We start from the raw sequence: 111,809 nt of genomic DNA on the forward strand, positions 1-111,809 counted from the left end.
ACCCTCCAGAACTCCCAAAAATCAATAGCGATTGAATATCTTTTTGGGAGTTCTGGCCATTGGCATTCACCCCGAGATGTCAGTAGCCATGGGGGTTGGCGGGGTTTTGCAGGGCCGACTAAGCACTTGACCGAATCCCTAACTTGCGATCACACGTGCCGGCCAAGACCTACTGCACGGCGCGCGTGATAGGGCACAAATTCATCGGCAGTTTCCTGAGCCCGCGCCACCTGCAGCACAGCGTCCAGATCCGACCTCAGCATATCAACGGGGCTGTGTCCTTCAAGTTGCGCGTTAGCGGCCGCAAACCAAGCCGCCAAGGCCCAGCCTGACCAAACCGTCGGCAGCTCGGCGCGCACGGCTTGTGCAGCCGCATTCAAGGCCAGGTCATTCGCTTCGAACTGGAACATCGGGATCCACAGACTGGCGCGCCATTCAAAACCAAAGACCTGGCCGGTGTAGATCCGTTGGGCCAGGCTGGTGGCCGGGCCAGGCTGATGTTCCTCCAGCAAGCGCGCCACGATCTCAGCCGGCGCCGTGCCGCCGGTTGCGCGGAAAGCCTCGAGCAAGGCGATGAAACCGCGCCCGCTGGGCACTTCGAGTTCGGCGGCCTGCGGGCCTGCGGAGGCCGGCAAGAACGCGCTGACGCTGGCGCGGCTCATCGTGCGCCCTTGTGGTCTTTTTGACCGGTGTTCTTGTGCCGGCCCAAAACCTCGTTCGGTTCGCTCGGTTGGGTCAGGGCAGCTGGCCCGCTCTGCCCTGACTGCGGCTTACTCGAGACCTTTGACTGCAGGAGATTCGCAGGGCGCCCGGGCACTGGTGAGAGCCAGGGGCTTTGGTACTTTTTGTTCATCAAGAACTCCAATCAAAGGTTGAGGCAAACAGCTTTGGAAACTGCAGCGTAATCAGAGCCTGCGCCTTCGACTGTGCGACAGCGCACATGGTGCGAACAAGCCTGCCATGCCCCCCTAACTTCAAATTCGTTCAGCGTGCGCTGTCGCACAGAAAGGCCCTGTTGGCGCGCGCATGCTGAAGCTTCCTTAACGACCTGGATGAAGCAAGATGAAAACTGATTCACAGCTGCAGCAAGACGTGATGGCCGAACTGAAGTGGGAGCCTTCTGTGCATGCAGCGCAGATCGGCGTCGAAGTCAAAGACGGCGTGGTGACGCTGGCCGGTGAGGTCAGCAGCTACACCGAGAAGCTCAATGCCGAACGTGCCGCGCAACGCGTGCAAGGCGTCAAGGCGCTGGCGGTAGACATGACGATCAAACTGTCACAGCTCGGCAAGCGCACCGATGCCGACATCGCCGGCTCGGCCCGCAATATCTTGAGCTGGACGAGTTCGCTGCCGACGGACGCGGTCAAGGTGCTGGTCGAAGGTGGTTGGCTGACCTTGTCGGGCGATGTGGAGTGGCAATTCCAGCGGCAGGACGCTGCCGACAGCGTGCGCTACCTGCTGGGTGTGATTGGGGTCAGCAACCAGATCGCCATCAAGCCCTCGCTATCGGCCACGGTCGTCAAATCGGACATCGAGGCCGCGCTCAAGCGCCGCGCCATGGCGGATGCCAAGACCATTGCCGTCGAGGTCAAAGGCGCCGATGTGACCCTGACCGGCACCGTGCACAGCTGGGCCGAACGCGACCTCGCCACGCGCTCCGCCTGGGGCAGCGCCGGTGTGCGCAATGTCGTTGACAAAATGAACCTCGTCTAAGCGATCAAGACCAGACCAAGTACGAGGCAATGGACATGGACATCACGACACATCGCGCGCGCATCACCGGCCCCGTTTCTTATACGGCCGGCAGAGGTAGAAAGCAGAACATTCCCATCGGCCCCTGCCTGGTGGAAAGCCTGGGCGGGCGCTCCATCGACATCATCTGGGGCACGCGGGGGCAGAGTTCCGTGGCTTTGCCGATCGAAGACATCGAAGCCGCCCAAGATCATGGCCATCTGGTGCTGTTGGACTGAGCCAGCAGCGTTGCGACTTCAGGCCTGCCGCGCGAGCGGCTCGGCGAACGAATTTTCGTGCCAAGGATGGATCTGGTCACCATGGTTCAGACCCTGTGCCACCACATCTCCGCAGGCGTCAAGTAGGCCCTAGAAGCTGCTGAGCACAGGCCGCGTTCGAACGGCCTGTGCTAGCCGCGAGTAGAGGAGATTTCCCTGGTCGCCTGGCTCGGCGCTGCCGGAGCGGAGTGCGGGTATTGAGCGCTCGTCACGCCGCCTCTCCCGGTTTGATCGCCCCCACCGTCTGCGACAGCAGCAACTGCTGATCGGCATGCAAACCCATGGCCTGCGACAAAGCCGTGCGGTCAAACCAGGCGCGTATCACGGTGGCCAAGCCCTCCGAGGCGCAAAACAGATAGACGTTTTGCGCCATCGCACCGGCTGCCGCGAAGGCATAGGCCTCGCGCTGCGCCGCCGGCACCAGCTTCATGCGCGAGTGGTCGGCCACAAAAACCAGATCCAGCGGCGCGCTGTCCACAAAGTCCTGCTGGCCGGTGACCCGGCGCACATCGCTGGCCACGACCAAGCTGAGCTGATGCTCGTGCGGCTCGTAAAGAAACAAGCCTTGCGGCATCGCCACATAGAGCAGCACTTCCTGCGAGTTCATCGCGCTGGGTGTGGTGCGGCCACCGTCAACATGGCGGTTGATGCCGGCCGCCGCCCACAGCAAATCGGACAACTGCTGCTCGGGCAAGGGCTCGGGCGCGAACTCGCGCCGCGATTGCCGGCTCGCGAGCGCCGCAATCAGCGGCATGCCGCCGGTGAGCGAGGGCGGCGGCAAGGCCTGCCGCGCGACTGCATCGCCTATTGGTGGCAAGGGCTTGAGCTTTCCCATCAGGCCCAAGGCGAGTTTGGTAAGGGTGTTCATATCTTGCTGCTCAGCCAAGCCGGTCCATATCGTGAACCTCGCGTTCGTGGGTTGCGGGGCCATCCATCACAATGGTCGCCCGCCCGCCGTCATAGTCTGCCACCACGAACTGACGCTCCGGGACATGACCGTGCAATGAAGGGAACAACGCGAACACACGGTCGCCCGCGCTGAGGGCCTCGACCGCCGCGAGCACAGGTGCCTCAACCTCGGGCGCAGCCCAGACATTCCGCTCGGTATCCACCTGCCCCCAGAGCACGGAGGTGATGCGCCCGCCCGCGTCCAAGCCGACCTTGGACACCGCAAAGGTCTTCATGCCGCCACCGGCGAATAGCCGGCCCGCTTGATCGCGTCGCTTAACTCCCGGGCGCTGGCGCGGCTAGGTTCAATCTCGACCGTGAAGGTGGCCATATCCACCCGCACCAGCGCGCCGTGATCGGTTTCTTTGAGCGCCTTGGTGATGGCACCGGCGCAGCGAGCACAGCTCATATCACTGACTTGAAAGGCGATCATGATGGGCAGATCCTTGCGGTTTGGGAGGGCGTGATGGTCGAACTCATGCACTCATCTTGCGCGTTCGAGCGCGTGCCTTCTGTTCGTTGCCGCACCCAAGACTGGATGTCCCCATGCACTGAGCGCAGCTTAATGAAGCTGGCGAAGACAAAGCCTGCAATTCCGCCACGCTGGCGACTCTGCCGGAACTTCATACGATGCCGGCTGCAAGGCCAAGCAGCGTCCACAACTGGGCCGAATGCGAGCTCGCAAGGAGCTCAGCCTTGGGCACGGCCGGCGTGCGCCACAGCCTCGAAAAGATGAACCTGAACTACTGACCGGTTGGCCGCCTTCGGCAGTCTTGCTGCCCGATGATCTCTTTGAGCCCCCCTGGCTGCGGGACTGACCCAGCAAGCGGCGGACCTTCAGTGAGCATTGCCGGCGTTTGCAGAGGCGGGCCGCAGCAGATCGAAGTGCGCCAGACTCGCCACGTACACCGCCGTCGCCGCCCGGTCAAGCTGCTCAGCGCTCAGCGCCTGAGCAGCCAGATTGGCGCAAAAAGCTTGTCCTAGCGCGCTGCGGCCAATTCCTTCTGCCGCCACATCGCCGCAAGCATCCAGCAGTCGTATGTCGAGTGAGGCCAAAGGCCCGTGGCCGACCGCCATGCCATCGATCAGCGTGATGTCCACGATGCAGATCAGGCCGCGTTGACCGACGAGAGCCAGCAGGGTCGACAGCCCGCGCGGCGTTTGCCGGACGTTCGTATCGATGGCCAAGCCAATCGCTTTGTAGCGGCGGAGCAGCTCCAGCCTCAGGGCATTCAACTGCGGCTGAAGGTCCTGCGCCAGCTTTGTGAATTTGAGGTCCCAGAGCGCATGCTTGGGTGCTTCGGGTGTGTGCTGTGGGGATGCCATCGTGAAAGCAGTTTGGGGCCTGCGGCGCGTCGCCAGACCCCGAGCAGGCAGGGCTTTGCCGGTCTTTCCGAGCGCTCAAAATTCGTCGCGCGCTGCATCGCTGCGGACTGGATCCGTGGCGCCTGTGCGCTGTCGCACAGACCCTCGAAGCTCGGGCATTCAAGCTGCGGCTCTCTCAACCCTCAGGAAACACCGCCATGAAAACCGACAGTCAATTGCAGCAAGACGTGAGCGCAGAGTTGACATGGGAACCCTCGGTGCATGCCGCGCGCATCGGCGTTGAAGTGAAAGACCGTGTCGTCACCCTGGCGGGTCAAGTTGACAGTTATGCGGAGAAATGGAGTGCCGAAAGCGCCGCGCTGCGAGTGGCTGGCGTCAAGGCCATGAGCACCGAGCTGAAGGTACATCTCACCAGTCTGAGCAAACGCACGGATACCGATATTGCGGCGGCCGTCGATAACGTGCTGGAGTGGAGTTCCTTGCTGCCCGCCGGCGGCCTCAAGGTGATGGTCGAAGGCGGCTGGGTCACCCTCTCAGGCGATGTGGACTGGCAATTTCAGAAGCAGGCAGCGGCCGACAGCATACGTTTCCTGATGGGCGTCGTCGGTGTCAGCAACCAGATCAGCATCATGCCGAGCTTGTCAGCAACCTTGGTCAAATCTGACATCGAAGCCGCGCTGAAGCGCGCCGCGCTCGCTGATGCCAAGAAGATCAGTGTTGTGGTTCGCGGCGCCGACGTGACACTGTCGGGCACGGTTCACAGCTGGGCGGAGCGGGAAACAGCAACGAGCTCGGCCTGGGCTACGCCGGGTGTCATCAGTGTTGTTGACAAGATGACGCTGGCGACTTGAACACCCAGACAGCGCTGAAGACTCTTGTTGACGCCGCTCCAGCCCACGCGGTGCGAGAGCACGGGGCAAAGACATCCAACTGAAATCCCGTCGAGTATCCAAAAGCCGACCACCGAGTATTCGAAGGGCAAGAAAAAAGCACTTAGCGTCTCCGCTAAGTGCTTGATTTCATTCTTATTTTTGGTGGGCCCTGAGTGACTCGAACACTCGACCTACGGATTAAGAGTCCGCTGCTCTACCAACTGAGCTAAGAGCCCTACGCTTTGCGCAAACTATCAGTGAATAGTATTAATTCACCTCAGTTCACTCAGCTTCGCAGTATAACCTATTTTTTGTACATATTAACTTTTCAGCCAACATATACTCAATTCACAGGCTTGCTAGATTTGGTGGGTCGTGCGGGACTCGAACCTGCGACCTACGGATTAAAAGTCCGCTGCTCTACCAACTGAGCTAACGACCCATCAAGCGAAGCTCACTATTCTAATCTTAATTCCCGGTGTCACGCAATAGACTTATGCGAATTCTTCAAAAGAATCTTGATCAACTCTGCCGCTGCAGCCATGCCGAAGCTCGCCGTGACGGCGACGCTTGATCCATAACCATGGCAGTTGAGGCTACCGTCGACGGCGCAGGTCTCGTCACCATCACCGACTGTCGGGCGATGCACAGGTTCACGCGAGAACACGCAGGCCAGCCCCATCTTGCCCTTGCGCGGCGCCGCATGATGCTGCCTCAAGCGCTGCCGCAAGCTGGCCAGCAGGGGGTCGTGGCTGGTGTCGGCCAAGTCCTCGATGCTCATCAAATGCGGCTCTCGTTTGCCGCCGGCCGCACCCACCGCGACAAAAGGCAGGCGCTGCTGCAGCGCCCAAGCCGCCAACTGAGCCTTGGCTCGAACTTGGTCACAGGCATCCACCAGACCGTCCAAGGGCGCCTCCGCGCCGTCCAGCAGACCGGGCCAGTTCTGCTCGTCGACAAACTCCTCAATCACTCTGACCCGGCATTCGGGATGAATGTCCTGAATCCGCAAGCGCAGCGCTTCCGCCTTGGCCATGCCTAGAGTTGAGCCCAAAGCCTGCACCTGGCGGTTGACATTCGATTCGGCCACTTGGTCAAAGTCGATCAGGGTCAGACCCGCAACCCCGCTGCGCGCCAAGGCCTCGACCACCCAAGACCCAACGCCGCCCAGTCCCACGACAGCAAAGTGTGCGCCGCGCAGGCGCTGGTAGTCAGCGTCGCCGTAGAGGCGGCGCAGGCCACCGAAGCGCCGCTCGGTATCCGCCTTGATGTGAAAACTGTCTTGCATAGCTGGAATCTGAGCAGGTCGAGTGAGGATGAAGAGCTTGAAGAAAAAAGGCCCCGCAAGCAGGGCCTCGTCAAGCAGGTTTGTTTCGCTTTTTACTTCAAAGCCGCCAGCCGTTCCTTGCCCGCCTGCGCGGCCTCGGTGCCGGGGTAAGCCTTGATCAAGTCTTCCAGACTGCGGCGCGCCGACTTGACGTCCTTCAACTCGATTTGGCTGTTCGCCAGGGCCAACAAAGCCTCAGCGGCACGGGGGTGCTGCGGATTGCCGGAGATGAAAGTCTTGAAGGTCGCTATCGCGTCTTTGTAGTCGCGTTTGCCATACTGGGCATTGCCGAGCCAAAAGCGCACAGAGTCGACGTAACCACTGGCCGGGAAGCGACGTAAAAAGCCCGCCATCGCGGTCGCAGCCTCGGCAAAGTCTCCTCGCCGAATCAGCCCCATCGCGGCCTCATACTGCCGGCGCTCCTCGGGTTCGATCTGAAATTCTTTGCCGTCCAGCTGAACCTTTTGAGGCTCCAACGGCTTCAAGCGCGAATCCAAGGACTGCGCCTGATCATTCAGCTTGCGCTGGGTTTCCGACAGGTCGCGGGCCAGCTGTTCGTTTTGGCCGCGCAACTTGGCTATCTCAAGACGCAAGGTGTCAATCTGCGCATTCAGATCCAGCATGCTGCGTCGCAAAGGGCTGAGCTGCTCCTGCGACTGCGCAGCGAGCTGCTCGACACGCAGGCGCTGAGCATCTTCGCTTTGCTGAACCCGATTGCGCAGTTCCAGAATGGCCTTGCGCGCCTCGTCGTCATCGAACAGGGCTGCCTGCGCCGACAAACTGAACAGCGCACTGGCGGCCAGCGCCGTCAAGCTCCGGCAAAGTTGCTGACGCTGCAGCCTCACTTCACTTGTCCTTCAGCTCAACGCGGCGATTTTTGGCCCAAGCGGCCTCGTCGCTGCCTTGCGCCACAGGCTTTTCTTTGCCGAAACTGACCGGCTCGACCTGCGCCGCGCCCACGCCCAGCAGGCTCAAGGACTTGGCGACGGCCTCGGCACGGCGCTGACCCAAGGCCAGGTTGTACTCGCGTCCACCGCGCTCGTCGGTGTGGCCTTCCAGGCTGAGGGCCAGCTTGCGGTCATTGGCGAGACGCTTGGCATGGGTTTCGACCAAGCCGCGATATTCATCCTTGACCACATAGCTGTCGAAGTCGAACAAGACCACGCGCTGGTTGGCAACGGCAGCGGTCAGCTGAGCGCCCAAATCAACGGTCGCGACCTTGGACTCGGCCATAGGCATGCTGCTGGCACCGCTGGTTGCCGAGCTATTGGGTGCCACGGGGCGTGTTTCCACAGGCGCCGGCTCATCCAGCTTGACAGGCGAACTGCATCCGGCCATCACGGCCAGCACCACCAAGCTCATCGCAAAACGACTCATCTTCATTCGGGTCACTCCTTCAAAAACGATCACAGATCCATACCCATATGGCCCACCGCGCGCCAAGCACTCAGCGGACTACAGTGGCGATTATCCAACAAGTTAGCATCAAGGCTTGACAGCCCGCCCTCAACGGCCAAAGGGGCCCCAAGTAGGCTCGCGCACATCGGCCAAGGTCGAGATCAATTTGGCCTTGATCTTGCCGTCCAAGGTGCTGGTCATCAGCACGTCTTTGCCGCCCGCCCGCGAGGCGTAGACCAGCAAGCGCCCATTCGGCGCAAAGCTTGGGCTTTCGTCATCGTGGCTATCACTGATCTGCTGCACCGCGCCGGAGGCCAAGTCCATCACGCTCAGGCGAAAGCTATTGCCGCCCTGCCGCGTGATAAAGGCCATGGTGCGGCCGTCCGGGCTGATGGCCGGGCTGATGTTGTAAGCGCCGTTAAACGTCACCCGCTCGGCCGTGCCGCTTTGCCCTCCCACCGCCATGCGGTAGATCTGCGGGCCGCCGCCTCGGTCGCTGACGAAATAGATCGAACGCCCATCGGGTGAGAACACCGACTCGGTATCGATCGCCGAGCTCTGCGTCAGCCGCCGCAAGCCGCTGCCATCCCGGTTCATGATGAAGAGCTGCGAGCCGCCTTCGCGCGACAGCGTCAAGGCCACCTGCTGCCCATCGGGCGAAAACGCCGGCGCGCTATTGGTGCCGCGGAAGTCCGCCAACACGCGGCGGCGCCCGGTCTGAACATCCTGAATCCACACCACCGCCTTGCGCGACTCAAACGACACATAGGCCAACTCTTTGCCGCTTGGCGACCAAGCCGGCGAGATGATGGGGTCAGGGCTTGCCAGCGCGACTTGGCCGCCTTCGCCGTCGGCATCGGTGATGCGCAGGCTGTAGCGCCCGCCGGCCTTGGTGACATAGGCCATGCGGGTGGCGAAAATGCCGCGCTCGCCGGTCAGCTTTTGGTAGATGGTGTCGGCGATCCGGTGCGCGCCCAGGCGCACATCCTCGGGCGCCACGGCATGCGCCTCGCCGCCGAGGTCTTGGCCCTTGACCACATCCCAAAGCTTGTAGCGCAAATCAACCCGGCCATCGGCCAAGCGGGCCGCAGAACCGGCCGCCAACGCATCGGCATTGCGCGCCCGCCACTCCGACCAAACCGGCTGACTGCCCTCAAACATGCCGGCAGGCGCGTCAATGATGCGGAACTGCCCGCTGCGCTCCAGATTGGAGCGGATGATGGCCGCCACCGGCTGACCGGCGCGCGCCTCATCACGAAAATCCGGCAAAGCGATTGGCATCTGCGTGCCGCCGACACCGGAAATATCGACCCGGAACTGAGCTTGCGCCGTCAGACTGAAGCTGCTCGCGGCCAAGGCCCCGACAAAAAGGCCACTTGAATGCAGCAAGGCCGTGCGGCGGCTGATGCAGCGCGAAGATCGATTCAGGTTGGGTTGCTCGGGCATGGGGCTCGCAATCAAATGCACCTATCGGTACGGATTCAAACTGCCGTCTATTCTGCCTGAATGGCGTTTTTCGCAGATTCAGCCACCCCTCGCCCGCCAAAGCAAAGAAGCCAAAGCAAGGAAATAGGCAACTACTGAGGGCCACATTTTTTCAGTTCGACACCGTCTTTGACGCAGAATCCACTCAAGCCCTACGTCGCTGACATTCACAACGTACGAATCGAAGCAGAAGCCCTCTAAGCCCAATCAAAAGGCGGTTCTTGATGCCCACTATGACAAACATTTTGGTGGTTGATGACAGCAAGGTTTCGCGCACGGTGGTCGGCGGCCTGATCCGCAACCGCCTGCCGCAAGCTGCGATCTCCGAGGCCGGAGATGGGCGCAGCGCCCTCGCCATGGCCCTGGAGGCGCTGCCCGACCTGGTGGTGCTGGACATCAATATGCCCGATATGAGTGGCATCGAAGTGGCCGAGGTGCTGCGAGCGCAAGCACCCCAGCTTCGCATCGCCTTGCTGACTGCCAATGTGCAGGACGCGATGCGCAACAAGGCCGAGGCGCTTGGTGTGCCCATTTTCAAGAAGCCCGCCAAGGCAGAAGTCATCGATCAGATCCTGGCCTTGCTGGGGCCCGCATGAGAACGCAGCTGGGTGAATTGGAGCGAGACGCGCTGGCCGAGGCCTTCAACCTGGCCTTGGGCGAAGCGGCGTCTTCCTTTGCCGACATCGTCAACGAGGAGGTCCATGTCAGCGTGCCCGAGGTAGAAATCCTCACGCGTCAGCAATTGGTGGAGCGACTGGCCGGTCTGCCCTCGGCCGACAGCAACCCGGCGCTGTGCAGCATCTCGCAGTCGTTTCACAGCGCCGACACCCAACTGGCCACCGAAACCCTGTTGCTCTTCCCTGAGCGCGGCGGCCTCGAGATCGTGCGTCGCATGCTGGGCGACACCGGCACGCCACTTGAGCATGTCAGCGAGTTGGAGCAAGACGCTCTGGGAGAGATCGGCAACATCATCATCAACAGCTGCATGAGCAGTCTGGCCGGCATCTTCAAAACCGAGATGATTGGCACCTTGCCGAGCGTCGAGCGGGTATTGCCGCTGGATTTGTTTGGCCAGCAAAGCCAAGGCGATATCGTGCTGGTGGCGCGCATAGGCATGCGCATGAGCAGCCAAGATGTGACCGGTTTTGTCTTGTTCCTGATGGACTTGCCCTCGCTGGAAACCGTCATCAGCCTGATACAGCGCTTCTTCGGCCTCGCCGACGATGCGGCTGCCCCCAACTGAAGCTGGCACCACCAACCATGCATGACGCCGCCGTCCAAGTGCTTGACCTCGGTGTCGTGCTGCTCAACGCCGAAGGCAAGATCGAGATCGTCAATCGCTGGATCAGCTCGCATGGCCGCTTAAGCCCATCGGTCGTGGGAATGAGCTTGGTCGAGGCATTTGGTGACGCCATTGATCCGCGCTTGTTGCAGGTGGTCGACGATGCCTTGAACCGCGGCCGCTCGAACCGGCTCTCGCATGCCTTTCACCCGATGCCCTTGCCGCTCTACCCCCTGCGCGGTGCGGCCATCGAGCGCATTCATCAGTCGATCGACGTCAGCGCCTTGAGCTCCAGCGCAGGACGGCAATGCCTGCTGCAGATTCGCGACATGAGCGAGACCATCCGGCGCGAAGCCCTGCTGAAGCTGCAAGCCCGCCAATTGGCCGAAGAACTGGCGCGGCTCAAGCAAGCACAAGAGGATTTGGCACGTCACAGCCTGCGCTTTCGCGAGATGGCCCGCTTGGCGCCGGTGGGCTTGTTCGAGACCGATATGCAGGGCCGCTTGACCTATTGCAATGACCGTGGCCAGGAACTGTTGGGCCTGAACTTCCCTGCGGATCTGGGCAGCAATTGGACCAGCGCGTTGGCAGCCGAGGAGGCCGAAGCCTTCCACCGTCGATGGAAAGCGGCCACGGAATCAGCGACACGCTTGACCGAGGAATTCCAAATCAGCAAGGGTCGGGACGAGCGTTGGCTGCGACTGGAGGCGGGGCCAATTCGGGATACAAATCAGGTGCCGGTAGGCTTTATTTGCACCTTGATGGACGTCACCGAATTGCAGCAACGCGCTCAGAGACACGAGCACCGAGCCAATCATGACAACTTGACCGGCCTGCCCAACCGGGGCCGCTTTGAGCAGCGCCTGCGCGCGGCATTGGCCGGCGCGCAAAGCTTGAGCGGCGAGTTGGCCATCGTCTACCTGGATCTGGACGGCTTCAAAGCCATCAATGACGAGCATGGTCACGCAGCGGGTGACCAAGTGCTTCAACAAGTCGGCACGCGCCTGCGCAAGCTGCTGCGGGCAGAGGACTTAGTGGCGCGCCTGGGTGGTGACGAGTTCGCAATACTATTTCCGGAGGCTCCGCCTGAAAAGGACGTTAACCATTTGCTGAGCAAGTTATCGCAGTCAATCAGCCGCCCCATGACTTTGGCCCTCAACGGCACTCACGCCAGCGTTCAAGTGGGTTGCTCCATGGGAGTGGCACGCTTCCCGCGCCAAGGCGAGGGGATTGATGCCTTGCTGGCCCAGGCAGATCGTGCCATGTACGAGCACAAACTGAGCCGCAAACGTACCGACGACGATATCTCCGGTTTTATAGATCAGCTCAATGGCATGAAGGGCCGCCACGCCTGATTTTTAAGCACTCAGAGCAGCACGATATCGTAATGTTCGGTCTGATTGCTGGGTTCCGCGGTCAAAGAAATCGGCTTGCCGATGAAGTCCGACAGCCCCGCCAGATGCTGGCTTTCCTCGTCCAAGAGCATCTCCACCACGTTGGCGGCGGCGACGATGCGGAACTCCTTGGGCGAGAACTGGCGCGCCTCGCGCAAGATCTCGCGCATGATGTCATAACACACCGTTCGAGCGGTCTTGACCTGCGCCCTGCCCTCGCAGGTCGGGCAAGGCTCGCAGAGCATTCTGGACAGTGATTCACGCGTGCGCTTGCGGGTCATTTCCACCAAGCCGAGCTGCGTAAAGCCACCCAGCGTGACCTTGGTGCGATCTTTGCTGAGTTGCTTGCGGAACTCGGTCAGCACCGCTGACTTGTGCTCCTCGCGCGTCATGTCGATGAAGTCGACGATGATGATGCCGCCTAGATTCCGCAAACGCAGCTGCCGCGTGATGGCGCCGGCCGCCTCAAGATTGGTCTTGAAAATCGTATCGTCGAAATTGCGCGCACCGACAAAGCCACCGGTGTTGACGTCGACCGTCGTCATTGCCTCGGTCTGATCGAAAATCAGATAGCCGCCGGATTTCAAGTCGACGCGCCGCGCCAGCGCCCGGCTCAGTTCGGCGTCGATATTGTTCAAATCAAAAATCGGCCGCTCGCCCTTGTAATGCTCCAGCTTGGCGGTCGCCGCCGGCATGAAGAGCTCGCCAAAGCTGTGCAGCACGTCGTACTGCAGCTTGGAGTCGATGCGAATCGAGCCGGTCCGCTCGTTGGCCAAATCGCGCAGCACGCGCTCGACCAAGCTCAGGTCCTGATGCAGCAGGCTGCCGGGTGGGGAGTTGAAGCCCTTCTCGCGGATCGCGGCCCAGGCCTTGCGCAGGTAGGCGATGTCGGACGCCAACTCTTCGTCGCTGGCGTCCTCCGCATTGGTGCGCAAGATAAAGCCTCCGCCGCCGCCATCCTCGGGCTTGCCCACCAAGGTCTGCATGCGCGTGCGCAGCAACTCACGCGCTTCGGGCGAGCCAATTTTTTGCGAGATGCCGATGTGATCGTCCTGCGGCAAGAACACCAACATGCGCCCGGCGATGCTGATCTGCGTCGACAGCCTTGCCCCCTTGCTGCCGATAGGGTCCTTGATGACTTGCACGGTCAAGGTCTGACCCTCGAAGACCAGCCGCTCTATAGGCGTCGCCACGCCGCCCTCGGCATGCTGGCTTCGGATATGGCTGGGCGCACCATTCACATGCAGGTCGGCCACATGCAAGAACGCCGCACGCTCCAAGCCGATGTCGATGAAGGCCGACTGCATGCCCGGCAGCACGCGGGCGACCTTACCCAGGTACACATTGCCGACCAAGCCGCGCTCGAGCGCGCGTTCGACATGCAACTCCTGGACCGAGCCGTTTTCAACCACGGCCACACGCGTTTCCTGGGGAGACCAGTTGATCAGAATATCTTCCATGGCCCTAATCTCGAATGTTGACGCATGCGGGCAAACTCGCCGACATGCGTCAAGACACGATTCAAACGCTAGGCATCAGAAACGTACACCCCACTGCCTCAGCAATTGCGCAGTCTCAAACAAGGGCAAGCCCATGATGCCTGAATAGCTGCCTTCGATGCGAGAAATCCATGCCGCCGCCTGACTTTGAATCGCATAAGCGCCGGCCTTGCCAAAGGGCTCGCCGCTGTCGATGTACTGCTGGATCTGCTCATCGCGGAGCGGCGCAAAGTCAACCAGGGACACATTCACGGCCACGCTGCGCCGCTCACCCAGCCCCAGGGCAACAGCGGTGATCACACGGTGGCTGCGACCCGCCAACAAGCGCAAGGTCCGAAAGGCATCGGCGCTATCCAGCGGTTTACCGAGGATTTGTTGATCGACCGCCACCGTCGTGTCCGAACACAAGACCGGCGCTGCGGGCAGGCCACGCGCTGCCAAGCGAGCCAAGGCGGCATCCAACTTGGCCTCGGTGACTCGCGCCACATAAGTTTCAGGCGACTCCCCGGCGATCTCCGCTTCCAAGCCTTCAGCGTCTTCTTCCGCGCCCGGCAACAGCAGGTCATGGCGCACGCCGAGCTGCTGCAAAAGCTGGCTCCGGCGCGGGCTTTGTGAAGCAAGATAGATGAAGTCGAAAGCTGCGCTCATGGGCTCAAATCACGGACAAATCACGGACAAATCATTCTCGGTGATAGGGGTGCCCCGTCATCACCGTCCAAGCGCGGTACAAGCCCTCGGCCAGCAGCACGCGAGCGAAAGCATGCGGCAAGGTCAGGTCGGACAAACGCAGTGTTTCGTCGGCAGTGGCTTTCAATGACGGCGCCAAACCATCCGGGCCGCCAATGATCAGCGCCACATCGCGGCCGTCCCCCATCCACAGCTTCATCCGCTCGGCCAACTGCATGCTGGTGCGGCGCTCGCCGCGTTCATCCAAGATCAGCCGGCGCACACCGCGTGGCAGGGCGGCCTCGATGCGCAGCGCTTCAGCCGCCATCAATTGCTCGGCCGTCTTGCTGCCGCGTGTTTCGGCCTTGACGGCCTTCAACTCCAAGCGCATTTCCGGCGGAAAGCGCTTGGCGAAGTCTTCATAGGCCGTATCGGCCCAGGCCGGTTGGCGCTGGCCCACGGCCACCAAAAGCAAACGCATGCCGGAACCGAAGCTTAGGCGTCGCTGCTCTTCTTGCTGGCGGCCTTCTTGACCGCAGCCTTGACGGCCGGCTTCGGTGCTGCCCGCTTGACGCCGACGGTCTTGGTCACGGCAGACTTCTTGGCCGCAGCCTTCTTCACCGCAGGCTTGGCCGCGCCGACCTTGAGCGTGCTGGTAGCAGGCGTCTTGTGATCCACCTCACGGCTGCTGGTGGACGAACGGTCCACCGGCTTCTTTGCCGCAGGCTTCTTGACGGCGGGCTTTTCGGCAGCAGCTTTGGCGGCGACCTTCTTGCCCACGCCTGGCTTGCCGGGCAGCGAGGCTGCAACCACCTTTTTAGCGGCGGTCTTCTTGGCTGCCTTCTTAGGTGCGGCCTCTTCCTCGTCGTCTTCTTCCGAGGCCTTGACCAGCTTGGTCTTGCCGTCGCCCAGCGCCATCTTGACCGGCTTGTCGCCCCACAGCTCTTCGAGGTGGTAGTAGTCACGAATGGCCGGCTGCATCACGTGCACAACGGCGGCGCCGCAGTCAACGATGATCCATTCGCCGTTTTCCTCGCCCTCGCAACGCAGCACATCCATGCCGCGCTCCTTGACCGTGACCCGCACGGCCGAAGCCAAAGCCTTGGTCTGCCGGTTGCTGGTGCCGGACGCGATGATCACGCGTTCGAACAGCGGGGTCAGGTGCTCGGTGTTGAAGACCAAAATATTTTGGGCCTTCACATCTTCCAAACCATCGACGATGGCGCGTTGCAGCTTACGAATGTCCATTCAGTACCTACTCACTGTAAAGACGGTGGAGGGCAATATACCCCGCCACCGCGTCGCCCACCAAGGGGCTTAGTTCCTCGTTGCGCGAGGCCAACTCGCGCACTTGGGTGGATGAAACCTGCATCGCCGGCATCGCCAGTTTCAGCATTTTGTTGGGTTCGGCGTGGACGACTTCCATGACTTCGGCCGAACCCTGAACTTCTTGACCCGCACGTGCTGCTACCGCCAGCGTCACCAGACTTAACAAGGCCCGCCAGTCGCGCCAGGTGTGAAAGCGCTCGAACTGATCCTGGCCAATCACCAGGAACAATTGTTCGTCTGGGTGCGCGGCCAAGCGAGCCCGCACGGTGTCGATGGTGTAGCTCGCCCCATCGCGCTCCAGCTCGCCGTCGTCGACCAAAAACCTCGGCTCGCCCGCCACCATCAGCTCGGCCATGGCGCGCCGGTGCAAGGGTGCGGCCAAACCTCGGCCGGATTTTTGCCAAGGCCTGCCGGCCGGCATCCACAGCAATTGATCCAAACCCAGCTGAGTCAAGGCGCAATACGCCAGGCTCAAATGCCCCAGATGAGGAGGATCAAAACTCCCGCCAAACAGGCCGGTACGGCCCGCTCCGCCGAGCTTTACAGCCATAAATGGGTGGCTGACTCATGCGCCCAATCGCGCGGCCGCAAGAAGTCGCTATACAGCTTGGCCTCTTGCGTGCCGTCTTCCGGCGCCCACTGATAACGCCATTTTACGATGGGCGGCATCGACATCAAAATCGCCTCGGTGCGCCCACCCGACTGCAGGCCAAACAAGGTGCCGCGGTCGAAGACCAGATTGAACTCGACGTAACGACCGCGCCGATAGGCTTGGAAGTCGCGCTCGCGCTCGGTGTAGGCCAGGCCATGACGGCGCTCGACGATGGGTAGATAGGCCGGCACAAAAGCGTCACCGACCGAACGCAACATCGCAAACGCCGCGTCGAAGCCACCTTCGGCGTAATCATCAAAGAAGATGCCGCCGATGCCTCGCGGCTCGTCGCGGTGCTTCAGATAGAAATACTCATCACACCAGGGCTTGAAGCGCCCATACAGCTCGTCGCCATGCGGCATCAACGCCGCCTCGCAGGTGCGGTGGAAATGCTGCGCGTCGCGCTCGAAGCCGTAATACGGTGTCAGATCCATGCCGCCGCCGAACCACACGACCGGCTCGGCATCGACGGGGAAGGCCGCGAACATGCGCACATTCATATGCACCGTTGGCACGAAGGGGTTGTGTGGATGAATCACCAGCGACACCCCCATCGCCTCGAACGGCGCGCCAGCCAGCTCGGGGCGATGCTGGGTCGCCGAAGGAGGCAAGACCCGACCCCGAACATGGGAGAAGTTGACGCCGCCGCGCTCGAACACCGCGCCGCCTTCGATCAGACGCGACAGGCCGTCACCCTCTAGCCGGCTGCCCGGCTCGCGGGTCCAGCCGTCACTGATGAATTCGCCGCCATCGGCCGCCTGCAAGGCCGCGACAATGCGCGCCTGCAGGTCAAGCAGATAGTCCCGTACGAGTTGCGTATTCAACGCTTCACCGCCCGGTGGCCGATGTCTTGGCGGTACTGCTTGCCTTCGAACTGGATATTGACCAGGCTCTCATAGGCCAGCGCCTGCGCCTTGCGCACCGACTCGCCCAAAGCCGTCACGCACAGCACGCGCCCGCCCGAGGTCTGCAGCTGCCCGTCTACTTCGGCGGTGCCTGCGTGAAAAACCATATGGTCCTCCGCATCGGCCGGCAAGCCGCTGATCGCGTCGCCTTTGCGGGGGCTGAGTGGGTAGCCGCCGGCGGCCATCACCACGCCGAGTGCCACGCGCCGGTCCCACTGCAGTTCGACCTGATCGAGCGTGCCGTCGGTGGCGTGTAGCAGCACTTCGAGCAGATCGCTCTTGAGCCGCATCATGATGGGCTGCGTTTCGGGGTCACCCATGCGGGTATTGAACTCGACCGTGTGCGGCTGGCCCTGAGCGTCAATCATCAAGCCGGCATAGAGAAAACCGGTGAAGGGGATGCCGTCGCGCGCCATGCCTTGGATGGTCGGCATGATGATTTCATGCATCGCCTTGGCGTGGACATTGGGCGTCACGACCGGGGCGGGCGAATAAGCGCCCATGCCGCCGGTGTTCGGGCCTTCGTCGCCGTCCTTGAGGCGCTTGTGGTCCTGGCTGGTGGCCAGCGAAACGACGTTCTTGCCGTCACACAAGACGATGAAGCTGGCTTCTTCCCCTTGCAGAAACTGCTCGATGACGACCCGCGCCACGCCCTCGTTGTGCACGACACCGAGCTTGTTGTCTTCCAGAATCCAGTCGATCGCCTCATGCGCCTCGGCCAGCGTCATCGCGACGACGACGCCCTTGCCGGCGGCCAAGCCATCGGCCTTGATGACGATGGGCGCGCCCTGGGCATCCACATAGGCATGGGCTGCAGCCACATCGCTGAAGACCTCGTAGGCGGCCGTCGGGATGTTATGGCGCTTCATGAAGTCCTTGGCAAAGGCCTTGGACGACTCCAACTGCGCGGCGGCCTTGGTCGGCCCAAAGATGCGCAGGCCGCGCGAGCGGAACTCGTCGACGACGCCGGCGGCCAGATAAGCCTCCGGGCCGACCACGGTCAGCGAGACCTTTTGCTCGATGGCAAAGTCGGCCAGTGCCTTGACATCGGTGATGGCGATATTCGTCAGGCGCGAATCACGCGCTGTGCCGCCGTTGCCGGGCGCCACATAGACCTGACTGACCCGCTCACCCTGTGCCAGCTTCCAGGCCAGCGCATGTTCGCGACCGCCATTGCCAATTACCAAAACCTTCATGCGCAGACTTCCCTTTTTATTCGTTGATGTTGGCATTGCTGTAGACGGCCTGAGCATCGTCCAGGTCTTCCAGCATATCCAGCAGCTTTTGCATCCGCGCCGCGTCGTCACCGCTCAACTCGACGGTGTTTTCGGCCCGCATCGTCACCTCGGCCACTTCGGCCTTCAGGCCGGCGGCTTCAAGCGCGTTCTTGACGGTCTCGAAATCGGCCGGCGCGGTCAGCACCTCGATCGCGCCGTCATCATCGGTAATGACATCCTCGGCGCCGGCTTCCAGTGCCACTTCCATGATCTTGTCTTCCGAGCTGCCGGGCGCAAACACCAGCTGGCCGCAATGCTTGAACTGGAAGGCCACGGCACCCTCGGTACCCATGTTGCCGCCGCATTTGCTGAAGCAATGCCGCACCTCGGCGACGGTACGCACCTTGTTGTCGGTCATCGTGTCGATGATCACCGCCGCGCCACCGATGCCGTAGCCCTCATAGCGGATTTCGTCGTAATGGATACCGTCGAGATTGCCAGTGGCCTTGTCGACGTTGTACTTGATGCGGTCGGCCGGCATATTGGCGCCCTTGGCCTTTTCCACCGCCAGACGCAGGCGTGGGTTCTCCTTGATATCGCCGCCACCCAAGCGAGCAGCGACGGTGATTTCACGGATGATGCGGGTCCAGATCTTGCCGCGCTTTTCGTCTTGGCGGCCTTTGCGATGCTGAATATTGGCCCATTTGGAATGACCAGCCATGTGGCTTTTGCTCCTGCTGGGTCTGCAAATTTGCGACCCACATTAGTTGGATAGACTGCGATTTTAGTCTTGAGCTCAGGGAACCCTCATGTCCGATCCGATTTTGCTGGCCCAACACGGTCAAATTGAATGTCATCTGCTGCCAGCGTTAGCAAATCGGCACGGTTTGATCACCGGCGCCACCGGCACCGGCAAGACCATCAGCCTGCAAACCCTGGCCGAGAGTTTCAGCCGCATCGGCGTGCCGGTGTTCATGGCCGATGTGAAGGGTGACCTGACCGGCATTTCGCAGGTGGGCGCCCCCAGTCCCAAGCTCTTGGCAACGCTCAAAGAGCGCGGCATCGAGGCCCCTGCCCCGCTGGCCTGCCCGACCACGCTGTGGGATGTATTCGGTGAACAAGGCCACCCGGTGCGCGCCACCATCTCCGATATGGGCCCGCTCTTGCTGGCTCGCATGCTGGCCTTGAATGAAACCCAGCAAGGCGTCTTGCAGATGGTCTTCAAGATCGCCGATGACGCCGGCCTTTTGTTGATCGACATGAAGGATTTGCGCGCGATGCTGCAGCATGTCGGCGACAACGCCGCGCAATTCACCACCCAGTACGGCAATGTATCGGCCGCCAGCATAGGTGCGATCCAGCGCGGCCTGCTGCAGATCGAGGCCCAGGGCGGCGACAAATTTTTCGGCGAGCCTATGCTCAATATCGCCGACTTCATGCAGACCGAAGCGGGCCTGGGCTTCATCAATGTGCTGGCCGCCGACAAGCTGATGAATGCGCCGCGCCTGTACGGCAGTTTCCTGCTGTGGATGTTGTCGGAGTTGTTCGAGACCCTACCCGAGGTCGGTGACCTGGAGAAACCCAAGCTTGTGTTCTTCTTCGACGAGGCGCATCTGCTCTTCAAGGACGCGCCTGAGGCGCTGGTAGAACGTATCGAGCTGGTCGTACGCCTGGTGCGCTCCAAGGGCGTCGGCGTCTATTTTGTGACGCAAAACCCGCTCGACATTCCGGACGCCGTGCTGGGCCAACTCGGCAACCGGGTCCAGCATGCGCTGCGCGCCTTCACGCCGCGTGATCAAAAAGCCGTCAAAGCGGCGGCCGACACCATGCGCGCCAAGCCTGGCTTGGACATCGCCACAGCCATCACCGAACTCGGCGTCGGCGAAGCGCTGGTCAGCCTGCTGGACGAGAAGGGCCGGCCCAGTGTGACCGAGCGCGTGTTCGTGCTGCCGCCGGGAAGCCAGATCGGCCCAATCTCGCCCGAGCAGCGCCAGGTCTTGATCAAGAACTCCTTGGTCGCAGGCGTGTACGAGGCCTTGGTCGACCGCGAGTCGGCGTTTGAAAAACTCAAGGGCGGGCCAGCCAACACGACCGGCACGGCCGCAGCGCCGGGCGGCAGCCAGTCCGCACCAATAAGTGACGACGATGGCGGCATGCTCGGCGGCCTCAAAGACTTGCTATTTGGAACAACCGGCCCGCGCGGCGGCCATCACCCGGGGCTTGCTGAGACGGCCGCCAAGTCAGCGATGCGCACCATGGGCAGCTCGGTCGGCCGCGAAATTGTGCGGGGCGTGCTGGGTAGTTTGTTGGGTGGGAGCAGCAGTCGGCGCCGCTGAGCGGCGTTTCGCACCAGAGGGCAGCGTTTGATCGCAAGCGGCTGCCCTTGCGTTGCCGCGGCCTCAAGAATACGGGCATTGCCAATTCAAACCAACGCCCAGCTCAAGCATGCAAACGCCCGACATCACTGACATCTTCGGCCATATTCCCACCTTTGTCTGGGCCATCTTGGCCTTGATCTTGATGATGGGCTTGCTGCAAAGCCGCGACCAATGGATGGCCAGGCGCCGCTTGATGCTGGTGCCGACGATCTGGCTGGCCTATGGTGTTTGGGGCGTCGTCAGCAGCTTCGGCTATTCGGCCGGGGCGGTCTTGGCCTGGGTGTTTGGGCTGGTCGCCAGCCAGATGCTGGTGCGCCGCAGCGGCTGGCCGGGTGGCTGCCGCTTCGACAGCGCCCGCGGCCAGTTCTTTGTACCCGGCAGCTGGCTGCCCTTGGCGCTGATGCTGGGCATATTCATGGCCAAGTTTGCGGTCGGCATGAGCGCGGCGCTGCAGCCCGAGCTGCTCGACTCCAGCGCCTTCGCCAGCAGCTTCAGCGCTTTGTTTGGCGCGTTCGGCGGCGCCTTCTTGGGTCGTTCGCGCAATATTCTGAACAGCAGCAACTCAATGATTGAAGGCCAACTTGAAGCTTCCTGATCCTAGTCCTGAGCCCCCGTCGGCCAATGGCTCAATCTTCAACTTCCAGAATTACGCCGGCAAACGTTGGCTGTGGTTGCTCAGGCAAGCCTTGCTGGTGCTGGCGATTGCGCTGATTGTCAACCTCATCTTCTTGCTGATCTCTGGCGCGAGTTGGGCTAAATTTAGCGCCACTTTCAAATCCGAGTTCGTCTACACACTGCTGATCAGCGCGGGCTGCTCGAGCATTATTCAGACGCTGACCCACATCGCCTCCATGCTGAGCAACCGTCTGCGTGCGCGCAGCGGCAAGCCCGCCAAGAAATGGATAGGCTGGCCTCTGATGATGTGCATCCTGTTGCTCGGCACGCTGGCCGGCTTCAGCATCGGCATGGAGGCCGGCAACTGGCTGCTGGGCAATAACTACAAAAACCCACTCACCGCCGGGCTGCGTCGCGGGACGGTCATGTTGCTGATCGCCCTGATTCCGGGCATTTTGATCACGATCTACTTCGTCGCTCGCGGCCACTTGGACGAAGCCAATTTGCGCGCACAGACCGCCCAGCGCCTGGCAGCCGAGAACAAGCTGCGCCTGCTGGAGTCGCAGCTCGAGCCACATATGCTGTTCAACACCCTGGCCAATCTGCGCGTGCTGATCGGTCTGGACCCGGTGCGTGCGCAAGCGATGCTGGACCAGCTGATTGGTTTTTTGCGCGCCACCCTGAATGCCTCGCGCAGCAGCAGCCACCCCTTGCGCGACGAGTTCGCTCGCCTGCGCGACTATCTGGCCCTGATGCAAATCCGCATGGGGAGCCGGCTGCGGCCGGTGCTGGATTTGCCGGCCGAACTGGGCGACTTGGCCATCGCGCCGCTGCTCTTGCAGCCGCTGGTTGAAAACGCCATCAAACATGGGCTGGAGCCGGCGGTCGACGGCGGCGAGCTGCGCGTCTCGGCGCGCCGTACGGGCCAGCTATTGCTGTTGGTCGTGCAAGACAGCGGCGTGGGCTTGAGCCAGGCGGCCAGCGCCAGCAGTTCAAACGAAGGCACGCAGTTCGGCTTGCACCAAGTGCGCGAACGCCTCGCGACCCAATATGGCGCCGCAGCCAGTTTGGCGCTTGCCCCAGCCGCCGATGGCGGCACCATCGTCACCATCCAAATCCCCATCCAAGCCGCATGAAACCCACAGCCCTGATTGCCGAAGACGAGTCCCTGTTGGCCGAAAGCCTGCGCCAGGAATTGGCGCGCCTGTGGCCGGAGCTGCATATCGTCGCGATGGCCCCGCATGGCCAGGCGGCATTGGACGCCGCACTGCGACTCTTGCCCGACATCTGCTTCCTCGACATCCGCATGCCCGGCTTGAGCGGCCTGGAAGCGGCGCAAGCGATGGCGGAGGACTGGCCCGAGGGGAAACCCTTTCCCTTGCTGGTTTTCGTCACCGCCTATGACCAATATGCGCTGCAGGCTTTCGAGCGCGCCGCCGTCGACTATGTACTCAAACCGGTGCAGCCCGAGCGCCTGGCGCTGACCTGCCAGCGTCTGCAGGCGGCCCTGGCCCTTCGGCCGGCCCACAACGCGGAGCAGCCGGCACAGCAAGCTGATGACAAAATCAATCAAGCCGTCGAGCAATTGCGCCTGCTGCTCGGCGCCACAGCACCAGCTGCTGCAGCGCGGCAGCCGCCCTTGCGCCTGCTGCAAATAGCGCAGGGCAGCGTCATCAAAATGCTGCCGGTCGAAGAGGTGCTGTACTTCGAAGCGGCGGACAAATATGTGCGCGTCTTGACCGCAGAGAAAGAGCATTTGGTGCGCATATCTCTGCGCGAGCTATTGCCCCAGCTCGACACCACTCGTTTCTGGCAAGTCCACCGTAGCGTGGTCGTTCGCGCCGACGCGATTGACCGGGCCGTGCGCGACGAAGCCGGCAAGCTAAGCCTGCACCTGCATGGCAGCAAAGACCGCTTGAGCGTCAGCCGCATGTACACGCATTTGTTCAAAGGCATGTAGCCCTGGACGGGGCTTGACGCTTAGACCGATAAAATCGGTGCAAACCTGCCACTTTGACGGCGCAGCCCCGCTGCCCTGCCCCTACCCGATGTCTCATCCGTCCGACGACAACAAGCCCGCCCTCAGCAACAACTTCCTGCGCAGCATCATCGAGCGGGATTTGGCACAGACTGGGCAGCCCGAGCGCCACTTCGCCGGCACGCCCGGCGATGCCGCCCACCATGCGGCCGGCCCGCTGGATGCGGCCAAGATCCGCACCCGTTTTCCGCCCGAGCCGAACGGTTATCTGCACATCGGCCACGCCAAGAGCATCTGCCTGAATTTCGGCATGGCCCGGGATTACGGCGGCATCTGCCATCTGCGCTTTGATGACACCAACCCGGAAAAAGAAGAGCAGGAATATGTCGACGCGATCCAGGAGATGGTCTCCTGGCTGGGTTGGGACTGGAACGCGGGCGGCAGCTCGCACCTGTTCTTCGCCAGCAACTATTTCGACTTCATGTACCGCGCCGCCGAGTATCTGGTGTCGGCCGGCCTGGCTTATGTGGATGAGCAAACGCCCGAGGAGATGCGAGCGAATCGCGGCGACTTCGGCCGCCCCGGCGTCAACAGCCCGTTCCGCGACCGCAGCCCGGCCGAAAACCTCGCCCGTTTCCAAGAAATGCGCGGCGGCAAGCATGCGGACGGTGCCATGGTCTTGCGCGCCAAGATCGATATGGCCGCGCCCAATATCAATCTGCGCGACCCGGCGCTCTACCGCATCCGCCGCGCCACCCACCACAACACCGGCGATACCTGGTGCATCTACCCGATGTATACCTTCGCGCATCCAATCGAGGACGCGCTGGAGCGCATCACGCACAGCCTTTGCACGCTCGAGTTCGAAGATCAGCGGCCGTTTTATGACTGGCTGCTCGGCCATTTGGCCGATGGGGGCTTGCTGGCCCATCCGCTGCCGCATCAATATGAATTCGGCCGCCTCAACCTGACCTATGTCGTCACCTCCAAGCGCAAGCTGCGCCAATTGGTGGACGAAGGTCATGTCGACGGTTGGGACGACCCACGCCTGCCGACGCTAGTCGGCATGCGCCGACGCGGCTACACACCCAGCAGCATCAGAGCGATGGTCGAGGCCACCGGCGTGACCAAGAGCAATGCCTGGCTCGATTACTCGGTGCTGGACGGCTGCCTGCGCACCGACCTAGAAGGCAAGGCCGCGCGCGCCTGCGCGGTGCTGGACCCGCTCAAATTGAAGTTGACGAACTGGGCCGAGTTGTTCGGCAGCAGCGCCCATGTGGAGCACAGCAGCGCACCGGCGCATCCGAATGTCCCTGAACTGGGGCAGCGCGAATTCAGCCTCGGGCATGAGGTCTGGATCGAGCGCGATGACTTCATGGAAGTACCGGTCAAGGGTTATCACCGCCTCTACCCCGGCAACAAGACGCGGCTGAAATATGGCTATGTGATTGAGTGCACCGGCTGCGAGAAAGACGCCGAGGGCAAGATCACCGCCGTGCTGGCCACCGTGGTGCCCGACACCAAGAGCGGCACACCGGGCGCAGACGCGGTCAAGGTCAAGAGTGCGATCACCTGGGTCAGCGTGCACGAGGCGGTCGAGGCCGAGGTGCGGCTCTACGACCGTTTGTTCACCGTGGAGCAGCCGGACAGCGGGGACGCCGACTTCCTGACCTTCATCAACCCGCAGAGTCGGCGCGTCGTGTCCGCCTATCTGGAGCCCTCATTGGCGCAGGTTGCCGCCGGTGCTCACTTCCAATTTGAGCGGCATGGCTATTTCGTCGCCGACCGCATTGACCATCAAGCTGCCAAACCGGTCTTCAACAAGATCACCGGGCTGAAGGACGGCTGGTCGAAGTAGAACGGCGTCAGCGGCTTTAGTCCTCGCGAACCTGGATCACCGGGTTCGCGTACTCATGCCCCACCACGGCGCGGGCGAACAAATAGTTCTCCAACGCCCTGGCACTCAACAGGTCCAGCATCACGTCGCCCTGCGAGTCGCAGGGGAAGGCCAAGGCCTTGCCCGAATGGAAGAGCGACTGGAAACGCAGCTCGAATTGATCGTTAGTTTGATCCGCTTGCTCCCCTTGAGGGACTTGGGCAAGCTTGGGTTTAAAACTGGTTTGCATGAATTGGGTGGTGTCCATCTTGAGTACTCCTGAGCTGTCACCATGATCTCGGTCCGCATGTTTGAAGACTAGACCCCATCTGAGGGGGAGGCCATGTGCATACGTCTCGAAATAACGTCGGAAGAACACTCGCGGTGGACTAAGACTTTTGCTGACAAGAAAATGTCACACAAACCGGCTATGGCTTGCGCCCATCAGTCGGGCATCAGTAGGGCATCAGTCGGCCAGATCGGCCAAATCGGCCATGCGCCGCACCTTGGCCTTGCGCCCCTTGATCTTGCCCTCGGACAGCCGCTTGACGGCCTCGCGGGCAATGCTGCGCTCCACCGCCACATAACTGTGAAATTCGGTGATATTGATCTTACCGACCTGCTCGAACTTGAAGCCGGCCTCGCCGGTCAGCGCGCCCAAGAGGTCACCAGGGCGGATCTTCTCTTTGCGACCACCCAGAATCTGCAGCGTGTCCATAGGCGGCTGCATCACATTGCCGGGAGCGGGGATCAGGGTTTCAAGCTTTTGCCAGACAAAGACATAGCCTTGCATCTGCTCGATGCGGCCGATGCGGCCCATCTCGTCCAGACTGGCCAGGCTCAGCGCCAAGCCATCGGCGCCGGCGCGGCCGGTGCGGCCGATGCGGTGGGTGTGCACCTCCATGTCCGGCGTGACCTCGACATTGATCACGCATTCCAGCTGAGCAATGTCCAGGCCGCGTGCGGCCACATCGGTCGCCACCAAGACTGAGCAGCTGCGGTTGGCAAACTGAATCAGCACCTGATCGCGGTCACGCTGCTCCAAGTCGCCGTGCAAGGCCATCGCGACGAAACCCTGGCCCACCAACACATCGACCAGATCCCGGCATTGCGCCTTGGTATTGCAAAACGCGATCGTGCTGGCCGGGCGAAAATGGTTCAGCAGCAGCGACACCGCATGCAGGCGCTCTCCTTCCGTCACTTCGAAGGCGAGCTGACGAATGCTAGTCGGCGCTTGTTGCGCAGCCGCTGAGAGCTTGACCTCTTTGGGGTCCCGCATGAACTGGGCGCTCAGCTTGGCAATACCCTCCGGGTAGGTGGCCGAGAACAGCAGGGTCTGGCGCTTCTTCGGCGCTTGCTTGGCGACGGTGACGATGTCGTCGAAAAACCCCATATCCAGCATGCGGTCGGCTTCATCGAGCACCAGCGTGTTCAGTGCGCTCAAATTGAGGCTGCCGCGCTCCAGATGATCCATCACCCGGCCCGGCGTGCCCACGGCGATATGGCAACCGAAGCCCAAGCTATCCATCTGCGGCTTCATCGGCGAGCCGCCACACAGGGTCAGGATCTTGATATTGTCGGCGGCGCGCGCCAGGCGGCGGATCTCCTGCGTGACCTGGTCGGCCAACTCGCGGGTCGGGCACAGTACCAAGGCTTGCACGTCAAAGCGCGCTGCGTCGAGCTTGTGCAGCAGGGCCAGAGCGAAAGCGGCGGTCTTGCCGCTGCCGGTTTGGGCCTGCGCGATCAGATCCTGCCCCGCCAGCGCCAGCGGCAGGCTGGCAGCCTGGATGGGCGTCATTTCGGTGTAGCCGAGCTGGGCCAGATTGGCCTGCATGGCGGCGCTCAAGGGGAGTTGAGCGAAGGAGAGCTTGTCGTTCAGGGGTGCGTTCATTGCGCGATTATCCCTGCACCGCCCGCTGAGAGCGCTTGCGGGCCGCACCCAGCGCGGCGCGAACAGAACATCAAGCCTTGAATCACCGGCCAGTTCACTGGCCAGGCAATGGGCAAGATGTCTACTATCAAGAGCGCAAACAAGTTGCTGCCCGGCCGATCGCTTGGCCAAATTCAAGCCACAAGTCTTCACAGGGATGTGTCCATGCTCCAACCAGACGCCGAAGCCGCCCCAAAGCCGCCCAGCGACGCCCCAGAAGCGGGCGCCAAACTGCGGCGAACCATCATCGGCGGTTGTATCTTGGCGCTGGTCATGGCCTGGGCCATTGTCATCGCGTTGATTCTGGTGCTGCGCCAGGATGAACTCGACAGCCAGATCAAAGCCAACACCAATCTGGCCCGCGTCTTCGACGCGCAAACCGAGCGGCTGCTGGCCACCATCGACCAGGCCACAATTCGCTGGCGCGATCAGGTCGCAGTGGGCAAGGCATCAAGTGAGGATTTGATCCGCTACGCCAATGAAACCGGGCTGACGCCGAAGATCTTGGTGCAGATGGCCTGGGTCGATGCCGATGGCCTGATGGTCGCCAGCAATCTCGACCCCGACGGCAGCAAGAGCAAGCGCATGGACCTGTCCGAGCGCGAACACATCAAGATCCATCTGCCCCGGCAAAAGCCGCCCGAAGTTGCACGCCTGGCGGAGCCGGATCGGCTCTTTGTCGGCAAACCGGTGCTCGGCAAGGTCTCGCAAGTCTGGACGATTCAACTGTCCCGCCGCATCGTCGCGGCCGATGGCCGTTTTCTGGGCGTGGTGGTCGCCTCGCTGGACCCCGGCTATCTGGAGGAGGTTTACCGCCGGGTCGACCTCGGTCATCAGGGGGCGATGACGCTGGTAGGCAATGATCTAAACATTCGCGCCAGAGTGCTTGACGGCAAAAGTACCAAGCAAGTCCTCACAATACCGGCCGATTCGATCTTCGCCCGCCAGGGCTTGGGCAAACAGGAGGCCAACTTCATTGGTACGGGCTCGGTGGATGGCGTGAGCAGAATCATCATTTCCCGCCAGGTCGACAACTACCCGCTCTACCTCTTGGTCTCAACCGGCTTGGACGAAGCGCTGAACGAATGGCGCCATTTTCGCAATGTTGCCCTCGGCCTGACCCTGCTGCTGTCGGCCGCCATCATAGGCGCCGCCGCCACTCTGTTGACCGGCCTGCGCCGCCAGCACGACAGCATGGCAGCGCTGCGCGCGAGCGAAGCCAAGGCGCATGCCGCCAATCAGACCAAGAGCGAATTTTTGGCCGCGATGTCACATGAGCTGCGAACCCCCTTGACCAGCATTCGCGGTTTTGCCGAGTTGATGGAACAGCGCCTGGAGGACCCCAAATTCCGCAAACAGGCCGGCCTGATCCGCAAAGGCGCCGAGCACCTGAACACCTTGCTGACCGAGATTCTCGATCTCTCCAAGGTCGAGGCCGGAGGCCTGAAACTGGCGCTGGAAGAGCATGAGCTGCGTCCCCTGGTGCAGGGCTGTGCCGACTTCTTCACCCTCAGCGCCAGCAACAAGGGTCTGGAGATGGAGGTACGGGTGGATGAAAACGCGCCAAGCCATTTGCGCTGCGACGGTTTGCGCCTGAAGCAAATCCTCAACAACCTGCTCTCCAACGCGATCAAATTCACTGCTAGCGGCGCCGTCACGCTATCGGTAGAGCGCATCTCGGACGGCTTGCTGGCCTTTCATATCGATGACACCGGGCCCGGCATTCCGCTGGCAGTGCAGGAGCATATCTTCGAGAAATTCCGCCAGGCCAATGCGCAAATCAGCAGCGAGCATGGCGGCACGGGCCTTGGCTTGGCCCTGTCACGCGGCTTGGCCGAGGCGATGCATGGCAGCCTGGTGGTCAAATCCGAACTCGGCCATGGCGCCAGATTCACCTTGACCGTGCCCTTGCTAAGCGCCTGAATTTGGCCGTTTCAATGTGGGAAGTCTCGGTACTGCGAGGCTTGGGGCGCGACGCAGGGCACATCCACAATAAAGCGGCTGCCTTGGCCCAGCTCACTCTCGACCGAGATACGCCCGCCCAAGGACTTGGTGACCAAGCTGAACACCGTGTGCAAGCCCAGGCCATTGCCGCCCGAGCCCAAGCGCGTGGTGAAGAAGGGATCAAAAATGCGCGGCAGGCTTTTGGGGTCAATGCCCCGGCCATCGTCGGCAACGATCAAACGCACACGCTGCCCCTTGTCATGCAAGCTGGCGCTGATTCGAGTGCAGCCCGCCTTCTCACCCTGATGCGCGTGCACCAAGGTATTGCCCACCAGTTGCGTCAACACGCGCTCCAGATCACCGGGCCAGCTGTCCATGTGGATGCCAGCGGGTATGTCGGCAAGCAGCTTGTGGGGTGTGGCAGCAAACTGCGATTGCAGGGCATTGACCATGTCCTCCACCGTCGATCGCAGCTCGAATTGCCTGCGCTGACCGCTTGTTTGGTCCGCCGCCATCTGCTTGAAACGCGACACCAATTCGGCCGCCCTTTGCAGATTGCGCATCAGCAGGGCACTGCTCTCCTTGGCCATGTCGAGATAGCTCGCCATGCTGGAGCGGCGCACCGTACCTGCGGCCACCTCTGCGGCCAGCGTGCCGGCCCCGTCTTGCAGCGTCGAGGCCACCACCAGGCTGTTGCCTATCGGTGTATTGAGCTCATGCGCAACGCCAGCCACCAAGGCACCCAGCGAGCCCAGCCGCTCATTGCGGACCAACTCGTCCTTGGTTTCTTGCAAGGTTTCCAAGGTGTCGGAGAGCTGTTGATTGGCGTCGGACAAGGCGGCAGTGCGCCGCTCCACCCGCAGCTCCAACTCCTGATTGAGAGAGGCCATCGCGCGCTGCGCCTGCACCCGGGTCGAGATATCGATCAAGCTGAACTGCACCAGCGTGGCCGTCTCGGACTCAAAGCGGTCAAGATGCACTTCCGCCTCCCAGGGCGGCTGCCCGGCGCGCAAGAGTTGCATCTCAAAAACACTGAGCTCGCCATGCAAGGCCGCGCGAATATGCGCCACCAACAAGTCGGCAGAAGCCCCGCCATCGGCCTGCAAGGCCGGCGCAACCTCGGCGGGCGACAAACCCAACAACTGTGCAGGCCGCGAGAACCCGAACACGGCCAAAGCGGCCCGGTTGCAATCCACAAAGCGCATCGCCGTCGGATCCAAAATGCCTTGCGGCATACAAGACTCTCGAAACAGCAATTTGTTGTAAGCGTCGCTGGCGCGCAAAGAGCGTTCGGCACGGCGACGGCGACTGTCTCGCTCGACCAAGGCAATCAGGTCGGCCAGCTCGCAAGCCAGGGCGATGTCGTCGCTGCTCCAACTGCGTGTTTCAGGGCCGAACACCTCAAAGCAGACATAGCTCAACTGCCCCGATTGGCTGCTGCCCGCAGCCGCCCACAAAAAGCTTGCCGGCCCGGAGGCGCCCAGCAGCAGCTGCTCATTCGGACCAAGACGCGACTCCGAGGCGCAGTCAGACACGGCCAAATAGCGCTCGCCACTGGCAGCCCAGTGAGCAATCCCGAGGCGCAAAACGCCCTCACCCGCCTTTTGCGCGGCGACGCTGCCTGCTGCTTTGCTGGCCGTCTCGAAGCAGTCAGTGCCATCGGCCTCGCTATGCACGCCTACGCTGACGCGCCCCAGCTGAAAAAAGCCCAGCAAACGCCGACACATCAGACCCGCCAACAAGGCCACATCGGCGCCCGTAGCGGCCGATGATTTGGCCAGTTCGGACAGCACCGCCTGGTCGGCACGCAAACGCTCGAAGCGGCCCAGCGCGGCGATGCGCCCGGATTCAAGCTCCGCGTTTTGCTGCTCGATGGTGGCGATCAATCGATTGAAAGCACTCGCCAGCGCGATCAATTCGACAGGACCCGCCGGGCTTGCCCGCAAGGAATAATCGTGTGTGCTGACGATAGCTCTGGCCACGCCGCTGAGGTCTTGAATCGGGCGAGAAATCAAACGCTGCATGCGCAAGGCCGCCAACAGGGCCAACACCGCAGCCAGCAGCACCACGCCGATCTGCAACTTCAACTGCCTCAGGATGCTCGCGTTGACCGTTTCGAGCGAGGAATCTATGAACAGCTGCGCCAACCTTTGTTGGTCAATGCTCACGGGGAAGCGCACCCGGATAGCCTCGGCTTGAATCTGCAATAAATCTTGCTCCGGCGGCGGTGCTGGCGGGCACATAGAGCGCCTATTCGGCGCCACCGAGGGGTCATCACGTTGGTACTGCGCAAACAACTCGCCCTGATCGCCGTAAAGGCAGGCCAGCACCACATGCCGCACGTCGCGCAAGCTGGCCAGGTTCTCGTTGGCGGTCTTGCGGTCATCAAAGGCGATCGCCGCCGTGCTGCGGTTGCCCAGCAATGTAGCCACCGTGGTGAGCTCAAGCCCCAAGGCCTGCTTTGCGTTGCGCGACTCGTAGGCAATGTGAATGAGGCTGGACAAGAGCAAGGTGCCCACGCATACCGCCATGATCAGCATGACGCTGAGGCTGCGAATCGGCATATTCGCCAGCCGCTTCATGGCCGCCCTTTCGCGCCGCCAACGGTGCGCACCGCAACCTCGACCAGCTTGGCACTGGGCTTCAAATTGGCGCGTTTGAGCACGTCCAGATTGATCTCCAGACGCAGCTTGCCGTCAACCACCACAAACCCAATACCGCCGCCCGCGTCGACAAACTGGGCCGCCCCTCCCACGGTCAGCACGGGCGAGTCGGCCAACAGGGCACTGAGTTCAAGCACGGTCTTCTTGGTCGGGAGATCGGTGTAGACAATCTGGCACAGGCGCGCTTCGGAGGCCGAGCTGGGGTAGAGCAAAGCTATCGGGCGCGCGCCCAAGGAACGGGTGCTGAGCTCGCGCAGACTTTCCCCGAAGGGATTGCTGCCCAGCACGCAGATGGTGAATGCCGCATCCCCAGTGCGCTGCGAGGTCTCGGGCCACTCCACGAACTGCCCGATGCGGTAGAGAAACGCTGCCTTCAGGCGGTATTCGCTGGGCAATTCATCGGGCGCGGCATAGGCAGCCTGACCCTGCAGGGCTGCGCCGATCCAAGCGAACAGCCACAACACACCCAGATGCAAGCGACGTGCATTCGCTTTACATGTTTGCTTGCAACTTGGCTTGGCCCAGCTCAAAACGCCATCCTGAAATCAAGTCGCCACTCCCGACCCGGCATCGGTGCATCCCCCGGTATGGCCTGCGAGTCCAGTGGCTCAGTGGCACGGGCATTCAGCGCATTCTTCAGGCCCATTGAACAAGACCAGGGCTCGCCCGGCGCCTGCCAACGCAGCCCAAGATCGAGCAAGGCATAGGCCGGCAAAGGCGACTTTGTCACGCCCGCGGGTCGCGGCCGGTCCCCCACCCAGCGCGCCTGCCCATTCGCTGTCAAGGAAGGCAGCAAACGCTGATCCAGGCTCAAACTCAGGCTGTGACGCGGCGCAAAAGGCGCGGGGTCGCCATTGCCGTCTTTGGCCCGCTGATAAGCGTAGTTGAATGCCAAGCGCGAACTCTCCGTCGCGCGCCAATCCAGCTCCAACTCGACGCCGGGCGCCGATAACTCGCCCACGTTCTTGTAAGTGCCCTGGACGAGTCGAATCAAGTCCTTCATTTCGTAATAGAACAGGGCCAGGCGCGGATTGAAGGTGGGCCCCGCCGTCCAGTCGATTTGCCACTCCAGGGTGTCGACCTTTTCCGGGCGCAAGGTCTTTGAGCCGATGTTCACCGGGTTGGACGCGACGAACTGCTCCTTCATGGACGGCGCGCGAAAAGCACTGCCATACAGCCATTTGCTGACCAACTCGGGCGCATGTCGCCACACCAGCGAAGCACGCGGGTTGATGGTCGTGCCAAAGTCACTGAAACGGTCGGCGCGCAGGCCCAGCGTCACCTCAGCGGCGTCATTCAGCCGCCACACATCTTGCAGCGACATATAACGCGTGCTGCGCGACAGATCGGGCGCATAAACAGCTGGCGTGCCGGTCACATCCACCAGGATGCCAACAGGCCCGCCATTGCTGAAATTCTTGCTCTCCCAGGCATGGAAATCTTGCCGGTTCACCCCGAAAGCAAGCCTCAGTCGATGGCCATCCCAGCCCAAATACTGCGACTCCCAGTCCAAGCGGTAGCTGTTCTCTTCTGAGCCGGGGTTGCCGATTGCGCCGTCCTTGAAGGTGAACAGGCTTGACTCGCCCGCGCCGAACAGCTCGCCACGCGTATTCACCGGCAACACCGCACCGGCCGGGAAGACGCGGTAGTTTGCGTCGAACCAATGCTGGCCCCAAGACGCCCTCAGCACCGAGCGCAGCGCGTCGCTGCCACCCGGCAACTGCCAGCGCAGCTCGGCCAAGGACTGCCGCGCCTCGGATTGCGAGCTGGGATCCAATGCGCCGGCAATACCCCAGGCGGCGCCCATTTTGTCGGCGCGGTAATGCCAAAGGCGCAGCTGCAGGTCCGCACGGGCCAGCTCGACATGCACATTACTCAAGCGGTACTGGGTATCCAGCGCCCCCGGGGCGAGTGAGGCCTGACTGCCAAAAATACCGTCAAACTCGGTCTGCTGATCGGCCGGGATGCGGCGTGCGCGGTCACCATCACTGCGCTGCACCTCGGCCGAAAGCATCAAGCCCCAGTCGGCGAACTTGCTCGTCTTGCGCGCCCACAGCCCGGCCGAGTTGAAGGCGCCGGCGCTGACACCTGCGGCCGTCTCGGGTTCGCGCATGGGGTCGCGCGTCACGATATTGATGACGCCCGCAAAGGCATCGGCCCCAAAGACGGCGGAACCGGGCCCGCGCACCACTTCGATACGTTCTACACCGGCAAGAGGCAAGCGCACGCCAGCCCCCAAAGCGCCGGTAAACACCTGGTTGATCGGCACATCGTTCAGCGTCACCAAGACCTGCGGGTTGTCAAACGTATACATACCGCGGATGACGAACAGCGGCTGCCGATTCTTTGGCGAGATGTGCAAGCCGGCCACGCCGGTCAGGGCCTCTTCGAGCGTACGCGCGCCCATAGCCTCGATTTGAGAGGCGGTGACGATGGAGACGATCGCCGGCGCTTCGCGTGCGGGCATCTTGAAGCCGGTCGCACTGCGCACGTCCAGCTGCGACAAAGCGTCAATGTCCAGGTCCAACAAAGAGGCCGCACGCCCCTGAAGTGCACCGAGGGCTCCCAAGCTGATCAAGGTGAACGACCGCAGCAATCCTTGGTGCTTCATGATGGACCGACCCCGCGAATGAGCAGGATTCAAGTCTATAGCGCCGACCTGCAAAGGGGTAAAAATACCATTGTCGGGAAGCGGCGATATAGGGGGCGTTTTCCAGCTATTTGCCAGCTATTTGCCGGTGGTGTACCGAGGGTCAGCCGATTCTTTGCCGGCTCAGCCGCCGGCGCGCTTGACCTGCCACTTGGGCTCTTTTTTCTTCAAGAGCTCGACCACTCGCTCGCAGTGGTCGCCCTGCACCTCGATCACGCCGTCCTTGACCGTGCCGCCCGAGCCGCATGCGGTCTTCAGCTCCTTGCCCAGGGCGACCAGCCCTTCGGCATCCAGCGGAACGCCCTTGACCAGGGTGACGCCTTTGCCGGCCCGTCCCTTGGTTTCGCGGGAGACGCGCACAACGCCGTCCCCCTTGGGTAACACCGGGCGGCCGCAGCGGCAGTCGGCCTTGGCTTGGCGGCAATCGGGGCAGGTGCGGCCCGTTTCGGTGGAATAGACCAGACCGCTCAAAGCGCCCAATGCGCCCAGACCGTTCAAGGGTTTGTTGGATTTCATATCGGGGCCTCCGCTGGCATGCCGAACAGTTGCAGGTGCAACTCAAACGGCGAATTGATGGTGCGCACGCGCAAATAGGCTTCCTCGGCCTCGGGGTAGCGGCGACGCAGATAGTGCAGCCATTGCTTGAGCCGCCCGGCCTGGTGTTTGGCCGGCATATGCACCATCACCTGGCCCCAAAACAGACGCATCAAGGGCAAGAGCTCCTGCCAGCTCAAGGCGGCAGCAGCGGGCCTGCAGATGGCCAGCGCCAAACCTGGGTCGGCCACCATGCCGCGCCCCAGCATCAGGGCGCTGCAGCCGGACTGCTGCAAACAAGCGCGTGCATCGGCAGCCGTCCAGACCTCGCCATTGGCGACCACGCTCACCTCCACCTTCGTTCTGACCGCGTCAATGCGCTCCCAGTAGGCGGGCGGTTTGTAGCCGTCAGCCTTGGTGCGAGCATGGATCACCAACTCCTCGGCGCCACCGTCCACCATGGCCTGCGCACATTCGAGCGTGCGTGAGTCGTCCATATAGCCCAGCCGCATCTTGGCCGACAACGGCATGCCAGGCGGCATCGCGCGCTTGACGGCGCTGACGATCTGCAAAATCAGCTCGGGCTCATCCAAAAGCACTGCCCCGCCCCGATGCCGATTGACGTTCTTTGCCGGGCAGCCAAAGTTCAAGTCAATCCCGGCGGGCTTGAGCGCCGCCAATTTGCCTGCGTTCTCCGCCATGCAGACCGGGTCCGAGCCCAGCAGCTGCGCGCGCACCGGCACACCGGCCGGCGTCAAGCCGCCGTTGAGGAGTTCAGGCACGATGCGCGTGAATACACGGTTAGGCATCAAGCGATCGGTGATGCGGATGAACTCGGACACGCAGCGGTCGATGCCGCCGACGCGGGTCAACACATCGCGCAGCATGTGATCGAGCAGCCCTTCCATAGGTGCTAGAAGAATGACCCCTCGCCCACCGCGGACGTCAGGAAGGGCGGGCGGTCCCCCGAGGGGATGGGGGTCGGCTAGGGGCGGCCCGGCGCTCGACCCCATCATGCCTGCTCCTGCGCGGCGGCAATGTCTTGCTGGGTCAGATACAGGCGCAAGTCGAACTCCAGCTGCCCGTAGCTAGGCTCCATATGCTGGCAGAGCTGATAAAAAGCCTTGTTGTGATCCAGCTCCTTCAAATGCGCCAATTCGTGCACGACGATCATCTTCAGGAACTCGGCCGGCGCCTCCTTGAACAGGCCGGCGATACGGATTTCGCGCTTGGCCTTGAGCTTGTTGCCCTGCACGCGAGAGGCCCGCGTGTGCGTGCCCAGCGCATGCTGAATGACCTTGAGCTTGGCATCAAAACAGACCTTGTTCAGCGGCTCGGCATTGCGCAAATAGCGCAGCTTTAAGTCCTGCGTGTAGTCGAACAAGGCTTTGTCGCTGCGGACCTCATGCCCAAGCGGGTAGCGACGCGCCAGCAGCTCACCGAGCCGCCCGGCGTCGATCAGGGCTTGAACTTGCTGCAGAGTTTCGGCCGGATAGCCGGCCAGATACTTCAATGACTTCACTGCGACCTTAGGGTTTTGCGGGGACTTCGTAGTTTTCGCCGATCCAGGACTCAAAACGCTCACACATGGCGGCTTCGCCGGCGCTGCTGTCGGCCAGCAACTGTTCGCCGTGGACGATGCGGATATGCGCATCGAGCGTGGCCGGCACCGCCTCGGAATAGGCGCGCGTTGCCGCTGCAGCCAAGCTGGCCTGCGCCTGAGCCCAGCAAGATTCAACCGACTGGTTGCAAGCCTCGGCCAGATAGCGGGCCGAGAAGCCCTCGCCGGTCAGGCTGCGCAGCGTTGCGTCGTGGTCAATGCTGTTGCCGGGCTGCCAGTAATGCTCGGCCAAGAGCGGGCCAATCGCTCCGTTGTCGGTCAGAAAGCCATGCTCACGCAAAAAGAAGGCTCGGGTTTGATAGACCGCCATATGGGCAAGCAAATAGCCCTGGTAGCTGGCCGCCGACTCTTGATTGAGCAGATGCGGGATCGCCAGCAATGGGCGTGGGCTGACCACACCCAGCACCCGATGCTCGGTCGCGCGGGCCAAGGCCAGCACTGCCTCCGCCGTCAGTTCCTCATCAGCCATGGCATAGAGCGCGGCTTCAAAATAGGGCACAACCGCAATCGAACGTTCATCAAAAGCTCGCATGGGCTGGCTACTGGCGATGCGGTCATGGATCAGCTGATCAGGGATGACCTCACCGGCCGCATTCTTGGCATAACGCTTGAGCCAATCGGCATCACCGAGCAGGCTGTCGCAGAACATCGACTGCGTTTCAGCATAAGCCATCGAGGTCGGAGCGAACTCCTGAGAGAAGCAAGGCGAGTTTTGCGCCACATTGGCGAAATGCGCGGCGTGGCCGCCCTCGTGGAACAAGGTATTGATGGCGCGCAGGCCGCTGCCCATCTGGTCGGGCTTGGCCTCGGCGGTGAAGTTGATATGCCCCGGCACCCACTCGCCCTGCTCATTCACATAGCTGGGCACAGGCCCGTGGCAAAAGCCGTTTTGATACTTGCCCTTGCGCTCCAGCAGATCCAACTGCATGGTCGCCCCTCGGTACTGAATGCCCAGGCGCCGAAACGATTCGACCCAGCGCCGCAAGGCCGGCCCGAAAGGCATGTATTCATCCATGCGGCGCACGACGTCGCCGCTGGAATAAAAACGCAGATTCCAGGGCGCCAACGCGTCCGCGCCGTGGCGGGCCTGCAGATGGCCCAGCGTGCGCGCATGCGCTTCATCGGTGCGGGCGACAAAGTCATCCAGGATGGCACTCAGCTGCGCCGGCGTCATGCGCTCGTTCTTGCGCAGCTTGAGCTCGAAATAGTTGTCGAAGCCCAGCGCACGCGCAAAGCGATTGCGCAGTTTGACCAGCTCTAAAAAGCCATTGGCCAAGACCCAATGCTCGATCTCTTGAAAACCCGCAAACGAGCTGCGCCGGCTGGCCTCAACCGGATTGGTCGCCAAATTGGTGGCCAGCATCGTCAGCGAGGCAACTTCCATCTGCCCTTGCTGGTTCAGGTGCGTGGGCTGCAGATCGCGCTTTTTGGCAAACAGAGCCGCCTCAGCTTGAATGATCTCGCTCATCAGCGTGCGTGCGGCGTCGTTGTCGATGATATTGGCCTCGAACAGCGCCAGCCAGCCCTTCAGCCCGTGCAGCAGTGGCGCGTCTTGCTCCGCCACAGGCAAGGCTTGCAGCGCCGCGATATGGTCCCGCGTACGGCTCAGTTTGGCCGGATCGGAGATGAAATCCTTGTAAGCGCCTTCGGCCACGGCAAAACCGGCCTGGTCGTCGCTGGTGGCCATATAGGTGGCCCAAAACAGGTCTTCCTTGGTCTTGTGGACCGCGTTGTAGTCGCTGTTCAGTTGTTGGAAGAATGCACGGGCTGTTGCTTGGGCGGTCTGCATGAAGGCGATGCTCTTGTGGAGTCTGCGAGGGCCGAGAGCATAGCGCCTGCGGGCCATTTTCCGCATTTTCGGCATTTCTGGGATGATGATGGCAATGGCAAAAGGTTTCAAAATCACGCTGGCGGGCGAATCCTCCGTCTTCTGGGCCGAGCCCGGCCTGACGGTCTTGCGCGCTTCGCTCAGAGGTGGGGGTGGGCTGCTGAGCTCCTGCCGCAACGGCACTTGCCGCGCCTGCCAATGCCGGCTTCTAGAAGGCGAGATCGCTTATGTGATCGACTGGCCGGGGCTGAGCGCCGAAGAAAAGGCCGAGGGCTGGTTTCTGCCCTGCGTCGCGCAGGCGCGCAGCGACCTGGTTTTGCTGCGGCCCACCGAAGCCTGATCCAGCCGCAGGCTCAGGCTCAGGCTCAAGCTCAAGCTCAAGCTCAAGCTCAAGCTCAGGCCATCAGGTTTGAGCTTGCGAAGTCGGTGCGTCTTGCGCGGCGGCAGGTGCTGCCAGGGCAGCAGCCTCCAAGGCGGCGGCTTCTTCCTCGCGCTGTTTGCGGGTTTCCGCCAGGTAATGTTCTTCGATGAAGTTCTTCTCCACCAAATTGCGGCGCAAGGAGTCTTCAAGCTCCTCGACCCGGCCGTTCAATTTCTCGATCTCCTTCTCCAAATGCTTGCGGGCATCGTCGAGATCGCTCGGTTGGTTTTGATCGGGCTCTTCCCCATCGTGTTGCGGTGGGTCGGCCGACAAAACAGCCAGATCGCGCCGCAGTTTTTCGATCGTCTCCCCGGCCTGCGCCAGTTGCTCGCGCTGCGCCTTGGCTTCGCGCTCAAGCTTTTTCAAGGCACCAGGGTCCACCGCTGCTGCTGCCACGCTTGGGCTGGCCGCCGTCGCGTCGGGGTTCAGGGCCAGAGTCTCCAACTCGCGCTGCAAGCGCGCGGCAGTCCGCTCGGCCCGCTCGGCGCGGGTTTCCGCCATGCCGTGCTTCTCTTGCCACTGCTGCATCTGCGCGCGCGCTTGTTCGGCGCGTTGACGGGCCGCGTTGATCTCGGCCTGGTCATTGAGTGTCTGGCTGGTCCGGGAGCGAAAGTTGTTGAGCAGCCGCGAGCTTTCCTCCAGCCGCTCGCGGGCCTGCGCCAACTCCAGCTGCACGCGGCGGCGCTGCGCCACCATACGCTCGACCTCATTGCGGTGGCTGCGCTTGAGCGCCTCCAGACCCTCTTCATTCATATCGCTGGCATGTTCGGGCCAGGGCAGACGGTCCACCCCGTCCTTGTCGGCCCCGGCTGCATCCGTGCTGCCGTCCAAGCCGAAGGTATTGAGCAACTGCCGCATCAGCAAGGGCAACTCGGTCAAGCCACGCATGTCTGCCGGGGAAAAATGATCGCCTCCACCGGCACCCCCTGAGCCCCCGCCCAAACCGCGCTCTGCCACCCGCATCAATTCATTCGAGGCCGACTTCATCGCTCGGCCGGCTTCGCGGGTTTCCCGCAGCGCATTGACGATATGGATGTGATTACTTTCCTCGTAGCGGGTCATGCGCCAATAAGTGCCAATGACCACGATGATCACAATCACATTGGCCAGGAATAGCGACAAGGCCGCGAGGTTTTCAAGCGTGAGCGCCATTTCGCAAGTCTCCGGGATCAGATCAACACAAAAGCGAGCCGGCCTTCGCCGTAACCCGGCACCGAAAGCCGGTAGTCGCTACGCCCATGGCCGCGCGCCATTAAAGCCCCCATCTTCTCGAACGGTTTGCTCATCAAATTGGCCACCTTCAGCGCCACCTCGGGCGAGCCCTTGGACTTGACCAACAGGCCCGCAGCGGAATGCATGAATTGATCGGCGAACTTCATCATCTCGGCCGTGGGCGCGCCCACCTGCATGGACGCCCTCACCGGCGCGGGCTGCATCTGCGCCCCGCCGCCACCCAGGATGCAGCAGCAGTTGACGTCCAGCACGCCCAGCGCATGCGGCGTTTTGTGGCCGGCCGCCACATACATGGCCAAGTTGTGGGGCAGCTTGAGATCGCTCATTTGCTGGCCCGGGGCGGGGATCAGCCGAAACGGAATGTCATGCAAAAAAGACTTGACCAGGCCGCTCAGCGCTTCGGCCGAAGCCAGGGCCGGCGCTGGACCGGGCGGCGCTTGCAACTCGGCCAAGCGCGGCGCCAAGGCGCTCTTCACCTCACGCAGCAAATCTTCGTCCTTGAAGGGCTTGTTGATCACGAACAGCGCGCCGTTGCTGCGTGCCTGATCGAGGTGTCGGGTGGCAGTTTCGGTGGTGACGAAACCGACCTTGATTTCATGCCGGCCAATTTGGCGCAGCGTCTGCAGCAATTCCAGGCCGCCGATCTTGGGCATATGCCAATCGGAGATCACCAGGTCGGGCTCAAATGCACTCACCAGACGCAGCGCTTGTTCCCCGTCCATGGCCAACTCGATCATCAAGGGCCCCAGCCCCCCGGTTTGCAAGACCCGCTGGATGATGGCTTGAATGGCCCGACTGTCATCAACAATCAGGACACGCAGCGGAGCATGTGTGGCTGTTTGCATGGTTTTAGTTCTCGCTAGAAAGGCCGCCCGCTTGACTCGCATCGCTGGCGGATGCGTCGTCCCTTTGGGCATGAATATCGGTCAGCATCACCGCCAGCCTTTGGGCCTGGTCAGCGGAAACAAACAAAGCGCGCGTTTCGCCCGAATGACTGAAGGCCTGCCATTGCGGCTGGCTGAGCATTTCGGGCAGACCCAAACTGGTCAGACTGTTGTCCTCCAGGCATTGCAGCAAACAGGCGCTGAGAATATTGCACAGCTCCATCCCGGCATCTTGCACATCGGCGGGCTGCAGCTGCTCGCTGGGCAAGCCGAACATGGCCGCTGCAAGTGCTTGCGCATCGGCCGCGCCCAGCATCAGCAAAACCAAGGCATGCGGGTGGCTGGAAAAACCGGTGATGCAATCGGCAATGGGCAGTGAAAAACAGGCGTCGTCGGCGCGCAAACTCGGCAAGCATGCGGCCGCGACAAAAGGGCAGGTCTTGCCGCTCAAGCCCGCCCATACATCGGTTAATTTTGTTGCGACGACCGCTGCTTGCACGCGAACACTCCGTGGCGAATGCGCAGTGTGCACCGATTCCGGCGCGCCGCAAACGCCGAGGAGTTACGGGCTAGGCAGGCTGTTTGGGCTTTCACTGCGCCCTTGCTCACCAATACTCGCTATCCAGGGATATGAATCGAGCGCCCGAAAACTGCGCAGCGGGTGCGGCGGGCACTGGATAATCCCTGCCTCTTGCGTGGCCGGCGCAATTTGTTGATGGCCCCGTTGATTTGATCGCCAACCGGCTCGCCCCATGCACCGAACCATTTTCACCACGCCTGTCATCAACAGCTTGCTGCGCGGCGCCTCGCTGGCCTTCCTCAAGCTCAAGGGCTGGAAGATCGAAGGCAGCCTGCAGCCTGGCCAAGCCAAATGCGTGTTGATCGCTGCGCCGCACACCAGCAACTGGGATTTGCCCTACACCTTGATGGTGGCCTTCGCGCTGCGGCTAACGCCGTATTGGATGGGCAAGAGCCAGATTTTTCGCTGGCCTTTTGGTGGCTTGATGCGCTGGTTGGGCGGTATTGCGGTGAACCGGGAGCAGTCGACAAATCTAGTCGCAGCCTCCGCCGCCGCCTTGGTGGCCGCAGATGGCCAAGTGCAGCTGATCGTGCCACCCGAAGGCACGCGCAGCAAGACCCGCTACTGGAAGACCGGCTTTTATTGGATCGCCCACACAGCGCAAGTCCCGATCGTGATGGCGTACATGGACTACCCTCGCAAACTCAGCGGCCTCGGGCCCGTGTTCACCCCGACCGGCGACATCGAGGCAGACATGGTCCGCATCAAGGCCTATTACGCGCAATTCAAGGGCAAGAACTGGCAACAGTTCGACCATCAATGAACGAGAACAATCCCATCAAGTCCAAAGACCCGCTGCACGGCCTGACGCTGGAGGCCATCGTGACCGCCTTGGTCGACTATTTCGGCTGGGAAGAGCTGGGGCAGCGCATCGAGATCAGATCGTTTGTGATCGACCCGAGCGTGGCCTCGAGCCTGAAGTTCTTGCGCAAAACACCTTGGGCCCGCACCAAGGTGGAGAGCTTGTACTTGTTCATGCTGCGCGAGCAAGCTCGCGAGCAACGCAACTAAATTCAACGCCCGTCGGGCAGCTCGATCTTCAGCTCCAGCACATCCAAATCGCCCTGATGCTCAAGGCTCACCTTGATGTCATCCGGGTCGATCTTCATGTATTTGGAGATCACCACCAGCAACTCGTTCTTCAATTGCGGCAGGTAGTCGGGGCTGGCGGTGCGGCCATTGCGCTCATGCGCCAAGATCAGCTGCAAACGCTCTTTCGCGACATTGGCGGTGGTCTTCTTCTCGCCCAGGAAGTAGCTCAGAAATCCCATCTCAAACTCCTCACTTGCCGCCAAACAAGCGCTTGAACAAGCTCGGCTTGATCGCCTCGACAAAGCGCATCGGACGCTCCTCGCCCAGGAAGCGGCGCACCACGTCCTTATAGGCCTCGGACACATCACTGCCCGCCATATGGATGGCTGGTGAGCCCTGGTTGGACGCCTGCAGCACGATCTCGGACTCAGGAATCACGCCGATCAGCGGCGTGCGCAAAATCTCATGAATGTCTTCCAGCGACAGCATATGGCCGCCCTCAACCCGGTTGGGGTTGTAACGCGTGATCAGCAGATGCTCCTTGACGGGCTCCTTGCCTTCGATGGCACGCTTGGTCTTGCTATTGAGCATGCCCAGGATGCGGTCCGAGTCGCGCACCGAGGAGACCTCGGGGTTGGTCACGACGATCGCTTCGTCGGCGAAATGCATGGCCATCAAGGCACCGGTCTCGATGCCGGCCGGTGAGTCGCAGACGATGAACTCGAAGTCCATCGCCTTGAGCTCTTCCAGCACCCGCTCGACGCCTTCGACCGACAGCGCGTCTTTGTCGCGCGTTTGCGAAGCGGCCAGGATAAACAGCTTGTCCAGTTGCTTGTCCTTGATCAGCGCCTGGTTGAGCTTGATCTCGTCATTGATGACGTTGATCAGGTCATAGACCACACGGCGCTCACAGCCCATGATCAGGTCCAGGTTGCGCAGACCGACGTCAAAGTCGATCACGCAGGTCTTGTGGCCGCGCAGGGCCAGGCCAGTTGCGAAGCTGGCACTGGTGGTGGTCTTGCCTACGCCGCCCTTGCCCGAAGTCACTACGACGATTTTTGTCATCGAATCAAATCCTTAAAAATTGATAGTTCCATGCGCCGCCAAAAAGTTCGGCGACCTGCTTGCATTCATTTCAAAGCTTGAGCGGCTCCATCACCAGCTTCTCGCCTTCCAGGCGAATTTGCGCCGGCTTGCCAAACACCGTATCAGGCAAAGGGTTCTCGGTCGTGCGGTAGGTGCCCGCAATCGCGATCAGCTCGGCCTCCATGCTGGTGGCAAAAATGCGCGCATCGGTATTACCTTTGGCGCCGGCGATCGCCTTGCCGCGCAGCGGTGCGTAAACATGGATGCTGCCATCGGCAATGACCTCGGCGCCATGATTGACCAGCGCCAGCACCACCAGATCACCGCCCTTGGCATAGATCTGCTGGCCCGAGCGCAAGGGCTTGTCGATGATCATGGTCTTGGCCGCCTCAGCCGGCACTGCAACTTCACGGATCACTTCGCGGATCACCTCGACCCGAACCTCCCGCACTTCCCTCACCTGCTCACCCGCCTCAGTCGGCTCAAGCTCAGCCATTGACAGCGCAGCGTTGCCTTGAACGAAATCGGCTTCCGGCGAATCCGCCAGGCCCAGCGCCAGCGCCTGCGCCAGTTCTGCCGCATTGGCGCCGAGCACCGCCACCGGCTGCATCTTGTAGCCACGCAGCAAGTCCTGCAAAGCGGCAAGGTCGAGCGCGCCGCCTTGCGGCGCGTCGTCAAGATTCATTTGCGTCGGCGTCGCAGCATCGCCCGCCACCGCAGCGTCTGCCCGCACGAGGTGGGTCAGATCGATCAGCAAAGGTTCGTGGTTGAACATATCCGGCGTGTCGCCCAAGCGCGCATGCAGGGCAGCTGCCAGCACGCTCAAATCGGCCGACTTCAGAACCAAGGAGAGCAGGCTCAAAGAAGCGCTCTTCAACTCGAATACATCGGCTATTTTTGACGCCGTCCGACCTTGCTGTGTACCTTGCTGTGCCTGAGACATCGAGTGCTGCTGTTGTGCAAAGGGCGCGATTTTAGCCGCGCCGCGCGCCAGCATCCCTAGGCGTTGCCCCCAAGCCGCGTCATACATTTGCGACAAAATCAGGCAAGGCAACAAACTTCCAACGCTATCAAGCACTTAGCGCGCCTTTGCGGAAGCAACCCACATAAATATCCACAGGCAATGTGGAAAAAACAGTCGCCTTTGCACACCATGTGTCACCGTTTTTCGTGACATTTGCCACTGCAGCCTTGACTTATCCCCATTTCACGCCAAGGTCAAGCACCGGGGAGGGATTTTTGTAACAGCCCGAAGCGGAGCGAGGCGAGCACGCTAAGTACTTGATTTATATAAGACTGGGGACAGTGCTTCGAAATGAGGCAGGCTAAGCCCAAGCGCGTCATTTCAAGGGCTTGACGCCGGCAGACAAGGCTTGTCCACAAAGTTATCCACAGCAAAGGTGGATAGCCTTTGAAGCCCTTAAAAATCATAGACTTAAGCCGCGTGTCTCAACTCAAATGGAGCATTCGACGCTAAGTCAACAAGGCCAAAAGGAGGCGCTGCGCAAACATCGACAGCGGGAATAAGCGCTCGCAGCGGTTACAGTGAAGGCAAATCCGCGCCTCGCGGACTCTTGCAGGAGCACAGCATTGGCAACACCCAACTACTCATACGAAAAACGCCAGCGCGAATTGGCCAAGAAGCGCAAGGTTGAAGAAAAGCGCCAGCGCAAAATCGGCGGCAAGGTTGACGGCGATGGCCAGCCTGCCGAAGGCGGTGAGACCGCTGAAGGCGACTCTGCAGGCGAGGCCACTGCGAACCCGGACACCCCTCCCGCTGCCACCTAAGCATCAATCCTGGGCGAGACTTGACCGGGTCTTGATCACCCGGTCGCAAAGCTTGGCCCGGTGTTTTAACGCGGTGAAGCCAAGACCTGGCTCGCGCAGGCCCTAAAATGCCGGCCTGCCCGGCACTGCTGTCGGGACCGCAAAGACACCATGACCCGTAAGCTCTTCGTCACGACCGCCCTGCCCTACGCCAACGGCAACTGCCATATTGGCCACATCATGGAATGGACCCAGGCCGATATCTGGGTTCGCTTCCAGCGCATGCGCGGCCAGCAAGTGAATTTTGTTTGCGCCGACGACGCGCATGGCGCACCCATCATGATCGCGGCCGAAAAAGCCGGCATCACGCCACAAGCCTTCGTCGCCAATATCGCCGCCGGCCGCAAGACCTATATCGACGGCTTTCACATCAGCTTCGACAACTGGCACTCGACCGACGGGCCCGAGAACCACGAGCTGAGCCGCGATGTTTACCGCGCACTGCGTCGCAATGAGTTGATCGACGTGAAGACCATCGATCAGTTCTTCGACCCCGAGAAGCAGATGTTTCTGCCCGACCGCTTCATCAAGGGCGAATGCCCGAAATGCGGCGCCAAGGATCAGTACGGCGACTCCTGTGAGGTCTGCGGCGCGGTCTACACGCCGACCGAGGTGAAGAACCCGTTCTCGGTGCTGTCCGGTGCGACGCCGGTGATGAAGAGCTCCGAGCATTACTTCTTCAAGCTCAGCGACCCACGCTGCGTCGCCTTCCTGGAAGAATGGACGCAAACACCGGGGCGCCTGCAGCCAGAGGTCTTCAACAAGATCAAGGAATGGTTTGCCAAAGATGACGAGGGCAAAGGCGGCTTGGGCGACTGGGACATTAGCCGTGATGCCCCCTACTTCGGCATCGAGATTCCGGACGCTCCGGGCAAGTATTTCTACGTCTGGCTGGACGCGCCGATCGGCTATCTGGCCTCGCTGAAAAACTATTTCGCCAAGACCGGCGGCGACTTTGACGCCTATATGGCCGACGAGACGGTGGAGCAAATCCACTTCATCGGTAAAGACATCACCTATTTCCACACGCTGTTCTGGCCCGCGATGCTGCATTTCAGCGGCCGCAAAACGCCCAACCATGTCTATGTCCATGGCTTCATGACCGTCAACAACGGCGAGAAGATGAGCAAGAGTCGCGGCACCGGCCTCGACCCGCTGAAATATCTGGGCCTGGGCCTGAACGCCGAATGGCTGCGCTACTACATCGCGGCCAAGCTGAACGCCAAGGTCGAGGACATCGACTTCAACCCGGAAGACTTCTGCGCCCGCATCAACAGCGATCTGGTCGGCAAGTACATCAATATCGCCTCGCGCGCAGCCGGTTTCCTGGCCAAGCGTTTTGACGGGCATCTGTCGGGCGACCTCGGCGTCGAGGGCCGCACGCTGCTGGACGGCTTGCGCGCGCATGCCGATCAAATTGCCGAGCTGTACGAGGAACGCGAGTTCGGCAAGGCACTGCGCGAGATCATGCTGCTGGCCGACCGGGTCAACGAATATGTGGACCAGAACAAGCCCTGGGACCTGGCCAAGAAGGAAGGCATGGACGCCGTGCTGCACGATGTTTGCAGCGTCTGCATCGAGGCCTTCCGCCTGCTGACGATTTATCTGAAGCCGGTCTTGCCGGAACTGGCCGCCAAGGTTGAGGCCTTTTTGCGCATCGAGCCCTTGCAATTCGCCGACGCGGCGCGTGCGATGGGCCCGCACCAGATCGGCAGTTACCAGCATCTGATGCAACGCGTCGATGCCAAGTTGCTGGACGCCTTGTTTGAGGCGCCCGAAGCGCCCAAGGTCGTGCCAGGTGGCGAGGAACTCGCACCCGAGATCAAGATCGATGATTTCTCCAAGGTCGATCTGCGAATTGCCAAAATCGTCAAGGCCGAGCATGTGGAGGGTTCGGATAAGTTGCTGCGCCTGACGCTGGACGCCGGCGAAGGCCGCATGAGAAATGTCTTCAGCGGCATCAAGAGCGCCTACAAGCCCGAGCAGCTGGAAGGCAAGCTGACCGTGCTGGTGGCCAATCTGGCGCCGCGCAAGATGAAGTTCGGCATCAGCGAAGGCATGGTGCTGGCCGCATCGCATGCCGACGAGAAGGTCAACCCCGGCATCTTTGTGCTGGAGCCCTTCCCAGGCGCGCAACCCGGTATGCGTGTGCGCTAAGGCGCCCGGCTGGCCAAGCCTTCGCAAGGCTAAACTCCCAACAACCACTAACGCTTTTGAGCCACCGCCATGCCATTGTTCTGGAAACCCTACAAGTCCGAAGTCAGCAGCTTCATCGATGAATTGAAGGCCAAGAAGCCAACGCTGGAGCAAGAACAGCGCGCCGGTCGTGCGCTGCTGTGGGAAAAGCAGGTGGACCGCGCCGAGCAAGCGGACTTCCGCGCCGCGCGGGTCGCACAACAGGCCTACGTCTACCAGACCAGCGCCAAGTAAGTGTTGTCCGGCGAATGAGCGCCGCCCCCGACAGCACGGCAGCCCATGCAGCCCTGCTGAGCTTGCCCGAGCTCGACCCCTTGGCGCCCGCCTTGGCCGGCTTGCCCGAGACGGTGGACAGCGTGGCCGTCGCGCGACTGTACGGCGAGCCCCTGTTCCAGATGCCGCTGGATCTGTACATCCCGCCGGACGCGCTGGAGGTGTTTCTAGAAGCGTTCCAGGGCCCGCTGGATCTGCTGATCTACCTGATTCGGCGCCAGAATTTCAATATTCTGGACATCCCTATGGCCGATGTGACGCGGCAATATCTGAGCTATGTCGACCAGTTGCGCAAGCACAATCTGGAGTTGGCGAGCGAGTATTTGCTGATGGCGGCGATGCTGATCGAGATCAAGTCTCGCATGTTGCTGCCGCCCAAAAAGACCGACGACGGCTCAGAGCCGGAAGACCCCCGGGCCGAGTTGGTGCGACGCTTGCTGGAGTATGAGCAGATCAAGCTGGCTGCTGCCCGCTTGGGCGCATTGCCGGTGGCCGGGCGCGATTTTCAGCTCGCGCAAGTGCATATTGAACAGTCGCTGCAGCCGCGCTTCCCGGACGTCAACGCCAATGATTTGCGCGATGCCTGGGCCGATATCTTGCGCCGTGCCAAGCTCAACCAACATCACAAAATTACCCGCGAGCAGCTGTCTGTTCGCGAGCATATGAGCATCGTGCTGCGCCGCCTGCAGGGTCAGAAGTTTCTGGAATTCGAACACCTGTTCGACGTCAGCCGCGGCCAGGCGGTGCTGGTGGTGACCTTCATTGCAATGCTGGAATTGGCACGTGAGCGCCTGCTGGAAATTACCCAGGCCGAGGCCTTTGCGCCCATCTATGTGCGGCTGGCCTACAGCCCTAGCTGAAAGCCCGCCCCCTCAAGACGCGGCGCCACCACGCCAGGTGGAGAACATGGTTTCGGGTTGGTGCTGAACCATTTGACCTACCGCCAGCACTGCCTGGGTACGCGAACCCACACCAAGGGCTTTCAACACGGCCGCGACATGATCTTTGACCGTTTCAACGGTAATGCCCAATTCGCGCGCAATGATTTTATTGGGCTTGCCCTGTAACAGCAGCGCCAACACATCGGTCTGGCGAGGCGTCAGGGCCAAGCTTTCAAGCCCGGTTGACGCCTGGTAATTCGAGGCCATCGCCTGCTGCTGAATTTGCGCCAGCTTGGCTTGCGTGCTGCCCGCTTTGCCGCTAGTCGCAACACTGGGCTCGGCTCCTAAATTCATCGGTGGCACATAAATACCGCCGGCCATCACCAGTTTCAGCGCCTGGGAAAGCAGCTCGGTGCCGGCGCGTTTGGGCACAAAACCCATGGCGCCTTGGTCGATGGCGCGAATCACATCGCTGGCACGGTCCGAGGCTGAAATAACCACCACGGGCAGGGCCGGATATGCGGCCCGGAATTCATCCAGCACGTCAAAGCCACTGGCGTCCCCCAACTGCAAATCCAGCAACACCAAATCAAAATCAGCGTGCTTGCCGAGCTCCAGCCTTGCGGCGGCGGCGCTGTCCGCGCCTATCACCTCGACGCTTTCGTCCAGTCCCTCAATGACGGTCTTCAACGCCGACAAGATCAAGGGGTGATCATCAATGAGCAAGACCTTCATGCGCTCACCTTTTGCTGGCTTTGTGTCTGTGTATTCATATGGGTGCAAATGATAGGTCAGGCAGCTCACTTTGGGCCTCGCCCTCTTGTGTGATTTGAGCTGATCTTGAGTGAGATGGGGCGCTCGTCAACTCAGGCAGAACCGCCCTCCAGCCAAGCAGTCAAAGCCTGCCATTGCTGCAGGTCACGCTCGACGCGGCTGGGTGCCACGTCCCAGATCGTCAGCCCACGCGCCGCCAACTGCACATAGTTTTGTGTGTCACGCAGCAGGCCCAGCACCGGCACCGCCAGCTCGGGCAAAAAATCTTGCAACTGTTGTACCGACAGAGTGCCTTCCTTGGCACGCATGCCGACGATGGCGAGTTGCGGATGTCGGTCCGCCCCAGCGCTTTCGGCACGCAGTTCCTGCAGCCTGTTCACAAAATCGTAGGTAGCCTGGATATCAAACAAGCTCGGCTGCAAGGGGATCAAAATCTTGTCCGCCAGCTTATAGAGCGCGCGCAGCTTCTTGCCGCTTAGGCCCGCGGGGCTGTCCATCACCACATGGCTGACGCCCTTGGGGGGTTTGACGGTTTGCTCGCCGTCGAAGTCCCAGCCCTGGATAGTGGGCAAGTCGGCCGAGCGAAGCGCCAGCCAGCGGCGCGCCGACTGCTGCTTATCCACATCACCCAACATCACCGCATGACCGCGCCGCGCCAAATACCCGGCCGTGTTGGTGGCGACCGTGCTTTTACCCACACCGCCCTTGGGATTGGCGATCAAGATCACAGGCATGACAAGTACTCCTAGCTTCCGATTCAGGCCGGCAATGTTAGCCGCCCGCTTGCTACACGCAGTTGATTCACGCAGCATGACGAGCTGGACCGGGCACGGACGCACAGCGCATGCTGCGACAATAGTCCCATGTTTGCCCCCTCCCAACTCGACGTTCGACGTTTTTTTTGCGCTACTTATCGCAAGCTGCGCGAGCAGTTACCCCTGATTCCGATGGAGGCGATCGCGGCCGAATGGATAGAGCAGCATCCCGAATACCATGCCGAGCTGGCCGATGAGGAAGCCGCCTTGGCGGCTGTCTACAGCGTCGAGGACGGCCGCACCAACCCCTTTTTGCACCTATCGATGCACCTGACCATCAGTGAGCAGCAGTCGATCGATCAGCCCCACGGCATCGCGCAGGCAATCCAATTACTGGCCGCCAGACGCAACTCTTTGCATGAAGCGCATCATGCGGCGATGGAATGCTTGGGGGAAATGATTTGGGCCTCGCAGCGCAGTGGCCTACCCCCAGATGGTCATCAATATCTGGACTGCGTCAGCAAAAAAGCCACGCGTCGCTAGCGTGGCTTTTTGAATCGGGAGCGTGTTCCCGCGCTCTTATTTGGCGCCCATTCAAGTCTCATCAGACCTGAATGGAACCTCCCAAGGCTTTGCGCTCGTTTTTGCCCGAGGCCGAATACAGGCCGGTGCTTTCACCCGGCATCAACACATCAATGGCTCGGTCCAACGCTGCCGTGGCGCGAGCCAGTGACTCGCGCTGAGCCGCCACACGGCCACCTGCCAGCGCCAAACGATGGCGCAAATTAGGCGGCACCGAGCCACTGCGGGCCGCGTCACTGAAGCACGAAATTGCTTGTGCCAGGGCTTGGTGCAGCTTGGCTGCATATTGCTCGATCGCGCCGGTGTCGCGGCGCAGCAAGGCGTCGCCCAGCAAATTCAAGCAGCTCTCCACCTCCAACAAGGGCTGTTCAAGCTGCTGGCTGACCGCCGCGGCGTTTGAGTCTGAGGTGGGCAAAGCTTGCATGACAGTCCCCGCCATAAGGCGTTGAGAACGCGCTGATCCAGCGTTCAGGTCAAAGAGAAATTCGAGTCAACCATGTGCCGCGGCTTGCGCCACGGCTACGCTTCAATGCGGCGTCATTCGCCCAAGCATTTCTTGCGCATTGGCGATCAGTTTTTCCGCAATCACATTGGCATTCACGGTGAACTTTCCTTCCGTGATCGCCTGAGAAATGCGTCCGACCTTGGCCGCGTCAAAGCTGCCGTCATCGGGCACACCTTGCAAAAGCTGTGTCGCGTTGGTGGACAACTCCAGCTTGGCACTCGCCTCGGGCGTTTTTTTGCCTCCGACCGGAGCGCCGCCGCCATTGGCCGCTGTCCGCCCCGTTTGGGCCGCAGCGGGTTTGTCTACCCCCACCGGGGTTGACGAGAGTTCAGGACTGTTACCGATCTTCATGGTGCTCTCCACAGACTTGGCAAACGCCCAAGCCTTTCCAGGTTTTGATCAAGCAAGCGCAGATTCTCTCGAAACTGAGCGGCTTTTTCGGTATATCGACGCGGGCAAAGAATACTTTAGAACATTCGACAAAATAACACCCCTGCGTCATGGCGCCCAAGCCATGGCGACGAGACTGCCAAGCTGCCGGCCAACGCAGCGGAAGTGCGGCGCTCATAGCAGCATCTCCACATGACGTTCACCAACCACCCGGCCGGAAATGATCCGGCCATTTTCAAAACGAACCTTGACGCTCTGTCCTTCCAGTCCCGCCGTCATGGCTTGCCCTTCTCTAGCCACCGCAAAGCCCGAGCCCACGGCCCGCACCATCACGGTGTCCCCAGCGGCAAACCACTGACGCACCTTCAAACTGTTGCTGCGTACGGCTTCCCCGGCCGCCAAAGGGCGGATGAGCGTACGTCCGACCAGGCTGGTGGCATCCGAAAATACCGCCCCAGCCTCGGCCGCTATATCTATTTCGGCTGAACCAAGCAGAGCTTGAGTCAGCACAGCCCCGGCCGGCAAGGCGTCGGCCGCGACCAAGGCGCGCGCATAGACCTTGACCGTCACCGGCAGACTGACATTCCAGCGCACCGTCCCGTCTAGGCAGCGGATGCCAATACGCGTGCGACCCCACATGGGCAGGCCGGGTGGCAAATAGGCTTGCACCTGCTGGCAGGGTGCAAGTTTCAAACGCGGATCCAACCGGCCGACTTGTACATCGACTCGAGCCTGCGCCGGCATGCCTGCCCGCGCGCCCGCTTGAGCGATTTGTTGCACTTGCGCGCTCAATTCGGTGCTCAGCTCAGTATTCAGGCCACGCATGTCCTGGGCCATGCCAGTTGAGGAGCAGACAGCCAAGCCCAACAAAAAGCGCTTGCACCGACCCAGCATGCGGGCCGCGCGGTGGGCTCGCAGTTGGAGGGGGGTTGGGCGAAGCTTGAACATGTCTGGACTTTAGACCTCACCCTGCCCTGGCCTTGCTGCGATATGCACAGCAAAGCGCCTGCTTATTTCGCTAATGTTTTCAAAGGGCCACCAACACAATCCGTTCACATCGCCTATTCCCCCTTTTCGGCCCGCGGCCAAATCGAGGAATGCAGGGCACAAGCCTCTACTTGTGCCGGCCGCGACCCCTAGGAGCCGATCATGCTGAACCGAATTACCGATGCCCTGAACTTCCAGACCCAGGCCCTGACCCTGCGGTCGGAGCGGCAGCGTCTGCTGGCCAGCAATATCGCCAACGCCGATACGCCGGGCTTCCAGGCCAAAGACATGGATTTCGCCCGAGCTCTGCGCGAGGCAAGCTCCGAGAATGCCCAACCGGGCGCGCTGCGGACGACGCAAAGCGGCCATATGGCGCCGCCGGCCGGTGCGCGCAGCGAGTCGCAAAAGCTGTACTCCACGGCGGCACAAACCAATTTGGACAGCAACACCGTCGACATGGACCGCGAACGCGCCAACTTCGCCGACAACTCCGTGAAGTACGAAGCGACGCTGCGCTTCATCAGTGGCTCGGTGCGCACCGCGCTGGATGCGATGAAGTCGCATAACTCGGCATAACGCCGCCTGGTCTGCTTACTTGAGAACAGGAGTCCTCGATGTCAATGTTCCAAATCTTCAATGTCGCCGGCAGCGCGGTCAGCGCCCAAAGCCAGCGCCTCAATGTGGTGGCCAGCAACCTGGCCAATGCCGAAACCGTGGCGGGCCCTGACGGCCAGGCCTACAAAGCACGCCAGGTGGTGTTTCAGACCGCTTTGATGGGCGCGGGCAATGACCCGGCCAGCGCCGGCGTGCGCGTCAGCACCATCAGCGAAGACCAAACACCGGGTCGGCGCGTGCATGACCCCAAACACCCGAAGGCCGATGCCGAAGGCTATGTGACCTATAGCAATGTCAACACGGTCGAAGAGATGGTCAACATGATTTCGGCCTCGCGCTCTTATCAAAACAATATCGAAGTGATGAGCACGGCAAAAAGCCTCTTGCTCAAAACCCTGCAACTCGGTCAGTCCTGAGGACTGAATCAGAAAGCTCATCATGGCTGCAAGCGCTGTCTCCAACACCACGACGACCACCAAGGCTTCCACGGACTCGCTGATACCGCAAGGCAGCAAGAATGCGGCCGAAACGCAGGACCGTTTCATGAAGCTGCTGATCGCTCAGATGAAGAACCAGGACCCGATGAACCCTATGGACAACGCGCAGGTCACCAGTCAGATGGCGCAGATCGAGACGGTCACCGGCGTCAGCAATCTGGACACCAGCATCAAATCGCTGTCAGCGCAGTTCGTGCAGATGCAGGCGCTACAAAGCGTTTCGCTGGTCGGCCGCGACGTCAGCGTCGAAGGCAATCGTCTGCAGATGGATCAAGGCGTCGGCACCGGCGTGTTCGAAATCGGCGCGCCCGCAGACGCCGTCAAGCTGGAAGTACTCAGCCCCGGCGGCAATGTGATCGACACGGTGCAACTCGGTGCCCAAGGGGCCGGACGGCATAGCTTCGACTGGCAGCCGAGCGAAAACGACCCGAGCGCCAAGTACAACTTCCGCATCACCGCCACCAAGGGAACAGCCCCCGTGTCCAACACCACTTACAGCCTAGACAAGGTCCTTGCCGTGAATACCGGCGGCGCCAAGCTGCAGTTGCAGCTCCAAAACGCTGGCCTGGTTGACTACAGCAGCGTCAAGACTTTCGACTGATTTAACTCCCAACGCAGCACAGAACAAGGAACCATCATGAGTTTCCAACAAGGTCTATCCGGTCTCAACTCCGCCGCCAAGAACCTCGATGTCATTGGCAACAATATCGCCAATGCCGGCACTTACGGCGCCAAGTCTTCGCGGGCCGAATTCAAGGAGGTCTATGCCGGTGCGCTCAGCGGCGCCGGGGGCAGCCCTATCGGCATCGGCGTGACACTGGGCTCGGTCTCCCAGCAGTTCACGCAGGGCAATATCACGTCCACCGACAACCCCATGGATCTGGCCATCAATGGCGGTGGTTTTTTCCAAGTCGGCGACGGCAAGAGCCCGGTGTCTTACTCGCGCAATGGGCAATTCAAGGTCAGCCAAGAAGGCTTTATCGTCAACGGCGAAGGCTTCAAATTGCTGGGCTATCCGGCCGATGCCACCGGCGTCATTCAACCGGGCTTGGCACAAACCTTGCGCTTGCCGACCGCCGGCATCGCGCCCAAGCCCACCACCGAAGTCAAGATGGAGTTCAATCTTGACTCCAGGGCTTCCTATACAGGCAAGACAACAGACCCAGGCATCAACCTGAAAGACGCCAAGACCTATAACAACGCCACGTCGATGACCGCCTTTGATGCCAAGGGACAAAACGTTGCGGTGACCTTTTACTTCCAGAAAGTTCAGCCGGTCACAGGCCCCTTGGCTGACCCGCCGACCGACCCGGTTGACCCCTTGGAAACCACCAAATGGAATGTGTTTGCGACCGCCAATGGTGAGTTCTTCACCAAAGACTCGGCCGGTAATCCCATCCTCACAACGCCGGCCGATCCGGCCGCCATCCCGCCGACCGTGGCGCGGATGATTTCACCCTACACCACGCTCGAATTCGACCCCAAAGGGGGCAAGCCGATTTCACCCTTGACCGAATTGGCGATGCAAATACCCGCCACTTCCACAGTGACAGGGTCGAGCTTGGAGATCCTCGGTATCTCGCTGAACGTGCTGGGTGCCAGCGAAAACGGCTCCAGCTTTGGCGTGACGAATCTGACCCAAAACGGCTATGCCCCGGCCCAGTTGGCCGGCATCGTGGTCGAGGGAACGGGGGTCGTGACGGCGCGTTACTCGAACGGTCAATCCAAGCCTGCGGGTCAAGTCGAACTGGCCAATTTCATCAACCCGCAGGGCTTGCAACCGCTGGGCGGCAATCGCTGGGCGCGCACCTTGACCTCGGGTGAAGCGGTCGTGGGTGTGGCCGGTGACGGCAATCTGGGGCGCATTCAATCCGGCGCGCTGGAAGAATCCAACATCGACCTCACCGCCGAACTCGTCAATATGGTGACGGCGCAGCGCGCCTACCAAGCCAGCGCACAGACCATCAAAACGCAGGACCAGGTTCTCCAAACCATCGTCAACCTGCGTTGATGAATTTGTACGACCAATGCCGGACTGAAGGAGGCCCACCATGGACCGCATGATTTACCTCTCGATGGCCGGCGCCAAGGCCTCGATGCAGCGCCAAGACGTGCTCGCCAACAATCTGGCCAATGTCTCGACCAATGGCTTTCGCGCCGAGCTGCAGGCGTTCCGGGCGGTGCCGGTCAATGGTGACGGCGCCAGCACACGCGCCTATGCACTCGAAACCACCGTCGGCTACAACCCCAACGGCGGGCCGGTGCAAGCGACCGGGCGCAATCTGGACGTGGCCATGAAGGACAACGCCTGGTTGGCCGTGCAAGGCCTGGACGGCACCGAGGCCTATACCCGGGCCGGCTCGCTCGATGTCAATGCCGAAGGCCTGCTGGTGATGCGCAATGGCCTGCAGGTGATCGGCGACGGCGGGCCCATCACCGTGCCGCAGAACACCGAACTCGCCATCGGCACCGACGGCACCATCAGCGCCAAAGACAGCAAGGGCAAGACCAGCACCGTCGCCAAGCTCAAGCTCGTGACACCGGAGGCGCCTCTAACGCGTGGACCGGATGGTCTGTTCAGAGCCGCAGAAGGCGACTTGACCGCCAATGCTGACGCACGCCTGCAAGACGGCGCGCTTGAAGGCTCCAACGTCAGCCCGGTCGAGACCATGGTCGGCATGATTGCCGCCGCCCGTCAGTTTGAGCAGCAGATGAAGTTGCTGCAGATTGCCCAGACACAGGGCCAGCAGTCGGCCAAATTGCTCGGCTCCACCTAACGTCGATATTCAAGGACAATCATCATGATTCGCTCCCTCTACATCTCCAAGACCGGCATGGAAGCCCAGCAGACGCAGCTGGACACCATCTCGCAGAATCTGGCCAACGTCGCGACCAATGGCTACAAGCGTTCGCACGCCATTTTCGAGGACCTGATGTACCAGAACTTGCGCCAAAGCGGGGCCAACACGACCGAACAAACGCAGCTGCCCACGGGCTTGCAGGTTGGCCTGGGCGTGCGTCCCGTGGCGACTGCGCGCATCTACAGCCAAGGCAATTTGCAGCAAACCACCAATAATCTGGACATTGCCATCAAGGGCAGCGGCTTCTTCCAGATCCAGCAGCCGGACGGCACCACCGCCTACACCCGCGACGGCTCCTTTCAGCTCAGCTCGGCCGGCCAGATCGTCAACAACAACGGCTACACGCTGCTGCCGGGCATCACCATTCCCAATAATGCGCAGAGCGTGACCGTAGGCACCGATGGCACGGTCAGCATCACCGTGCCCGGCAATCCGACACCGCAAACCGTCGGGCAGATTCAGCTGGCCAATTTCATCAATCCGGCCGGCCTGGACCCAAAGGGCCAAAACCTGTTCACCGAAACAGCCGCTTCCGGCACGCCGACCAACGGCGCGCCAAGCTCGGACGGCTTAGGCGTGCTACAGCAAGGCTATGTGGAAACATCCAACGTCAATGTGGTGGAAGAGTTGGTGGCGATGATTCAAACCCAGCGCGCCTATGAAATGAATTCCAAGGCCATACAGACCTCGGACCAGATGCTGCAAAAGCTCGCACAAATTTGAGGCGCATCATGACTAACACTCGATTCTTTCGGCGCTCGGCCAAGATCAGCCTGGCACTCGGGCTCAGCGCCGCTCTGAGCGCTTGCGGCACGCTCTACCCCGTGCCCCAAGTCGACCTACAGCCCGGTCCGGTGGTGACACTGCCTTCACTGCCGCAAAACAGCCCCAGCAACGGTTCGATTTATCAGGCAGCCAGCTACCGCCCGCTGTTTGAGGACCACCGCGCACGCATCGCCGGCGACACCTTGATCGTGCAGATCGTCGAGAAAATCAGCGCCAGCCAAAGCTCGACCAGTGCCTTGAACAAGAGTGGCACGGTCAGCGGCGAGGTCACCGCCATCCCCTTCGTCAGCCCCAAGGCCTTCGCGCGCGCTTCGACCGCTGGCACTTCGGCCACTGTCGCGGCCGGCAAAGGCAGCAACGAGAACTCCAACAATTTCTCCGGCAGCATCACCGCGGTGGTGACGGCCGTGCTGCCCAACGGCCACTTGTTGATCAGCGGAGAGAAACAAATTGGCGTCAACCATAACGTCGATGTTCTACGTTTCTCAGGCCAGGTTGACCCGCACATGATCACGCAGGGCAACATCATTGCGTCGGCCTCGGTCGCCAATGTTCGGATCGAACAAAAGGGCCGCGGAGCCACCGCCGACATACATGGAATAGGCTGGTTCTCACGCTTCTTTTTGAACCTTTCTCCGATTTAAGTTTGCGCAGAATCGGTCGTAGAAGTCCCCCTTCACGACCATCATGCAAACCTCCTCAAAAACCCCCTCTTTCAGCGCCTTTGGCCCGATCATCACGGCCCTGCTGCTGCTCAGCAGCCTGCTTGGGTGGTCACAGCCGGCCCAAGCGGCCCGCATCAAAGAGGTCGCCTCCGTCCAGGGCGTTCGCAACAATGCCTTGACCGGCTACGGTTTGGTGGTGGGCCTGGACGGCACCGGCGACCAGACCACCCAGTCCCCATACACCGGCCAAAGCCTGTCTGCCATGCTGCAGCAGTTTGGTGTGACCCTGCCGCCTGGCGTGACGATTCAGCCCAAGAATGTGGCCGCCGTGATGGTGACCGCGCAACTGCCAGCCTTTGCACAACCGGGCCAGCAGATCGACATCACCGTGGCTTCGATCGGCAACTCCAAGAGCCTACGCGGCGGTACCTTGATTTCGACGCCTCTGCGCGGTGCCGATGGTCAGGTCTATGCAATGGCCCAGGGCAATCTGATCATCGCCGGCGCCGGCGCCGCAGCCGGCGGCTCCAAGGTCCAGGTCAATCACCTCAGCGCCGGCCGCATTCCCTCAGGCGCCCTGGTCGAGCGCAGCGTGGCCACCCCGCTGCAAAACAGCGACTTCATCCAACTCGACCTGAACTCCATCGACTTCACGACCGCCCGCGCCGTGGCACGCGCCATCAACAAGGCCAAAGGCGCCGGTGTGGCACAAGCCCTGGACGGCCGCGTGGTGCGCGTGCGCGCCCCGATGGACGCCGATGAGCGCGTCAACTTCATGGCCGATATGGAGAATCTCAGCTTCGAGCTGTCCGAGCCCGCCGCCCGCATCATCATCAACGCGCGCACCGGCTCGGTGGTCATCAACCAAGCCGTTACTTTGGCGGCCTGCGCGGTGGCGCATGGCAGCTTGTCGGTGACGATCAGCTCAACGCCGGTGATCAGCCAGCCCAACGCTTTGTCGGGCGGGCAGACCGTGGTCAGCGAAAAGACCGACATCGCCATCAAACAAGAACCCGGCAACTTGATCCAACTGCCGGCCGGTGCCAAATTGGCCGATGTGGTGAAAGCACTCAACTCCCTGGGTGCCACGCCGCAAGACCTCTTGGCCATTTTGCAAGCGATGAAGAGCTCGGGCGCCTTGAACGCCGAGTTGGAGGTAATTTGAAATGGCACTGTCCCCCAACTCCCTGTCAACCACGTCCCTCCCCTCGGGCGGTAATGATTTCCGCTCGCTCGACGCCTTGCGCGGGTCGGCTGTACGCGACCCCAAGTCAAGCATCCGCGAAACCGCCAAGCAATTTGAGTCACTCTTCATGCAAGAAGTGATGAAGAGCATGCGCGCCGCCACCATGTCCACCGAAATGATGGATAACTCGGCCACCAAGCTGGGCACCGAGATGCTGGACACCCAGTTCGCCGGCAAGATGACCGGCTTGCCCGGCGGCTTGTCGGGCGCGATCGAGCGCCACCTGCAACGCCAATTGGGCATCAGTGGCAAAGACGGTGACAAAACTGCCGAAAAGTCCGCTGTGCAAGCCTTGCCTGCACTGGCCCAAAAAGGCATCGCGCCGCATGTGCAGAGTTTTATTCAAAAGCATGACAGCGCCGCCAAGGCCGCCGAGGCGCAGACCGGCATTCCGGCCAGCTTTATGTTGGCGCAAGCGGCCCACGAATCGGGCTGGGGCAAGCGTGAGATCACCGGTGCCGGCGGCACGCCCTCCTTCAATGTCTTCGGCATCAAGGCGACTTCCAGTTGGACCGGCCGTGTGGCTGAAGTGCAAACTACCGAATTCATCGATGGCAAGCCTCAGAAAGTCATGGCCAAGTTCCGCGCCTACGCCAGCTATGAAGAGAGCTTCAAGGACTACGCCAAGATGATTGGCACCAACGAACGCTATAGCAAGGTCGTGGCGCAGGCGCAGAGCGGCGGCGCCGAAGGCTTCGCGCGCGGCCTGCAAAAAGCCGGCTACGCGACCGACCCCGAGTACGCGCAAAAGCTGGCCCGCGTCATCAACACCACGGTGCGTGTGCAACGCGCCTTGGCTTGAGCCCGCGCGCTGAGGAGCACTGAGCATGGGTTCCCTGCTTTCGATCGGTATTCGCGCGATGATGGCCAATCAGGCCGCCATCCAGTCGGTCGGTCAGAACATCGCCAATGCCAATACACCGGGCTACTCGCGCCAGTCGGTGATCCTGACAACCCCTAACGGCCAATTCACCGGGGGCGGCTTTTTTGGTCGAGGCGTCAATGTGCAGACGGTTGAACGGGCGCACAACGAGTTCCTGACCACGCGGGCCATCAGTTCCAAAGCATTGGCCCATATGGATTCGACCAGCATGGACAAGCTGTCCCAGCTGGAAAAAGTCTTCCCACCCGGCGAAACCGGCCTGGGTGCGGCCGCCGGGCAGTTTTTAAGTGCCATGGTCGATGTGACCAGCCGTCCGTCTGACCCTTCGGCACGGCAAGTCGTGATGGGCCGCGCCACCGAGCTGGCCTCGCGCTTTTCCAGTGCGGGCCAACAACTGGGGGAACTGCAAGCCGGCGTCATCAGCGATATGCGCACCAATGTCGATGTGGCTAACCAATTGGCCGAGCAGATCGCATTTGCGAACCGCGAGATCTCCGGCGCCATTGGCACCGGCCACACGCCCAATGACTTGCTCGACAAACGTGACCGCCTGATCTCGAACTTGAGCGAGTACATCCAGGTCTCTACCCTGGCGGCCAGCGACGGCTCGGTCGGCGTCTTCATCGGCGGCGGGCAAAGTTTGGTGCTCGGTGCACAAGCGCAGCGCCTGTCCGTCAGCGTCGACCCTTACGACGTCAAGCGAGGCACCCTGAGCATTGGCGATGCCACCGGCAGCCGTGAACTTGACGAATCGGTGCTGACCGGCGGCTCATTGACTGCCCTGCTCAAGTTTCAGAACAAAGACCTGCAAGACGCCCGCAATCTGCTGGGACAGATGGCTGCGGCCATGTCAAGTCGGGTCAATGGTCAACAGGCGCTGGGCATGGACTTGTCGGTCCCCCCTGGCAAAGGTGTGCCGCTGTTCGCCGTCGGCGCGCCGCGCAGCCTGCCCTCGGCCACCAACGGCCGCGACGGCACGGGCCGCTTTCTCACCGATGTGAAGCTCACCATCACCAATTCCAGCCAATTGCAGGCCAGCGCCTACAAGCTGCAGGCCAATTCCAGCGGCGCACCCGGCACCTATTTGCTCACGCGCTTGAGCGACGGTGTCCAGACCAATATCGTTGACGGCGACACGGTGGACGGCTTCAAGATGGACTTCACCTCCGGCGCGCCCGGCAATGGCGACACCTACATTCTTGAACCGGTAGGCCAAGCCGCGCTCGAAATGCGCCGGGTCTTGGATCAAACCTCGGGCATCGCCGCCGCCTCCCCGCTGAGCGCTGCGACCAATATCGACAACAAGGGTTCGACCACGGTCAATTCGATGTACGCCGTCAACGACAAACTGGACAAAACCCAGGCGCCGATGACCTTGACCTTTGGCGACCCTGACCCGCTAGACCAGGCCAAACTCCAGTACACCTTGACGCTGGCCGATGGGTCGGTGCTGAACGGTACTTGGGCGGCCGGTCAACGGATCGGCAATGAGCCCAATGCCGTGCCGCCGATTGATCTCGGCTTTGAGCTGAGCCTGAACGGGGTGCCGCGCAAGGATGACACCATTTCCATCGAGGTCACCAAATATCCGGCGACCAATAACGGCAACGCCAAGGCCTTCCTGAACATCCAGACCGAGAAGTTCATTGGTCAGCGCCTGCAGCCCGACGGCAGTCTGGCCGTCGGCTCCACCATCAATGAGGCCTATGCGTCCTCGATGAGCGAGATCGGCTCACGCGTGCAGGGAGCGACCTATTTGTCCGGCGTGTCGGTCAGCGTCGCGGCCGAGGCCGAGGCCAGCCGCGCCGGCCAGGCCGGCGTCAATATCGACGAAGAAGCCTCTCGCCTGATGCAGTATCAGCAAGGCTATCAAGCGGCCGCCAAGGTGCTGCAAGCGGCCCAATCCATTTTTGACGAGCTGCTGAGAATTGCAGCCCGCTAAATCAGATCAGTCAAGGAGTTAGCCATCATGCGCTTGTCCACCGCCAATATGTTCGACACCAGCATCGCCACGCTGCAGCGCCGTCAGCAGCAGATGCAGAATTCGCAGACTCAGCTGACTTCGGGCAAGAAGATCGCCAACGCCAGCGACGACCCCACCGGTGCAGCGCGGGCCGAACGGGCCATGGCGACCATCAGCCGGGTGGATGCCAATCAGCGCGCACTGGAAGCCAGCCGCAACGGCACCACCTTGAGCGAAGCCGCTTTGGGCGATGCCAATGAGTTGCTGCAACAAATGCGGGAAACCATGGTGTCCGCCGGCAACGCCAGCTACAGCGACTCCGAGCGCATCGGCCTGGCCAACAAGATTGCCGGTCTGCGCGACCAGTTGCTGGCCATCGCCAACCGCGGCGACGGCGCCGGCGGCTTTCTCTTCTCGGGCCAAGGCTCCAGCGACCCGCCGTTTCTTGACCAGGCCGGGGGCGTGCGCTTCAACGGCATGTCCGGCAGCATTCAAACCGGCAATATCGACAATTTCCCCTTGACCGTGGACGGGCGCATGGCTTTCGAGCAGGCGCGCAGCGGCAATGGCAATTTTGAGACTATCCCCAAGCCCAACACGATCACGGGCGCACAGCCCAAAGGCTGGATAGACGCCGGCCGGGTGTCAGATCCGGCCGCACTGACCGGCCACAGCTATCAAATCAATATCAGCGGCACGGCCCCCGCCACCACCTATGACGTGCTGGACGTCGACACTGGCGCTTCGGTTCTGTCCGGCGCCTATCAGACTGGCAAGGCGATCACCTTCGACGGCATGTCGGTGACGATCTCGGGCAACTTGGCCGACGGGGATCAGTTTGACCTCGCCCAATCCACCAACTCCCTCAAACTCTTCGACGTGCTGGACCGAACCGTGGCCGAGCTGCGCATGCCCTTGCGTGCCGGCGCCGAGATCACGCAGTCCAATTCCGGTCGCGTGCGCGATATTGATGCGGTAATGGTTAACCTGCAAAATGTGCGCAGCCAGCTGGGTGAGCGGCTGAACAATCTGGACGGCACCGAAAGCCGGATGGCCGCCCTGAAGCAATACAACCAGGCCGAACGCTCGGCCGCCGAGGATCTCGATATGGTGCAAGGCATTTCCGACTTCCAGAATCAGCAAAACGGCTACGACACCGCCTTGAAGACCTATGCAATGGTGCAAAAAATGTCCTTGTTCCAATACATCAGCTAAACCTTGCGCGCATCACCTCCACCGATCCGACCGACCCGCCATATTCAATGAACCATCAGATTCTGGGCGCAGTTGCGCTGGGCTATACCCCTTTGATCGACCGCCAACGCATGGTCACGGCCACCCGCCTGACCGTGATTCCCTTGCGACCCGACGCTAAACTGGAGGCCAGCGACTTGCTCGCGGCCGTGGCCGAGGTCTGGCCCGCCGGGGGCACTCAGGTGATCCTCAATGTTTTGAGCGAAGACCTGCTCGAGAGCCTGCTGCGCACCGCACCTTCGGCCAATGTGATGATAGAAGTGCCGGCCTTTATGGCCAGCGACGCCGCCCACGGTGAGCTTTTTCTGGCCCTGAAAAAACACGCCACCCCGCTGCTGCTGAAAGGCTTGCCGAGCACGGCCTTGGCGGCCGAAGTCAAACCTTGCTTCACCCATGTGGTGCTGGATCTGGACGATGAGAGTCGCGGCGCGACCGACAGCACCGGCCTGCCCAAGCTGCAGTCGGGCCTGCGCAGCGCGGCCGACATTGACGCGAGCTTTGCCCGTGGCGTGCACGGGGTCATCGGTTGGCCTATGCAGGGTGCTTACGAGGCCCCGGCCGTGCCCGGCAAGTCCGAAGTCCAGGCCGACTTGCAGGTCATTGTCGAATTGATGTCACGCATCGACCAGGGCGAGGACGTCGAGCGGCTGGAACAAACCCTCAAGCGCGACCCGAGTCTGGCCTTCAAGCTGCTGCGCTATCTGAATTCGGCCGCTTTCGGCTTGCCGGTGGAAGTGGCCTCCTTCCGCCATGCCATCATGCTGCTCGGTTATGCGCGCATGAAGCGTTGGTTGGCCTTGTTGCTGACAACGGCCAGCAAAGACCATGCGATGCGCCCCATCATGTTCGCGGCCTTGCGGCGCGGTCTATTGATGGAGGAACTGGCCAAAGGCATGAGCGACTCCGAACTGCGCGATGAAATGTTCATCTGCGGCCTGTTCTCCTTGCTGGACCATATGCTGAAGCAGCCCTTCAGCAAGCTCTTGCAGTCGATCCCTATGCCCGAGCGCGTGCGCCAGGCCCTGGTCGATGAGACCGGCCCCTATCAGCCCTATCTGGAACTGGTTCGCGCCGTCGAGCATGCGTCGGTTTACGACTACCGCAGCGCCGCCGAACAGCTGATGCTGGGCGCCGAGGAAGTCAATATGTGCGTTCTGCGGGCCTTGAGCAAGGCCGCGCAACTGGAGTGAGCAGCCCCAAGCTCGGCTGGCCCGTAAACTCGGGCCCAATGTCAGAACAGCTCTCCCTCTTGCCCCGAGACTTGGCCGCCTTGCGCGGCCTGTTTGGTTTGATCAGCGACCCGCTGATGCTGTTGAGCGAATCGCTGGACCTGTTGGAGGCCAACGCCAGCGCTTTGGCGGTGTTGGAGCAGCCGCCCGGCCAAACTTCGGGCAAGGGTCTGCACGGTCTGCAGACCAGCCACGGCGGGCGCCTGGGCGACTGGTTGCGACTGGCCAGCCGGGCCATCAGCGAGGGCCGCAGAGGCCCGCCCGCTCCCAGCATCAAGCTCCCCAATGGGCAACGCGCACCGCTCAGCTTGGTGGCCCTGCCGCCGCAAGACGAGACCGACCCGGCGCGCTGGCTGCTGCACGCCCGCGTTGAGGACAAGCCGCGCGCCAAGAGCAGCCCTGCCGTCTCGCCGTCCACTCAGGCGCTGCAACAAGCCTGCAGCGATGGAGTAAGCAGCCGAGAACATGCCGAGCTGGCGCAGTGGTTCAAGCTCTGCCCCTTGCCCATGGTGCTGTTCGATGCCCAAGGCCTGCTGCTGAAAAACAATGCGGCTTTTGCGGCCCTGTGCCTGCGCTTGCCGGCCACGCTGCATGAAGCCGACCCGGCCATCCAGCAATTGCTGGCCTGGCAGAGCGGCCGCTTGGCCGATGAACTGCTCGCCTTGCGAGAGCCCGAAGCCACGCTGCACACTCAGGCGAATCTGCACAGCCCCAATGGCCGCACGCATTGGCTGCAGGGCCGCGTGCAAGCCTTCAACGGGGGTCAAGGCGGCTTGCCGCAACGCTATCTGGCTGTGCTGGAAGATCGCTCGGTGGAGCAAGAACGCGACTTGGCTCACCAGCAACTCGATGCCTTGATGGACACCGCAGGCGTCGGCTTGGCCACTTTTGCGCAGGATGCTGGCTGGCTGCGCCCGCGCGCCTCACGCGCCCCTGCGGGAGCCCCGGGCGCCGCCCGCAACCCGATGGCGAGCTTGCAAGGCATCAGTCGCGACATTGTGGAGACGGCGTCCCTGCCCGAATTTGAGCGCCTGCAAAAATCGCTCAAAAAAGGCGACCGGATCGAAGTCAGATACGCGGTGCGGCACCCGGAACTGGGGCGGCGCTGGCTGCTCACAAGGGTTGAGCCGGGTCAGCTCAAATCGGGCCAGCGCACCACTTCGGTGGTCACGCTGGACGTGACGGCGCAGGCGCAGGCCGAAGACCGCAGCGAGCAACTGCTGCACGAGTTGACCACCATCATGGACAGCGCCAGCCTGGGTCTGGCCTATTTGCGCGGCGATCAACTGCTGCGCTGCAACCGCGGCTTCGAGCAAATGCTGGGCCTGAGCGACCCGCAAATCGTGGGCACGGCCGTCAGCCAACTGTTTGCGGCCCTGCCCGAATTGGCCACTCAGGTGCAGGCGGCCTTGCCCAATCTGCTTGAACAGCAGACCTTCGAGGCGGAGTTCTTGCAAGTCGGCAGCGAGGAGAAGCAGCCGCGCTGGTTGTCTTTGAGCTTGCGCCGCGTCACGCGCCCCGGCGAGGCCCCTGAGTTGGATGAGGTCAAGGAAAGCATTGCAGTCATCAGCGACATCAGCCGCCTGAAGGCGCAGCAGGCCGAACTGGAGGCCTTGGTGCAAGACCGCGAAATGATGTTCAGCCTCTCAGACGTGGGCATTGCCATTTTGCGCAATGGCCGGGTCACGCGCGCCAACGATGCGCTGGCGCAGCTGACCGGCTACCGCATCCATGAGTTGAGCGGTCTGGATCACCAGGAGCTGTTTGACAGCACCTTGGATTTCGACAACCAGAACGACGCCGTTGAAAGCGCGCTCAACACCTATGGCTTGTGGCGCGGCGAGCGACGCGTGCGCCGTCAAGACGGCACCGGGCTGTGGATGCAGGTCAGCAAACGGGTGATGCGCCCGGGCGCGCCGGACGAGGGTTTGATCGCCACCTATGTCAATGTCGATGACCGTTGGCGTGCCCAGCAATCGCTGATGTTGCAGACCGAGCGTGAACGCGCGGTGCTGGACTCGGTGCTGGTCGGCATCGTCACGGTGGGGCGCGGCGGCATCGAATGGATGAACCGCTCGGCGCGACGCATGTTCGGCGGCGACCTGAGCGAATTCGCCGGCCAGCCCATGAGCATCGTCGCTACGCCCGCGTCCGACCACCCCTTCAGGCAAAGCCATTACCTGGACGAGTTGACCGAAGGCCAGACCGAAGCGTTTGAGTGCCGCCTGAAGGCCTGCGACGGGCGCGAGTTCTGGGTTGTCGGCAATGCCGTCGTGACCGGCGCGCGCGCCACCGGCCGGCAGCTGACCTATGCCTTGCTCGACATCGACCGGCGCCGCCAGGCCGAGGCGCAGACCCAGCAGGCCCAGGCCAGCTTGAGCCGCATCATCGAGGCCGCGCCGCTGGCCATCAGCTTGCATGACGCCAAGACGCTGCGGGTCGAGCAGATCAACCAGGCGGCCGCCGCACTGGCCGGGCGTAGCGAGGCCGAGTTGATGGGTGCCAGCCCCGAGGATTTATTCGGCCGCGAGCAGGGCGAGCTGATTCGCCGCGATATGTTGGCAGCCTTGCAGGCCAGTGCCGTGACGCAGCACGAATACCGGCTGGGCAGTGGCGAGCAAATGCGCGTCTGGGATGCGCGCTTCTTGCATCTGGCCGGCACCAGCGAGGGCTCCGAATCGGCTGAAATCGGCGCGCCCGAGCAACTCTTGCTGGTGGCCAGCGATGTGACCGAGCACCGGGCCGCTGAAGAAGCGCGCTTGCAGGCCGCCATCTCGCAGCGCGAGCTGCTGGTGCGCGAAGTACATCACCGCATCAAGAACAATCTGCAAGGTGTGGCCGGCCTGCTGCAGCAAATTGCTGCGCGCCGCCCCGAGGTGGCCAGCGTCATCAACGAAGCGGTCGGGCAGGTGCATGCCATCGCGCAGGTCTATGGCCTGCAAGTGGGCGGCTCCGGGCCGCTGAGGATTCGCCGCGTGATGGACGCCATCATCGGCTCGGTGCAGCGCATGTCCGGGCGCAGCATTGCCACGCATATCGAAGGCGTGAGCGCAGCCCAAGCCAATCAATGGGCGCTGCCCGAGGCCGAATCGATTCCGGTCGCGCTGACGCTCAACGAGTTGCTGACCAATGCAATCAAGCATAGCCAAGACAGCGTGGTGTCCTGCACCTTGATTTGCGGCGTCAACAGCGTGGCGGTCGAAATCATCAATACAGGCCGGCTGCCCACCGACTTCAGTCTGGCGCAAGTACCCGGCGGGGTCTCGGGTCTGGGCTTGGTGCGCGCGCTCTTGCCGCGGCGCAGCGCCCTGCTGACCTTGGATCAGCGCGAGGAATTTGTCGTCTGCCGGATGGAGTTGCTGGCGCCCAGCGTCAGCCTTTTGAGCGAGCCCTGAACACCTCAAGAACTCGCCAACTGGGCTCGCCGACCACCGAAGCGCAGTTTGGGCGACAATGCGGCAAACAAGGTGGGCCAGCAGCCCACCAAGACACAGAAGACGCAGCACAGCGGGGGACCTCCAACGGTGAGCAACAAGGGCAAGATTCTTGTCGTAGACGACGACCGCCTGGTACTGGCGACGCTGACCTATGGTCTGGCGCAAGCCGGCTTCGAGGTCATTGATGCCGACAATGGCGACGACGCCATTTTGCTGGCGCGTGAGCACCGACCCGAACTCGCCTTGCTGGACATTCGCATGGAAGGTCTGAGCGGCTTCGATGTCGCCGCATACCTGCGCGAATACCTGCACATTCCCTTTATGTTCCTGTCCGCTTTTGCTGACGAAGAAACCGTCGCCAAGGTCAAGGAATTGGGTGCGGTGGCCTATCTGGTCAAACCGCTGGACATTCATCAGATCGTGCCGGCCGTCGAAGCCGCCTTTGCCAACCGCAAGCAGGCGGCAACGGCAAGCCCGCCCGCTTGCGCGCCGGTGACGCCGGTGGCACAGGTGACTCAAGCGACACTGCATGAGCTGCTGCCGGTCGCCGTCGGCGTGTTGATGCACCGCTATTCTTTGTCGCGCCAGGACGCGCTTGAGCGGCTGCAAAAGCTGGCTGCCGCCGAGGGTCGTGATACCGAGTTGCAGGCCCGGCTGCTGGTCGAGGCAGTCGAGATGCTGGCTCAGCCCGCCAGCGTGAAGTAGAACTGCGCGCCTTCGCCGACGACGGCCTCAGCCCAGATCTCGCCGCCATGGCGGCGCACGATGCGCCGCACCGAAGCCAGTCCCACGCCGGTGCCTTGGAATTCACTGGCACTGTGTAGTCGCTGAAAGACGCCGAACAAGCGGTCGGCAAATCGCATATCAAAACCCGCGCCGTTGTCGCTGACACGGTAGATCCACTTACCGTCCTCTTGCTGGGCCTCGAAACGGATGATGGGCTGCATGCATTTGCCGCTGTACTTCCAGGCATTGCCCAGCAAGTTCTCCAGCACCATGCGCAACAGGGTGGGGTCGCCCTGCACCAGCATATGCGGCTGGATATGGACATGGACCTTGCGCTCGGGACTGCTGCGGGCCAGCTCTTCGACCACAAAGCCGGCCAGCTGTGACAAATTGACCGGTTGGCGCGCCAAGGGCTGGGCCGACAGCTGCGCCAGCGAGAGCAGCGAATCGATCATGCTGTTCATACGCGCCGCCGCCCCCATCACCCGGTCCAGATGGTCGTTGCCGATGCGGTCCAGCAGACGGCCGTAGTCCTCCTTCAAGATGCGGGTGAAACCCTCCACCACACGCAGCGGTGCGCGCAAATCATGCGACACGGTAAAGCTGAAAGACTCGTGCTCATGCGCCATTTGCTGCGCCTGGGGTGACATGCCCGACTCGGGCCGCGCCAAGGGGCCGGCTTGCGCCGACTGCGGCCACAGGGCCAGCAGTTTGTAGCTGCCACCCTCGTCCGCAAAGCTGTTTGGCGGGCCTGGGTTTTGTGCAGCTTGCACGGCCATGGCAGCCGCCACTGGCTCGGGCAAACGGCTCAAACAGTCGGCCCAGCTGGCGCCCACCGCGCCTGCCCCAGCGCTCAAAGCCGCCGCCTGGCTGTTCTGAGCCAGCACCTTGCCATCACCCTTAGCGGACGCATCATCATCCAAGATCCAGGCCGGCCCGGGCAAGGCCTCCATCCAGCGCCTATCGCTGTCGGCGTGCGAAGCCTGCGGCAGCGCCTCGGCCGTCCCGCAATAGCCGCTGAAGCGGCCTTGCTCGTCCGAACAGGCGATGGCGCGTAAGCGCCAGCGCGCCCCGCTACCGTCGCCACACACAATCTGCAGGTCCAAATGCGCTGCCTGCGTTTCAAGCAGTTCACGCAAGGGTTGGGCACCCCCGTCAAGCAGACCGAAGCGCTCCCACACCGCTTGCGGTGCGGCAGCACCCGCCCAACGCGAACTCAGCACTGCTTGCGGCGCCTGCCAGCGCACCAGACGGTGCTGGGCATCGCTCGCCCACTGACAATGAGGTTGAAGCTGCGCCAACATCTGGGCCTGCATGCGCGCCTCGCGCAGCGCTTCAGAAAGCTGCTGGCGCGTCAAACGCACGCCGATATGCCAAGCCAAGGCCGCGACGACCAACAAGACCAAGGCTGTGCACAGCCCCGTCAACAACAGTACCAGCAGCCCCAGACCCTCACCTTGGCGCAATGCCAATACCAAAGCCAATAGGCAAAGCACCCCGGCCGCCAAGCTCAGCCCCAGCAAAAGCGCGACACCCCGGCCGGGCAAGCGGCGGCTACTGATGCGGGCATCGCTGAGACTGTTCATAAGGAACATTGTAGGGATGCAAATTGCCTTTTTTGCGCACGCGGGCCTTGCCAACAACGATCAAGCAAGGACCGAGCCCTCAAGTTAAACGCGGCCGCGCCGATACCGGATTCAGGCCGCAGTTACCAAGCTTGCGGCGAGCCCAGCCACGCGACTTGCATTGCTGGCCCTGGATTGGTGCGATGAGCGCCCTAACTTATCAGATACAGGCCTTCAGATTCAAGCACAGCGCTTATGCTGGACAGCAATTCATAGTCAAGGCCAAACGAGGACAATGCCGTAGAGATAAACAGTTTTGACGCCAGCACCCGCCCGCCAAAAATGGAAGCCCCATGCCGTCCACACCGAACCCCGATCAACAGGCCGCCTCTGCGGCCAATTTTTGCCTCGACGCGCAAGCCTTGGCGCGCCTGCAAGAACTCGACCCCAATGGCGCCAACAAGCTGATGGAACGCGTGATTACGGCCTATGTGAAGTCACTTGAGCGCCTGCTGCCCGAGCTTGAGAGCGCGCGCGGCGACAACTTGGACCCGAACGTGGTGCGCCATGTTTGCCATACCTTGAAGTCGTCCTCAGCCAGCTTGGGCGCCCTCGATTTGGCCGAGCGCTGCGCCGAGATCGAAACATTGGCGCGGATTGGCCAAACAGATGGATTGGAGCCCTTGCTAGACGGTATGCTCGCGCAAGTGATCCAAGTCAGGCAGGCTCTGCTGAGCCTGCTGCCCAATATTCCATGAACGCCGCCCCGCCCCATCTAGAAGACGAATTACTGGAGCAGCCCAAAGTGCTGCTCGTCGATGACGACGAGGTCAATTTGCTGCTGACCGCCGTCGCCCTGCGCGGACGCGGTTTTGAAATCACCGAAGCACGCAGTGGACGCGAGGCGCTGGCCCTGATGGCCGCCATGTCGCCGGACATGATCGTGCTGGACGCGATGATGCCCGAGCTCGACGGCTTCGAGACCTGCAAGCTGCTGCGCGAAAAACCCGGCCTGGAGTCAACGCCGGTGCTGATGTTGACCGGTCTCGATGATGATGCGTCGATCAGCCTGGCCTACCAGGTTGGTGCGACCGATTTTTTTGTCAAGTCGACCCAATGGAGCTTGCTGGCCGGACGACTGCGCTATTTGCTGCGCTCATCGCGTACCCGCATTGAGCTGGAGCGCAGCAAGGCGAGGCTGGCGCGCGCTCAAGACCTGGCCCGCATGGGCAGCTTCGAGTGGCACGCCGGCGGCGGCTTCCACCTCGCTGCCGAGGCCTTGCGCGTCTTCAGCAGGGGGCCGCATGAAGGCCTGGATTTCATCGGCGTGATGCGCATGGTGCCGCATGAAGAGCGCGCCCTGTTCTTGCGCCTGCTGCGCGATGTGATGGCACACAACTCGGTGCTGGTGACGGACCTTACCGTCACGCTGCTGGACGGGCGCCAACGGGTGGTCCACATCGAAGCCGAGCCCGAGTTCAACGAGCTCGGCAATGCCAACGGCTACACCGGCGTGATGCAAGACGTCACCGACCGCCGCCATGCCGAAGACCGCATTCGTCAGCTCGCCCATTTCGATGCGCTGACAGGTCTGCCCAATCGGCGCCAGCTGATCTGGCGGGTGGAGCGAGCGATCGAGCAAGCCCGCAAGGGTGGCCATGAGGTCGGCCTGCTGCTGATCGACCTGGACCGCTTCAAGATCATCAACGACACCTTGGGCCACGCGGCTGGCGACGAGCTGCTGGTCGAAGTGGGCCGGCGTTTGCGCGGCTGCGTCAGGCATTCCGACCAGGTCATGGAGGGCATGCTGGAGACCATTGGCGGGCGCTCCCACCGCACACTGGAAGCGGTGGGCAGACTGGGCGGCGATGAGTTCGTGGCCCTGTTGCCCGAGGTGGCCGGTGAGAGCGACGCCGAGCGAGTCGCCGACCGGGTGCTGGAAGCCTTGCGGGAGCCGATCTTTTTGTCGGGCCAGGAATGCTTTGTGACCGCCAGCATAGGCATCGCGCTATTCCCCAGAGATGGCCAGACCATGGCCGAGTTGCTGCGCAACTCCGACGTTGCCATGTATGCGGTGAAGGCGCAGGGCCGCAATGCCTCGGCCATCTACACGCCGCAACTGGACGGCAGCGGGCGCAAAAAGCTGGAGCTGGAGAGCGCGCTGCACAAGGCCTTGGAGCGCGGTGAAATCGTGCTGCATTACCAGCCCAAGGTCGATGTGCGCGGTGCGCGCATGGTCGGCGCCGAGGCGCTGATGCGCTGGAAGCGCGATGGCAAGCTGATTCCTCCGGGCGATTTCATTCCGATGGCCGAAGAAACCGGCTTGATCGTGCCGCTGTCCGAATGGGCGCTGAAAGAAGCCGCCCGGCAGGCGAAGGTTTGGCAGCTGAACTTCGGCTTTGCCGACTCGATCGCCGTCAACTTGCCCAGCCGCATGTTCGAGCGCTCCGACCTGGTGGAACATATTCATCAATGCGTCAGCGCTTACGGCGTGCCGCACCGGGCGATCCAGCTGGAGATCACCGAGAACAATTTGATGAAGGACTTGCAGAACGTCATCCCGTCGCTGCACCGGCTGAACGAGGTCGGGGTGGAGATCTCCATTGACGACTTCGGCACCGGCTACTCCTCGCTGGCCTACCTGACCACACTGCCAATTTCCGAGGTCAAGATCGACCGCACCTTTGTGCGCGATCTGGGCATCACGCCGCAAAGCTCGGCCGTCGTCACCGCCATCATTGCGCTGGCCCGCGCCATGGGGCTGCGTGTGATTGCCGAAGGTGTTGAGACCATGCGGCAAATGGATGTCTTGCACCGCCTAGGTTGCAGCCTGATGCAGGGCTTTTTATTCAGCAAACCGCTGCCGCCCGAGGAGGTTGAGCTTTGGCTGGCGCAAACGGTGCTGCCGCGCAAAGCACCCTGGATTGCCCGGGCCAGTGCCGACCCGATTGCAGGCCTGGAGTTCAACCCGTCAGACGCCCAACGCCCCACCGGCGGCATTCGATAGGAGTAACCGATGGATGAGCGTCGCCCCCCTGCGGCACGGGTGCCAACCGGCGCGCCGGCTGCGCAAATTGCCAAGGCTGCCTTGGTTCGACTTGCCCAAGCGCAGTTGGAGCCCACGCCCGAGAATTACGCCCGCGCCTATGCGGTCGAGTCCGGGACCGAAGCGGCCCCTGCCGCCCTGCCCGAGCCCGTCCTGACCTTGGTCGCCAAGCTGCTGGCCTTGGGCGTGAGCAGCAGCCAGACCCGCCTGGATTTGCAGGTATGCATGCGCGAGCTGCGTTGGGCCGATGCGATCCGCCAGGTCGAAAGCCTGCAGCAAAGCGAAGGCCCGGCAGCCCAGGCCGAGGCCTGGGCGCAAGTGATAGAGCGCTTGGTCCGGGGCCTCGAGCGCGGCGGGCGCCAATGGACGATGGCGAAGAAAAAGGACGGCGTGCAGCGGGTGCTCGAAGGTAATCGCAGCGATACCCAGCGCCTGCTCAAGCGCATGCGGGCCTTGGTCAATAGCTGGGATTCGGACACCGCCGACGCCAGTGTGGACACCAACGGCGAAGACAGCGGAGGCACGCCCAGCCAGTTCTTCACCGGCGACGACTTTGGGCTCGGCGAACTGGACGCAAGCGATGGACAGGGACTTGAGCAGGAGCTGACTTCAACGCACGCCGCTGGCCCCGCCGCTGCGGGCAGTATGACCGAGCAATGGCCTGCGGTCGAAACTTCGCTGCACGGCACCGTGCAACATGCACTGAAGAGCCCCGAGGGTTATGCAGACGCCTTGATGGCCGAATTGGATTTGGCGCATCGCGCACTGTTGAGCGATGGCGCCACGCCACAAGCCGCCGCGCATATTGATGCGCTGTGCCTGCGCGCCCGCCACATGCTTGATCACCGCCAACATATGTTTGGCGAGTTGGGCCAACTGTGCCGCGAACTCAGTGCCAGCCTGGTGGACCTCGCCGAGGACGACTCCTGGGCGCGCGGCCAATGCGAGGCCATGAACGACACACTGGAGCAGGGCTTGAGCGGCCGGGGTGTGCGCTCCGTGACCGAAATGCTGGGCGGCACGCGCGAGCGCCAGCGCCAGCTGCGCGATGAACGCAGCCGGGCCCGCGATTCACTGAAGTCTCTGATCCACCAAATGCTCGCCGAATTGGGCGAATTGGGGCAACACACCGACCGCTTCCAGAACAGCATCGGCCGCTACGCCGAAGTGATTGAAAAAGCCGACTCGCTGGAAAGCCTGGCCGGCGTGGTGCGCGAGATGGTGGAAGAAAGCCGCAGCGTGCAGTCGCTGGTGCGCCAGACGCAAGACCGCTTGAGCCTGGAACATGAGCGAGCCAGTAACTTGAGCCAGAAGGTGGTCGAGCTGGAGGGCGAGTTGCGCCGCATGTCGAGCGAGGTGCAGACCGATCAGCTGACGCAAATAGCCAACCGCCGCGGTCTGCTGGCGGCCTTTGCGACCGAGCAGGCCAAGCTGGAGCGCGGCAGCGGCGAAGACAATCCCGAGGCTGCCGAGAGCGCAAAAATCGCGCTCGCCCTGCTGGACATTGACAACTTCAAACGCCTGAATGACACGCTGGGCCACGGCGCCGGTGACATCGCCCTGAAGTCATTGGCCGAACGCGTCTCCAACGAGTTGCGGCCCGGCGACTTGGTTGCCCGCTACGGCGGCGAGGAGTTTGTCTTGATGCTGCCCAACACGCCGCTGGACGAAGCACAGGCGGTATTGCAGCGCCTGCAGCGCGCCTTGTCAGCCAGCTTGTTCATGCATGAGGGCAAGGACGTGTTTGTCACCTTCTCCGCCGGGGTCACCCATTACCGTCTGGGTGAAACATTAGAGGCCGCCCTCGACCGGGCCGATCTGGCCTTGTACGAGGCCAAGCACACGGGCAAGAACCGGGCTTGCGTAGCGCCTTGACTGCCGGACCAGTCTTGCCTTGCCTTGGCTAGCGCTAGAAGTTAAACGCCAGCCGCAGCCCGCCCCAGTGTTTGCCATTGACCACGATAGGCGCGGAGACCTCTTTGAGCAGCACGAAGCGGCCACCGCCCATATCGCGGCGATAGGTTTGCAGCAGAAATGGCCGCTGATTGCGCGCTGAAGCGAGGCCGGTGCGGTCATTAAAAATTCGCCGGTATCGGCTGTTGGCGGTGTTCCAAACCACATCGCCGGCGCGTTGCGGCTGGCAGTATTTTTTGTTGTGCGTCGCCACATAACCATTGCGGTCCACGGCAATGCAATAGACCACCTTGTCGCTGAGGCTGAGCAGCTTTTCCTGCACCGCCGGAAACTGCCGATCGGCCAAATCAACAAAGCCGGTCACATGCTGGGCAGGATTGGAGCCTGCAAGCGGCCGGTAGTTGTCATCGAACAATTGCGCAGGCTTGATGGCGCCCGTCTTCAAGGCTTGTTCTAACAGCGTCGAGATCTCCAAGGCGGCGCCCTGCGCGGCACGAATATAGGGCGCGTCATCGACCTCGACACCAGAGCCGGCAATCTGCTCGATCAACTGCTCGGACATTTTCAGGAATCGGTCGCTGCACGCAAAAGCCGTATCCAGGCTGATCATCGCCTGCTGAACCTCCTGCTCCAGCTCGGCCGCACGGCCGGACAAGGAATCGATCGTCAGTGCACTTTGGCTGGCCGAATCGGCAATCCGACCCACGTCGGCCTGCACATCCGCGAAGGCTTGATGGATCAGACTCTTTTGGGTTTGATTGGGATCGTTACGCAACTCGCGGCTGAAGAGCTCGATGCGGGCATCCAGATTTGCGACCGTGCCCATGATGGACTTGGATGAGTTCTCGACCTGCCCGGCCAAGGCCTTGACCGCATCGGCCACGACGCCAAAACCTTTGCCCGCCTCACCGGCGCGGCCCGCCTCGACAGAGGCATTGAAAGCCACCAAACGGGTTTGCAGCGCGATTTTGGTGATCTCGGACGCGGCGTCCGACACTTGCCGCAGCGTCTGCACAATGCCGCCGACCTCGTTACCCACCCCTTCCAAGGCGTGGGCCGCTCGGCTGACCGCGCTGCGTGACTGTTCGGTCGAATGACTGATGGCCTGCTGAGCACCGCGCACCAGGGCCAAATCGCTGGACAAGGCGCCCATCGCCTCGCATTGAGCGACGACCACTTTTTGGGTATCTTCCAAAACACCGCGCACTTCGGCGGCATCTTTGCCAACACTTGACACCGAACGGGCCACCTTGCGGATCAGGGCCATCAAAGGCTCAGCCTCCAGCTTGGCCGAGGCATCCAACGCGCCTGATGCTGCATGCACAGCGGGCTGGGCAGTTTCAGATCGGCGCTTCCACCACATCAATGACATTGATTCTCCCGCTCCAGGCCTTCATCGGCCGCTGAAAATACCTTTACCAGTCCCGCAGCTTAACGCGCAAACGAGCGATCGCCTGGCTGTGCAACTGACAAACCCGCGACTCGGTGACCTTCAGCACGACCGCGATTTCTTTCAAGTTCATATCGTGCTCGTAATACATGCTCATCATGTATTGCTCGCGCTCGGGCAGGTTCTTGATCGCCGCCACCAGCGCTTCGCGCATGCGGTGGTCTTGCAGCTTGAGTAAGGGGTTATTGGCATGGTCGGCCACATGACGGTCGAGGAAGTCCTCATCGCCCTCGTCGCCAGACATGTCTTCCAAATAGACCAGCTGGGTGCCGCGCACCTTGCCCAATAGGTCTTGGTACTCTTCCAGCGGCACACCCATCTCGATGGCGATTTCGCTCTCCAGCGGCGCGCGGCCGAGCTTTTGCTCCAGCTTGCGCACAGCGCTTTCAATTTCACGCTGTTGGCGCCGCGAGCCGCGGCTCATCCAGTCGCCGCCGCGCAACTCGTCCAGCATGGCGCCACGAATGCGCTGCGTCGCGAAGGTCTCGAACTGCACGCCTTGACCGATGTCGAAGCGGCTCAGCGCATCCGTCAAACCGATCAGGCCGACCTGGATCAGGTCGTCAATTTCGATATTGGCGGGCAGCTTGGCAATCATTTGATGCGCCAAGCGGCGCACCAAAGGGCTGTATTGCCGAATCAGGGAGGAATTATCGAGGCGGCCTTTGGCGGTATACATCATCAGCTCCAGCGGCAATCAAACAGTGGCAACAGCGGCACGGTGCATCTGGGCTCGCACGGGCGGGCGCAGAGGACTGGCATTGACCGAGGCTTCCAAGGCGGCGCCGGGGGGAGCGGCCATCAAAAGCTCACGCGCCAAATGGCGGATCTCGGCGGAAATCGGGGCACTCGACGGGCTCTTCGGATCCATACAGGCCCAGTCGCGCAACACGGCGCCGAGGAAACCATCGGCGCAGCTGCTGATCTGCTGGGCAATGCGATCGGACAAACGCAGTTGCGGCGAGCAAGCGAGTAACAAGCTGTAGACCATCAGGCCGGCGCGGCTGGCCAACCATTTCATGCCAGCGTAGGCATGCGTCACGCTCATGCTGTCTGTATCGGCCAACAAGACCGGCCGCACTTCGCGCAGCGCCACCACGCGCGCCAATTCGGCGGCGCTGGCGTGCAGCAGCACGACATCGGCAAACGGTGCCGCATCACTGACCACTTCCAGAAACTGGGCGGCCGAGCCATTGGCATTGATATAGCGCATCGGCAGGCCGCGAGCCGCCAAGTAAGACACGTCCTTGGACAGACGCTCAACACAGGCGCTCAGATCGACCGAGGCCAGCTCCGACGGGACAGGCGCGCTCTCGCCAGCGTCAACCACCAAGGTATGCAGGCCGAGCTCGGCAAAGGCCGCGCACAGGCCTTCGAGCAGCACGCCACCACCGACCACATGGGGGTTGCTGACGACGGGGATGAAGCGCACCCTTGAACTGGCGAAAAGCCGGCGCAGGCCGTCGGCCTGGTCCTGCGGGGAATGTGTACGGTGAGCGTCGCGCATGATGTTGTCCTGTATCTCTTGTGAAGTGGGGACTAGAAAGCACCCATGGCAGCGGGATGCTTGAGGCCAAGCGCGGGCCCCCCGGCAAAGATCAAATTCACATCGGCGCTGTCCATGCGCCAAGCACCGGCTGCGGCCGCACGCAAGGCGCGTTGCACCAAGGCCTGGCTTGTCAGACGATGCCAGTCTTCCGGCACGCGCTGGCCGTTGGTGACGCCCAGCACCTTGAGCTTGTGGCGGATCAAGGTATCCAGCGCCGGGGCCAGCTTGACGGCCTCGTCGATCTTGGACAGCACAACGCCGTGGCAATCACTGGCGCGCCAGGCGCTGACCACATCCTCGATCGTTTCGCCTTGCTGAGCGGCATTGATGACCAGGATCTTGCGCACGCTGCGGTGTGCCAGCATGTCCAGTAACTCATTAGTTCGGCTGTCGCGCTGAGCCATGCCTGCTGTGTCGATCAGCACCATCTTCTTGCTCGAAAGCAGCTCCAGCAGATCTTCCAGCGAGGCCTTGTCATGAGCGGTATGCACCGGCACGCCGAGGATGCGGCCATAGGCGCGCAGCTGCTCATGGGCACCGACCCGATAGGCGTCCAGCGTGATCAGACCCAGGTGCGCTGCGCCATGACGGGTAGCGAATGCAGCGGCCAATTTGGCGGTTGTTGTGGTCTTGCCCACACCGGTGGAGCCGATCAGCGCGAACACGCCGCCCTGCTCTTCCAGCGCCGGGCTGTGCTCGTCGGTCTGCAGATTGCGCGACAGCACGTTGGCGGCCCAGCTCGTTTCATCGGCGGCCTCGCCGGGGCCGCCCTTGAACTCGGCCGGGCAGCCCTCGACCAGCTTGCGCACCAAGGCGGGCGAAAAGCCAATTTCCAACAGCTTCTGCGTCAAGCGGGCCTGGATGGGCTGACGCTGCAATTTTTCCATAAAGGCCAGAGCGCCGAAACGCTCTTCGATCATGCCCTTCATCGAACGCAGCTCGTTCATCATGTCTTGTTGATCGCGACGGCCACGGCCGGGCAAGTCGTTCAGCTCGCCTGCATTGCCCAAACCAGACAGATCGGCAAACTCACGTTGCTGCGCCGGCACACGGATTTCGTCGCGCAACACCGGCGGCGCACGGCGCTGGGCCGGGGCTGGCGGCGGTGCTACCGGCTCGGCACGGCGGGGTTGCATCGCTTGCAAGGCGTTCTGGGCGCGCTGTTGGCGTGCCGCATTCAAGGAGCTGACGCCGGGCGCGTCTTGCGGGCGGTCCATCATCATGGGCGGAGCAAGTGGATCGGGCACGCCGTCCAACTCGGCCTGGCGACGCTTGAGCACCCGCTCGCGCACATAGTCCTGAAAAGACAAGGTGCTCATCGCCAAAGTTTGGACGTCATCGCCGACCGCAGAAGCCGGGTCGGTGTAGCCAAAGCTAGGCTCGCTGCGCTGGCCGGTGCGGGCCGCAAAGCTGCGCGAGGCAGGTGCCTCGCTGGTGGCTGCGGGGCGGGCTTGCAGGCGGCTGGGTGCAGCCACACGCGGGGCGGTGGCCGCCACGCGTTCGATCTGCGACATGCCTTCCGGTGCCATCGCCAACACTTCTACGCCGCCGGCGCAAGGCTTGTTGGACAAGACCACGGCATCATTGCCGAAGGCCTGGCGCACCAGGGCCATGGCCTCACGGGAGGTTTTAGCGGTAAAGCTTTTGACGTTCATGCCGTGCCTCCAATGATGGAACCAATACGGATGGAATGAGTTTCAGGAATTTCGCTATGACCCAGCACTTTCAGGCGCGGCGCGGCGCGTTTGAGCAACCTGGCCATCGGCGCGCGGATCAGGTCGGGCACCAGCAAGCAAGCGGGCACACCGCGGTCTTCTTGCGCCTGAGCGGTCTCGGCGGCGCTGCGGGCCAGCGTATCTGCAACACCCGGATCCAGCGCGGCGCCATGCGGCGAATTCAGGGCCTGCGTGACCAAGCGCTCCAGTTCGGGCTCCAGCGCGATCACGTCCAGCTCTTTCACCGGACCGTAGATCTGCTGCACGATGGCAGGTGAAATGTGGGTGCGGATGCGGCGGGCCAGTTCCGCTGGGTCGGTCACAGTGGAATTTTCGGCCAGGCTCTCAACGATGGAACGCATGTCACGGATGTGCACGCCCTCTTCCAGCAGCAGCTGGAGAATTCTTTGCAAAGTGGCGATGCCGATCATTTTGGGTATCACGTCTTCAATCAGTTGAGGTGCTTGTTTGGTCAAGTGTTCGACCAGCGCCTGGGTCTCTACACGGCCCAGCAACTTGGCTGCGTGGACCTGCATCAAGTGTGAAAGATGTGTGGCCACCACGGTCGAGCAATCAACCACGGTAAATCCGGCCATTTGCGCCATTTCCTTTTGCTTGTCATCGATCCACACCGCCGGCAGGCCAAAGGCCGGGTCCGTGGTCTGCGTGCCTATCAGTTTTTGCGTCGCCTGGCCCGGGTTGATGGCCAACCACATGCCGGGGAAAGCCTCGGCCTCGCCCACCACGGCGCCGCGCAGCGAGAGCCGGTACTGACTGGGCCGCAGTTCCAGGTTGTCTCGGATATGCACGGACGGCGGCAGGAAGCCGACCTCCTGCGCGAACTTGCGCCGCACGCCCTTGATGCGGCTGAGCAGGTCGCCCTCGCGGGTCTTGTCGACCAGGCTGATCAGCCGGTAGCCAACCTCCAGGCCCAGGGTGTCAACCGGGATCAGATCGTCCCAGGTCGCCTCTGTATTGGGCTCGGCCGGCGCCAGGGCCGTGATGGCTTGATTGGTCTTGGCCTCACGCTCCTGCTGCTGATCCTTGACGCGCAGCCACCAAGCCAGATAGCCCAAGGCACCGGCGATGAACAAGAACACCAGGTGCGGCATGCCCGGGATCAGACCCAAGAGGCCGATCACACCGGAAGTCACCGCCAGGGACTTGGCCGAACCAAAGACCTGGCGGCCGATCTGGCTGCCGATGTCTTTGTCGGTGCCAACGCGGGACACCACCATGGCCGCAGCGACCGAGATCAGCAGCGCGGGCACTTGGGCGACCAGGGCATCACCGACCGCCAGCAAGATGTAGGAATCGGCCGCTTGGCTGGCACTCAGGCCATGCTGTGCCATGCCGATGATGAAGCCGCCGATGATGTTGATGAACAGGATCAACATGCCTGCCACCGCGTCTCCGCGCACGAACTTGCTGGCACCGTCCATGGAGCCGAAGAAATCGGCCTCGTCGCCCAACTCGGCGCGGCGGCGCTTGGCTTCTTTCTCGTCGATCAGGCCCGCGTTCAGGTCGGCATCGACCGCCATCTGCTTGCCAGGCATCGCATCCAAGGAGAAACGAGCGCCGACCTCGGCGATACGCTCCGCGCCCTTGGTCACCACGATGAAGTTGATCACCACCAGGATCGCAAACACGATCAAGCCGACGGCGAAATTGCCGCCGATCAAGAAATGCCCGAAAGCCTCGATCACCTTGCCTGCGGCACCGGTGCCGGTATGTCCCTCCAGCAGCACCACGCGGGTGGAGGCGACGTTGAGCGACAGGCGCAGCAAGGTGGTCAAGAGCAAGACGGTCGGGAAGGCCGCAAAGTCCAGCGGCCTGATCATGTGCGCGGCCACCATCATCACCATCACCGCCATCGCGATATTGAAGGTGAACATCAGGTCGAGCATGAAGGGCGGCAATGGCAGCACCATCATGGACAAAACCATGATGACCGCCATCGGCGCCCCCAAGGCGCCCAGTACGCCGGCGCGCGGCCCCAGCAAGGCTTGCAGTTGTGCGATCAAGGCATTCATACGGGCTCATCCTCCAGATCGCTGTCCGTCGGGACCGGTTTGTTGTGCGGATCCAGTTCCGGCGGCACCGGCGGATTGGGCATGGCAGGTTTGGCGCTGCGATTCTTGATGGCGGCCTTCAACTGATACACATAGGCCAGCACCTGCGCCACGGCCGAAAACAATTCGACCGGGATTTCACGGTCGATCTGGGCATGGGCATAGAGAGCCCGCGCCAAGACCGGCGACTGCAAAACAGGCACCTTGCATTCGGTCGCCAGATCACGAATCTTCATCGCCAACAGATCCGCCCCCTTGGCCACAACGCGCGGCGCGGCCATGCTGGCATCGTCATACTTCAGGGCCACCGCATAGTGGGTTGGATTCATCACGATCAGGTCGGCCGTCGGCACGGCGGCGAGCATGCGCCGGCGGCCAATCTCGCGCATCTTGGCGCGGATCTTGGCCTTGATCTCCTGGTTACCCTCGGCCTCTTTCATTTCCTGCTTGGCTTCTTCACGCGTCATGCGCATGCGGCGGTTGTAGAGCTGCTGCTGCAAGGGCACATCGATGGCGGCGAACAAGGCCAGCGCCACCCCGAGCAGCGTCATGCCCCCCATCAACTGCTGTCCGGCATAGACCAAGGCGGCGGGCAGCGGCACGGACATGATGCCGACGAAGGTGGTCATTCGGTCCTTCAAAACCATTGCCCCGATTACGCCCAGAATCAAGGCCAAAGCAACCGCTTTCAGCGCTTGACCGACGCCTTGGCCGGACACCAGCCGGCCCAGGCCGGTGATGGGATTGAGGTTGGAGAACTTGGGCGCCAGCGGTTTCATGGTCCAGTTCCAACCGCCTGAGGCAATATTGCTGGCGATGGCAACCAGCATCAAAAAGCCGCTGATGGGCAGCATCACCATCAGAAAACGCAGGGACAAGTCCCACAAGCGCTCGGCCATGAAGTTGGGCTGAGCCAACATACGCGCGTCAAAACGAAGTGCAAAGCCGAGCATGTTTTGCAAGGCTTCACTGATCGCCGGCCCACCCACCATCAGCACAGCGGCAGCTGCCACCATCATCGCGAAATGAGGCAAATCCTTCGAACGCGGCAGCTGGCCCTCGGCCCGAGATTTTTCAATCTTCTTGGCTGAGGCCGGTAAATTTCTGTCTTGTGCGTCTTGGTCGGCCATGATGGATCAGGTTGAACGAGCAGGTGCAATCTCGTGCAGCCATTGTTGGCGGGCCGGCCAAAAACTTAAGGCGAATAAGCTCGGTAAAAACAGACGTCATCCGGTCTAAGAAATAGCCGGACGTAAAAAAACCCGCCTGTAGCGGGTTCTTTGCTTGCTGCTCGGGAATGGGCTAAAAACCCAGACTCGCCAGCAAATCATCAACTTCGCCCTGATCGGCCACGATATCGGTGCGGCCTTCGGGGTTGACGACGGGGCCTTGCAAGATGTTCGGATCGACCTTTTCGCGCTGCTCGGGCGGCACGATGGAGACCAGCAGCTTGACCAGGCTATCTTCCAGATCGTTGGCCAGCGTCACCACCTTGGCCACCACCTGCCCGGTCAGATCGTGGAAGTCCTGCGCCATCATGATGTCGGTCAAATGCCCATCGATGCGCGCCGTGCGAGCCTCGACTTCCTTGACAAAGTTGAGCACCGCGCCACTGGCCACTGCCTTGACTGGGTCGGCCACCAAAGCCGCCGCAATCTCGTTGGTGGCATTGGTGATGTAGGCATGATCGACCTTGGCCTCATCGACCGAGTTCAGCACCTTGTTCGCGGCCGCGGCCGTCTTGGTGGCGATATAGCTCAGGCGGCTGCGCGCATCGGGCAGACCGTCGGTCGCCACCTGCAACTTGGGCATCACACCGAGTTGCTGCATGGTGTCATGCAAAACGCGTGTGATGGTGCCGATTTGCTGGAACACTTCGGGCGAGACCGTCAGCGGATCGGTGCCCGCGTCCAATTTACTCAGTGCTTCGATTGACATATTGTGTCTCCCTGAGAATCAGGCCGCAGCGGCCAGTTTTTGCATGATTTTCTGCACTTTTTCTTCCAGGGTCGCCTTGGTGAAAGGCTTGACGATATAGCCTGCAGCACCCGACTGGGCGGCCAACACAATGTCTTCCTTGCGCGCTTCGGCCGTCACCATCAGCACCGGCAAATGCTTCAAGTTAGGGTCTTCCTTGATCGCCTTGAGCAATTCAAAACCGGTCATATTCGGCATATTGATGTCGCTGACGACAAAGTCGTACTTGGCCAGCTTGAGCATGCTGAGGGCCTCAACACCATCCTCCGCTTCGTCGCAATTGTTGTAGCCGATCTCCTTCAACAAGCCGCGCACAATGCGCCGCATGGTTGAGAAATCGTCAACAACCAAAAATTTCATGTCTGTGCTCATGGCTTTCCTCGCAGGGCTAGAGAGATTTATCGGGGCTTGGTGGCGGAACTTGAGGGACTTATTTCAGGGCTGGCGTCAGCGGGCGCTGGCGCTGGGTCTTCTGGTGGCAAATTCTTTAAAACCGCGTCTTCAGCATCGCGGTTCATCACGATGATACTGATACGCCGATTGATTGGACTCTCGGGCTGTTTAGGGTCCAGCAACTTGCTCGCTGCCAAACCCTGCACCCGCAGCGTACGCGCTTCCGGCAGTCCGCCAAGACTTAATTCACGCCGTGAAGCGTTGGCCCGGTCGGCCGACAGCTCCCAGTTGGAGTAACCCCGATCACCTGCGGAGAAAGGCTGCGCATCGGTGTGCCCCTCCAATGTCAAGCGATTGGGGACTTCGGACAAAACGCTGCCCAACTCGCGCAGCAACTGCTTCATATAAGGTTTGACGACGGCGCTGCCGCTGTCAAACATCGGCCGCCCTTCTTCGTCGGCGATCTGGATCCGCAGACCTTCCAGCGTCATATCGAGCTTGATTTGGCCGCCCAGCGAACTCAGCTGAGGATTGTTGGCCAGCACTTTTTCAACCTTGTCCTTCAATTCTTCAAGCCGAGCGCGTTCGGCCTTGCGCTGCTCTTCTTTCAGCGCGCGCAGATTGAATGTGCGTTTTTGCGCCTCGACGTCTCCGGATTTGACCTGGCCGGTTTCGCGTGTCAAGTCTTTGCCGCCGCCCTTGACCACCGACGAGGAGTCACCCGAGCCCGAGCCGCCTTGCATCGCCACCTTAAGAGGCGAGCCGAAGAAATCTGCAATACCCTTTTTGTCTCCCTCGGTGGTGGAACCGAGCAACCACATCAACAAGAAGAAGGCCATCATCGCCGTCACGAAGTCGGCATAAGCGATCTTCCAAGCGCCGCCATGGCTGGCGTGGCCACCCTTCTTGACCCGCTTGATGATGATGGGCTGAAGTTTTTTTGCGTCACCGGCCATCTGGAGCCCCCAGGGACTGCGTTTCAAGCAAGAGCAAAGGCATCACTTCTTGCCCTTCACATGAGCCTCAAGCTCGCCGAATGTGGGGCGATCGCCAGAGAAAAGCACCTTGCGGCCGAACTCGATGGCGACTTGTGGGGCGTAGCCCTGCATGCTGGCCAAGAGCGTGGTTTTGATGCATTGCAGCTCTTTGCCAGCGTCTTCAACTTTTTGTTCCAGCAAACCCGCCAAAGGTTCTGCAAAGGCATAGGCCAACAAAATGCCGAGGAAGGTACCGACCAGCGCCGAGCCGATCATGCCTCCCAGCACTGCGGGCGGCTGGCCCACCGAGCCCATGGTGTTGACCACACCCAGCACCGCCGCCACGATACCGAAAGCCGGCAGACCACCGGCGATACGCTGAATCGCCGCGACGGCGGCATGCTCTTCAGCATGATGGGTATCAATCTCGTTGTCCATCAGAGATTCAATCTCATGCGCATTGAGGTTGCCCGACACCATCATGCGCAGGTAGTCGGTGATGAATTCGGTGACATGGTGGTCATTGCCCACGGTCGGATACTTTTGAAACAGCGCCGAGCTGTGCGGATCTTCGACGTCTTTTTCGATCGACATCAGACCTTCTTTGCGCGCTTTTTGCAAGATGTCGTACATCAGCGCCAGCAATTCCAGATAGCGGGCCTTGCTGAACTTGCTGCCCTTGAAGCAACGCCCCAAGCCGGCCATCGTTGCCTTCACCACCTTCATCTGATTGTTGGCCAGAAAGGCGCCGATGGCGGCACCAAAAATAGTGATCATCTCGAACGGCAAAGCGTGCAAGATCACCATGATATTGCCGCCGTGGAATATGTAGACGCCGAAGATGCAAACCATCGCGACGGCCCAACCGATGAAGACAAACATAATGCTTTCTTTTGAGGGTTTCCTGCCCTTATCGGCGGGATCTTTGAGGCCTTGAGTGTGGCAATAGTTTTTGCGGTCGGTCCGCGCATCAAAGCGGTTTTGACGGTGCAATCGAGCCTATTGCCATGGGCAAAGCAGGCTCAAGGACTTTCGGAAGTTGGCGACCCGGGCCGATACACCCACAAGCTGTGTCCGCGACCCAAAGCCAGTGTCGCCAATGGAGCTTGACCGGAGATTTCAAAGTCGAGGCTGACCAAATAGGCCGTGGGCGGCAGCTCACGGCAGGCCTTGCTCCAAACCCGGCCCATGGTCTCAGGGCGCTGGAACACATAGACCAGCGCAAACGGCGACCAGTCCTGCGCCCACATATCGCCCCGGTGAATCTTGGCCCAGCGGCAGCGCATCGCCGCCAAGCTCGCCAGCAAGCCACTCCATTCGATGCCCTCGATGCGGGCATCTGGGTAGGCTCGGTGTAGCTCCCGCAAACCATGGCCCAAGCCACAACCGGCGTCGAGGATGGCTGCATTTGCAGGCAGCGGTGCCAGTTTGCGCAGCGCCGTCAAAGCGCCTTGCGGTGTAGGGAACCAGGGCGCATCGCTCCAGGTACGGCGCGGATAAGCCAGCGCCAGCAAAGCCAGCGGCAAGAGCCAGGTCCACGCAGGCAGGGCCGCAGAACGCAGCACCACCAACATCGAGAGCGGGAAGCCCAGTGCCACGATCAGGCGGCGCCATCTCGCTTGGTGCAGCAGCGCCAGGCCAGCACCTAGGAGCGCGCTGGCGGACATGGCCGGGCCAATCGTCAAGCCGGCCGCCATCAGGCCCGTGAAGCTGGCCCAAGCTGCAGCCCAGCTCAGCAGAGCAGGCAGCGGCCAACGCAACAGGTGCATAGAACTCAGCACAGCACGCGGTCGATTCGCAAGCCGGGCAAGCTCAATGCATCTGGATGGAGCCCTGCGCCCTGCCCTTGCCGGCGCGGGCCGGCGGGTTGCACATGCCGCAGACATAGTGGCGGGCGATTTCATGCGGATGGGTGACGAAGTGGCCGCCGCAGTCCGAGCATTTGGTCATCGTCAACATGCCGTTGTCGATGAACTTGACCAAACGCCATGCGCGGGTGATGGACAGCATCGCTTCCAGCCCCTGCGCCTGTGTCTGCTCTTGGTAGAGCTGATAAGCCTTGATGACGGCGTCAATTTCGTCCAGCTCCGAGACCTTGTTCAGGTACTCGTGCACGTTCAAGAACAAGGACGCATGAATATTAGGCTGCCAAGTCATGAACCAGTCGGTCGAGAACGGGAGTTGACCCTTGGACGGGCTCTTGCCCGAAACTTCCTTGTACAGGCGCAGCAGGCGCTCGTAAGACAGATCGGTCTCCGACTCCAACACTTGCAAACGCGCACCCAGATTGATCAAGGTCACGGCACGGCTGATCTGCAGGGCTTCGGTGAGGATGCTTTTGTTGCGCATGATGGAGTCTCGGTTCTTGGATCTGTTAAGTCTTTGCGGGGCCAGCGCCGGGCCGCTCCCAAGCGGCACCGCCGTCCGGAACGGGCAACGGGTTCAGCCCGTTGTTTGTTCCGACCCCTAGGGGGTGCTTGCGCGTATCAGCGCAAGCGGGGCCAACAATTTAGGCGGCTTCTTGATGGCGGCCGGCCATCAGGATGCTGGCGTGAAGGCGGGAGACGCCGTCGTTGGCGGCCGTCTTGCCGTGGCTGGTCAGCAGACCCCAGACCAAATCGTCATCCATACGGAAGCGGCACAGCAAGGTGTTGCCGGAAGCGATCTTCATCAGCTGGGCGGGGCTCAAGGTGGCGATCAAGGTCGCCGTGTCTTCGGAGACACCCAAGCGGTACAGCGCTTGCTCCCGGTCGGCGCGAATCAGGTTCTGCGCCAACATCAGGTAGGACAGATTGGCTTCACGAATTTCGGCGAGGATTTGGTCTGCGTTCATGTTGAGCTCCGGGGTTTTGACTTCGTGATTCGTAACAACTTGATACGGATTGTGAAGACATGAACTGGGCGGCAACATCAGGCTATCTCCAGCGCTTGAGTCCCTTTTCTTCCCTCACCTCTGTAAGGCAACTTCTTACACGGGACAGCATGTTTTGCCGGTCGCCCCATGAAGATCTTGTCGGTGTAGGACAAAAACTGTCAGCCAACCAGGGTGGCCAGCACTTCCATGCGCAAGGCGTCGTTATCCCGCAATGACTGCAAAACCATGGGCATAAAGCGACGGTTGTGTTCGATATTGCGGACCACAACATAGGTCACGCGCACGCACTCATCGATGCCAAAGGGCTGATCGGCGCGTGCCGCGAGGGCCTGCAAATAGAACTTGATCAGGGCGAAACGCACCGCCAGGGCCATGAAGTCAGCTTCCAGCTCAGCGCTGCCGTTGCGCGGGAACAAGGAGACCACCATGCTGTTGACAAGATAGTTCTTCAGCACATGCGGATGCGCTGCACCAAACTCTTTGAGCCTTTCAGCACCTTGCGAGCTCTGGGCTTGCAGGCCGGCCTGGACCTCCGCGATCAAGGCGCGAAACGAAGGGCGCCCGCCGTTGTCAGCCAAGAACTTCTGCGTTGCCCCCATCAGTAACGATGCCTGTAACTCTTTCGGAATGTTCAGGCTCTCCACATGGGCGGCCGCATGCTCTAAAAAGTTCGGGTTCAGGTACTGCTCGAAAGCGTCTGACATACCCTGATCAGCGGCCAGCGCATCCCCACCCTGCGCTTGCACATCGGCGGCCACCTTGGCAACTTGGCGCAGCAAAAGACCGCACACCACCAAGGCTTGAGCCGCAGTCAGGTCGGGATGCTTGATGACCATGATCAAGGCCTCACGCAGCAGTCGGGCGTGCCGGCGCACGAGATCGGGCTCGGCCTCCGCAACCGGGCCAACGCGGCGGTTGAATGGCACCAAACTGAGGTTGGCAAAAGGCAGGGTGAAGCTGTCCAACTCGACCGCATCGGCCGAGGCCAAAGCCAAGCGCGCCGCCTCTGGGCAACTCAAACTGGCCGCCACCCCCGCCTGCACACCCTCCAAGGTGTAGATGCGAGGATATTCGCTACAGGTATTGGACAAGGCCTGCGCGCCCAAGCCTGCATGGATTTGGCAAAGCCTGGCCTCATCCAAGAACGGACAAGCCTCCTCGGTCTTCAGGGCAATCGAGGCATAGCTGCCGCTCACCGACACCGGACCGGAATTCTTTTGCACATGCTGGCGCAGCAAACTCGCCAAAGGCTCGATCTTGATCGCCTGGTACTTTTGATAGGTCGGCTTGTCGATGCTGACCTGCCAGCCCGTGCAGCAGTTCTCCACACAGGCCGAACCCACGCATTGAAACTGTTGTAAATAGCGTGGCGCTTGTGCGACCGGACTGAATTTACCCATCTTCATCAACCCCAAGTCCAAAAATTGCCTGCGAGCGTAACGCCTTAACGCGGCGGCGCGCGAACTCAGCCGGCAAATGCACGCCGCAAATCTGCGGCTTCCTGAGCACGCCCGGTGCCATCCAGCACCAAGGCCAGGTTGTGGGCCGCCAAATAACTGCCCCTTCCCGCCACCGCACCGCTCAGATCGGGCCGCTCGCCCAACTCCAAACAGCGCCGCCAGGCATCTTCAATCATGGGCAGCAAATGCGGCGCTTGATCAGGCGCATCGGCGGCAAAGTCCAGCAGCAAATCACCCAGCGCAAAGAAGAAGTCCGGCGACGCGGCACAAACCCCTAACTGCGTCTGCGCGAACTGGACGGCCTGCTCATGCCGCTTGAGCTGTTTAAGCGCGAAGAGCCTGCGCGTCACCAAGTCAAACCACCAGCCCTGTTCCGGGTGCGGCAGAGCCGCCGCTTTCTCGAAACACTGCTCGGCGCGCTCATGCTCGTCATAAACCGCGCAGTCCTTGCCGAGCTGATACCAAAGATAGGCTTGTTCGGGATGAGCTTGCAATTCTTGCTGCAAAAGCCCTTGGTTGCGGCCGCGTTTGGCCTGCAGGCGCTCGGGCAAATAGCCGTCATGCCCCACGACAATGCTCAAAGGCTTGACCGGCAGCGCATGTTGCGGCTGCTCATGGATGCGGCCGGTGTAACGCACCGCACCCGGCAAGACCCGTGAGAGCCTGGAATGCGCATGGCGCAACTCGCCATCGAAAAAATGATCCTGCAAAGCGATCGTGCCGACAAAGTCGGGCCGCGTTTGACGCAGGGCGAGCAGAGCCTCGCCGCCACTGATCAGCCATTCGTCGGCATCGAGCAGCAGATGCCAATCGGCCGCGGCCGCGTCCAGCGCCGCATTGCGGGCTGCCGCAAAGTCATCGCACCAGGAAAAACCTTCAACGCGTGCACCACAGGCCGCAGCCAAGCTCGGCGTCGCATCGACCGAGCCGGTATCTAGCACTAGCATCTCGTCGACCCAAGGCCGCAGCGAGTTCAACAGCCGCTCGATGCGTGCGGCCTCGTCGCGCGCAATCACCACCAAGCAAGTTCGCATCGCCACCGCTGCACCGGCCATCTCAGACTCGCTTAATCAGTGCATCTGGATCGAGCCTTGCGAGCGGCCCTTGCCGGCACGGGCCGGTGGCTTGCACATGCCGCAGACATAGTGACGGGCGATCTCATGGGGATGGGTGACGAAATGGCCACCGCATTCCGAGCATTTGGTCATCGTCAACATGCCGTTATCGATGAACTTCACCAAGCGCCAAGCACGCGTCACGGACAGCATCGCTTCCAGGCCCTGCGCCTGCGTTTGTTCCTGATAGAGCTGATAGGCCTTGATGACCGCATCAATCTCATCCAGCTCCGACACCTTATTCAGATACTCATGCACGTTGAGGAACAAGGAGGCATGGATATTGGGCTGCCAGGTCATGAACCAATCGGTAGAAAAGGGCAGTTGGCCTTTGGATGGGCTCTTACCTGAGACTTCCTTGTACAAGCGCAGCAAGCGCTCGTAGGACATATCGGTTTCGGACTCCAACACCTGCAGGCGTGCGCCCAGATTGATCAAAGTAACGGCACGGTTGATCTGGATTGCTTCGGTAACGATGCTTTTGGCGCGCATGGTGGAGTCTCGGTTTTCTTGTGAACTGGGGCTAAAGGAATCAGGCGGCTTCTTGATGGCGGCCGGCCATCAGGATGCTGGCGTGAAGGCGCGAAACACCGTCGTTGGTGGTGGTCTTGCTATGGCTGGTCAACAAACCCCAGACCAGATCGTCGTCCATGCGGAAGCGGCACAGCAAGGTGTTGCCGGAGGCGATCTTCATCAGCTGAGCGGGGCTCAGCGTAGCGATCAGCGTCGCCGTGTCGTCGGACACGCCCAAGCGGTAGAGCGCCTGCTCGCGGTCGGCGCGAATCAGGTTCTGCGCCAACATCAGGTAGGACAGATTGGCTTCACGAATTTCGGCGAGGATTTGGTCTGCGTTCATGCTGGGGCTCCGGTTTGTTTGGCTACACGATTCGTAACAACTTGAAACGGATTGTGAAGACACAAACAGGGTCGCAACATCAGCCTAAATCCAGCCCTTGAGTCTGGCTTCTTCCCAGAGCCTTGTCAGGCAAACTCCTACAGGCTTGCCTGCCAACATTCAAGCTGCCCCAGCGCCATGAGTGTCAGCGCTGGGAGCCTAAGTGGCATCAGCCCAAGAGCTTATCGAGCCGCGCCAATTCGGTCTGCGCCACCGGATACAGATCGGGAGCCTCACTCATCAAGCTCAGCAAGGCCTCACCCTGCAGCAGCTGTCGCAGCGTTTGCCTGGCCTGCAGCGCGTTGCCCTGACCGCTCTGAGCAAAAGCCAAGGAATAAAGACTCGCCCCATGGTTGGCCGATATGGCCAAGGCCTGTTTGGCATAGGACTCGGCATGTTTCAACTCGCCCGCGCTCAGCAGCAAAGCGGCCATATCGCTGAGCAAGTCATGCGCCATCGGCTCTTGCTCCAGCGCATCCATCAGCACCATCAAGCCTTGCCCGACTCGCCCATGGGCAGCCTCGGCATAAGCCGCATTGCGGGCTTGCGCCAAGAGCCAAGCCGCTTCTTCACTGATTTCCCGAGCTTCCGGCTTGAGCGCCATGGCCTGCTGGGGGGCTTTCGTCATCGCTTGCGTGATTGCATGCATGTGATTCTCCGAGAGGTTAAGTCCAGTCATCGCCTGCGCCGCTCGCCTATTCAAGCAACAAACTCAACGGTTTGCCAAATTGAAAGGGCAGAGCCCGGCGTTCCATTCACGATCCGATCAGTTCACCCCGGTCCATGCAGTAGCACGTTAGGGTCAAACAGCTTGCTGATAGAAATGCGCGCCTGCGCACGCGTCTCGACGGCAATGGAGCGAACTTTAGGGCCGCTCGGCAAGGCTATTCGGCAGAAAAGCGCCGGCTAGAGCGCGCTTATCAAAACCTCGGTGCAACTGCCCCGGCCGAAAACAAGTCAGGGCAGATAAGACAGGACGCTCCTCCGGTCAGGCCCCTTTTTCAGCTACATCTCACACAAGATTCCAAGGACCCCGCAAGAACCGAAAAGCCCTTCCAGCCATCGCCGACCTGCTCCTCTTGCAGCTTCACGCCCCGCACCTCACAGGTAAAGCGGCAGCAAATTCAAGAACAGCAGCACAAACCCGGCGCTTATCTACAGATCAAGCTTCTTGAGAATAGTGCTCAAGTTCGCCTGTCTCTGGCCGATAGGAATACACCGGTTGTAAAACTGATGCGTGGTCCGGTTGGTCTGCTGCGAAGTCGTGCTCTTCTTTTGCTTGAGCACAACGCTTCAATGCGTTCACAGCGCCGGACGAGTCGGGTCAAGGTCACAAGACCAAAGACCCGACTCTCGAAAGTTCTTTGGAGCTTATCGAATCATGTCGGCGGCTTGGCCGGGAATCTTCGTAGCTGAACCAGGAGCACAACAATGCCCGCAATCATCAACTCAAACGTCCCCTCGCTGAATGCGCAACGCAATGTTGCAACTTCGCAGAACTCGCTGGCCATATCCATGCAGCGGCTCTCGTCGGGTTTACGTGTCAACTCTGCCAAAGACGATGCCGCCGGCTTGTCGATCGCCGAACGCATGACCGCTCAAGTGCGCGGCATGAATGTGGCGGTTCGAAATGCCAACGACGGCATCTCGCTGGCGCAAACGGCGGAGGGCGCACTCGGCAAGATCGGTGACTCGCTGCAGCGAATGCGTGAGCTAGGTGTGCAGGCGCGTAACGCGACCAACACCACCACCGACTTGGACTCGATCGGCAAGGAATTCGCGGAACTAGGCGCCGAGATTCAGCGGGTCGCCTCAGGCACCACCTTCAACGGCAAAGCTGTTTTGGGCGGCGGCGCAGGCGCTCAACTGTTCCAAATTGGCGCCAACACTTCGGCCAATGATGCGGTCACGGTGACGACCAAAAACATGGCCACCGACACCGATATCAAGGCCGTGACCGATGACAAGATCGACAATGCTTCTACAGCAGCGACATTGAAGACCACCATCGATCAGATCGACACAGCCATCAGTACGGTCAGCTCCGAACGCGCGTCACTCGGTGCTTCACAAAACCGCTTTGATGCGGTGATTTCCAACTTGATGGTGTCGGTGGAAAACCAAACCGCATCGCGCAGCCGGATTCTGGATACCGACTATGCGACGGAGACGGCCAATCTGAGCCGAGCGCAGATCCTGCAACAAGCAGGCACGGCGATGATTGCGCAGGCCAATCAAGCGCCGCAGCAAGTACTTTCTTTGCTTCGATGACCCCGGGCCAGCCTCGCTGGCCCTGAGTACACCCGTCGGACCAGGAACGGATAGCCTCACCCCTCCAGCACAAGCCCCTTGACGCCGCCCCTCATGCTGCCCTTGAGCAGCAGCCCGCAGATGGGCGGCGTCTTTTTGACTGAATGCACTTCAGCTCAACCCAAGGCGCAGCCCCCCCCCTCCCCCTTCTCTCCGGCTCTTCTCGCTTCTTCACCCATTGAATGGCAAGAAGATAACGGCGTTTTCAGGCGGCTACTACAGACCGCTACTGTGCCCTCGGCACATGCGCCCGCCTGCACGCTTGGCTCGTACACACCCATCTGGGAGCTCGCTTCCCCAGCGAGCAATGCTTGATCACCACGGATCAAGCCAGCCAGAGCGACAAGCATCGCTCCCGCTTTGCCCAAGCCCTCGCTCCAGGACTTCATACCCCGCTTGCTGCGCGCGTCGATCGACGGCCCGGGATGGAAATGCCCCGCCCCTTTAGCTTCAATTCATTGAATAGGCAGGGCCAGGTGGCGCTTATCAAACCCTCCCCACTCCCGCTACGGCCGAAAACAAATCAGGGCTCGCAATACTGGACGCTCCTCCAGCACTGCCCCTGTTTCAGCTACTCCCTAACGCAAGATTCCAAGGAACCCGAAGAACCGCAAAGCCCAATGCTCCAGCGCCGACCTGCCACTTCAGCAGCTTTGCGCCCCATCCAAACCAGGACGGCGGCCGCAAATCCAAGAACAGAGCAAGAACCCCGGCGCTTATCAACAGATCAAGCCTCTTGACAAAAGCGCTTAAGTTCGTCTTTGCGCTGGCCGATACCAATTCAACGGGTCTGGAAACAGATGCGTGGTCCGGTAGGAAAGCCGCCAAGTTGAGTACTTCATTTGATGGGGCACAAAGCAGCAACGGTTACCTAGCGCCGGGCGAGGCGGGTCAAGGTCGCAAGGCCGATGGCCCGAATCTCGGAGTTTCGTTTGATTCTCCGAATCACGTCGGCGCTTAGCCGGGAATCTTCGTAGCTGAAACAGGAGCACATCATGCCCGCAATCATCAATTCAAATGTCCCTTCTCTGAATGCGCAACGCAATGTTGCGACTTCACAAAACTCGCTGGCTGTATCCATGCAGCGCTTGTCCTCTGGACTGCGAGTCAACTCCGCAAAAGACGATGCCGCCGGCTTGTCGATCGCAGAACGCATGACCGCACAAGTGCGCGGCATGAATGTGGCGGTTCGGAATGCCAACGACGGCATCTCTTTGGCGCAAACCGCGGAAGGCGCTTTGGGCAAAATCGGCGACTCGCTGCAGCGCATGCGTGAGTTGGGTGTGCAGGCCCGTAACGCCACCAACACCACCACCGATTTGGACTCGATCGGCAAGGAATTCGCCGAGCTCGGCGCGGAAATCCAACGCGTTGCCTCGGGTACTACCTTCAACGGTAAAGCCATTCTGGGCGGCGGATCCGGCGCTCAATTGTTTCAAATTGGCGCGAACACCACGGCCAACGACTCGGTCACCGTCACCACCAAGAATATGGCCACTGACGCCGACATCAAAGCGGTCACGGATGACAAGATCGACAACGCATCGGACGCAACAACCCTGAAGACGACGATCGATCAGATCGACACCGCCATCAGCACGGTCAGCTCCGAACGCGCCGCCTTGGGTGCTTCACAGAATCGCTTTGATGCGGTGATCTCCAACCTGATGGTGTCGGTGGAGAACCAGACTGCATCACGAAGCCGGATTCTGGACACCGACTACGCGACGGAAACGGCAAACTTGAGCCGCTCGCAGATCCTGCAGCAGGCCGGTACGGCGATGATTGCTCAAGCCAATCAGATGCCGCAACAAGTCCTGTCATTGCTTCGATGACCCCGGGCCAGCCCAGCTGGCCCTGAGTACACCCGTCGGCGCAGGAACGGATAGCCTCACCCCTCCAGCACAAGCCCCTTAATGTCACCCATTCGGCCGCTCATAATTTCTAATTTGAGCAGCACCCCTGCAATGGGTGGCGTTTTTTTGAAAGAAACTGTTTAAGTCAATCCAAGGTGTCACCGATAACAAATCAACGGGTCCGAGGAAGTGAATGGACTACGTGGTCCGGTCAACCGGCCCTGTGAAGCGCCAAGCAATTGGGGCCCACAGGACAGGAGCGGACGGTGCAAAGCGGCAGATTTTTCTGCGTGTTTTGCTGGCAAAGCTGCCTCCTCATGCAGCCTAGTTATCGAACCGTGAGCCCGGTTTTCCGGCAAGTCATAGACACCGAAAGGATTGAAAATGCCCTCCATCATCAATACCAATATTGCTTCGCTGAACGCACAACGTAACGCGTCAAGCACACAGCTTTCTCTGGCCACGTCGATGCAGCGTCTGTCGTCCGGCATGCGCGTCAACTCGGCCAAGGACGACGCCGCAGGACTCGCCATTGCGGAACGCATGAGCTCCCAAGTTCGCGGCATGAATGTGGCCGTTCGCAACGCCAATGACGGCATCTCTTTGGCGCAAACGGCTGAAGGTGCTTTGTCTAAAGTGGGCGACTCGCTACAGCGCATGCGTGAACTGGGCGTTCAAGCCCGGAACGCGACAAACACGACCACCGACCTTGCCTCCATCGGCAAGGAGTTCACCGAGTTGGGCAGTGAGATTCAACGCGTTCTGGCAGGCACCACATTCAACGGCAAGGCTATTCTGGGTGGTGATTTTGGCGCCCAGATCTTCCAGATTGGAGCCAACACAACCGCCAACGATATTGTCACGGTGACGACCGAGAACATGACGGCCAATGCCGAGATCAAGGCCGTGACCGACGACAAGATTGACGACACCTCCGACGCGACCACACTGAAGGCCACGATCGAACAAATTGATGCGGCCATCAACACCGTCAGTTCCAGCCGGGCCACTTTAGGCGCCGCGCAAAATCGCTTCGAAGCCGTGATCTCCAACTTGATGGTGTCGGTGGAGAACCAGAGTGCGGCACGCAGCCGCATCATGGATGCCGACTACGCTTCTGAGACCGCCAACTTGAGTCGCTCACAGATCCTGCAGCAAGCTGGTTCGGCAATGATCTCCCAGGCCAACCAGATGCCGCAGCAAGTCTTGTCTCTGCTGCGCGGCGGCTAAGCAGTTACTGACACCGCAATCATCAAGTAGCCCAACTCAAGCGCTCCCCTCCCCGACCCAGCGTCGGGCGGGGAGCTTTTTTATGGGCGATGTTTCACCCCTTTTTCGGAGCTTTGAAACAGCCGAGCACTTAGAAAATTCGCTCATCGGGTTTGGAATTTTTGCAGACCCGGCGTTCGGAACAAGCGGCGACCTTGCGAAGGCAATGCTTGAAATGGCCGGGCGGAGATGGCGACGGAGGAACCTTGGGTTTGCCGCCACCACAAGACGCCGGCTTGACCGGAAGTTAGCGAATTTTGCAGGAGTGCTCAAATGCCCCAGACCATTAACACCAATATTGCCTCGCTCAACGCGCAGCGCAATCTCAATATGTCGCAGGGATCGCTGGCGGTGTCCATGCAGCGTCTGTCCTCGGGTATGCGTGTCAACTCCGCCAAGGACGACGCAGCCGGCCTGGCGATTGCCGAACGAATGAACGCCCAGGTGCGCGGCATGAATGTGGCGATTCGAAACGCCAACGACGGTATTTCGCTGGCGCAAACGGCTGAAGGCGCGTTGTCCAAGGTCGGCGACACGCTGCAACGGATGCGAGAGCTCTCGGTGCAGTCGCGCAATGCGACCAACACCACCACCGACTTGGACTCCATCGGCGCGGAATTCGGCGAGTTGGCCCAAGAAATCAGCCGAGTGTTGGCCGGTACGACCTTCAACGGCAAAAAGATCCTCGGCGTAGACGCAACGCTGCCGCAAGAGTTCCAGGTCGGCCCGAACACCGGCGCAGAAGACACCATCACGGTTGCGACCTCGGATCTCACGGCCGACGCCACCATCCTCGCGGTGACGACCTCCGTTATCGGCAATGCCTCGACGACGGCCGACCTGAAGGTCGTCATCGACAACCTGGATATCGCCCTCAACACAGTCAGTAGCCAACGCGCCACCTTGGGTGCGTCGCAGAACCGTTTTGAGGCGGTGATTTCCAATTTGCAGGTCTCGGTGGAGAACCAGAGCGCGGCGCGCAGCCGCATCATGGATGCCGACTATGCATCGGAAACCTCGAATTTGAGTCGTACGCAGATTCTTCAACAGGCCGGCAATGCGATGGTGGCACAGGCGAATCAACTGCCACAGCAAGTCTTGAGCCTGCTGCGCGGCGGTTGACGCTTGAACTAAGGCCTCAATCAGGGTCTCATTGACCCTCAAGAAAAACCCGAAATGGTCGATAGTGCACTTGCCTATCGACCATTCGTCATTTTTTAAGCGTCCACCATGTGGCGCTTAGTGGAGCATCATCATGCCCAGCATCACCTCAGCCGGCATCGGCAGCGGGCTCGACATCGAGTCCCTGATCGGCAAGCTGGTCGCCGTTGAACGAACCCCGATCAACCAGCTGAAGACCCATACCGATGGTCTGAAGACGCAGTTGTCGGCCTACGGCAAGATCCAAAGCGCGCTCGCCGCAATGCGGGATGCAGCGGGAAAGTTGACCAAACCCGACACCTGGGCGGCCAGCATGGGCAATTCCAGCGATGCGACAGCAGTCTCGGTCAGTCCGAGTGCGTCTGCACCCACTGGCAATGTCGCTGTGATGGTCAATCGGCTGGCATCGGCGCAATCGGTGTCCAGCAAGGTGATCCCCGTCGGCCAAGCGGTAGGACAAGGCACGATGACAATCGAACTGGGCAAATGGACCGAAGCGCCGCCCCCTGCCGACCCCAACGATCCCGTGCCGCCACCGACCTTCGACCCCAAAGCAGGTGGTAGCCCCATCAACATCAACTTGCCAGCCGGACCTTACCAACTGGCCCAAGTCCGCGACGAGATCAACAAGAGTAACGCCGGCGTGGTGGCCTCGATCGTGACCGACAGCAGCGGCCCACGCTTGGTCATTCGCTCCAGTGAAACCGGCGCCACCAATGGCTTTCGTATCAAGGTCGCGAATTCAGATGGGCAGCCGGACGGCGAAGGCTTGTCGGCTCTATCCTATGACCCCGGCACATCGCTTACCCCCATGACGCGCAACCAAGCGGCAGGCAACGCCAGTGTCTTGCTCAATGGCCTTTCGGTCGATTCGGAATCGAACACCCTGAAGGATTCCATCGAAGGCATGACGATCAATTTGCTCAAAGCGAGCACTGCCGAGGTCAATCTGACGATAGGGCCGGACAAGGATTCCATCAAGAAAGCCATCAACGACTTCGCCACCGCCTACAACGCTGTTGCAACCTTGATGGGCGACCAGACCAAGTATGACGCTGCGACAAAAAAGGGCGCCGCCTTGCAGGGTGACTCTTCGGTCGTCGGGCTTCAGTTCGAGATGCGCGGACTGGTCGGCGGCACCAGCTCGGTCGGCGGCAAATACTCGCGGTTCGCCGAAATTGGCCTGAACCCCAGTACCGGCGGTGTGTTCAAGACCGATACCGGCAAGCTGGACGCGGCATTGGGAGATTTGGCCAGCTTGAAAACGCTGTTCATGGGGACGGACAGCAACAATCCGAGCAATGTCGGTTTGGCCAAACAATTGCAGAGTTTTGCCGACAAGGCCCTGGGCTTCGACGGCCGAGTGACCAACCGGCAAAGCGGCCTGCAAAAAGCCATTGACAACGACGCGAAGAGCACCGAGCGACTAGAGACCAAGGTCAGTCTGACCGAGAAGCGCCTGCGCGCACGCTACACCGCGCTCGACACCCAGATGAGCCAGCTCACCGGACTGTCAAACTATGTGACCCAGCAACTCAAAGCGATGGGCAATTAGTCTTGCCCTCGGGGCCGCGCGCCTTTGTGGCCGCAAAGCATGGCGAACTCGCTCGAGTTCGCCATTTTTCATGGTGCCTGCAGGCACTATTTCACGCCAAGGCTTGCGACTTGCACATCGATGCGTTTGCAGGGTTTTCGGCAAGCTCGGATCACTTAAGTTCAGCCTCCGAAGGTCGAAAACAATTCAACACGGCACATTCGGAAAGAATCATATGTACGGCAACGCCTCATCACCTTTTGCCACGCGAACCCAGCGCGCCTCCATGTACCGCAAGGTTGGCTTGGAGACCGATGTGCAAGGCGCCTCCCCTCACCGACTGGTCACGATGTTGTTTGATGGCGTTTTCGATGCCATGAGCCAAGCTCGTGCCGGGATTGAAAACGGCAATACCGAGTTGAAGAATCGCTCCTTGAGCCGCGCCGTGCGGATCTTGGACGAAGGCCTGAAGGCCAGCTTGAATCTGCAAGCCGGCCCACTTGCCAACGACTTGAACGACCTCTATGCCTATTTGTGCATGCGCCTGACCAAGGCCAATCTGCACGGCGACATCGCTGCCATCGAGGAATGTCAGCGCATCCTGACGCCCGTGCGGGAAGCCTGGACGGCCATCGCGCAAGCACCCGAAGTTTTGCGCGCGGCATGAAACCACGCAGCAGCCCCAAGTCAACTAAAAGCCCATCCACCCATCAGTCTCCGGCGGAACTCGCTATGAACACCCATCTCCTGAGCTATTACGAAGCCATTGAACAAGCCAGCGCCGACATGTTGTGCGCCGCCCGAACGGGCAACTGGGACGAAGTCGTCAAGCTTGAGGGCGCTTGTGTGCTGCTGATCTCGCAACTCAAGCATGCCGCGTCCAACGAGCAACTGGCGCCGGATGAGAACAAGCTGAAGACCCGCATCATGCAACGCATCTTGGTCAACGATGCCGAGATCCGCCACTTGGCCGAGCCTTGGCTGGATGACCTGGATCAGGTGCTGACCGGCAAGAGCAAGACTCTGCATTGAAACCAACCGGCCGGCCGCTGCACGCAGCGGCCGGCCGGTGTCACGTTAAGCCTCATCGCCATCACCCTGCCCCAGCGTCTTGCCCCCATGCCCAGCAACGCACAAGCAAACTCCGAGCCTCAAGCAAGCTCCATGGAGCAAAGAGATTCCATTGAGCCCGGCAACTTTCGCGTGCAGGCCAGCAGCGAGATTTTGAGTTTGCTGCGCACGCTGCAGCAGCAAAACACCCGCATTAGCCTGAGTGCGCCCAATGGCGCCAGCTTGAGTGGCAGCATCAATATGGTTGACCCGGAGCGCGGAGCGCTGAGTTTCGACCTGGCCAGCGCCCAAGAGCAGCTACAAGCCTTGATGAGTGCGGATGAAGTCAGCGCCGTGGCCTACTTGGATCAGATCCGTCTGCAGTTCGAGCTGATCGACCCGGTCTTGATCAACGCCAGCCTGCGCTGCCAGATCCCGAGCCTCATGTATCGGTTTCAGCGCCGCCAGACCTTTCGAGTTCAGTCCAATCTGAGTACACCGCAGGTTCGCATGAACCACCCCTTGCGGCCGGATCTGGCCCTGAGCTTGCGTATCCTGGATTTGAGCCTCGGCGGCGTGGCCCTACTCCTGCCGGCCGAGGTCGAACCCTTTCCGCTGGGCTGCGAGTTGGCATCGGTGCAGGTGATTCTGGCAAGAGACGTGCGGTTCAAGACCAGTTTGCGGCTGCAAAACGCGCGGCCCATCGATGACAAAGGCAATATTCAACTGGGTTGGACTTTCACCCAGCTTGATGCTGAAGCGACGCTGTTCTTGCAGCGCTATATTGATCAAACCCAGATCCTGAGCCGCAGCCTGCGCAAACGGCCGACTGTCTGAGGTGCGCCGAGCCGAACGAGGCATCAAGCCCCGGCTCAGACCTGCATATTCATGATTTCTGAATAGGCGGAAACCAGGCGGTTGCGCACCTGCAAGGTGGCCTGAAAGCCGATCTGCGCTTTTTGCATCGCCACCATGGTCTCTTCGAGGCTGACGTTGGGGTTGTCAAGCTGCACCTCGCGCTGCAGGCGACTCGCCTCCATTTGAGAAGCGCTGACACCCTTCATCGCCTGCGCCATCGCGTCGCCAAAGCTGGCGCCTTCCACTGCGCGGGTCTTGCCCAGCGGCTGACCATTGACACCCAAACCGGCACGCGCCGCAGCCTGGGCGAAATCAAACGGTTTAAGTCTCAGGTCCATCACAACTCCATCACCGCAGCATGGGGCTGCGACGGGATGAATCCTACGGCGGCGGCCCGCCAAGTGAAGGCAGGAACTGCGGCCCCTTACTCGGCCTGTTCACCGCTTTCTTGAGGGCTCAAAACAGAATAATTCAATGCATCGGAAGACCTGTGGTGCCTCCATTGCTGCTTCCGTGATTTAGCTCACAGCCTACTGGCCTTCTCTCCCATGGATAACGCAATCAGCCCCGCCATCACCACCCTGCCGGTCGCAGTCAATAGCGCCAACGCAGGTTTTGGCAGCCGTCTGGCCGCCATGCCCGTGCGAAACAAGTTCATGCTGGGCGGTGGACTGGCCATCTTGGCCGGCACCGTGTTGGCGATCACCTTATGGAGCAACCAGGGTGATTTCCGCCCTGTATTCACCGGGCTGTCCGACAAAGACGGCGGCGCCGTCATCAGTCAATTGACCACCTTGAACGTGCCCTACCGCCATGAAGCCGGCGGCACCATCTTGGTCCCGGCAGCCCAGGTCTACGATGTGCGTATGAAGCTGGCCTCGGCCGGCCTGCCCAAGGGCAGCACGGTCGGCTATGAGCTGATGGACAAAAGCTCCATCGGCCAGACCCAGTTCAATGAGCGCCTGAGCTTTCAGCGCGGCCTGGAAGGCGAGCTGACCCGCACCATCACCGCGCTGGCCGATGTGGCCGATGCGCGCATTCACCTCGCCATTCCGCAGCAAAACGGTTTTTTCCGTGAACAGCAAAAGCCCAGCGCCTCCGTGATGCTGACGCTGCGCGGCGGCCGCTCACTGGACCGTGCGCAGATCGCCGGCATCGTGCACCTGGTCTCCGCCAGCGTGCCGGAGTTGTCACCGAAAGCGGTCAGCGTCTTGGATCAAACCGGCGCCCTGTTGTCCAACTCGTCCAACGACGGCCTCGGCGGCAGCGGACTGGACAGCCAGCAACTGCAATACAAGCAGCAGATCGAAGCCAACTTCAATAAACGCATTTACGAATTGCTGGAGCCGGTGGTTGGCCGTGAGAACCTTCGCGCCACGGTGACAGCAGACGTCGACTTCTCGCAAGTAGAAAGCACCGCCGAAGAATTCAAGCCCAACCAAGGCCAGAACGCCAACGCCTCGGTGCGCAGCTCGCAGACCAACGAATCGATCAACAGCACGCCGGCCCCGGCCACCGGCGTCCCCGGTGCCGCAACCAACCAGCCGCCTGTCCCCGCGACAGCGCCCATCAACGGCCAAGCCGCACCATTGCAGGCCGGAGGTGGCACACCCAATAGCAGCAGCCGTCGCGAGGCCGTCACCAATTTCGAGCTGGACAAAACCGTGCGCGTCACCCGCAACGCCACCGGTGCCGTCCGTCGCTTGAACGCAGCAGTCGTGATCAATCACCGCAGCAGCACCGACGCCAAGGGCAAGACATCGTCGCTGCCGGTCTCACAAGAAGAATTGGACAAATTGACAGGTCTGGTCAAAGAGACCATGGGCTTCAACCAAGAGCGCGGCGACTCGCTGAAAATCATCAGCGCACCCTTTATGGTCGACAAGCAAAGCACGGTCGATCTGCCACTGTGGCAGCAGCCTTGGGTGATTGACATGGTGCGCGCCGCCGCCCTGCCTTTGGCCTTGGTCGCCATTGCCTTGATTGCCGTGTTTGGCATGGTGCGCCCGGCCATCTTGGCCGCCCGTCCCCTGCCACCGGCTGAGCCCGAGCCAGCATCACAGCTGAACGCCGTCGTCGATGAAGAGAACGACTTGCCCTTGGTGCTTGGCCCCGGCGGACTGCCCGCCCTCGCCGGTCCGCTGGTGAACGAGAAGCTGGAACGTGCGCGGCTCTTGGCTCGCGAAAACCCAATCGCGGTTGCCAACATCATGCGTGGCTGGATCGCCGGCGAAGTCGCCTGAGCCCCGAGTCCAAGCAGCTCAACAAGAGACACAAAAATCATGGACGACAAAGGTGTTGAAGACGCTGCCATCTTGCTGATGTCCCTGGGCGAAGAAGAGGCGTCCGAGGTCTTCAAGCATCTGGCACCCAAGGAAGTACAAAAACTCGGCGAAACGATCGCCAAGCTGAAGGTGGTCGGGCGCGACAAGGTCGAGCAGGTATTGACCCGCTTTGATGCCGTCGCCGAAACGCAAAGCACCTTGGTGTCGGACACCGACGAGTATGTGCGCCAGGTGCTGCGCAAGGCGCTCGGTGAAGATAAGGCTAACCTCTTGCTTGACCGGATCTTGCAAGGCAGCGATGTCTCCAGCATCGAAAGCCTGAAATGGATGGACGCGGCCTCGGTGGCCGAGTTGCTGCGCAACGAACACCCGCAAATCATCGCCGCCATCTTGGCTCATCTGGACTTTGACCAGACCAGCTCGGTGCTGCGCGTCTTCACCGAGCGTCAGCGCAACGAAGTACTGGTGCGTATTGCCACGCTGGACGGCATTCAGCCTATGGCCTTGAAGGATCTCAACGAAGTGATGAGTCAGGTCTTGGCCGGCGGCGAACGCATGCGCAAGAGCAGCCTCGGCGGCGTCAAGACGGCGGCCGAAATCATCAATATGCTGGGCTCAAGCGTCGAGGCTTCGGTCTTGGACTACATCCGCGAAGCCGACGCCGATCTGGCCCAGAAGATCATGGACAACATGTTCACCTTCGACGATCTGGACAAGATCGACGACAAGGGCATCCAGGCCGTGCTGAAGGAAGTTCAGTCCGAGTCTTTGGTGGTGGCCTTGAAGGGAGCCAGCGCCGAACTGCGCGAAAAGATCCTGCGCAATATGTCCACCCGCGCTGCCGAAACGCTGCGCGAAGACCTGGAATCCCGCGGCCCGGTGCGGCTTTCCGAGGTCGAGGGCGAGCAAAAGGAAATGCTCAAGATCGTGCGTCGTCTGGTCGACGAAGGCACCATCGTGATGGCCGGCGGCGGCGACGACCAGTTCGTCTGAGGCTGAATGAACATGGTTCAAAAACCACCCCGTCAAGTGCCCGCGCCGGAACGCCGCGAAGGCGACGAGCGCCGCGGCAGCTATGCACGATTCATCCCGCGCGAGGAATTGCAGGGCTTTGCGGCGTGGAACCCCGACTCACTGCAAGGCGCCATGAATGCGCGGCAACCGCCGATCAGCGCTCCGTCACCCGCCACTGCGGCCACCGCCGCTGCGCAAGCCAAGCAAAACGCGCCGGCGCCCGCGCCCGAACCCGAACCAAGCTTGCAAGAGCAACTTCACGCGGCTCGCCAAGCCGGTTACCAAGACGGCTACCGCGACGGCCTGTCTGCCTTGGATGCCTTCAAGCACAGCTTTGCACAACAAATGACGGCACAAATCGGCACCCTGGTGCGCAGTTTTGACGCCGATTTCCGTGCATTGGAAGACGAAATGGCGCAAGCGCTGGCACGCAGCGCGGTGGAGTTGGCACGCCAAGTGGTGCGCAGCGAAATCCGGCAGCGGCCCGAACATATTGCCAAGGTCGCGCATGACGCCGTCGAGGCCTTGCAGCTATCGGCCCGCCATGTGCGCGTGCGCGTCAACCCCAGTGACTATCCCCTGGTGATCGAAGGCGCTGGCGAGGAAATGCGCGCACGTGAAGCGCAAGTCTTGCCCGACCCTGAAGTGCCACGCGGTGGCTGCAAGGTCGACTCCGACATCAGCAGTGTCGACGCCAGCCTGGCCACTCGTTGGCAGCAAGCGGTTGCCTCAATGGGCCAAGCCTCCTTGTGGGAAGACCGTCGCAGCAATGCGGCCGAAGCCAACGCCGCTGCAAGCGCATCGGCCCCGGTCCAAGGTGAGCAATCATGATGGACATTGGCGCCTCCGCCATGGAGCAAGAGGCTCGCGCCGACACGCGGCAAGGCCGTTGGCAGCAATACCTGGAAGACTTGCAAGCTTTTGCCAGTGCGGCCGTGCCGCTGGAATCGCAAGGCAAGCTGGTGCGGGTGGCCGGCCTGGTGCTTGAAGCCACCGGCGTCAAGGTACCGGTCGGTTCGGTCTGTGAGATTCACATGCCCAGCTCTAACTCCAATCCTCAGCGTGGCGTGCGGCCCGTCAACGCCGAAGTGGTGGGTTTCTCGGGCGACCGCGCCTACCTGATGCCGACCGATGAGATTCAAGGCCTGTCAAGTGGCGCGATGGTGATCCCACGTGCCCTGCCCTTGATGGCGCCGGTCTTGGGCAAGGCGATGCAGCGCTGGCGCCGCGACGAAGACCGCGGTCTGCACTTGCCCATGGGCGACGGCCTGCTGGGCCGAGTGGTTGACTCGCATGGCAACCCGCTCGATCGCCGTGGCCCGCTGCAAATGACGCATGCGGAGCCGATGGTGCGCCGCCCTATCAACGCGATGGACCGTGACCCGGTTCGCACGCCGCTGGACACCGGCGTGCGGGCCATCAACGCCATGCTGACGGTAGGACGCGGCCAACGCCTGGGCCTGTTTGCCGGCACCGGCGTCGGCAAATCGGTGCTGCTGGGCATGATGGCGCGCTACACCCAAGCCGATGTGATCGTAGTCGGCTTGATTGGTGAGCGCGGCCGCGAAGTCAAGGAATTCATCGAAGACATCCTCGGTGAGGATGGCCTGCAGCGCTCTGTCGTCGTAGCGGCCCCGGCCGATGCACCACCACTGGTGCGCATGCAAGGCGCGCATTACGCGACCGCGATTGCCGAGAATTTCCGCGACCGCGGCCAGCATGTCTTGCTGCTGATGGACTCGCTGACTCGCTATGCGATGGCGCAGCGCGAGATCGCATTGGCGATCGGCGAACCCCCGGCCACCAAGGGCTATCCACCAAGCTGCTTTGCCAAACTGCCGCAATTGGTAGAGCGCAGCGGCAACGGGTTGCCAGGCGAAGGCTCCATCACAGCTTTTTATACCGTGCTGAGCGAAGGCGATGACCAGCAAGACCCGATCGCCGATGCGGCGCGCGGCATCTTGGACGGTCACATCGTCCTCAGCCGCGAACTGGCCGAGGCCGGCCATTACCCAGCGATTGATATAGAGCGTTCGATCAGCCGCGTGATGACCAATGTCGCCAAGCAGCCGCATATCGATGCCGCTCGGCGCTGCCGCCAACTGCTCGCTAAATACAACAAAGCACGCGATTTGATCCAGCTTGGCGCCTATGCACCGGGCCATGACGCCGAACTGGACTTGGCCGTGCGCTTGCATCCGGACATCAACCGCTTGCTGCAACAAGACATGCACAGCCCGGCTGTGCTGGAAGAAAGCCTCAAACAACTCTCAAGCGTCATCAAGGACGCCTGAAAGCTGCCGATACACCCAAGGTCAGCGCTCCGAATTTGCGCTGACCCTTCAGATTCTGAGACGGAGTGCGCTGTATGAACGCTAACAATTTACAGGTTCTGAGCATCCTGCTGGAGCGCGCCGAGAGCGAGCGCGATGAAGGCCGCAAGCAGATGCAAGAGGCCCAAGCGCGCGCCGCTCAAGCCCGCGCTCAATATGGTGACTTGGCGCAATACCGCAATGATTACCAGCAGCGCTGGGGCCAGCAGTTTGCCGAGCGCGGCACGATGGACATCGTGGTTTGCTACCAGACCTTCGGTGGGCGGCTTGATCAGGCCATCACCAGCCAAACCCAAGTGGCCGACTATGCGGAGCAAAGGCTGGAGCAAGCGCGGGCCCGTCTGCAAGAGTTGGAGATGCGCGTGGCCTCGATTGCCAAGCTGATGGAGCGCCGCCGCTTGGAGATCAACCGCGCCGGCCAGCGCCAAGAACAAAAGGCCACCGATGAGCAGGCCGCTCGCGCCTCGCTGAGCGCGTTCAACCCCTTGATGCGCTTGTCGGCCTGAAGCGCTGCGTCAGCCCGTCCAGCCCAGAATCATCATGAGTACGCCCTCCTCCAATTCACTCCTTAGCAGCAGCTTTGCGCAGACAACTCGCGTTGAAGGCGCCCTACCGGGCCTCGCGCGTGCCAACAAGCCTGGCCCACCAGCCAATGAGCAATTTGCTCAACTGATGAAGAGCTATGGCGGGGCTCAAGCCACGCCGCCCAAGCCGCAGACCAGCATGCCGGCCACGCAAGCGGACGCAGTTGCAAAGCCGTCGGCCCCAAGCCCGGTGCGTCAAGCCCCGGAAGGTAAAACAGAGCTGCAGCGCCAAGAGGAAAAACTCGCCCAGAAGAAGATCACGCAGAGCAACGACAGCAGGCCGCGACAGCCATCGTCAGGTCAAGCCCAAAAGGGTGTGGCCCACAAGGCACCCCAGGATGAGACCGAAAAGCGTCAAGCGCCAAATGCTGGTTCTGGTTCGGCTACGGCGTATTCAGAGAGCGCCGAACAGGCCGCCAACGCCAAGACCAAGAACCGCGATTCGAATGACCAGTCTGTCGCAGCGGAAACCACTGCCGCTGCAGCCGCGGCCCAGCAAGCTTTGTCGGGCGCGGCACTCGTCGCTGCCGACAGTTCAACCATTCCGGATGCTGCCGCAGGTCGTATTGAAAATGCTCAAGGCTCAGCCAAGAATGGCATGCAAAGCATCGCACTGCAGGCTTCATCCGAGGGCGAAGCCGACATAGATCGAACCGGCGCTCAGGCAGGAGCCACGGCAACGCCCGCTGGCCCATCAAGGGCAGCGCTTCATGCGCAACAAAGTGCAGCGACGGCGACCCTGCAAGTCAAACAAGCTGCCGGCGGCCCGGCGGCCGAGTTGGATCAAGGTGTCGCCAGCAATTTCAGCCGGGAACTGCAGAGCGCGCAGGGCAACTTGTCAGCCCGCACGAGCACCTCCAAGTCCGAAGGCTTTGCGCTCGAGGGAATGATGAGCGCCGCCGGCATCGCGGCGCCCGCCTCCTTTGAAGCGCGCCGCGAAGACGCGGCGGCAACTCAACTCACCATCAGCCAGCCCTTGACGGAACCGAGTTTTGCGCCAGAGATGGCGGCTCGACTCAGCGTGCTGGCTGCGGACGGCGTGCAAGAGGCCAGGCTGCACCTCAACCCGGCCGAAATGGGACCGGTCTCGGTGCAGATCATTGTCGAGGGCCAACAGGCACAAGTTTCCTTTCACGCCGAGCATGAACAAACTCGCGCCGTGTTGGAGCAAAGCCTCCCGGACTTGGCCGCAGCCTTACGGGACTCCGGTCTAACTTTGAGTGGCGGCGGAGTGTTTCAGCAGCCCGGAGAGCAAAGTCGCCAGGCGCAACAAGGCCCCGAGGCCGAAGCCCAGCGAAGCTCGGGTCTGGGGAAAAACCTTAGCCTGAGCGCCAGCAGCCAAGCCGCGCCGGTACAGATCAGGCATGCCCGCGGCGTGGTGGATTTATACGCCTGACTTCAGTTTCGAATAGCCAAGCCCGTGCCCTGCTTTTCATGGCTTGAGCGGCGAGTGCCGAGTCAATAATCGAACCCAGGTTGGCTCTTCAGGGTTGACGGCTGTGGCGCTCTGGCGCAGCGTCGACGCGAGCCGAGTAATACAGGAGTTCAAATGTCTGCACCAGCACCCGCTGCCGCGGCCGAAGCCCCAAAAGGCGGCGGCAAAAAGAAACTCATCATCATCATTGCAGCCGTCCTGGTTTTGGTCCTGGGCGGCGGTGGTGCGGCCCTCATGCTGATGAAGAAGAAAGCTCCGGTCGACGGCGAGGAAGACGGGGCAGAGGCTACACATGAGCCAGCACCTGCGCACAAACCTCCCAAACCAGGCACCCCCCCGGTATTCGTGCCTCTGGATCCATTCACCGTCAATCTGTCCGACAAGGACGTCGATCGTTTTGCTCAAATCGGCATCACCCTGGAGGTGATGGATACGCACACCGCCGACCAGATCAAGGCTTATTTGCCGGCCATTCGCAGCAATGTGCTGATGGTGTTGTCGCACAAAACCTCGGGCGAGTTGCTGACACGGGAGGGCAAAGAAAAACTCGCACGGGAAGTGCAGCGCGAGTCAGTCCGTCCCATGGGTATCGAGCTAGATGACGAGGACGAAGAAGAGCCGCCCGCTGACACGCCGAAGAAGAAGAAAAAGAAAAAGAAGGTGCATGTGGAGAGCCCTGTCACCAAAGTCTTGTTTTCGACCTTTATCGTCCAGTGAGCCCGCAGCCTCGGCCGGTTAAGTCAGCATGAATCAGCAAATCCTTTCGCAAGACGAAGTCGACGCCCTTCTGCAAGGCATCACCGGCGAAAGCCAGAAGCTCGATGCCGAAGAGGAACAGGTTGGCGGCATACGCGACTACAACCTGGCCAGCCAGGAACGGATTGTTCGTGGGCGCATGCCCACGATGGAAATCATCAACGAACGTTTTGCCCGCAACATTCGTGTTGGCCTCTTCAACTTCATTCGCAAGAGCCCGGAAGTCGCCATCGGCGGCATCAAGGTGCAGAAGTACAGCGCTTTCTTGCGTGAAATCGTCGTTCCTACCAACTTCAACATCGTTTCAGTCAAACCGCTGCGCGGGTCGGGGCTGATCGTCTGTGACCCGACACTGGTTTTCGCGGTGATTGATTCCTTGTTCGGCGGCATCGGCAAGTTCCACGCCCGCATCGAAGGACGAGATTTCTCCGCCACCGAACAGCGCGTGATTCTGCGGCTGGTCGAGGTGATCACGGCCGAGTACCACAAGGCCTGGAAAGGCATCTACCCGCTGGAGTTGGAGTTCCAGCGCTCGGAGATGCAGCCGCAGTTCGCCAATATCGCTACGCCCAGCGAGATCGTCGTTTCCACCTCATTCACACTGGAAATCGGCGAGACCAGCGGCACGGTCTACTTTTGCATCCCCTATGCCACTTTAGAGCCGATTCGTGACGTGCTCTATTCGACCACCGTCGGCGATTCAACCGAACCGGACAGGCGTTGGGTGAATTTGCTGAAACACCAGATCCAGGACGCCAAGGTCGAACTGGTGGCCGAATTGGGCACCGCACCGGCCACAGTCGAACAACTGCTGGCCTTCAAGCCGGGGGACTTCATTGAACTGGACCTGGAAGCCATGATCAAGGCCAAGATCGACGGCGTGCCCGTGTACGACTGCCACTACGGCACCTCCAATGGCAAATACGCCATCAAAGTTGAACAAATGCTGACCAGCCCCGACCAGGGTTGGCTGGGAGCCCGCAATGTCACCTGATACCCCCTCCTCCGACGAACAAGACGCAATGGCGGCCGAATGGGCCGCCGCCTTGGCCGAAAGTCAACCCAGCTCGGTTGCCGAAGAAGTACAAACAGTCTCCGAGCAGGTGGCGCCCGCCAGCTTCGCCAATTTCTCGCCCACACCCAACAATATGCCGGGCGGCGACATCAATATGATTCTGGACATTCCCGTCCAGTTGACTGTTGAGTTAGGTCGCACCCGCATCCCGATCAAGAACATCTTGCAGTTGGCTCAGGGCTCGGTGGTGGAGTTGGATGCTTTGGCAGGTGAACCGATGGACGTGCTGGTCAACGGCTACCTGATCGCACAGGGCGAAGTGGTCGTGGTGAATGACAAGTTCGGTATTCGACTCACCGACATCGTCACGCCGTCGGAGCGCATGCGCCGCCTCTCTAAAGGCTGACACCAAAACTCAGCGCAGCAAGACCTGACACCGGCTTCGGCTCGGGCGA

General features: G+C 61.2%; 111 protein-coding genes and 2 tRNA genes. 54 read left to right on the forward strand and 59 right to left on the reverse strand.

Features of this window, described 5'->3' with window-relative positions:
• Window positions 1-149: 149 nt before the first annotated feature.
• Window positions 150-662 (reverse strand): hypothetical protein, encoded by a 513-nt coding sequence (locus PRZ03_RS19185; protein ID WP_273601860.1) that lies wholly within the window; start codon window positions 660-662, stop codon window positions 150-152.
• 400 nt (window positions 663-1,062) lie between these two features.
• Between PRZ03_RS19185 and PRZ03_RS19190 the strand changes: the two genes are divergently transcribed.
• Window positions 1,063-1,713 carry a BON domain-containing protein gene (locus tag PRZ03_RS19190; protein WP_273601861.1) on the forward strand — a complete coding sequence of 217 codons (651 nt, stop codon included), beginning with the start codon at window positions 1,063-1,065 and terminating at the stop codon, window positions 1,711-1,713.
• Window positions 1,714-1,748: 35 nt separating this feature from the next.
• The gene (locus PRZ03_RS19195; RefSeq protein ID WP_263558929.1) at window positions 1,749-1,970 is read left to right on the forward strand and encodes a hypothetical protein; all 222 of its coding nucleotides are present in this window, start codon (window positions 1,749-1,751) and stop codon (window positions 1,968-1,970) included.
• 247 nt (window positions 1,971-2,217) lie between these two features.
• On the opposite strand, the gene PRZ03_RS19200 is transcribed toward PRZ03_RS19195, so the two are convergent.
• The 4 genes from PRZ03_RS19200 to PRZ03_RS19215 all read right to left on the reverse strand — a co-directional run bounded on the left by PRZ03_RS19200 (window position 2,218) and on the right by PRZ03_RS19215 (window position 4,283).
• Window positions 2,218-2,877: a SagB/ThcOx family dehydrogenase gene (locus PRZ03_RS19200; RefSeq protein WP_263533360.1), complete on the reverse strand. Its 660-nt coding sequence runs from the start codon at window positions 2,875-2,877 to the stop codon at window positions 2,218-2,220.
• Between the two features lie 10 nt (window positions 2,878-2,887).
• Window positions 2,888-3,193: a hypothetical protein gene (locus PRZ03_RS19205; RefSeq protein WP_263533361.1), complete on the reverse strand. Its 306-nt coding sequence runs from the start codon at window positions 3,191-3,193 to the stop codon at window positions 2,888-2,890.
• Window positions 3,190-3,390 (reverse strand): heavy-metal-associated domain-containing protein, encoded by a 201-nt coding sequence (locus PRZ03_RS19210; protein ID WP_263533362.1) that lies wholly within the window; start codon window positions 3,388-3,390, stop codon window positions 3,190-3,192. The genes PRZ03_RS19205 and PRZ03_RS19210 overlap by 4 nt, the downstream gene beginning before the upstream one ends.
• A 404-nt stretch (window positions 3,391-3,794) precedes the next feature.
• Window positions 3,795-4,283, reverse strand: a complete 489-nt coding sequence (locus PRZ03_RS19215) for a hypothetical protein (RefSeq protein ID WP_273601862.1) — start codon at window positions 4,281-4,283, stop codon at window positions 3,795-3,797.
• Window positions 4,284-4,480: 197 nt separating this feature from the next.
• On the opposite strand from PRZ03_RS19215, the gene PRZ03_RS19220 reads away from it, so the two are divergent.
• The gene (locus tag PRZ03_RS19220; RefSeq protein ID WP_273601863.1) at window positions 4,481-5,134 is read left to right on the forward strand and encodes a BON domain-containing protein; all 654 of its coding nucleotides are present in this window, start codon (window positions 4,481-4,483) and stop codon (window positions 5,132-5,134) included.
• Between the two features lie 181 nt (window positions 5,135-5,315).
• Here the strand turns inward: PRZ03_RS19220 and PRZ03_RS19225 are convergent.
• The 6 genes from PRZ03_RS19225 to tolB all read right to left on the reverse strand — a co-directional run bounded on the left by PRZ03_RS19225 (window position 5,316) and on the right by tolB (window position 9,323).
• Window positions 5,316-5,391, reverse strand: a tRNA-Lys gene (locus tag PRZ03_RS19225).
• Between the two features lie 130 nt (window positions 5,392-5,521).
• Window positions 5,522-5,597, reverse strand: a tRNA-Lys gene (locus tag PRZ03_RS19230).
• Window positions 5,598-5,636: 39 nt separating this feature from the next.
• The gene (locus tag PRZ03_RS19235) at window positions 5,637-6,440 is read right to left on the reverse strand and encodes a tRNA threonylcarbamoyladenosine dehydratase (protein WP_273601864.1); all 804 of its coding nucleotides are present in this window, start codon (window positions 6,438-6,440) and stop codon (window positions 5,637-5,639) included.
• A gap of 92 nt (window positions 6,441-6,532) precedes the next feature.
• A complete protein-coding gene (ybgF, locus tag PRZ03_RS19240) occupies window positions 6,533-7,318 on the reverse strand; it encodes a tol-pal system protein YbgF (RefSeq protein ID WP_276595319.1) in 786 nt (261 codons plus the stop codon).
• Window positions 7,319-7,325: 7 nt separating this feature from the next.
• On the reverse strand, window positions 7,326-7,862 hold the full coding sequence (gene pal, locus PRZ03_RS19245) for a peptidoglycan-associated lipoprotein Pal (RefSeq protein ID WP_273601865.1): 537 nt from the start codon (window positions 7,860-7,862) through the stop codon (window positions 7,326-7,328).
• A 123-nt stretch (window positions 7,863-7,985) separates the two neighbouring features.
• Window positions 7,986-9,323, reverse strand: coding sequence for a Tol-Pal system beta propeller repeat protein TolB (gene tolB / locus PRZ03_RS19250; protein WP_273601866.1), 1,338 nt, complete (start codon window positions 9,321-9,323; stop codon window positions 7,986-7,988).
• 272 nt (window positions 9,324-9,595) lie between these two features.
• Between tolB and PRZ03_RS19255 the strand changes: the two genes are divergently transcribed.
• Genes PRZ03_RS19255 through PRZ03_RS19265 form a run of 3 tightly spaced genes read left to right on the forward strand, consistent with a single transcriptional unit; the run spans window position 9,596 to window position 11,999 of the window.
• A complete protein-coding gene (locus tag PRZ03_RS19255; RefSeq protein ID WP_263533405.1) occupies window positions 9,596-9,958 on the forward strand; it encodes a response regulator transcription factor in 363 nt (120 codons plus the stop codon).
• Window positions 9,955-10,605: a chemotaxis protein CheC gene (locus PRZ03_RS19260; RefSeq protein WP_273601867.1), complete on the forward strand. Its 651-nt coding sequence runs from the start codon at window positions 9,955-9,957 to the stop codon at window positions 10,603-10,605. The genes PRZ03_RS19255 and PRZ03_RS19260 overlap by 4 nt, the downstream gene beginning before the upstream one ends.
• Window positions 10,606-10,622: 17 nt before the next feature.
• Window positions 10,623-11,999 (forward strand): GGDEF domain-containing protein, encoded by a 1,377-nt coding sequence (locus PRZ03_RS19265; RefSeq protein ID WP_273601868.1) that lies wholly within the window; start codon window positions 10,623-10,625, stop codon window positions 11,997-11,999.
• 11 nt (window positions 12,000-12,010) lie between these two features.
• Here the strand turns inward: PRZ03_RS19265 and rng are convergent, their stop codons facing one another.
• The 8 genes from rng to PRZ03_RS19305 all read right to left on the reverse strand — a co-directional run bounded on the left by rng (window position 12,011) and on the right by PRZ03_RS19305 (window position 19,027).
• Complete coding sequence (gene rng / locus PRZ03_RS19270; RefSeq protein ID WP_263533408.1) at window positions 12,011-13,498, reverse strand: ribonuclease G; 1,488 nt, start codon at window positions 13,496-13,498, stop codon at window positions 12,011-12,013.
• Between the two features lie 75 nt (window positions 13,499-13,573).
• Window positions 13,574-14,185 (reverse strand): Maf family protein, encoded by a 612-nt coding sequence (locus PRZ03_RS19275; protein ID WP_273601869.1) that lies wholly within the window; start codon window positions 14,183-14,185, stop codon window positions 13,574-13,576.
• 31 nt (window positions 14,186-14,216) lie between these two features.
• On the reverse strand, window positions 14,217-14,684 hold the full coding sequence (gene rlmH / locus PRZ03_RS19280; RefSeq protein ID WP_263533410.1) for a 23S rRNA (pseudouridine(1915)-N(3))-methyltransferase RlmH: 468 nt from the start codon (window positions 14,682-14,684) through the stop codon (window positions 14,217-14,219).
• A gap of 14 nt (window positions 14,685-14,698) precedes the next feature.
• Window positions 14,699-15,451, reverse strand: coding sequence for a ribosome silencing factor (gene rsfS / locus PRZ03_RS19285; RefSeq protein ID WP_273601870.1), 753 nt, complete (start codon window positions 15,449-15,451; stop codon window positions 14,699-14,701).
• Window positions 15,452-15,458: 7 nt separating this feature from the next.
• Window positions 15,459-16,082: a nicotinate-nucleotide adenylyltransferase gene (nadD, locus tag PRZ03_RS19290; RefSeq protein WP_273601871.1), complete on the reverse strand. Its 624-nt coding sequence runs from the start codon at window positions 16,080-16,082 to the stop codon at window positions 15,459-15,461.
• Window positions 16,073-17,008, reverse strand: coding sequence for an oxygen-dependent coproporphyrinogen oxidase (hemF, locus tag PRZ03_RS19295; RefSeq protein ID WP_273601872.1), 936 nt, complete (start codon window positions 17,006-17,008; stop codon window positions 16,073-16,075). Before hemF ends, nadD begins: the two co-directional genes overlap by 10 nt.
• Complete coding sequence (purD, locus tag PRZ03_RS19300) at window positions 17,005-18,285, reverse strand: phosphoribosylamine--glycine ligase (protein ID WP_273601873.1); 1,281 nt, start codon at window positions 18,283-18,285, stop codon at window positions 17,005-17,007. The genes hemF and purD overlap by 4 nt, the downstream gene beginning before the upstream one ends.
• 16 nt (window positions 18,286-18,301) lie before the next feature.
• Complete coding sequence (locus PRZ03_RS19305) at window positions 18,302-19,027, reverse strand: YebC/PmpR family DNA-binding transcriptional regulator (protein WP_263569965.1); 726 nt, start codon at window positions 19,025-19,027, stop codon at window positions 18,302-18,304.
• 88 nt (window positions 19,028-19,115) lie between these two features.
• Here PRZ03_RS19305 and PRZ03_RS19310 point away from each other — a divergent pair, with 88 nt between their 5' ends.
• The 5 genes from PRZ03_RS19310 (at window position 19,116) to PRZ03_RS19330 (ending at window position 25,135) form a co-directional block, all read left to right on the forward strand.
• Window positions 19,116-20,642, forward strand: coding sequence for a helicase HerA-like domain-containing protein (locus tag PRZ03_RS19310; protein WP_273601874.1), 1,527 nt, complete (start codon window positions 19,116-19,118; stop codon window positions 20,640-20,642).
• A 109-nt stretch (window positions 20,643-20,751) separates the two neighbouring features.
• Complete coding sequence (locus tag PRZ03_RS19315) at window positions 20,752-21,279, forward strand: DUF6622 family protein (protein ID WP_273601875.1); 528 nt, start codon at window positions 20,752-20,754, stop codon at window positions 21,277-21,279.
• A complete protein-coding gene (locus tag PRZ03_RS19320) occupies window positions 21,266-22,435 on the forward strand; it encodes a sensor histidine kinase (RefSeq protein WP_273601876.1) in 1,170 nt (389 codons plus the stop codon). The genes PRZ03_RS19315 and PRZ03_RS19320 overlap by 14 nt, the downstream gene beginning before the upstream one ends.
• Window positions 22,432-23,259, forward strand: a complete 828-nt coding sequence (locus tag PRZ03_RS19325) for a LytR/AlgR family response regulator transcription factor (RefSeq protein ID WP_273601877.1) — start codon at window positions 22,432-22,434, stop codon at window positions 23,257-23,259. The genes PRZ03_RS19320 and PRZ03_RS19325 overlap by 4 nt, the downstream gene beginning before the upstream one ends.
• Before the next feature lie 88 nt (window positions 23,260-23,347).
• Complete coding sequence (locus tag PRZ03_RS19330; RefSeq protein ID WP_273601878.1) at window positions 23,348-25,135, forward strand: glutamine--tRNA ligase/YqeY domain fusion protein; 1,788 nt, start codon at window positions 23,348-23,350, stop codon at window positions 25,133-25,135.
• Window positions 25,136-25,151: 16 nt separating this feature from the next.
• On the opposite strand, the gene PRZ03_RS19335 is transcribed toward PRZ03_RS19330, so the two are convergent.
• Window positions 25,152-25,421 (reverse strand): hypothetical protein, encoded by a 270-nt coding sequence (locus tag PRZ03_RS19335; protein WP_273601879.1) that lies wholly within the window; start codon window positions 25,419-25,421, stop codon window positions 25,152-25,154.
• A 198-nt stretch (window positions 25,422-25,619) separates the two neighbouring features.
• On the reverse strand, window positions 25,620-27,044 hold the full coding sequence (gene dbpA / locus PRZ03_RS19340) for an ATP-dependent RNA helicase DbpA (RefSeq protein WP_273601880.1): 1,425 nt from the start codon (window positions 27,042-27,044) through the stop codon (window positions 25,620-25,622).
• 204 nt (window positions 27,045-27,248) lie between these two features.
• Here dbpA and PRZ03_RS19345 point away from each other — a divergent pair, with 204 nt between their 5' ends.
• Complete coding sequence (locus tag PRZ03_RS19345; protein WP_273601881.1) at window positions 27,249-29,006, forward strand: sensor histidine kinase; 1,758 nt, start codon at window positions 27,249-27,251, stop codon at window positions 29,004-29,006.
• Between the two features lie 11 nt (window positions 29,007-29,017).
• Here the strand turns inward: PRZ03_RS19345 and PRZ03_RS19350 are convergent, their stop codons facing one another.
• The 7 genes from PRZ03_RS19350 to PRZ03_RS19380 all read right to left on the reverse strand — a co-directional run bounded on the left by PRZ03_RS19350 (window position 29,018) and on the right by PRZ03_RS19380 (window position 38,284).
• A complete protein-coding gene (locus tag PRZ03_RS19350) occupies window positions 29,018-31,609 on the reverse strand; it encodes an ATP-binding protein (protein ID WP_273601882.1) in 2,592 nt (863 codons plus the stop codon).
• Window positions 31,606-32,220, reverse strand: coding sequence for a YfiR family protein (locus PRZ03_RS19355; RefSeq protein WP_273601883.1), 615 nt, complete (start codon window positions 32,218-32,220; stop codon window positions 31,606-31,608). Before PRZ03_RS19355 ends, PRZ03_RS19350 begins: the two co-directional genes overlap by 4 nt.
• A complete protein-coding gene (locus PRZ03_RS19360) occupies window positions 32,217-34,301 on the reverse strand; it encodes a TonB-dependent receptor plug domain-containing protein (protein WP_273601884.1) in 2,085 nt (694 codons plus the stop codon). Before PRZ03_RS19360 ends, PRZ03_RS19355 begins: the two co-directional genes overlap by 4 nt.
• A 162-nt stretch (window positions 34,302-34,463) precedes the next feature.
• Entirely contained in the window at window positions 34,464-34,856 is a 393-nt protein-coding gene (locus PRZ03_RS19365) for a translation initiation factor Sui1 (protein WP_263533427.1), read from the reverse strand.
• On the reverse strand, window positions 34,853-35,782 hold the full coding sequence (locus PRZ03_RS19370) for a tRNA dihydrouridine synthase (protein WP_273601885.1): 930 nt from the start codon (window positions 35,780-35,782) through the stop codon (window positions 34,853-34,855). The genes PRZ03_RS19365 and PRZ03_RS19370 overlap by 4 nt, the downstream gene beginning before the upstream one ends.
• Window positions 35,783-35,886: 104 nt before the next feature.
• Complete coding sequence (locus PRZ03_RS19375; protein ID WP_273601886.1) at window positions 35,887-36,396, reverse strand: M48 metallopeptidase family protein; 510 nt, start codon at window positions 36,394-36,396, stop codon at window positions 35,887-35,889.
• Window positions 36,397-36,403: 7 nt separating this feature from the next.
• Window positions 36,404-38,284: a M3 family metallopeptidase gene (locus tag PRZ03_RS19380; protein ID WP_273601887.1), complete on the reverse strand. Its 1,881-nt coding sequence runs from the start codon at window positions 38,282-38,284 to the stop codon at window positions 36,404-36,406.
• 94 nt (window positions 38,285-38,378) lie between these two features.
• Between PRZ03_RS19380 and PRZ03_RS19385 the strand changes: the two genes are divergently transcribed.
• Window positions 38,379-38,663: a 2Fe-2S iron-sulfur cluster-binding protein gene (locus tag PRZ03_RS19385; RefSeq protein WP_273601888.1), complete on the forward strand. Its 285-nt coding sequence runs from the start codon at window positions 38,379-38,381 to the stop codon at window positions 38,661-38,663.
• Between the two features lie 63 nt (window positions 38,664-38,726).
• On the opposite strand, the gene PRZ03_RS19390 is transcribed toward PRZ03_RS19385, so the two are convergent.
• The 3 genes from PRZ03_RS19390 to PRZ03_RS19400 are packed head-to-tail and all read right to left on the reverse strand — an operon-like array spanning window position 38,727 to window position 41,360.
• On the reverse strand, window positions 38,727-39,896 hold the full coding sequence (locus PRZ03_RS19390) for a hypothetical protein (protein WP_273601889.1): 1,170 nt from the start codon (window positions 39,894-39,896) through the stop codon (window positions 38,727-38,729).
• Window positions 39,897-39,913: 17 nt separating this feature from the next.
• The gene (locus tag PRZ03_RS19395; RefSeq protein ID WP_263533433.1) at window positions 39,914-40,822 is read right to left on the reverse strand and encodes a response regulator; all 909 of its coding nucleotides are present in this window, start codon (window positions 40,820-40,822) and stop codon (window positions 39,914-39,916) included.
• Between the two features lie 4 nt (window positions 40,823-40,826).
• Window positions 40,827-41,360, reverse strand: a complete 534-nt coding sequence (locus tag PRZ03_RS19400; protein ID WP_263533434.1) for a hypothetical protein — start codon at window positions 41,358-41,360, stop codon at window positions 40,827-40,829.
• A gap of 253 nt (window positions 41,361-41,613) precedes the next feature.
• Between PRZ03_RS19400 and PRZ03_RS19405 the strand changes: the two genes are divergently transcribed.
• Window positions 41,614-42,204: a 1-acyl-sn-glycerol-3-phosphate acyltransferase gene (locus tag PRZ03_RS19405; RefSeq protein WP_263533435.1), complete on the forward strand. Its 591-nt coding sequence runs from the start codon at window positions 41,614-41,616 to the stop codon at window positions 42,202-42,204.
• Window positions 42,201-42,452, forward strand: a complete 252-nt coding sequence (locus PRZ03_RS19410) for a VF530 family protein (protein ID WP_273601890.1) — start codon at window positions 42,201-42,203, stop codon at window positions 42,450-42,452. The genes PRZ03_RS19405 and PRZ03_RS19410 overlap by 4 nt, the downstream gene beginning before the upstream one ends.
• Window positions 42,453-42,454: 2 nt before the next feature.
• Here PRZ03_RS19410 and minE read toward each other — a convergent pair whose 3' ends face one another.
• From minE to minC, 3 genes are all read right to left on the reverse strand, one after another.
• Window positions 42,455-42,712 (reverse strand): cell division topological specificity factor MinE, encoded by a 258-nt coding sequence (gene minE / locus PRZ03_RS19415; protein ID WP_263533437.1) that lies wholly within the window; start codon window positions 42,710-42,712, stop codon window positions 42,455-42,457.
• A 10-nt stretch (window positions 42,713-42,722) separates the two neighbouring features.
• On the reverse strand, window positions 42,723-43,538 hold the full coding sequence (minD, locus tag PRZ03_RS19420) for a septum site-determining protein MinD (RefSeq protein WP_263533438.1): 816 nt from the start codon (window positions 43,536-43,538) through the stop codon (window positions 42,723-42,725).
• 70 nt (window positions 43,539-43,608) lie between these two features.
• The gene (gene minC / locus PRZ03_RS19425; protein WP_273601891.1) at window positions 43,609-44,502 is read right to left on the reverse strand and encodes a septum site-determining protein MinC; all 894 of its coding nucleotides are present in this window, start codon (window positions 44,500-44,502) and stop codon (window positions 43,609-43,611) included.
• Between the two features lie 647 nt (window positions 44,503-45,149).
• Between minC and PRZ03_RS19430 the strand changes: the two genes are divergently transcribed.
• The 4 genes from PRZ03_RS19430 (at window position 45,150) to PRZ03_RS19445 (ending at window position 48,715) form a co-directional block, all read left to right on the forward strand.
• Window positions 45,150-45,347: a hypothetical protein gene (locus tag PRZ03_RS19430; protein ID WP_273601892.1), complete on the forward strand. Its 198-nt coding sequence runs from the start codon at window positions 45,150-45,152 to the stop codon at window positions 45,345-45,347.
• A gap of 150 nt (window positions 45,348-45,497) precedes the next feature.
• Window positions 45,498-47,543, forward strand: coding sequence for a methionine--tRNA ligase (gene metG, locus PRZ03_RS19435; RefSeq protein ID WP_273601893.1), 2,046 nt, complete (start codon window positions 45,498-45,500; stop codon window positions 47,541-47,543).
• 69 nt (window positions 47,544-47,612) lie between these two features.
• Window positions 47,613-47,816, forward strand: a complete 204-nt coding sequence (locus PRZ03_RS19440) for a DUF3460 family protein (protein WP_263533442.1) — start codon at window positions 47,613-47,615, stop codon at window positions 47,814-47,816.
• A 14-nt stretch (window positions 47,817-47,830) separates the two neighbouring features.
• Entirely contained in the window at window positions 47,831-48,715 is an 885-nt protein-coding gene (locus PRZ03_RS19445; protein ID WP_273601894.1) for a segregation and condensation protein A, read from the forward strand.
• A 12-nt stretch (window positions 48,716-48,727) separates the two neighbouring features.
• On the opposite strand, the gene PRZ03_RS19450 is transcribed toward PRZ03_RS19445, so the two are convergent.
• Both PRZ03_RS19450 and PRZ03_RS19455 read right to left on the reverse strand, forming a co-directional pair.
• Complete coding sequence (locus PRZ03_RS19450) at window positions 48,728-49,471, reverse strand: response regulator (RefSeq protein WP_273601895.1); 744 nt, start codon at window positions 49,469-49,471, stop codon at window positions 48,728-48,730.
• Window positions 49,472-49,602: 131 nt separating this feature from the next.
• Entirely contained in the window at window positions 49,603-50,244 is a 642-nt protein-coding gene (locus PRZ03_RS19455; RefSeq protein WP_273601896.1) for a ParA family protein, read from the reverse strand.
• Window positions 50,245-50,373: 129 nt separating this feature from the next.
• On the opposite strand from PRZ03_RS19455, the gene PRZ03_RS19460 reads away from it, so the two are divergent.
• Entirely contained in the window at window positions 50,374-50,808 is a 435-nt protein-coding gene (locus PRZ03_RS19460) for a DUF1841 family protein (RefSeq protein WP_273601897.1), read from the forward strand.
• 61 nt (window positions 50,809-50,869) lie between these two features.
• On the opposite strand, the gene PRZ03_RS19465 is transcribed toward PRZ03_RS19460, so the two are convergent.
• The 3 genes from PRZ03_RS19465 to flgA form a co-directional block, all read right to left on the reverse strand.
• Entirely contained in the window at window positions 50,870-51,271 is a 402-nt protein-coding gene (locus PRZ03_RS19465; RefSeq protein ID WP_273601898.1) for a hypothetical protein, read from the reverse strand.
• Window positions 51,272-51,373: 102 nt separating this feature from the next.
• Window positions 51,374-51,703: a flagellar biosynthesis anti-sigma factor FlgM gene (gene flgM / locus PRZ03_RS19470; protein WP_263533448.1), complete on the reverse strand. Its 330-nt coding sequence runs from the start codon at window positions 51,701-51,703 to the stop codon at window positions 51,374-51,376.
• A gap of 213 nt (window positions 51,704-51,916) precedes the next feature.
• On the reverse strand, window positions 51,917-52,690 hold the full coding sequence (flgA, locus tag PRZ03_RS19475; RefSeq protein ID WP_273601899.1) for a flagellar basal body P-ring formation chaperone FlgA: 774 nt from the start codon (window positions 52,688-52,690) through the stop codon (window positions 51,917-51,919).
• 201 nt (window positions 52,691-52,891) lie between these two features.
• Between flgA and flgB the strand changes: the two genes are divergently transcribed.
• The 14 genes from flgB (at window position 52,892) to PRZ03_RS19545 (ending at window position 68,870) form a co-directional block, all read left to right on the forward strand.
• Window positions 52,892-53,305, forward strand: coding sequence for a flagellar basal body rod protein FlgB (flgB, locus tag PRZ03_RS19480; RefSeq protein WP_263533450.1), 414 nt, complete (start codon window positions 52,892-52,894; stop codon window positions 53,303-53,305).
• Between the two features lie 38 nt (window positions 53,306-53,343).
• Complete coding sequence (gene flgC, locus PRZ03_RS19485; protein ID WP_263533451.1) at window positions 53,344-53,760, forward strand: flagellar basal body rod protein FlgC; 417 nt, start codon at window positions 53,344-53,346, stop codon at window positions 53,758-53,760.
• Between the two features lie 22 nt (window positions 53,761-53,782).
• Window positions 53,783-54,442, forward strand: coding sequence for a flagellar hook assembly protein FlgD (locus tag PRZ03_RS19490; protein ID WP_273601900.1), 660 nt, complete (start codon window positions 53,783-53,785; stop codon window positions 54,440-54,442).
• 36 nt (window positions 54,443-54,478) lie between these two features.
• Window positions 54,479-55,852, forward strand: a complete 1,374-nt coding sequence (gene flgE / locus PRZ03_RS19495; RefSeq protein ID WP_273601901.1) for a flagellar hook protein FlgE — start codon at window positions 54,479-54,481, stop codon at window positions 55,850-55,852.
• Between the two features lie 40 nt (window positions 55,853-55,892).
• Complete coding sequence (gene flgF, locus PRZ03_RS19500) at window positions 55,893-56,618, forward strand: flagellar basal-body rod protein FlgF (RefSeq protein ID WP_263533454.1); 726 nt, start codon at window positions 55,893-55,895, stop codon at window positions 56,616-56,618.
• Window positions 56,619-56,642: 24 nt separating this feature from the next.
• Window positions 56,643-57,425: a flagellar basal-body rod protein FlgG gene (gene flgG, locus PRZ03_RS19505; protein ID WP_273601902.1), complete on the forward strand. Its 783-nt coding sequence runs from the start codon at window positions 56,643-56,645 to the stop codon at window positions 57,423-57,425.
• A gap of 8 nt (window positions 57,426-57,433) precedes the next feature.
• Complete coding sequence (locus PRZ03_RS19510) at window positions 57,434-58,132, forward strand: flagellar basal body L-ring protein FlgH (protein ID WP_263533456.1); 699 nt, start codon at window positions 57,434-57,436, stop codon at window positions 58,130-58,132.
• Window positions 58,133-58,175: 43 nt separating this feature from the next.
• Window positions 58,176-59,318, forward strand: a complete 1,143-nt coding sequence (locus PRZ03_RS19515) for a flagellar basal body P-ring protein FlgI (protein ID WP_273601903.1) — start codon at window positions 58,176-58,178, stop codon at window positions 59,316-59,318.
• A gap of 1 nt (window position 59,319) precedes the next feature.
• The gene (flgJ, locus tag PRZ03_RS19520; RefSeq protein ID WP_263533458.1) at window positions 59,320-60,201 is read left to right on the forward strand and encodes a flagellar assembly peptidoglycan hydrolase FlgJ; all 882 of its coding nucleotides are present in this window, start codon (window positions 59,320-59,322) and stop codon (window positions 60,199-60,201) included.
• A gap of 25 nt (window positions 60,202-60,226) precedes the next feature.
• A complete protein-coding gene (gene flgK / locus PRZ03_RS19525; protein WP_273601904.1) occupies window positions 60,227-62,224 on the forward strand; it encodes a flagellar hook-associated protein FlgK in 1,998 nt (665 codons plus the stop codon).
• 27 nt (window positions 62,225-62,251) lie between these two features.
• Window positions 62,252-63,460, forward strand: coding sequence for a flagellar hook-associated protein FlgL (flgL, locus tag PRZ03_RS19530; RefSeq protein WP_273601905.1), 1,209 nt, complete (start codon window positions 62,252-62,254; stop codon window positions 63,458-63,460).
• 47 nt (window positions 63,461-63,507) lie between these two features.
• On the forward strand, window positions 63,508-64,689 hold the full coding sequence (locus PRZ03_RS19535; RefSeq protein WP_273601906.1) for an EAL and HDOD domain-containing protein: 1,182 nt from the start codon (window positions 63,508-63,510) through the stop codon (window positions 64,687-64,689).
• A 38-nt stretch (window positions 64,690-64,727) separates the two neighbouring features.
• Complete coding sequence (locus tag PRZ03_RS19540) at window positions 64,728-68,123, forward strand: PAS domain S-box protein (RefSeq protein ID WP_273601907.1); 3,396 nt, start codon at window positions 64,728-64,730, stop codon at window positions 68,121-68,123.
• A 129-nt stretch (window positions 68,124-68,252) separates the two neighbouring features.
• Window positions 68,253-68,870: a response regulator gene (locus tag PRZ03_RS19545; protein ID WP_273601908.1), complete on the forward strand. Its 618-nt coding sequence runs from the start codon at window positions 68,253-68,255 to the stop codon at window positions 68,868-68,870.
• Here the strand turns inward: PRZ03_RS19545 and PRZ03_RS19550 are convergent.
• Window positions 68,849-70,477, reverse strand: coding sequence for a sensor histidine kinase (locus PRZ03_RS19550; RefSeq protein WP_273601909.1), 1,629 nt, complete (start codon window positions 70,475-70,477; stop codon window positions 68,849-68,851). The genes PRZ03_RS19545 and PRZ03_RS19550 overlap by 22 nt on opposite strands.
• Before the next feature lie 332 nt (window positions 70,478-70,809).
• On the opposite strand from PRZ03_RS19550, the gene PRZ03_RS19555 reads away from it, so the two are divergent.
• Genes PRZ03_RS19555 through PRZ03_RS19565 form a run of 3 tightly spaced genes read left to right on the forward strand, consistent with a single transcriptional unit; the run spans window position 70,810 to window position 75,377 of the window.
• Complete coding sequence (locus PRZ03_RS19555; RefSeq protein ID WP_273601910.1) at window positions 70,810-71,214, forward strand: Hpt domain-containing protein; 405 nt, start codon at window positions 70,810-70,812, stop codon at window positions 71,212-71,214.
• Window positions 71,211-73,463: a putative bifunctional diguanylate cyclase/phosphodiesterase gene (locus PRZ03_RS19560; RefSeq protein ID WP_273601911.1), complete on the forward strand. Its 2,253-nt coding sequence runs from the start codon at window positions 71,211-71,213 to the stop codon at window positions 73,461-73,463. The genes PRZ03_RS19555 and PRZ03_RS19560 overlap by 4 nt, the downstream gene beginning before the upstream one ends.
• Window positions 73,464-73,472: 9 nt before the next feature.
• Window positions 73,473-75,377: a GGDEF domain-containing protein gene (locus PRZ03_RS19565; RefSeq protein ID WP_273601912.1), complete on the forward strand. Its 1,905-nt coding sequence runs from the start codon at window positions 73,473-73,475 to the stop codon at window positions 75,375-75,377.
• Between the two features lie 34 nt (window positions 75,378-75,411).
• On the opposite strand, the gene PRZ03_RS19570 is transcribed toward PRZ03_RS19565, so the two are convergent.
• From PRZ03_RS19570 to PRZ03_RS19655, 18 genes are all read right to left on the reverse strand, one after another.
• Window positions 75,412-76,740 carry a methyl-accepting chemotaxis protein gene (locus PRZ03_RS19570; RefSeq protein WP_273601913.1) on the reverse strand — a complete coding sequence of 443 codons (1,329 nt, stop codon included), beginning with the start codon at window positions 76,738-76,740 and terminating at the stop codon, window positions 75,412-75,414.
• Between the two features lie 91 nt (window positions 76,741-76,831).
• Window positions 76,832-77,545, reverse strand: a complete 714-nt coding sequence (locus tag PRZ03_RS19575; protein WP_263533469.1) for an RNA polymerase sigma factor FliA — start codon at window positions 77,543-77,545, stop codon at window positions 76,832-76,834.
• Between the two features lie 18 nt (window positions 77,546-77,563).
• Complete coding sequence (locus tag PRZ03_RS19580; protein WP_263533470.1) at window positions 77,564-78,373, reverse strand: MinD/ParA family ATP-binding protein; 810 nt, start codon at window positions 78,371-78,373, stop codon at window positions 77,564-77,566.
• Window positions 78,374-78,405: 32 nt separating this feature from the next.
• Complete coding sequence (gene flhF, locus PRZ03_RS19585) at window positions 78,406-80,070, reverse strand: flagellar biosynthesis protein FlhF (protein ID WP_263533471.1); 1,665 nt, start codon at window positions 80,068-80,070, stop codon at window positions 78,406-78,408.
• The gene (gene flhA / locus PRZ03_RS19590; protein ID WP_263533472.1) at window positions 80,067-82,163 is read right to left on the reverse strand and encodes a flagellar biosynthesis protein FlhA; all 2,097 of its coding nucleotides are present in this window, start codon (window positions 82,161-82,163) and stop codon (window positions 80,067-80,069) included. The genes flhF and flhA overlap by 4 nt, the downstream gene beginning before the upstream one ends.
• A complete protein-coding gene (gene flhB, locus PRZ03_RS19595) occupies window positions 82,160-83,332 on the reverse strand; it encodes a flagellar biosynthesis protein FlhB (RefSeq protein ID WP_273601914.1) in 1,173 nt (390 codons plus the stop codon). The genes flhA and flhB overlap by 4 nt, the downstream gene beginning before the upstream one ends.
• 172 nt (window positions 83,333-83,504) lie before the next feature.
• A complete protein-coding gene (locus tag PRZ03_RS19600) occupies window positions 83,505-84,140 on the reverse strand; it encodes a protein phosphatase CheZ (protein WP_263533474.1) in 636 nt (211 codons plus the stop codon).
• An 18-nt stretch (window positions 84,141-84,158) separates the two neighbouring features.
• Window positions 84,159-84,551 (reverse strand): chemotaxis response regulator CheY, encoded by a 393-nt coding sequence (cheY, locus tag PRZ03_RS19605; protein ID WP_263557429.1) that lies wholly within the window; start codon window positions 84,549-84,551, stop codon window positions 84,159-84,161.
• Between the two features lie 26 nt (window positions 84,552-84,577).
• A complete protein-coding gene (gene motB / locus PRZ03_RS19610) occupies window positions 84,578-85,528 on the reverse strand; it encodes a flagellar motor protein MotB (RefSeq protein WP_263533476.1) in 951 nt (316 codons plus the stop codon).
• Between the two features lie 42 nt (window positions 85,529-85,570).
• The gene (gene motA, locus PRZ03_RS19615) at window positions 85,571-86,431 is read right to left on the reverse strand and encodes a flagellar motor stator protein MotA (RefSeq protein ID WP_263533477.1); all 861 of its coding nucleotides are present in this window, start codon (window positions 86,429-86,431) and stop codon (window positions 85,571-85,573) included.
• Between the two features lie 140 nt (window positions 86,432-86,571).
• Window positions 86,572-87,318, reverse strand: coding sequence for a class I SAM-dependent methyltransferase (locus PRZ03_RS19620; RefSeq protein WP_273601915.1), 747 nt, complete (start codon window positions 87,316-87,318; stop codon window positions 86,572-86,574).
• Window positions 87,319-87,361: 43 nt separating this feature from the next.
• A complete protein-coding gene (gene flhC / locus PRZ03_RS19625; RefSeq protein WP_263533479.1) occupies window positions 87,362-87,898 on the reverse strand; it encodes a flagellar transcriptional regulator FlhC in 537 nt (178 codons plus the stop codon).
• A 160-nt stretch (window positions 87,899-88,058) separates the two neighbouring features.
• Window positions 88,059-88,382 carry a flagellar transcriptional regulator FlhD gene (gene flhD, locus PRZ03_RS19630; protein ID WP_263533480.1) on the reverse strand — a complete coding sequence of 108 codons (324 nt, stop codon included), beginning with the start codon at window positions 88,380-88,382 and terminating at the stop codon, window positions 88,059-88,061.
• A 200-nt stretch (window positions 88,383-88,582) separates the two neighbouring features.
• On the reverse strand, window positions 88,583-89,830 hold the full coding sequence (gene fliB / locus PRZ03_RS19635; RefSeq protein WP_273601916.1) for a flagellin lysine-N-methylase: 1,248 nt from the start codon (window positions 89,828-89,830) through the stop codon (window positions 88,583-88,585).
• Between the two features lie 59 nt (window positions 89,831-89,889).
• Window positions 89,890-90,939, reverse strand: coding sequence for a glycosyltransferase (locus PRZ03_RS19640; protein ID WP_273601917.1), 1,050 nt, complete (start codon window positions 90,937-90,939; stop codon window positions 89,890-89,892).
• Between the two features lie 15 nt (window positions 90,940-90,954).
• Entirely contained in the window at window positions 90,955-91,491 is a 537-nt protein-coding gene (gene flhC / locus PRZ03_RS19645) for a flagellar transcriptional regulator FlhC (protein ID WP_263533483.1), read from the reverse strand.
• Window positions 91,492-91,531: 40 nt separating this feature from the next.
• Window positions 91,532-91,855: a flagellar transcriptional regulator FlhD gene (gene flhD, locus PRZ03_RS19650; RefSeq protein WP_263533484.1), complete on the reverse strand. Its 324-nt coding sequence runs from the start codon at window positions 91,853-91,855 to the stop codon at window positions 91,532-91,534.
• A 208-nt stretch (window positions 91,856-92,063) separates the two neighbouring features.
• Window positions 92,064-92,543 carry a hypothetical protein gene (locus PRZ03_RS19655; RefSeq protein ID WP_263533485.1) on the reverse strand — a complete coding sequence of 160 codons (480 nt, stop codon included), beginning with the start codon at window positions 92,541-92,543 and terminating at the stop codon, window positions 92,064-92,066.
• A gap of 782 nt (window positions 92,544-93,325) precedes the next feature.
• Between PRZ03_RS19655 and PRZ03_RS19660 the strand changes: the two genes are divergently transcribed.
• The 8 genes from PRZ03_RS19660 to PRZ03_RS19695 all read left to right on the forward strand — a co-directional run bounded on the left by PRZ03_RS19660 (window position 93,326) and on the right by PRZ03_RS19695 (window position 101,911).
• On the forward strand, window positions 93,326-94,165 hold the full coding sequence (locus PRZ03_RS19660) for a flagellin N-terminal helical domain-containing protein (protein WP_273601918.1): 840 nt from the start codon (window positions 93,326-93,328) through the stop codon (window positions 94,163-94,165).
• A 1,034-nt stretch (window positions 94,166-95,199) separates the two neighbouring features.
• Entirely contained in the window at window positions 95,200-96,039 is an 840-nt protein-coding gene (locus tag PRZ03_RS19665) for a flagellin N-terminal helical domain-containing protein (RefSeq protein ID WP_263533487.1), read from the forward strand.
• Between the two features lie 405 nt (window positions 96,040-96,444).
• Window positions 96,445-97,290, forward strand: a complete 846-nt coding sequence (locus PRZ03_RS19670) for a flagellin N-terminal helical domain-containing protein (protein WP_263533488.1) — start codon at window positions 96,445-96,447, stop codon at window positions 97,288-97,290.
• A gap of 312 nt (window positions 97,291-97,602) precedes the next feature.
• Window positions 97,603-98,451 (forward strand): flagellin N-terminal helical domain-containing protein, encoded by an 849-nt coding sequence (locus PRZ03_RS19675; protein WP_263533489.1) that lies wholly within the window; start codon window positions 97,603-97,605, stop codon window positions 98,449-98,451.
• A gap of 133 nt (window positions 98,452-98,584) precedes the next feature.
• On the forward strand, window positions 98,585-100,045 hold the full coding sequence (gene fliD / locus PRZ03_RS19680) for a flagellar filament capping protein FliD (protein ID WP_273601919.1): 1,461 nt from the start codon (window positions 98,585-98,587) through the stop codon (window positions 100,043-100,045).
• Between the two features lie 214 nt (window positions 100,046-100,259).
• On the forward strand, window positions 100,260-100,691 hold the full coding sequence (gene fliS, locus PRZ03_RS19685; RefSeq protein ID WP_263533491.1) for a flagellar export chaperone FliS: 432 nt from the start codon (window positions 100,260-100,262) through the stop codon (window positions 100,689-100,691).
• 65 nt (window positions 100,692-100,756) lie between these two features.
• On the forward strand, window positions 100,757-101,056 hold the full coding sequence (locus tag PRZ03_RS19690) for a flagellar protein FliT (RefSeq protein ID WP_263533492.1): 300 nt from the start codon (window positions 100,757-100,759) through the stop codon (window positions 101,054-101,056).
• A 132-nt stretch (window positions 101,057-101,188) separates the two neighbouring features.
• Entirely contained in the window at window positions 101,189-101,911 is a 723-nt protein-coding gene (locus PRZ03_RS19695; RefSeq protein ID WP_273601920.1) for a flagellar brake protein, read from the forward strand.
• 35 nt (window positions 101,912-101,946) lie between these two features.
• Here the strand turns inward: PRZ03_RS19695 and fliE are convergent, their stop codons facing one another.
• On the reverse strand, window positions 101,947-102,270 hold the full coding sequence (gene fliE / locus PRZ03_RS19700; protein WP_263533494.1) for a flagellar hook-basal body complex protein FliE: 324 nt from the start codon (window positions 102,268-102,270) through the stop codon (window positions 101,947-101,949).
• A gap of 210 nt (window positions 102,271-102,480) precedes the next feature.
• Here fliE and fliF point away from each other — a divergent pair, with 210 nt between their 5' ends.
• The 9 genes from fliF to fliN all read left to right on the forward strand — a co-directional run bounded on the left by fliF (window position 102,481) and on the right by fliN (window position 111,760).
• Complete coding sequence (gene fliF / locus PRZ03_RS19705; protein ID WP_273601921.1) at window positions 102,481-104,175, forward strand: flagellar basal-body MS-ring/collar protein FliF; 1,695 nt, start codon at window positions 102,481-102,483, stop codon at window positions 104,173-104,175.
• 39 nt (window positions 104,176-104,214) lie between these two features.
• The gene (fliG, locus tag PRZ03_RS19710) at window positions 104,215-105,210 is read left to right on the forward strand and encodes a flagellar motor switch protein FliG (RefSeq protein WP_263533496.1); all 996 of its coding nucleotides are present in this window, start codon (window positions 104,215-104,217) and stop codon (window positions 105,208-105,210) included.
• A gap of 12 nt (window positions 105,211-105,222) precedes the next feature.
• Complete coding sequence (locus PRZ03_RS19715; RefSeq protein ID WP_273601922.1) at window positions 105,223-106,062, forward strand: FliH/SctL family protein; 840 nt, start codon at window positions 105,223-105,225, stop codon at window positions 106,060-106,062.
• On the forward strand, window positions 106,062-107,525 hold the full coding sequence (gene fliI, locus PRZ03_RS19720; protein ID WP_273601934.1) for a flagellar protein export ATPase FliI: 1,464 nt from the start codon (window positions 106,062-106,064) through the stop codon (window positions 107,523-107,525). Before PRZ03_RS19715 ends, fliI begins: the two co-directional genes overlap by 1 nt.
• A 74-nt stretch (window positions 107,526-107,599) precedes the next feature.
• Window positions 107,600-108,070 (forward strand): flagellar export protein FliJ, encoded by a 471-nt coding sequence (gene fliJ / locus PRZ03_RS19725; RefSeq protein ID WP_263533498.1) that lies wholly within the window; start codon window positions 107,600-107,602, stop codon window positions 108,068-108,070.
• A gap of 34 nt (window positions 108,071-108,104) precedes the next feature.
• Window positions 108,105-109,544: a flagellar hook-length control protein FliK gene (locus PRZ03_RS19730; protein ID WP_273601923.1), complete on the forward strand. Its 1,440-nt coding sequence runs from the start codon at window positions 108,105-108,107 to the stop codon at window positions 109,542-109,544.
• Between the two features lie 153 nt (window positions 109,545-109,697).
• Complete coding sequence (locus tag PRZ03_RS19735) at window positions 109,698-110,300, forward strand: flagellar basal body-associated FliL family protein (RefSeq protein ID WP_263533500.1); 603 nt, start codon at window positions 109,698-109,700, stop codon at window positions 110,298-110,300.
• A 28-nt stretch (window positions 110,301-110,328) separates the two neighbouring features.
• The gene (gene fliM, locus PRZ03_RS19740) at window positions 110,329-111,333 is read left to right on the forward strand and encodes a flagellar motor switch protein FliM (protein WP_263533501.1); all 1,005 of its coding nucleotides are present in this window, start codon (window positions 110,329-110,331) and stop codon (window positions 111,331-111,333) included.
• Window positions 111,323-111,760 carry a flagellar motor switch protein FliN gene (gene fliN / locus PRZ03_RS19745; protein WP_263533502.1) on the forward strand — a complete coding sequence of 146 codons (438 nt, stop codon included), beginning with the start codon at window positions 111,323-111,325 and terminating at the stop codon, window positions 111,758-111,760. The genes fliM and fliN overlap by 11 nt, the downstream gene beginning before the upstream one ends.
• Window positions 111,761-111,809 lie beyond the last annotated feature (49 nt).

Origin of the sequence: Roseateles albus, assembly GCF_028595345.1 — a bacterium.
Taxonomy (GTDB): Bacteria; Pseudomonadota; Gammaproteobacteria; order Burkholderiales; family Burkholderiaceae_C; genus Paucibacter_A; species Paucibacter_A albus.

Excerpts from the sequence above, each read along its gene's own strand:
- PRZ03_RS19365 (WP_263533427.1), bottom strand. The coding sequence starts at position 34,856 with ATGAAATCCAACAAACCCTTGAACGGTCTGGGCGCATTGGGCGCTTTG.
- PRZ03_RS19515 (WP_273601903.1), top strand. The coding sequence starts at position 58,176 with ATGCAAACCTCCTCAAAAACCCCCTCTTTCAGCGCCTTTGGCCCGATC.
- PRZ03_RS19600 (WP_263533474.1), bottom strand. The coding sequence starts at position 84,140 with ATGTCAATCGAAGCACTGAGTAAATTGGACGCGGGCACCGATCCGCTG.
- flhA (WP_263533472.1), bottom strand. The coding sequence starts at position 82,163 with ATGAATGCCTTGATCGCACAACTGCAAGCCTTGCTGGGGCCGCGCGCC.
- fliE (WP_263533494.1), bottom strand. The coding sequence starts at position 102,270 with ATGGACCTGAGACTTAAACCGTTTGATTTCGCCCAGGCTGCGGCGCGT.
- minC (WP_273601891.1), bottom strand. The coding sequence starts at position 44,502 with ATGTCTCAGGCACAGCAAGGTACACAGCAAGGTCGGACGGCGTCAAAA.
- rlmH (WP_263533410.1), bottom strand. The coding sequence starts at position 14,684 with ATGCGTTTGCTTTTGGTGGCCGTGGGCCAGCGCCAACCGGCCTGGGCC.
- motA (WP_263533477.1), bottom strand. The coding sequence starts at position 86,431 with ATGTTTGTCTTCATCGGTTGGGCCGTCGCGATGGTTTGCATCTTCGGC.
- PRZ03_RS19660 (WP_273601918.1), top strand. The coding sequence starts at position 93,326 with ATGCCCGCAATCATCAACTCAAACGTCCCCTCGCTGAATGCGCAACGC.
- flhF (WP_263533471.1), bottom strand. The coding sequence starts at position 80,070 with ATGAACGTCAAAAGCTTTACCGCTAAAACCTCCCGTGAGGCCATGGCC.
- PRZ03_RS19380 (WP_273601887.1), bottom strand. The coding sequence starts at position 38,284 with ATGCAGACCGCCCAAGCAACAGCCCGTGCATTCTTCCAACAACTGAAC.
- PRZ03_RS19410 (WP_273601890.1), top strand. The coding sequence starts at position 42,201 with ATGAACGAGAACAATCCCATCAAGTCCAAAGACCCGCTGCACGGCCTG.
- PRZ03_RS19405 (WP_263533435.1), top strand. The coding sequence starts at position 41,614 with ATGCACCGAACCATTTTCACCACGCCTGTCATCAACAGCTTGCTGCGC.
- flhB (WP_273601914.1), bottom strand. The coding sequence starts at position 83,332 with ATGGCCGACCAAGACGCACAAGACAGAAATTTACCGGCCTCAGCCAAG.
- flgM (WP_263533448.1), bottom strand. The coding sequence starts at position 51,703 with ATGAAGATCGGTAACAGTCCTGAACTCTCGTCAACCCCGGTGGGGGTA.
- flgB (WP_263533450.1), top strand. The coding sequence starts at position 52,892 with ATGCTGAACCGAATTACCGATGCCCTGAACTTCCAGACCCAGGCCCTG.
- PRZ03_RS19325 (WP_273601877.1), top strand. The coding sequence starts at position 22,432 with ATGAAACCCACAGCCCTGATTGCCGAAGACGAGTCCCTGTTGGCCGAA.
- PRZ03_RS19620 (WP_273601915.1), bottom strand. The coding sequence starts at position 87,318 with ATGCACCTGTTGCGTTGGCCGCTGCCTGCTCTGCTGAGCTGGGCTGCA.
- PRZ03_RS19395 (WP_263533433.1), bottom strand. The coding sequence starts at position 40,822 with ATGCAAACAGCCACACATGCTCCGCTGCGTGTCCTGATTGTTGATGAC.
- metG (WP_273601893.1), top strand. The coding sequence starts at position 45,498 with ATGACCCGTAAGCTCTTCGTCACGACCGCCCTGCCCTACGCCAACGGC.
- flgL (WP_273601905.1), top strand. The coding sequence starts at position 62,252 with ATGCGCTTGTCCACCGCCAATATGTTCGACACCAGCATCGCCACGCTG.
- fliJ (WP_263533498.1), top strand. The coding sequence starts at position 107,600 with ATGAACGCTAACAATTTACAGGTTCTGAGCATCCTGCTGGAGCGCGCC.
- dbpA (WP_273601880.1), bottom strand. The coding sequence starts at position 27,044 with ATGAACGCACCCCTGAACGACAAGCTCTCCTTCGCTCAACTCCCCTTG.
- PRZ03_RS19665 (WP_263533487.1), top strand. The coding sequence starts at position 95,200 with ATGCCCGCAATCATCAATTCAAATGTCCCTTCTCTGAATGCGCAACGC.
- PRZ03_RS19330 (WP_273601878.1), top strand. The coding sequence starts at position 23,348 with ATGTCTCATCCGTCCGACGACAACAAGCCCGCCCTCAGCAACAACTTC.
- PRZ03_RS19385 (WP_273601888.1), top strand. The coding sequence starts at position 38,379 with ATGGCAAAAGGTTTCAAAATCACGCTGGCGGGCGAATCCTCCGTCTTC.
- motB (WP_263533476.1), bottom strand. The coding sequence starts at position 85,528 with ATGGCCGGTGACGCAAAAAAACTTCAGCCCATCATCATCAAGCGGGTC.
- flgJ (WP_263533458.1), top strand. The coding sequence starts at position 59,320 with ATGGCACTGTCCCCCAACTCCCTGTCAACCACGTCCCTCCCCTCGGGC.
- fliS (WP_263533491.1), top strand. The coding sequence starts at position 100,260 with ATGTACGGCAACGCCTCATCACCTTTTGCCACGCGAACCCAGCGCGCC.
- pal (WP_273601865.1), bottom strand. The coding sequence starts at position 7,862 with ATGAAGATGAGTCGTTTTGCGATGAGCTTGGTGGTGCTGGCCGTGATG.
- PRZ03_RS19550 (WP_273601909.1), bottom strand. The coding sequence starts at position 70,477 with ATGAACAGTCTCAGCGATGCCCGCATCAGTAGCCGCCGCTTGCCCGGC.
- fliI (WP_273601934.1), top strand. The coding sequence starts at position 106,062 with ATGGACATTGGCGCCTCCGCCATGGAGCAAGAGGCTCGCGCCGACACG.
- PRZ03_RS19335 (WP_273601879.1), bottom strand. The coding sequence starts at position 25,421 with ATGGACACCACCCAATTCATGCAAACCAGTTTTAAACCCAAGCTTGCC.
- PRZ03_RS19690 (WP_263533492.1), top strand. The coding sequence starts at position 100,757 with ATGAACACCCATCTCCTGAGCTATTACGAAGCCATTGAACAAGCCAGC.
- PRZ03_RS19260 (WP_273601867.1), top strand. The coding sequence starts at position 9,955 with ATGAGAACGCAGCTGGGTGAATTGGAGCGAGACGCGCTGGCCGAGGCC.
- flgA (WP_273601899.1), bottom strand. The coding sequence starts at position 52,690 with ATGTTCAAGCTTCGCCCAACCCCCCTCCAACTGCGAGCCCACCGCGCG.
- fliM (WP_263533501.1), top strand. The coding sequence starts at position 110,329 with ATGAATCAGCAAATCCTTTCGCAAGACGAAGTCGACGCCCTTCTGCAA.
- PRZ03_RS19315 (WP_273601875.1), top strand. The coding sequence starts at position 20,752 with ATGCAAACGCCCGACATCACTGACATCTTCGGCCATATTCCCACCTTT.
- fliF (WP_273601921.1), top strand. The coding sequence starts at position 102,481 with ATGGATAACGCAATCAGCCCCGCCATCACCACCCTGCCGGTCGCAGTC.
- PRZ03_RS19675 (WP_263533489.1), top strand. The coding sequence starts at position 97,603 with ATGCCCCAGACCATTAACACCAATATTGCCTCGCTCAACGCGCAGCGC.
- PRZ03_RS19730 (WP_273601923.1), top strand. The coding sequence starts at position 108,105 with ATGAGTACGCCCTCCTCCAATTCACTCCTTAGCAGCAGCTTTGCGCAG.
- PRZ03_RS19455 (WP_273601896.1), bottom strand. The coding sequence starts at position 50,244 with ATGCCTGTGATCTTGATCGCCAATCCCAAGGGCGGTGTGGGTAAAAGC.
- PRZ03_RS19185 (WP_273601860.1), bottom strand. The coding sequence starts at position 662 with ATGAGCCGCGCCAGCGTCAGCGCGTTCTTGCCGGCCTCCGCAGGCCCG.
- rsfS (WP_273601870.1), bottom strand. The coding sequence starts at position 15,451 with ATGGACATTCGTAAGCTGCAACGCGCCATCGTCGATGGTTTGGAAGAT.
- PRZ03_RS19535 (WP_273601906.1), top strand. The coding sequence starts at position 63,508 with ATGAACCATCAGATTCTGGGCGCAGTTGCGCTGGGCTATACCCCTTTG.
- PRZ03_RS19575 (WP_263533469.1), bottom strand. The coding sequence starts at position 77,545 with ATGTATACCGCCAAAGGCCGCCTCGATAATTCCTCCCTGATTCGGCAA.
- PRZ03_RS19580 (WP_263533470.1), bottom strand. The coding sequence starts at position 78,373 with ATGCGCGACGCTCACCGTACACATTCCCCGCAGGACCAGGCCGACGGC.
- nadD (WP_273601871.1), bottom strand. The coding sequence starts at position 16,082 with ATGGCTGTAAAGCTCGGCGGAGCGGGCCGTACCGGCCTGTTTGGCGGG.
- PRZ03_RS19210 (WP_263533362.1), bottom strand. The coding sequence starts at position 3,390 with ATGATCGCCTTTCAAGTCAGTGATATGAGCTGTGCTCGCTGCGCCGGT.
- PRZ03_RS19345 (WP_273601881.1), top strand. The coding sequence starts at position 27,249 with ATGCTCCAACCAGACGCCGAAGCCGCCCCAAAGCCGCCCAGCGACGCC.
- minE (WP_263533437.1), bottom strand. The coding sequence starts at position 42,712 with ATGGGATTTCTGAGCTACTTCCTGGGCGAGAAGAAGACCACCGCCAAT.
- PRZ03_RS19220 (WP_273601863.1), top strand. The coding sequence starts at position 4,481 with ATGAAAACCGACAGTCAATTGCAGCAAGACGTGAGCGCAGAGTTGACA.
- PRZ03_RS19195 (WP_263558929.1), top strand. The coding sequence starts at position 1,749 with ATGGACATCACGACACATCGCGCGCGCATCACCGGCCCCGTTTCTTAT.
- PRZ03_RS19565 (WP_273601912.1), top strand. The coding sequence starts at position 73,473 with ATGGATGAGCGTCGCCCCCCTGCGGCACGGGTGCCAACCGGCGCGCCG.
- PRZ03_RS19235 (WP_273601864.1), bottom strand. The coding sequence starts at position 6,440 with ATGCAAGACAGTTTTCACATCAAGGCGGATACCGAGCGGCGCTTCGGT.
- PRZ03_RS19715 (WP_273601922.1), top strand. The coding sequence starts at position 105,223 with ATGGTTCAAAAACCACCCCGTCAAGTGCCCGCGCCGGAACGCCGCGAA.
- PRZ03_RS19390 (WP_273601889.1), bottom strand. The coding sequence starts at position 39,896 with ATGGCGCTCACGCTTGAAAACCTCGCGGCCTTGTCGCTATTCCTGGCC.
- PRZ03_RS19305 (WP_263569965.1), bottom strand. The coding sequence starts at position 19,027 with ATGGCTGGTCATTCCAAATGGGCCAATATTCAGCATCGCAAAGGCCGC.
- flhD (WP_263533480.1), bottom strand. The coding sequence starts at position 88,382 with ATGAACGCAGACCAAATCCTCGCCGAAATTCGTGAAGCCAATCTGTCC.
- fliB (WP_273601916.1), bottom strand. The coding sequence starts at position 89,830 with ATGAAGATGGGTAAATTCAGTCCGGTCGCACAAGCGCCACGCTATTTA.
- PRZ03_RS19450 (WP_273601895.1), bottom strand. The coding sequence starts at position 49,471 with ATGAAGGTCTTGCTCATTGATGATCACCCCTTGATCTTGTCGGCGTTG.
- PRZ03_RS19275 (WP_273601869.1), bottom strand. The coding sequence starts at position 14,185 with ATGAGCGCAGCTTTCGACTTCATCTATCTTGCTTCACAAAGCCCGCGC.
- PRZ03_RS19205 (WP_263533361.1), bottom strand. The coding sequence starts at position 3,193 with ATGAAGACCTTTGCGGTGTCCAAGGTCGGCTTGGACGCGGGCGGGCGC.
- PRZ03_RS19200 (WP_263533360.1), bottom strand. The coding sequence starts at position 2,877 with ATGAACACCCTTACCAAACTCGCCTTGGGCCTGATGGGAAAGCTCAAG.
- fliD (WP_273601919.1), top strand. The coding sequence starts at position 98,585 with ATGCCCAGCATCACCTCAGCCGGCATCGGCAGCGGGCTCGACATCGAG.
- PRZ03_RS19445 (WP_273601894.1), top strand. The coding sequence starts at position 47,831 with ATGAGCGCCGCCCCCGACAGCACGGCAGCCCATGCAGCCCTGCTGAGC.
- PRZ03_RS19215 (WP_273601862.1), bottom strand. The coding sequence starts at position 4,283 with ATGGCATCCCCACAGCACACACCCGAAGCACCCAAGCATGCGCTCTGG.
- flhC (WP_263533483.1), bottom strand. The coding sequence starts at position 91,491 with ATGCGCGCCAAAAGCATCGTTACCGAAGCAATCCAGATCAACCGTGCC.
- PRZ03_RS19460 (WP_273601897.1), top strand. The coding sequence starts at position 50,374 with ATGTTTGCCCCCTCCCAACTCGACGTTCGACGTTTTTTTTGCGCTACT.
- flgF (WP_263533454.1), top strand. The coding sequence starts at position 55,893 with ATGGACCGCATGATTTACCTCTCGATGGCCGGCGCCAAGGCCTCGATG.
- flgG (WP_273601902.1), top strand. The coding sequence starts at position 56,643 with ATGATTCGCTCCCTCTACATCTCCAAGACCGGCATGGAAGCCCAGCAG.
- PRZ03_RS19190 (WP_273601861.1), top strand. The coding sequence starts at position 1,063 with ATGAAAACTGATTCACAGCTGCAGCAAGACGTGATGGCCGAACTGAAG.
- flhD (WP_263533484.1), bottom strand. The coding sequence starts at position 91,855 with ATGAACGCAGACCAAATCCTCGCCGAAATTCGTGAAGCCAATCTGTCC.
- PRZ03_RS19560 (WP_273601911.1), top strand. The coding sequence starts at position 71,211 with ATGAACGCCGCCCCGCCCCATCTAGAAGACGAATTACTGGAGCAGCCC.
- PRZ03_RS19350 (WP_273601882.1), bottom strand. The coding sequence starts at position 31,609 with ATGAAGCGGCTGGCGAATATGCCGATTCGCAGCCTCAGCGTCATGCTG.
- minD (WP_263533438.1), bottom strand. The coding sequence starts at position 43,538 with ATGACAAAAATCGTCGTAGTGACTTCGGGCAAGGGCGGCGTAGGCAAG.
- flgC (WP_263533451.1), top strand. The coding sequence starts at position 53,344 with ATGTCAATGTTCCAAATCTTCAATGTCGCCGGCAGCGCGGTCAGCGCC.
- rng (WP_263533408.1), bottom strand. The coding sequence starts at position 13,498 with ATGGAAGATATTCTGATCAACTGGTCTCCCCAGGAAACGCGTGTGGCC.
- PRZ03_RS19465 (WP_273601898.1), bottom strand. The coding sequence starts at position 51,271 with ATGCAAGCTTTGCCCACCTCAGACTCAAACGCCGCGGCGGTCAGCCAG.
- flgK (WP_273601904.1), top strand. The coding sequence starts at position 60,227 with ATGGGTTCCCTGCTTTCGATCGGTATTCGCGCGATGATGGCCAATCAG.
- cheY (WP_263557429.1), bottom strand. The coding sequence starts at position 84,551 with ATGAGCACAGACATGAAATTTTTGGTTGTTGACGATTTCTCAACCATG.
- PRZ03_RS19265 (WP_273601868.1), top strand. The coding sequence starts at position 10,623 with ATGCATGACGCCGCCGTCCAAGTGCTTGACCTCGGTGTCGTGCTGCTC.
- PRZ03_RS19655 (WP_263533485.1), bottom strand. The coding sequence starts at position 92,543 with ATGCATGCAATCACGCAAGCGATGACGAAAGCCCCCCAGCAGGCCATG.
- PRZ03_RS19670 (WP_263533488.1), top strand. The coding sequence starts at position 96,445 with ATGCCCTCCATCATCAATACCAATATTGCTTCGCTGAACGCACAACGT.
- PRZ03_RS19255 (WP_263533405.1), top strand. The coding sequence starts at position 9,596 with ATGACAAACATTTTGGTGGTTGATGACAGCAAGGTTTCGCGCACGGTG.
- fliN (WP_263533502.1), top strand. The coding sequence starts at position 111,323 with ATGTCACCTGATACCCCCTCCTCCGACGAACAAGACGCAATGGCGGCC.
- tolB (WP_273601866.1), bottom strand. The coding sequence starts at position 9,323 with ATGCCCGAGCAACCCAACCTGAATCGATCTTCGCGCTGCATCAGCCGC.
- PRZ03_RS19370 (WP_273601885.1), bottom strand. The coding sequence starts at position 35,782 with ATGGAAGGGCTGCTCGATCACATGCTGCGCGATGTGTTGACCCGCGTC.
- flhC (WP_263533479.1), bottom strand. The coding sequence starts at position 87,898 with ATGCGCAACAAAAGCATCCTCACCGAAGCCCTGCAGATCAGCCGTGCC.
- PRZ03_RS19735 (WP_263533500.1), top strand. The coding sequence starts at position 109,698 with ATGTCTGCACCAGCACCCGCTGCCGCGGCCGAAGCCCCAAAAGGCGGC.
- PRZ03_RS19555 (WP_273601910.1), top strand. The coding sequence starts at position 70,810 with ATGCCGTCCACACCGAACCCCGATCAACAGGCCGCCTCTGCGGCCAAT.
- purD (WP_273601873.1), bottom strand. The coding sequence starts at position 18,285 with ATGAAGGTTTTGGTAATTGGCAATGGCGGTCGCGAACATGCGCTGGCC.
- PRZ03_RS19440 (WP_263533442.1), top strand. The coding sequence starts at position 47,613 with ATGCCATTGTTCTGGAAACCCTACAAGTCCGAAGTCAGCAGCTTCATC.
- PRZ03_RS19640 (WP_273601917.1), bottom strand. The coding sequence starts at position 90,939 with ATGGCCGGTGCAGCGGTGGCGATGCGAACTTGCTTGGTGGTGATTGCG.
- fliG (WP_263533496.1), top strand. The coding sequence starts at position 104,215 with ATGGACGACAAAGGTGTTGAAGACGCTGCCATCTTGCTGATGTCCCTG.
- PRZ03_RS19510 (WP_263533456.1), top strand. The coding sequence starts at position 57,434 with ATGACTAACACTCGATTCTTTCGGCGCTCGGCCAAGATCAGCCTGGCA.
- PRZ03_RS19490 (WP_273601900.1), top strand. The coding sequence starts at position 53,783 with ATGGCTGCAAGCGCTGTCTCCAACACCACGACGACCACCAAGGCTTCC.
- PRZ03_RS19695 (WP_273601920.1), top strand. The coding sequence starts at position 101,189 with ATGGAGCAAAGAGATTCCATTGAGCCCGGCAACTTTCGCGTGCAGGCC.
- PRZ03_RS19540 (WP_273601907.1), top strand. The coding sequence starts at position 64,728 with ATGTCAGAACAGCTCTCCCTCTTGCCCCGAGACTTGGCCGCCTTGCGC.
- PRZ03_RS19360 (WP_273601884.1), bottom strand. The coding sequence starts at position 34,301 with ATGAAGCACCAAGGATTGCTGCGGTCGTTCACCTTGATCAGCTTGGGA.
- flgE (WP_273601901.1), top strand. The coding sequence starts at position 54,479 with ATGAGTTTCCAACAAGGTCTATCCGGTCTCAACTCCGCCGCCAAGAAC.
- PRZ03_RS19310 (WP_273601874.1), top strand. The coding sequence starts at position 19,116 with ATGTCCGATCCGATTTTGCTGGCCCAACACGGTCAAATTGAATGTCAT.